This is a genomic window from Methylomonas sp. ZR1 (assembly GCF_013141865.1).
In the GTDB taxonomy this organism is placed as follows: Bacteria; Pseudomonadota; Gammaproteobacteria; order Methylococcales; family Methylomonadaceae; genus Methylomonas.
The window spans coordinates 1-115,343 of the sequence record NZ_RCST01000001.1 but is presented as its reverse complement, the minus strand read 5'-3'; the positions used below and the strand labels follow the sequence as shown (position 1 = coordinate 115,343).

108 protein-coding genes (1 of these 108 running past the window's edge) are annotated in these 115,343 nt (G+C 53.0%); 55 read left to right on the top strand and 53 right to left on the bottom strand.

Annotation, left to right across the window (positions count from 1 at the left end; all coding sequences use genetic code 11):
- A protein-coding gene (glgX, locus tag DDY07_RS00540; RefSeq protein WP_171694382.1) for a glycogen debranching protein GlgX crosses the window boundary here: on the top strand, positions 1–232 show its final stretch. It extends 1,967 nt beyond the left edge of the window; 232 of the gene's 2,199 nt are visible here — the last part of the coding sequence; the start codon falls outside the window, past its left edge; its stop codon occupies positions 230–232.
- Between the two features lie 60 nt (positions 233–292).
- Here glgX and DDY07_RS00535 read toward each other — a convergent pair whose 3' ends face one another.
- The 3 genes from DDY07_RS00535 to DDY07_RS00525 are packed head-to-tail and all read right to left on the bottom strand — an operon-like array spanning position 293 to position 3,242.
- Positions 293–805 carry a hypothetical protein gene (locus DDY07_RS00535; protein ID WP_171694381.1) on the bottom strand — a complete coding sequence of 171 codons (513 nt, stop codon included), beginning with the start codon at positions 803–805 and terminating at the stop codon, positions 293–295.
- Positions 802–1,437 (bottom strand): hypothetical protein, encoded by a 636-nt coding sequence (locus tag DDY07_RS00530; RefSeq protein ID WP_171694380.1) that lies wholly within the window; start codon positions 1,435–1,437, stop codon positions 802–804. Before DDY07_RS00530 ends, DDY07_RS00535 begins: the two co-directional genes overlap by 4 nt.
- Positions 1,434–3,242, bottom strand: a complete 1,809-nt coding sequence (locus DDY07_RS00525; protein WP_171694379.1) for a vWA domain-containing protein — start codon at positions 3,240–3,242, stop codon at positions 1,434–1,436. Before DDY07_RS00525 ends, DDY07_RS00530 begins: the two co-directional genes overlap by 4 nt.
- 136 nt (positions 3,243–3,378) lie before the next feature.
- On the opposite strand from DDY07_RS00525, the gene DDY07_RS00520 reads away from it, so the two are divergent.
- The 3 genes from DDY07_RS00520 (at position 3,379) to DDY07_RS00510 (ending at position 6,033) form a co-directional block, all read left to right on the top strand.
- Positions 3,379–4,551: a phosphoglycerate kinase gene (locus DDY07_RS00520; protein ID WP_171694378.1), complete on the top strand. Its 1,173-nt coding sequence runs from the start codon at positions 3,379–3,381 to the stop codon at positions 4,549–4,551.
- 285 nt (positions 4,552–4,836) lie between these two features.
- The gene (locus DDY07_RS00515; protein ID WP_171694377.1) at positions 4,837–5,196 is read left to right on the top strand and encodes a hypothetical protein; all 360 of its coding nucleotides are present in this window, start codon (positions 4,837–4,839) and stop codon (positions 5,194–5,196) included.
- A gap of 309 nt (positions 5,197–5,505) precedes the next feature.
- A complete protein-coding gene (locus DDY07_RS00510) occupies positions 5,506–6,033 on the top strand; it encodes a transposase (protein ID WP_171694376.1) in 528 nt (175 codons plus the stop codon).
- A gap of 161 nt (positions 6,034–6,194) precedes the next feature.
- Here DDY07_RS00510 and DDY07_RS00505 read toward each other — a convergent pair whose 3' ends face one another.
- The 4 genes from DDY07_RS00505 to DDY07_RS00490 are packed head-to-tail and all read right to left on the bottom strand — an operon-like array spanning position 6,195 to position 12,622.
- Entirely contained in the window at positions 6,195–9,296 is a 3,102-nt protein-coding gene (locus DDY07_RS00505; RefSeq protein ID WP_171694375.1) for an efflux RND transporter permease subunit, read from the bottom strand.
- Entirely contained in the window at positions 9,293–10,405 is a 1,113-nt protein-coding gene (locus DDY07_RS00500; protein WP_171694374.1) for an efflux RND transporter periplasmic adaptor subunit, read from the bottom strand. The genes DDY07_RS00505 and DDY07_RS00500 overlap by 4 nt, the downstream gene beginning before the upstream one ends.
- The gene (locus tag DDY07_RS00495; protein ID WP_171694373.1) at positions 10,402–11,964 is read right to left on the bottom strand and encodes an efflux transporter outer membrane subunit; all 1,563 of its coding nucleotides are present in this window, start codon (positions 11,962–11,964) and stop codon (positions 10,402–10,404) included. Before DDY07_RS00495 ends, DDY07_RS00500 begins: the two co-directional genes overlap by 4 nt.
- Positions 11,954–12,622 carry a CerR family C-terminal domain-containing protein gene (locus DDY07_RS00490; protein WP_171694372.1) on the bottom strand — a complete coding sequence of 223 codons (669 nt, stop codon included), beginning with the start codon at positions 12,620–12,622 and terminating at the stop codon, positions 11,954–11,956. Before DDY07_RS00490 ends, DDY07_RS00495 begins: the two co-directional genes overlap by 11 nt.
- A gap of 345 nt (positions 12,623–12,967) precedes the next feature.
- On the opposite strand from DDY07_RS00490, the gene DDY07_RS00485 reads away from it, so the two are divergent.
- The 6 genes from DDY07_RS00485 to DDY07_RS00460 all read left to right on the top strand — a co-directional run bounded on the left by DDY07_RS00485 (position 12,968) and on the right by DDY07_RS00460 (position 20,585).
- Positions 12,968–13,483, top strand: a complete 516-nt coding sequence (locus tag DDY07_RS00485) for an RNA polymerase sigma factor (protein ID WP_171694371.1) — start codon at positions 12,968–12,970, stop codon at positions 13,481–13,483.
- Between the two features lie 12 nt (positions 13,484–13,495).
- Positions 13,496–14,452, top strand: coding sequence for a FecR family protein (locus DDY07_RS00480; RefSeq protein ID WP_171694370.1), 957 nt, complete (start codon positions 13,496–13,498; stop codon positions 14,450–14,452).
- A 126-nt stretch (positions 14,453–14,578) separates the two neighbouring features.
- A complete protein-coding gene (locus DDY07_RS00475; protein WP_171694369.1) occupies positions 14,579–16,924 on the top strand; it encodes a TonB-dependent receptor in 2,346 nt (781 codons plus the stop codon).
- A gap of 12 nt (positions 16,925–16,936) precedes the next feature.
- Entirely contained in the window at positions 16,937–18,133 is a 1,197-nt protein-coding gene (locus DDY07_RS00470) for a PepSY domain-containing protein (protein ID WP_171694368.1), read from the top strand.
- 172 nt (positions 18,134–18,305) lie between these two features.
- A complete protein-coding gene (locus DDY07_RS00465; protein ID WP_171694367.1) occupies positions 18,306–19,208 on the top strand; it encodes a cation diffusion facilitator family transporter in 903 nt (300 codons plus the stop codon).
- Between the two features lie 48 nt (positions 19,209–19,256).
- Positions 19,257–20,585 carry a D-alanyl-D-alanine carboxypeptidase family protein gene (locus DDY07_RS00460; protein WP_253734364.1) on the top strand — a complete coding sequence of 443 codons (1,329 nt, stop codon included), beginning with the start codon at positions 19,257–19,259 and terminating at the stop codon, positions 20,583–20,585.
- 8 nt (positions 20,586–20,593) lie between these two features.
- Here the strand turns inward: DDY07_RS00460 and DDY07_RS00455 are convergent, their stop codons facing one another.
- Positions 20,594–20,800, bottom strand: a complete 207-nt coding sequence (locus tag DDY07_RS00455; RefSeq protein WP_033158397.1) for a SlyX family protein — start codon at positions 20,798–20,800, stop codon at positions 20,594–20,596.
- Positions 20,801–20,929: 129 nt separating this feature from the next.
- Here DDY07_RS00455 and DDY07_RS00450 point away from each other — a divergent pair, with 129 nt between their 5' ends.
- Genes DDY07_RS00450 through DDY07_RS00435 form a run of 4 tightly spaced genes read left to right on the top strand, consistent with a single transcriptional unit; the run spans position 20,930 to position 23,631 of the window.
- Positions 20,930–21,232 (top strand): DUF6763 family protein, encoded by a 303-nt coding sequence (locus tag DDY07_RS00450; protein WP_033158396.1) that lies wholly within the window; start codon positions 20,930–20,932, stop codon positions 21,230–21,232.
- 8 nt (positions 21,233–21,240) lie between these two features.
- Positions 21,241–22,089 (top strand): ATPase, encoded by an 849-nt coding sequence (locus DDY07_RS00445; RefSeq protein WP_033158395.1) that lies wholly within the window; start codon positions 21,241–21,243, stop codon positions 22,087–22,089.
- 13 nt (positions 22,090–22,102) lie between these two features.
- Entirely contained in the window at positions 22,103–23,167 is a 1,065-nt protein-coding gene (locus tag DDY07_RS00440) for a homoserine O-succinyltransferase (RefSeq protein ID WP_171694366.1), read from the top strand.
- Positions 23,167–23,631 (top strand): nucleoside deaminase, encoded by a 465-nt coding sequence (locus DDY07_RS00435; protein WP_171694365.1) that lies wholly within the window; start codon positions 23,167–23,169, stop codon positions 23,629–23,631. The genes DDY07_RS00440 and DDY07_RS00435 overlap by 1 nt, the downstream gene beginning before the upstream one ends.
- Here DDY07_RS00435 and DDY07_RS00430 read toward each other — a convergent pair.
- Positions 23,625–24,071: a hypothetical protein gene (locus DDY07_RS00430; protein WP_171694364.1), complete on the bottom strand. Its 447-nt coding sequence runs from the start codon at positions 24,069–24,071 to the stop codon at positions 23,625–23,627. The genes DDY07_RS00435 and DDY07_RS00430 overlap by 7 nt on opposite strands.
- A 211-nt stretch (positions 24,072–24,282) precedes the next feature.
- Between DDY07_RS00430 and hslV the strand changes: the two genes are divergently transcribed.
- The 10 genes from hslV (at position 24,283) to DDY07_RS00380 (ending at position 32,568) form a co-directional block, all read left to right on the top strand.
- Entirely contained in the window at positions 24,283–24,843 is a 561-nt protein-coding gene (gene hslV, locus DDY07_RS00425; protein WP_020483114.1) for an ATP-dependent protease subunit HslV, read from the top strand.
- Between the two features lie 4 nt (positions 24,844–24,847).
- Entirely contained in the window at positions 24,848–26,167 is a 1,320-nt protein-coding gene (hslU, locus tag DDY07_RS00420) for an ATP-dependent protease ATPase subunit HslU (protein WP_171694363.1), read from the top strand.
- Positions 26,168–26,169: 2 nt separating this feature from the next.
- Positions 26,170–26,559 (top strand): gamma-butyrobetaine hydroxylase-like domain-containing protein, encoded by a 390-nt coding sequence (locus DDY07_RS00415; RefSeq protein ID WP_171694362.1) that lies wholly within the window; start codon positions 26,170–26,172, stop codon positions 26,557–26,559.
- 8 nt (positions 26,560–26,567) lie between these two features.
- On the top strand, positions 26,568–27,317 hold the full coding sequence (gene ubiE, locus DDY07_RS00410) for a bifunctional demethylmenaquinone methyltransferase/2-methoxy-6-polyprenyl-1,4-benzoquinol methylase UbiE (RefSeq protein WP_171694361.1): 750 nt from the start codon (positions 26,568–26,570) through the stop codon (positions 27,315–27,317).
- 37 nt (positions 27,318–27,354) lie between these two features.
- Positions 27,355–27,963 (top strand): Uma2 family endonuclease, encoded by a 609-nt coding sequence (locus DDY07_RS00405; RefSeq protein ID WP_171694360.1) that lies wholly within the window; start codon positions 27,355–27,357, stop codon positions 27,961–27,963.
- Positions 27,947–28,582: an SCP2 domain-containing protein gene (locus DDY07_RS00400; protein WP_171694359.1), complete on the top strand. Its 636-nt coding sequence runs from the start codon at positions 27,947–27,949 to the stop codon at positions 28,580–28,582. The genes DDY07_RS00405 and DDY07_RS00400 overlap by 17 nt, the downstream gene beginning before the upstream one ends.
- 14 nt (positions 28,583–28,596) lie before the next feature.
- A complete protein-coding gene (ubiB, locus tag DDY07_RS00395; protein ID WP_171694358.1) occupies positions 28,597–30,165 on the top strand; it encodes a ubiquinone biosynthesis regulatory protein kinase UbiB in 1,569 nt (522 codons plus the stop codon).
- A 173-nt stretch (positions 30,166–30,338) separates the two neighbouring features.
- Positions 30,339–30,674, top strand: coding sequence for a hypothetical protein (locus DDY07_RS00390; RefSeq protein WP_171694357.1), 336 nt, complete (start codon positions 30,339–30,341; stop codon positions 30,672–30,674).
- Positions 30,675–30,779: 105 nt separating this feature from the next.
- Complete coding sequence (locus DDY07_RS00385) at positions 30,780–31,226, top strand: hypothetical protein (protein ID WP_171694356.1); 447 nt, start codon at positions 30,780–30,782, stop codon at positions 31,224–31,226.
- A 694-nt stretch (positions 31,227–31,920) separates the two neighbouring features.
- Positions 31,921–32,568 (top strand): hypothetical protein, encoded by a 648-nt coding sequence (locus DDY07_RS00380; protein ID WP_171694355.1) that lies wholly within the window; start codon positions 31,921–31,923, stop codon positions 32,566–32,568.
- A gap of 54 nt (positions 32,569–32,622) precedes the next feature.
- Here DDY07_RS00380 and DDY07_RS00375 read toward each other — a convergent pair whose 3' ends face one another.
- Positions 32,623–33,588, bottom strand: coding sequence for an IS110 family transposase (locus DDY07_RS00375; protein ID WP_171694354.1), 966 nt, complete (start codon positions 33,586–33,588; stop codon positions 32,623–32,625).
- A gap of 849 nt (positions 33,589–34,437) precedes the next feature.
- On the opposite strand from DDY07_RS00375, the gene DDY07_RS00370 reads away from it, so the two are divergent.
- The gene (locus DDY07_RS00370; protein ID WP_171694353.1) at positions 34,438–36,024 is read left to right on the top strand and encodes an ExeA family protein; all 1,587 of its coding nucleotides are present in this window, start codon (positions 34,438–34,440) and stop codon (positions 36,022–36,024) included.
- Between the two features lie 10 nt (positions 36,025–36,034).
- Positions 36,035–36,847 (top strand): general secretion pathway protein GspB, encoded by an 813-nt coding sequence (locus tag DDY07_RS00365; protein WP_171694352.1) that lies wholly within the window; start codon positions 36,035–36,037, stop codon positions 36,845–36,847.
- 62 nt (positions 36,848–36,909) lie between these two features.
- Here DDY07_RS00365 and DDY07_RS00360 read toward each other — a convergent pair whose 3' ends face one another.
- A complete protein-coding gene (locus DDY07_RS00360; RefSeq protein ID WP_171694351.1) occupies positions 36,910–38,400 on the bottom strand; it encodes a DcaP family trimeric outer membrane transporter in 1,491 nt (496 codons plus the stop codon).
- A gap of 3 nt (positions 38,401–38,403) precedes the next feature.
- Positions 38,404–38,982, bottom strand: a complete 579-nt coding sequence (locus DDY07_RS00355) for a cytochrome c (protein WP_171694350.1) — start codon at positions 38,980–38,982, stop codon at positions 38,404–38,406.
- A gap of 62 nt (positions 38,983–39,044) precedes the next feature.
- Between DDY07_RS00355 and glnE the strand changes: the two genes are divergently transcribed.
- From glnE to DDY07_RS00315, 8 genes are all read left to right on the top strand, one after another.
- Positions 39,045–41,918, top strand: a complete 2,874-nt coding sequence (glnE, locus tag DDY07_RS00350; protein ID WP_253734363.1) for a bifunctional [glutamate--ammonia ligase]-adenylyl-L-tyrosine phosphorylase/[glutamate--ammonia-ligase] adenylyltransferase — start codon at positions 39,045–39,047, stop codon at positions 41,916–41,918.
- Between the two features lie 63 nt (positions 41,919–41,981).
- A complete protein-coding gene (locus tag DDY07_RS00345; protein WP_171694349.1) occupies positions 41,982–42,614 on the top strand; it encodes a ribonuclease in 633 nt (210 codons plus the stop codon).
- A 99-nt stretch (positions 42,615–42,713) separates the two neighbouring features.
- Complete coding sequence (locus DDY07_RS00340) at positions 42,714–44,360, top strand: phospholipase D-like domain-containing protein (protein ID WP_171694348.1); 1,647 nt, start codon at positions 42,714–42,716, stop codon at positions 44,358–44,360.
- A 177-nt stretch (positions 44,361–44,537) separates the two neighbouring features.
- A complete protein-coding gene (locus DDY07_RS00335; RefSeq protein ID WP_033158377.1) occupies positions 44,538–45,329 on the top strand; it encodes a hypothetical protein in 792 nt (263 codons plus the stop codon).
- Positions 45,322–46,554, top strand: a complete 1,233-nt coding sequence (locus tag DDY07_RS00330; RefSeq protein ID WP_171694347.1) for a DNA adenine methylase — start codon at positions 45,322–45,324, stop codon at positions 46,552–46,554. Before DDY07_RS00335 ends, DDY07_RS00330 begins: the two co-directional genes overlap by 8 nt.
- Positions 46,555–47,079: 525 nt before the next feature.
- Positions 47,080–48,288: an efflux RND transporter periplasmic adaptor subunit gene (locus tag DDY07_RS00325; RefSeq protein ID WP_253734362.1), complete on the top strand. Its 1,209-nt coding sequence runs from the start codon at positions 47,080–47,082 to the stop codon at positions 48,286–48,288.
- Positions 48,285–50,222, top strand: coding sequence for a MacB family efflux pump subunit (locus DDY07_RS00320; RefSeq protein WP_171694346.1), 1,938 nt, complete (start codon positions 48,285–48,287; stop codon positions 50,220–50,222). Before DDY07_RS00325 ends, DDY07_RS00320 begins: the two co-directional genes overlap by 4 nt.
- A 149-nt stretch (positions 50,223–50,371) precedes the next feature.
- A complete protein-coding gene (locus DDY07_RS00315) occupies positions 50,372–51,790 on the top strand; it encodes an efflux transporter outer membrane subunit (protein WP_216614687.1) in 1,419 nt (472 codons plus the stop codon).
- A 76-nt stretch (positions 51,791–51,866) separates the two neighbouring features.
- On the opposite strand, the gene DDY07_RS00310 is transcribed toward DDY07_RS00315, so the two are convergent.
- The 5 genes from DDY07_RS00310 to DDY07_RS00290 all read right to left on the bottom strand — a co-directional run bounded on the left by DDY07_RS00310 (position 51,867) and on the right by DDY07_RS00290 (position 55,080).
- Positions 51,867–52,430 (bottom strand): GIY-YIG nuclease family protein, encoded by a 564-nt coding sequence (locus DDY07_RS00310; RefSeq protein WP_171694345.1) that lies wholly within the window; start codon positions 52,428–52,430, stop codon positions 51,867–51,869.
- 75 nt (positions 52,431–52,505) lie between these two features.
- Positions 52,506–52,661, bottom strand: a complete 156-nt coding sequence (locus tag DDY07_RS00305) for a hypothetical protein (RefSeq protein ID WP_171694344.1) — start codon at positions 52,659–52,661, stop codon at positions 52,506–52,508.
- A gap of 308 nt (positions 52,662–52,969) precedes the next feature.
- Positions 52,970–53,500 (bottom strand): transposase, encoded by a 531-nt coding sequence (locus DDY07_RS00300; RefSeq protein WP_171694343.1) that lies wholly within the window; start codon positions 53,498–53,500, stop codon positions 52,970–52,972.
- A 102-nt stretch (positions 53,501–53,602) separates the two neighbouring features.
- Positions 53,603–54,217 (bottom strand): uracil-DNA glycosylase family protein, encoded by a 615-nt coding sequence (locus DDY07_RS00295; RefSeq protein WP_171694342.1) that lies wholly within the window; start codon positions 54,215–54,217, stop codon positions 53,603–53,605.
- A 98-nt stretch (positions 54,218–54,315) separates the two neighbouring features.
- The gene (locus DDY07_RS00290) at positions 54,316–55,080 is read right to left on the bottom strand and encodes an exodeoxyribonuclease III (RefSeq protein ID WP_171694341.1); all 765 of its coding nucleotides are present in this window, start codon (positions 55,078–55,080) and stop codon (positions 54,316–54,318) included.
- 72 nt (positions 55,081–55,152) lie between these two features.
- Here DDY07_RS00290 and DDY07_RS00285 point away from each other — a divergent pair, with 72 nt between their 5' ends.
- Entirely contained in the window at positions 55,153–56,556 is a 1,404-nt protein-coding gene (locus DDY07_RS00285; RefSeq protein ID WP_171694340.1) for an amino acid permease, read from the top strand.
- A 19-nt stretch (positions 56,557–56,575) separates the two neighbouring features.
- On the opposite strand, the gene DDY07_RS00280 is transcribed toward DDY07_RS00285, so the two are convergent.
- Positions 56,576–57,064, bottom strand: a complete 489-nt coding sequence (locus DDY07_RS00280) for a hypothetical protein (RefSeq protein ID WP_033158370.1) — start codon at positions 57,062–57,064, stop codon at positions 56,576–56,578.
- 596 nt (positions 57,065–57,660) lie between these two features.
- On the opposite strand from DDY07_RS00280, the gene DDY07_RS00275 reads away from it, so the two are divergent.
- The 4 genes from DDY07_RS00275 (at position 57,661) to DDY07_RS00260 (ending at position 62,422) form a co-directional block, all read left to right on the top strand.
- Complete coding sequence (locus DDY07_RS00275; RefSeq protein WP_367650840.1) at positions 57,661–60,216, top strand: TonB-dependent receptor; 2,556 nt, start codon at positions 57,661–57,663, stop codon at positions 60,214–60,216.
- 254 nt (positions 60,217–60,470) lie between these two features.
- Entirely contained in the window at positions 60,471–61,712 is a 1,242-nt protein-coding gene (locus tag DDY07_RS00270; protein ID WP_171694339.1) for an amidohydrolase family protein, read from the top strand.
- 67 nt (positions 61,713–61,779) lie between these two features.
- Positions 61,780–61,989 (top strand): DNA-binding protein, encoded by a 210-nt coding sequence (locus tag DDY07_RS00265; RefSeq protein WP_171694338.1) that lies wholly within the window; start codon positions 61,780–61,782, stop codon positions 61,987–61,989.
- Positions 61,990–62,002: 13 nt separating this feature from the next.
- Positions 62,003–62,422 (top strand): type II toxin-antitoxin system VapC family toxin, encoded by a 420-nt coding sequence (locus DDY07_RS00260; RefSeq protein WP_033158368.1) that lies wholly within the window; start codon positions 62,003–62,005, stop codon positions 62,420–62,422.
- On the opposite strand, the gene DDY07_RS00255 is transcribed toward DDY07_RS00260, so the two are convergent.
- The 4 genes from DDY07_RS00255 to DDY07_RS00240 form a co-directional block, all read right to left on the bottom strand.
- Positions 62,419–63,336: a class I SAM-dependent methyltransferase gene (locus DDY07_RS00255; protein WP_171694337.1), complete on the bottom strand. Its 918-nt coding sequence runs from the start codon at positions 63,334–63,336 to the stop codon at positions 62,419–62,421. The genes DDY07_RS00260 and DDY07_RS00255 overlap by 4 nt on opposite strands.
- Positions 63,337–63,461: 125 nt before the next feature.
- A complete protein-coding gene (gene ygiD / locus DDY07_RS00250) occupies positions 63,462–64,250 on the bottom strand; it encodes a 4,5-DOPA dioxygenase extradiol (protein WP_171694336.1) in 789 nt (262 codons plus the stop codon).
- 25 nt (positions 64,251–64,275) lie between these two features.
- Positions 64,276–65,154, bottom strand: a complete 879-nt coding sequence (locus tag DDY07_RS00245) for a pirin family protein (protein ID WP_171694335.1) — start codon at positions 65,152–65,154, stop codon at positions 64,276–64,278.
- 27 nt (positions 65,155–65,181) lie between these two features.
- Positions 65,182–65,781 carry an FMN-dependent NADH-azoreductase gene (locus DDY07_RS00240; RefSeq protein ID WP_171694334.1) on the bottom strand — a complete coding sequence of 200 codons (600 nt, stop codon included), beginning with the start codon at positions 65,779–65,781 and terminating at the stop codon, positions 65,182–65,184.
- Positions 65,782–65,883: 102 nt separating this feature from the next.
- Here DDY07_RS00240 and DDY07_RS00235 point away from each other — a divergent pair, with 102 nt between their 5' ends.
- Both DDY07_RS00235 and DDY07_RS00230 read left to right on the top strand, forming a co-directional pair.
- On the top strand, positions 65,884–66,783 hold the full coding sequence (locus DDY07_RS00235; protein ID WP_171694333.1) for a LysR family transcriptional regulator: 900 nt from the start codon (positions 65,884–65,886) through the stop codon (positions 66,781–66,783).
- A 143-nt stretch (positions 66,784–66,926) separates the two neighbouring features.
- Complete coding sequence (locus tag DDY07_RS00230) at positions 66,927–67,601, top strand: hypothetical protein (RefSeq protein ID WP_171694332.1); 675 nt, start codon at positions 66,927–66,929, stop codon at positions 67,599–67,601.
- Between the two features lie 97 nt (positions 67,602–67,698).
- Here the strand turns inward: DDY07_RS00230 and DDY07_RS00225 are convergent, their stop codons facing one another.
- The 3 genes from DDY07_RS00225 to DDY07_RS00215 all read right to left on the bottom strand — a co-directional run bounded on the left by DDY07_RS00225 (position 67,699) and on the right by DDY07_RS00215 (position 70,913).
- A complete protein-coding gene (locus tag DDY07_RS00225) occupies positions 67,699–69,291 on the bottom strand; it encodes a SulP family inorganic anion transporter (RefSeq protein ID WP_101054609.1) in 1,593 nt (530 codons plus the stop codon).
- 30 nt (positions 69,292–69,321) lie between these two features.
- Positions 69,322–69,954, bottom strand: coding sequence for a carbonic anhydrase (locus DDY07_RS00220; protein WP_171694331.1), 633 nt, complete (start codon positions 69,952–69,954; stop codon positions 69,322–69,324).
- A gap of 263 nt (positions 69,955–70,217) precedes the next feature.
- Positions 70,218–70,913 carry an SDR family oxidoreductase gene (locus tag DDY07_RS00215; RefSeq protein WP_171694330.1) on the bottom strand — a complete coding sequence of 232 codons (696 nt, stop codon included), beginning with the start codon at positions 70,911–70,913 and terminating at the stop codon, positions 70,218–70,220.
- A gap of 141 nt (positions 70,914–71,054) precedes the next feature.
- Between DDY07_RS00215 and DDY07_RS00210 the strand changes: the two genes are divergently transcribed.
- Positions 71,055–71,255: a KTSC domain-containing protein gene (locus tag DDY07_RS00210; protein ID WP_033158359.1), complete on the top strand. Its 201-nt coding sequence runs from the start codon at positions 71,055–71,057 to the stop codon at positions 71,253–71,255.
- Between the two features lie 99 nt (positions 71,256–71,354).
- On the opposite strand, the gene DDY07_RS00205 is transcribed toward DDY07_RS00210, so the two are convergent.
- The gene (locus DDY07_RS00205; RefSeq protein ID WP_171694329.1) at positions 71,355–72,239 is read right to left on the bottom strand and encodes a 3'(2'),5'-bisphosphate nucleotidase CysQ; all 885 of its coding nucleotides are present in this window, start codon (positions 72,237–72,239) and stop codon (positions 71,355–71,357) included.
- Positions 72,240–72,256: 17 nt separating this feature from the next.
- A complete protein-coding gene (locus tag DDY07_RS00200) occupies positions 72,257–73,228 on the bottom strand; it encodes an oxidoreductase family protein (protein ID WP_171694328.1) in 972 nt (323 codons plus the stop codon).
- A gap of 144 nt (positions 73,229–73,372) precedes the next feature.
- Here DDY07_RS00200 and DDY07_RS00195 point away from each other — a divergent pair, with 144 nt between their 5' ends.
- The 4 genes from DDY07_RS00195 (at position 73,373) to DDY07_RS00180 (ending at position 76,926) form a co-directional block, all read left to right on the top strand.
- Positions 73,373–74,422, top strand: coding sequence for a low specificity L-threonine aldolase (locus tag DDY07_RS00195; RefSeq protein WP_171694327.1), 1,050 nt, complete (start codon positions 73,373–73,375; stop codon positions 74,420–74,422).
- A gap of 85 nt (positions 74,423–74,507) precedes the next feature.
- Positions 74,508–76,379, top strand: coding sequence for a YdbH domain-containing protein (locus tag DDY07_RS00190; RefSeq protein WP_171694326.1), 1,872 nt, complete (start codon positions 74,508–74,510; stop codon positions 76,377–76,379).
- The gene (locus DDY07_RS00185; RefSeq protein ID WP_064010563.1) at positions 76,376–76,573 is read left to right on the top strand and encodes a YnbE family lipoprotein; all 198 of its coding nucleotides are present in this window, start codon (positions 76,376–76,378) and stop codon (positions 76,571–76,573) included. Before DDY07_RS00190 ends, DDY07_RS00185 begins: the two co-directional genes overlap by 4 nt.
- Before the next feature lie 11 nt (positions 76,574–76,584).
- Entirely contained in the window at positions 76,585–76,926 is a 342-nt protein-coding gene (locus DDY07_RS00180) for a YdbL family protein (RefSeq protein WP_171694325.1), read from the top strand.
- Positions 76,927–77,501: 575 nt separating this feature from the next.
- Here DDY07_RS00180 and DDY07_RS00175 read toward each other — a convergent pair.
- Complete coding sequence (locus tag DDY07_RS00175; RefSeq protein WP_171694324.1) at positions 77,502–78,275, bottom strand: hypothetical protein; 774 nt, start codon at positions 78,273–78,275, stop codon at positions 77,502–77,504.
- 7 nt (positions 78,276–78,282) lie between these two features.
- A complete protein-coding gene (gene hslO, locus DDY07_RS00170) occupies positions 78,283–79,164 on the bottom strand; it encodes an Hsp33 family molecular chaperone HslO (protein ID WP_101054586.1) in 882 nt (293 codons plus the stop codon).
- 75 nt (positions 79,165–79,239) lie between these two features.
- On the opposite strand from hslO, the gene msrA reads away from it, so the two are divergent.
- From msrA to DDY07_RS00155, 3 genes are all read left to right on the top strand, one after another.
- Positions 79,240–79,872 carry a peptide-methionine (S)-S-oxide reductase MsrA gene (gene msrA / locus DDY07_RS00165; RefSeq protein WP_171694323.1) on the top strand — a complete coding sequence of 211 codons (633 nt, stop codon included), beginning with the start codon at positions 79,240–79,242 and terminating at the stop codon, positions 79,870–79,872.
- A 256-nt stretch (positions 79,873–80,128) separates the two neighbouring features.
- The gene (locus DDY07_RS00160; protein ID WP_171694322.1) at positions 80,129–81,982 is read left to right on the top strand and encodes a methanol/ethanol family PQQ-dependent dehydrogenase; all 1,854 of its coding nucleotides are present in this window, start codon (positions 80,129–80,131) and stop codon (positions 81,980–81,982) included.
- Positions 81,983–82,075: 93 nt separating this feature from the next.
- Entirely contained in the window at positions 82,076–82,933 is an 858-nt protein-coding gene (locus DDY07_RS00155; protein WP_171694321.1) for a quinoprotein dehydrogenase-associated putative ABC transporter substrate-binding protein, read from the top strand.
- Positions 82,934–82,947: 14 nt separating this feature from the next.
- On the opposite strand, the gene malQ is transcribed toward DDY07_RS00155, so the two are convergent.
- The 3 genes from malQ to glgC are packed head-to-tail and all read right to left on the bottom strand — an operon-like array spanning position 82,948 to position 87,400.
- Positions 82,948–84,420: a 4-alpha-glucanotransferase gene (gene malQ / locus DDY07_RS00150; protein ID WP_171694320.1), complete on the bottom strand. Its 1,473-nt coding sequence runs from the start codon at positions 84,418–84,420 to the stop codon at positions 82,948–82,950.
- 18 nt (positions 84,421–84,438) lie between these two features.
- Positions 84,439–86,130, bottom strand: coding sequence for a glycoside hydrolase family 57 protein (locus DDY07_RS00145; protein ID WP_171694319.1), 1,692 nt, complete (start codon positions 86,128–86,130; stop codon positions 84,439–84,441).
- Positions 86,120–87,400: a glucose-1-phosphate adenylyltransferase gene (gene glgC, locus DDY07_RS00140; RefSeq protein ID WP_033158346.1), complete on the bottom strand. Its 1,281-nt coding sequence runs from the start codon at positions 87,398–87,400 to the stop codon at positions 86,120–86,122. The genes DDY07_RS00145 and glgC overlap by 11 nt, the downstream gene beginning before the upstream one ends.
- Before the next feature lie 215 nt (positions 87,401–87,615).
- Between glgC and glgB the strand changes: the two genes are divergently transcribed.
- From glgB to DDY07_RS00115, 5 genes are all read left to right on the top strand, one after another.
- A complete protein-coding gene (gene glgB / locus DDY07_RS00135) occupies positions 87,616–89,796 on the top strand; it encodes a 1,4-alpha-glucan branching protein GlgB (RefSeq protein WP_171694318.1) in 2,181 nt (726 codons plus the stop codon).
- 10 nt (positions 89,797–89,806) lie between these two features.
- Entirely contained in the window at positions 89,807–91,240 is a 1,434-nt protein-coding gene (gene glgA / locus DDY07_RS00130) for a glycogen synthase GlgA (RefSeq protein ID WP_171694317.1), read from the top strand.
- The gene (locus DDY07_RS00125; RefSeq protein ID WP_171694316.1) at positions 91,230–92,021 is read left to right on the top strand and encodes a type II and III secretion system protein; all 792 of its coding nucleotides are present in this window, start codon (positions 91,230–91,232) and stop codon (positions 92,019–92,021) included. The genes glgA and DDY07_RS00125 overlap by 11 nt, the downstream gene beginning before the upstream one ends.
- Positions 92,022–92,172: 151 nt before the next feature.
- Positions 92,173–93,219: an extracellular solute-binding protein gene (locus DDY07_RS00120; protein WP_253734361.1), complete on the top strand. Its 1,047-nt coding sequence runs from the start codon at positions 92,173–92,175 to the stop codon at positions 93,217–93,219.
- Positions 93,220–96,981, top strand: coding sequence for an EAL domain-containing protein (locus tag DDY07_RS00115; RefSeq protein WP_171694314.1), 3,762 nt, complete (start codon positions 93,220–93,222; stop codon positions 96,979–96,981).
- On the opposite strand, the gene DDY07_RS00110 is transcribed toward DDY07_RS00115, so the two are convergent.
- From DDY07_RS00110 to serA, 21 genes are all read right to left on the bottom strand, one after another.
- Complete coding sequence (locus DDY07_RS00110) at positions 96,974–97,810, bottom strand: HlyC/CorC family transporter (protein ID WP_033158342.1); 837 nt, start codon at positions 97,808–97,810, stop codon at positions 96,974–96,976. The two genes, DDY07_RS00115 and DDY07_RS00110, sit on opposite strands and share 8 nt — an antisense overlap.
- Entirely contained in the window at positions 97,807–98,271 is a 465-nt protein-coding gene (gene ybeY / locus DDY07_RS00105) for an rRNA maturation RNase YbeY (RefSeq protein WP_171694313.1), read from the bottom strand. Before ybeY ends, DDY07_RS00110 begins: the two co-directional genes overlap by 4 nt.
- Positions 98,272–98,274: 3 nt before the next feature.
- Positions 98,275–99,264, bottom strand: a complete 990-nt coding sequence (locus tag DDY07_RS00100) for a PhoH family protein (RefSeq protein ID WP_171694312.1) — start codon at positions 99,262–99,264, stop codon at positions 98,275–98,277.
- Positions 99,264–100,619 (bottom strand): tRNA (N6-isopentenyl adenosine(37)-C2)-methylthiotransferase MiaB, encoded by a 1,356-nt coding sequence (gene miaB, locus DDY07_RS00095; RefSeq protein ID WP_171694311.1) that lies wholly within the window; start codon positions 100,617–100,619, stop codon positions 99,264–99,266. The genes DDY07_RS00100 and miaB overlap by 1 nt, the downstream gene beginning before the upstream one ends.
- A gap of 105 nt (positions 100,620–100,724) precedes the next feature.
- Entirely contained in the window at positions 100,725–101,453 is a 729-nt protein-coding gene (locus DDY07_RS00090) for an MBL fold metallo-hydrolase (RefSeq protein WP_171694310.1), read from the bottom strand.
- A 41-nt stretch (positions 101,454–101,494) separates the two neighbouring features.
- Positions 101,495–102,109 carry a hypothetical protein gene (locus tag DDY07_RS00085; RefSeq protein WP_033158338.1) on the bottom strand — a complete coding sequence of 205 codons (615 nt, stop codon included), beginning with the start codon at positions 102,107–102,109 and terminating at the stop codon, positions 101,495–101,497.
- Positions 102,110–102,209: 100 nt separating this feature from the next.
- Positions 102,210–102,902, bottom strand: coding sequence for a 7-cyano-7-deazaguanine synthase QueC (gene queC, locus DDY07_RS00080; protein WP_171694309.1), 693 nt, complete (start codon positions 102,900–102,902; stop codon positions 102,210–102,212).
- Complete coding sequence (gene queE / locus DDY07_RS00075; RefSeq protein WP_101054552.1) at positions 102,892–103,536, bottom strand: 7-carboxy-7-deazaguanine synthase QueE; 645 nt, start codon at positions 103,534–103,536, stop codon at positions 102,892–102,894. The genes queC and queE overlap by 11 nt, the downstream gene beginning before the upstream one ends.
- Before the next feature lie 12 nt (positions 103,537–103,548).
- A complete protein-coding gene (ybgF, locus tag DDY07_RS00070) occupies positions 103,549–104,409 on the bottom strand; it encodes a tol-pal system protein YbgF (protein WP_033158335.1) in 861 nt (286 codons plus the stop codon).
- Complete coding sequence (gene pal, locus DDY07_RS00065) at positions 104,406–104,972, bottom strand: peptidoglycan-associated lipoprotein Pal (RefSeq protein ID WP_033158334.1); 567 nt, start codon at positions 104,970–104,972, stop codon at positions 104,406–104,408. The genes ybgF and pal overlap by 4 nt, the downstream gene beginning before the upstream one ends.
- Before the next feature lie 64 nt (positions 104,973–105,036).
- Positions 105,037–106,302: a Tol-Pal system beta propeller repeat protein TolB gene (gene tolB, locus DDY07_RS00060; RefSeq protein WP_225893123.1), complete on the bottom strand. Its 1,266-nt coding sequence runs from the start codon at positions 106,300–106,302 to the stop codon at positions 105,037–105,039.
- 40 nt (positions 106,303–106,342) lie between these two features.
- The gene (gene tolA / locus DDY07_RS00055; RefSeq protein ID WP_171694308.1) at positions 106,343–107,866 is read right to left on the bottom strand and encodes a cell envelope integrity protein TolA; all 1,524 of its coding nucleotides are present in this window, start codon (positions 107,864–107,866) and stop codon (positions 106,343–106,345) included.
- A gap of 8 nt (positions 107,867–107,874) precedes the next feature.
- Entirely contained in the window at positions 107,875–108,285 is a 411-nt protein-coding gene (tolR, locus tag DDY07_RS00050; RefSeq protein ID WP_225587463.1) for a protein TolR, read from the bottom strand.
- 44 nt (positions 108,286–108,329) lie between these two features.
- Entirely contained in the window at positions 108,330–109,007 is a 678-nt protein-coding gene (tolQ, locus tag DDY07_RS00045) for a protein TolQ (RefSeq protein WP_020483188.1), read from the bottom strand.
- On the bottom strand, positions 109,007–109,402 hold the full coding sequence (ybgC, locus tag DDY07_RS00040) for a tol-pal system-associated acyl-CoA thioesterase (protein WP_033158331.1): 396 nt from the start codon (positions 109,400–109,402) through the stop codon (positions 109,007–109,009). The genes tolQ and ybgC overlap by 1 nt, the downstream gene beginning before the upstream one ends.
- A gap of 18 nt (positions 109,403–109,420) precedes the next feature.
- A complete protein-coding gene (gene ruvB / locus DDY07_RS00035; protein ID WP_171694307.1) occupies positions 109,421–110,458 on the bottom strand; it encodes a Holliday junction branch migration DNA helicase RuvB in 1,038 nt (345 codons plus the stop codon).
- Positions 110,455–111,057, bottom strand: coding sequence for a Holliday junction branch migration protein RuvA (gene ruvA, locus DDY07_RS00030; RefSeq protein ID WP_171694306.1), 603 nt, complete (start codon positions 111,055–111,057; stop codon positions 110,455–110,457). Before ruvA ends, ruvB begins: the two co-directional genes overlap by 4 nt.
- Positions 111,054–111,551: a crossover junction endodeoxyribonuclease RuvC gene (gene ruvC / locus DDY07_RS00025; protein ID WP_033158328.1), complete on the bottom strand. Its 498-nt coding sequence runs from the start codon at positions 111,549–111,551 to the stop codon at positions 111,054–111,056. The genes ruvA and ruvC overlap by 4 nt, the downstream gene beginning before the upstream one ends.
- 33 nt (positions 111,552–111,584) lie before the next feature.
- Positions 111,585–112,337: a YebC/PmpR family DNA-binding transcriptional regulator gene (locus DDY07_RS00020; protein ID WP_171694305.1), complete on the bottom strand. Its 753-nt coding sequence runs from the start codon at positions 112,335–112,337 to the stop codon at positions 111,585–111,587.
- 68 nt (positions 112,338–112,405) lie between these two features.
- The gene (locus DDY07_RS00015; RefSeq protein WP_171694304.1) at positions 112,406–113,047 is read right to left on the bottom strand and encodes an HAD-IB family phosphatase; all 642 of its coding nucleotides are present in this window, start codon (positions 113,045–113,047) and stop codon (positions 112,406–112,408) included.
- Positions 113,044–114,627, bottom strand: a complete 1,584-nt coding sequence (gene serA / locus DDY07_RS00010) for a phosphoglycerate dehydrogenase (RefSeq protein ID WP_171697655.1) — start codon at positions 114,625–114,627, stop codon at positions 113,044–113,046. Before serA ends, DDY07_RS00015 begins: the two co-directional genes overlap by 4 nt.
- A 97-nt stretch (positions 114,628–114,724) precedes the next feature.
- Between serA and DDY07_RS00005 the strand changes: the two genes are divergently transcribed.
- Positions 114,725–115,201: a TlpA disulfide reductase family protein gene (locus tag DDY07_RS00005; protein WP_171694303.1), complete on the top strand. Its 477-nt coding sequence runs from the start codon at positions 114,725–114,727 to the stop codon at positions 115,199–115,201.
- Positions 115,202–115,343: the final 142 nt, after the last annotated feature.

Genomic DNA, 115,343 nt, shown 5'->3' with positions numbered 1-115,343 from the left:
CGTGGATACCGCGCAAACATCGCCCAAAGACATTATCGAGCCGACCGAGCAAAAAGCACTGAGCAGACCTTGGTATACCGTGGAGCCGCACTCCATTGTGGTGTTTGAAAACACCCATCAAACCGGTATCGATGGCGGCGATAGCGTGGCCAAACGGTCCGCCAGTTTTTTCAGCAAATTGACCGGCATCAAATTGCTCGACCAGCCGGCGACGGAAATACCGACAAGTTAATGAAACAGCCTGTTGTCAGGGTACGCTATGGTGCGCCCTGACAACAAGCTGCCAAAATCATCAATCAAACACATCCCCCCAATCCGGTGGTGGTGGAGCCTCTTCGGGCGGGGGTTCATCAGAGCTCTGCGACTTTGGCTGCTCGGAATCGGTGTCGGCAAATTGTTCGCCAGTCTCCGCAGCCGGCTCGTCGGCAACCGGTTTTTTAGCCACTTTGGGTAAGCCGTCCACATAACTATCCAGCAAAAGGCACAGGTTTTCGTAAAAACCGGCCACGGTCTGCTGCTGCATTTGCTGCTCTATAAACCCATACAAAAACTGCTTTTCCGCCGCAATCAGGGTGTCGCTGACAGCTTGCGCGGCTTGATCGTCTAAGTGATGCTTACCGGCCAAGGCCAAGGCCAACCTGTCGCCGCGCCGCTCCTGCCGGTCCTTAATGTCTTCCAGCAACTCTTCGATGCCGGCCAGCCGCCGACGTTTATGCCGCCGATTAACGACTAACACCGCGATCAAGCCGGTCAACAACACCAGCGATAGCTCTCCTAAGCCGATAAGCAGCAGAGATTGCATCATTTCCCCAGCTCCGTAATGCTTTCACGCACACCGCGTTCGGCATCATGAAAAATTTGCAGCATCTTTTTACTGCTGTTTTCCAACTCTAAGGCGGTCTGATTGCCGCTAAACACTCGGGTATATTCGGCGGACATTTCGTCTATGGTTTTCATCGCGTTATCCAGTTGCCGCACCAGTTGTTGGTTAATCCGCTCCAAGCCGGCCAATTGGTTCGCTTGGGGCGAATCCTGCGCCGCAGCAACCGGCGCAAGCGTGCCCCGATTCGCCAGCAAATTCTGATATGGCTCGGTTAGCCGACCGATACGTTGCTCGATCTCACTCAACAACACCAATTCGCGTTTTAAAAACAAGCGAATAACCCCTTCAAACACAGCGCGTTCTGATGCATTGACTTCTTGCAACAATGGCTCAATCTCCGCTGTAGCCAACCCGCAGTTTTCTTCCAGAAATTGCTCCAACCAGCGAGTCTTCACGATGGACTGCTCTTCAAGCTCGGTAATGAAATGTTCAATTTCGGCCATCTCCTTCCCTCGCCGGTTTCTCGAGATAAAAAACAGCAAGATAACCAACAGCGTCAAAACCCCCAACGCCTCCGCCGCTAATATCACTACCACGGAATCGAATGGATTCATGACAATCTCTCCAGTAACTGCTGATGTTTATCTGCTTGGCTTTTTTTCAGGTATCGATAGGTAAAAAATCCCCCCACACCCAATATCAGATTGATTACCAACATGATGCCGCCAACCAACAACCAATTGGTTTCCGGGGCGTCCGGCAGCGGATGTGGCTCATGCTCAGCCTGCTCATGTTGCTCGGCATCGGTTTCGTGATCGGTGTTTTCATGATCGGCTGATTCGTGATGCGCATCAGGCTCTGCGGCCGGTACGGCAGCCTCGACTTTCTCGGCAGGAACAAACCAACTGTCATCGATACTCAGCGGTTTGATCGCCGGCGCCAGCGGCTTGCCGGCATGATCTTTAGCCATCACATTAAAATTGACATGCGTGGTGGTCTGCGGCGGCAAACCGGCCAAATCCAGCAGCCAAACCCCGTCTTTATTTGTCAATGCGCGGGTTTCCGGCTCATGCCCGGTTTGGTTAATCACCGCATTGACCACCAAGCCGGCGGGATCGATCAGTTTGGCATCCGGTAACAGTTTTAGGGTGACTTGGCGTTGTGCTGCATCGACGTGCTTCTCGACCGTAATCGGCGTGGCAACGACGTCGATCTCATGAATAATTTCCCGCTTGAAGGTCTTGCCGTCCGCAACGATTTTCAGCAAATGCTTGCCCAAACTTAAATGCTCAGTCTTGTGCTGGTAAAAACCGGGTTCAGCAAGCACGACCGGCATTTTTGCCGGTGCTTGCTGATCCTGGATCACGTCCAGCGTCAGCATGCCCAGGAAATCGGCGCGGGTTATCAGCTTATCCTTGTCGGTGAAATGCGCCTTAATCGGCAAGGTTTCGTTCTCGCCCAAAAAATTCGGAATGTCGCTGAGTTGCAATTTCAGGTCAGTGACGATCATGACTTGGTTATCGGGATCGACTTCCGCCACCAAACGCCATTCACCGATCAACGGTTGCTTGACAGTGATTAGGTCGTAAGCCTGGCTTTCCAGCCAGGACACGTTGGCGACCATGCTTTGTTTACTGATACTTTTGCCGTCCGGCGCAACCAATTGGGTTGGCGCGGCATGCGGTTTTTTGAACACCAACACCGAAAACTCGTGGATGCCGCTATCGACCTGGAATTTATTATCGGTCAGCGGCAAAGTCTCTTTCGGCGCGGCTTTTTGGGCCATTTTCAAAAACACCCGTTGCAATTGCTCCGCCGATTGCGCAGTTTCCGCCCAGCCGCCGGTCTCGAAGGCCAGTTTTTCCAACAATTCTTTATCGGCTTGCTCGGACAATGCCACGGTTTGTACGTTGATGTTTTGCTGCTGGAGCTTGGGTATCCACTCGCTGAGGATGCGCTCGCGGGAATCCGCGCTTTGCATGATGTCCTTGGAAATATCCACAAAACCGTCGGTCAATAAAATCAGATGTTTCTTGCCGCCACCCTTAAAGCCCTGGCTCAACACAGTCTGAATCGCGTCCTCGATGTGGGTATACAAACCGCGAGAATGAATATTGCCGATGGCTTTACCGGCTTGCTGTTTCCAGGCTGCATTGACAGTATCGGTAGCGGACAGCGGCGCGGTTTTTTCCGCGAATAACCAAAACGCGGCCTTGGCACCGTCCGGCAACAAGTTGACCAGCAAGCGGCTGGCCTCGATGCGCAGATTATCCGGATCGTTCTGTTTCATGCTGCCGGATACGTCTATTAACACCTGAATTTCGTCGGCGCCGGCAGCGGCGGGCACGGGTTGGCAGCGCGCAGAATCAACAGTAACCACCAACACGCAGAACACCGTAAAAATAAACGACTTGCACATAAGTCCGCCGATAAAAGTTTAGGCAACGGATAGCAAATATAGTCCAAGCGCCTGACTATTCTGTTATTTTTTAATTCAGGCTGCGGCTGGCGTTACACTTTATAATGTTTTCACTATTTCAACCAAAGGAGAACTTATGTCTATCAAACGAATGGTCGATCTGGATTTGGCCGGCAAGCGCGTGTTAATCCGCCAAGATTTGAATGTGCCGGTTAAAGACGGCAAAGTCACCAGCGACTTACGCATCCAAGCCAGCGTCCCGACCGTGGAAGCCGCATTGGCCGGCGGCGCGGCAGTGATTTTGATGTCACACTTGGGCCGGCCCACCGAAGGCGAATACGACGAAGCGTCCAGCCTGCAACCCGTCGCCGAGCGCTTTTCGCAGTTGCTGGGTCAACCGGTGCGTTTGGTGAAAGATTGGCTGGAAGGCGTGGAAGTCAAACGCGGCGAAGTAGTGCTGTGCGAGAACGTGCGTTTCAATAAAGGCGAAAAGAAAAACAGCGCCGAACTGGGCCAAAAAATGGCCGCGCTGTGCGACATTTTTGTGATGGACGCCTTTGGTACCGCGCACCGCGCCGAAGCCTCGACCCATGCAGTAGCCGAACACGCCGCCGTCGCTTGCGCCGGCCCGCTATTGGCTGCCGAACTGGACGCACTGGGCAAAGCCCTGGAAACCCCTGCCCGCCCCTTGGTGGCCATCGTCGGCGGTTCCAAAGTCTCCACCAAACTGACCGTGCTGGAATCGCTGTCTTCCAAAGTCGATCAATTGATCGTCGGCGGCGGCATCGCTAACACCTTTATCGCCGCAGCGGGTTACCCGGTCGGTAAATCCTTGTATGAAGCGGATTTAATTCCGGAAGCTAAACGCTTGATCGCGTCGGCAAAAGAACGCGGCGCGGATATTCCGGTACCGGTCGATGTGGTCTGCGCGAAAGAATTTTCCGAAACCGCTGCGGCTACCGTGAAAAACGTCGCTGACGTGGAAGCCGACGACTTGATCCTGGACATTGGACCTGAAACCAGCAAGCAATACGCCGACATCCTGAAAACCGCCGGTACTATCGTCTGGAACGGTCCGGTCGGCGTATTTGAAATCGACCAATTCGGCGAAGGCACCAAATCCCTGTCGATGGCAATTGCCGAAAGCCCTGCCTTCTCGATCGCGGGCGGCGGCGACACATTGGCGGCGATAGACAAATACGGCATTGCCGATAAAGTGTCTTACACCTCTACCGGTGGCGGCGCGTTCCTGGAGTTCCTGGAAGGTAAAGAATTGCCGGCGGTCGCTATTCTGCAGACTCGCGCTTAACGCGTTAGCTTTGCAGGTTTAATCGACCCTGCCAGTCTCTTATTATCTGAAATTGGGTACCAGTTGATCCGCATGAAAAATTGTTGATCGACTGGTTGCAACCCGTTGCCTTCTATCACCCACAGTGATTCCATGGCTGTAATTCGATCTTTACCAGACAAAATCTTTTCGTCATCGATGATATACAGAAGGGACAATTATATGCATATCAATAAATTACTTCTTCAAAGAGTATTTTTGGTAAATAGACGAAAACCATCTCATAACTAACCATGTGATGAACGAATGAAACTCCTAGCGGAACCGTCTCGATTCATCCCGTTCCTAGGCATTATTGCGCTGATAGCAGTCGGAATACATACTTCATTTGAATGTACTTCTCGAGATCCAGCTGGCTCAGCTATAAAATGGATGATTGTCTATGTGTCGCCACTGTTGCTCGTTGCCCTCGCGGTCGCTGTAGGAAAAATAAAATCAGCTGCTTTATTTTCTGCCTACTTTGCGATTTCAGTAGGTGGTTATATTGAGTACGGCTATTATTTGTCAGGCGGCCCCAGCCAAATATTGATCTTGGTAATTAGTCTTGTCGCATACTGGATAAGTGGATTTATAGCACTGTTTTCTTTCGATGAATCCAAGCCATGAATTTTGTTGGCTTAGGCTTTCCACATAACTGGACGCTTAAGGGGACGCTGCTCGCCCCATAGCTCCAAGCCGACGCCCTCGATTCCGCTATCGCTGCATCGAGGCTCCGAACGCCAACACCCTTCAATTGCCGGCATGAGCTTGATGGCCGGCAGGATAGCAAGTAGCCTCGATGAAATCGAGGTTTCGAAGACCAACCCCCTTCAATTGCCGATTTGGGTTTGGTAGTCTGTAAGCCGACGTCCTCGATTCCGCTGACGCTGCATCGAGGCTACAATGGCCGGACTTCAATCGACGTAAGGAATGGCGATGGTGGCGTATCGGCGTAATTTCGTGGCGGGTGGCACCTACTTTTTTACGGTGACTTTGCGTGATCGTCGGGCACGTTTCCTGGTCGAACATATCGGCGATTTACGCCGGGCGTTTGCGCAAACCCGCGCCCGAAAACCCTTCGTGATTGAGGCTATGGTGGTATTGCCCGATCATTTGCATGCCATATGGCGTTTGCCGGAACACGATACCGATTATCCCGGACGCTGGAAGTCAATCAAGTCGCTGTTCACTCAAGCGCTGAACAGCCATGGTATCGATGTCGGCAAACGGCATGACGGCAGCGCATCCATCTGGCAACGCCGTTATTGGGAACATACCATTCGCGACGAACAGGATGGGTTGCATCACATCGATTACATTCACTTCAACCCGGTGAAGCACGGTTGGGCGCACCGCGTGCAAGATTGGCCGTTTTCATCGTTTCACCGTTATGTCCATCGCGGTTGGCTCCCTCTGAACTGGGCTGGCGAGAATGTTGCCGATCAGAGTTTCGGCGAACCGTAGCCTCGATGAAATCAATGCTCCGAACGCCAACACCCTTCAATTGCCGGCATAAGCTTGATGGCCGGCAGGATAGTTCGAACATCGCCTGACGCCCTACCCTAGCCCGACCGCTTCTGTTTCATCTTTCCGAATGCGCTATGGATGATGCCGTGTTTCGAAAATCACGATTCGACAGCAACAGCTTTGGGCCCCGTATAGCGTTTCCAAATTGCCAGACCTAGATTCTTGAAATCGTCCAGATAGGTGTAAGCCACCGGAATCACCAATAAACTCAGCAAGGTGGACGTCACCAAACCGCCGATTACGGCGACGGCCATCGGGCTGCGGAATGAGGAATCGGCGTTGCCCATGCCTATCGCAATCGGCAACATACCGGCACCCATCGCAATCGTGGTCATGACAATCGGCCTGGCCCGTTTGTGGCACGCATCCAATAACGCATCCATCCGGCTCAAGCCCTGCTCGCGCCGAGCAATGATGGCGTAATCAACCAACAATATCGAGTTTTTGGTGGCTATCCCCATCAACATCACCAAGCCGATCAACGACGGCATCGAAAACGCCTTGCCGGTCAACAGCAGTGCGACGAAACCACCGCCAAACGACAGCGGCAATGCCGCCAAAATGGTGATGGGTTGCAGGAAGTCTTTAAACAACAACACCAACACGATGAAGATGCACAACACGCCGGTCAGCATGGCCAAACCAAAGCTGGCGAACAGCTCCCCCATCATTTCCGCATCGCCAATGTTGATGCGTTTGACGCCGGCCGGCAGGTTTTTGATGCTATCCAGATTTTCCACCGCAGCGGCAACGTCACCCAGCGGCTGGCCGGATAATTCGATTTCGAAATTGATATTCCGCGAGCGGTCGTATCGATCAATCACGGCCGGTCCGCTGGACAGTTCCAGTTTCGCCACCTGGCCGACCATCACAGCGCCGATGCCGGGCTTGGCGGACGGCACGGCCAAGCGTTCCAATACGCTCAAATCTTGCCGGCCTTCATCGGCGAGTTTGACGACCATCGGCACTTGGCGTTGCGCCAGATTGAGCTTGGATAAAGACCAATCGTAATCGCCCAAAGTGGCAATGCGCAGGGTTTCCGCTAGTGCCGTGGTGGTCACGCCCAGATCGGCGGCGCGGGCGAAGTCCGGCCTTACCGCTATTTCCGGCCGCACCAGCGCGGCGCTGGAGGCGATGCTGCCCAGGCCGGGAATGGTTCTGAGGTCGCGTTCCAGATTGCGGGCGGCGGCGCTCAAAGCCTGTGGATCGTCGCCGCTCAATACCAACACGTATTTTTCGCCGGAAGCGCCCAATCCCACCTTGGTGCGCACGCCGGGGAGTTTTTGCAGGGCCAGGCGGATATTTTGTTCAATGGCCTGTTTACGCACCGGCCGATCCTGGCGATTGGCCAAGGTAATCGTCAACGTGGCCTTGCGGACCTCGCCGGCGCCCTGGTTGCCGGCCATCGGATCGCTACCCGCCGAACCGCTGCCGATGGTGGTGTAAATCGTTTTTACATAGTCGATACCGGCAATCAATTGCCTGGCCGCTTCGGCGGAAGCGCGCGTTTGCGCCAGACTCGAACCGGGCGGCAACTCTACGAATACCTGGGTTTGCGGATTATCGTCCGCCGGGATAAAGCCGGTCGGCAATAACGGAATCAAAAACAGCGAGCCGATAAAAAACGCCGCCGCGCCGCCCATCGTAGCCAGCCGATGATGCAGACACCAGCCCGCCAACTTCATATAAGTGCGCATCACCGCACCTTCCTTGGGCTCAGAATGGTCGAGGTCTTTCAGCATATACGCCGCCATCATCGGCGTCAGCATCCTGGCGACCACCAAGGACGCCATTATCGCCAGCGCCGCCGTCCAGCCGAATTGCTTGAAAAACCGCCCAGCCACACCGCTCATGAAGGCGGTCGGCAGAAATACCGCGACCAGGGCAAACGTGGTTGCCACCACGGCCAAGCCGATTTCATCGGCAGCCTGCATCGCGGCTTGGTAAGGCGTTTTGCCCATCCGCAGGTGGCGGACGATGTTTTCTACTTCGACGATGGCATCGTCCACCAGGATGCCGATTACTAACGATAAGGCCAACAAGGTGATCACGTTTAGCGAAAAGCCCAAATAATCCATGCCCAGGAAGGCCGGAATCACCGACAGCGGTAATGCGACAGCCGAAATAAAAGTGGCCCGCCAATCGCGCAAGAACAGCCAGACCACCAAAACCGCCAGCAAGGCACCTTCGTAAAGCATGGTCATTGAGCCTTGAAATTCTTCCTCGACCGGCGTGACAAAGTTAAACGCTTCGGTGAATTCGATATCCGGATTGGCGACACGCAATTCGGCCAAGGCTTTTTGTACGCCGGCGCCGACTTCGACTTCGCTGGCACCCCGGCTACGGGTCACTTCAAAGCCCACCACCGGTTTGCCGTTCAGCAGCGCCAGCGCGCGCGGTTCCGCTACCGAATCGTCCACCTTGGCGACTTGATCGAGCCTAATGTGGCGGCCATCGGCCAAGGATAGTTGCAAGGGCCGTATTTCCTCGACCGAGGCCACGTTGGCCAAGGTGCGCACCGGTTGCTCGCCGCTACCCAAATCGATCCGGCCGCCGGCGCTCTCGCGCTGGATTTGCCGCAATTGCCGGGAAATGTCCGACGCCGTGGCGCCCAAGGCTTGTAGCTTGACCGGGTCCAGCGCAATCGTTACTTCCCGGCTGACGCCGCCCACCCGATTGACCGCACCAACGCCGCGTACCGCCAATAGGCGTTTGGCTACCGTGTCTTCCACAAACCAGGACAGCGCTTCTTCATCGCGCTGCGCGGAGCTGACGGTTAAGGCCAAAATCGGCGAACCGGCCAAATCCAGTTTGGTGACGACCGGATCGCGCAGGTCGCCCGGCAAATCGGCGCGGACTTTGGACACCGCTGAGCGTACATCGTCCAAGGCTTCCTGCACCGGTTTTTCCAGACGAAATTCGGCGGTAATCGTGGCGCTGCCGTCCTGGACCTTGGAGGTGATGTGTTTCAAACCCTGCAAGGTGGCGATGGCGTTTTCGATTTTCCGCGCCACCTCGGTTTCCAGTTGCGACGGCGAAGCGCCGGGCAGCGAGGTCGAGACAGTGATGGTGGGCAGATCCAGATCGGGGAAGTTCTGGATTTTCATTGCTTTAAAGCTGAGCAAACCGGCGAAACTGAGCAGCACGAACAACATCATCGCCGGAATGGGGTTACGGATACACCAGGCTGAGACGTTCATTGTGTCACCACCCGCACGCTATCGCCGTCGGCCAAAAACGAGGCGCCGCCGGCCACCAACCGGTCGTCGGCGGCCACGCCGGCTAAAATTTCCACCTGGTCGCCATTTCTGCGGCCCAACTGCACTTTGACCTGCTTGACGCGCGCCCGGTCTTCGGTTTGCTCGGTCAACAAAAACACATAACTAAAGCCATCCCGCAGCGACAGCGCCTCTTGCGGCACCGTTAGCGCCGTGGAACTGCCCAATTCAAATTCGCCACGGGCGAACATACCGGCACGCAAACCGGTCTGCGCGGCATGAGGTAAGTCAACATAAACCAGGCCATTGCGGTTTTGCACATCCAGGGTAGGCGCCAGGAAACGTACAGTTCCTTCTAGGCTGCCGACATTCGGGACCTCTACCCTCACCTTATTGCCCGGTTTCAACTGCGTCATTTCGGCGGCGGTAAGCTCGCCGCGCCATTCCAGGCGGTTTTGCCGAATCAAGCGAAACAATTCCTGACCTTTCGTGGCGACCGCGCCCAAGGTGGCGCTACGCGCGGAAATCACGCCGTCGTCGCTGGCCAATACTTTGGTGTATTTCAGGCGTAACAATTGCGCTTCCAACTGCGCCTTGGCGGATTGCAGTTTGGCCTCCGCGGTTTTGGCGCCGGTCAGATACTGATCCACTTGTTGCGCGCTCAAAGCGCCGGATACCGAGACCTTGCGCGCCCGCTCGGCGTTAAGCCGCGCTTCGGCCAGATTGGCTTCGGCTTCGGCCACTATGCCGCGGGCTTGCGCGACATCGGCCAATACGCTTTCGTCCGAAAAGGTGGCCAACACTTGGCCTTTTTTAACGGCTTCGCCGATTTGCACGTTAACCGCGCTCAGGCGCAGATCGCCGATTTCGGCGCCGATCACGGCTTCCTGCCAAGCCGCAATCGAACCGTTAGCCGTGAGGATGAGCGGAATATCATGCGTCTGCGGACGGATCGCGGACACGCTGAGCGCCGGATTGGCAGCCGGTGCTTCGGTAGATGGCGCGGGCTGGCTGACGCGGCCGATCGCTACGCCAATGCCGATTAATAGCAGTAAGGTGGCGAATAGCACGCCTATTTTTCCCTTGGTCATGAGTTTCCTCCGTTGAGCATGTCGTTTTGATTCGGATATAAATGCGTGTTGCCAGTGTCACTAGGTATGGATGGATCTGCCGCCGCCGCTTCCGGATTCGGCGACTCGCCGGCATCCATCCATCCGCCGCCCGCCGCGCGATACAGCGCGATCCAGGCGCCAACCTGTTCCTGCTCCAGTTCTTCTAGCGCCAGTTCAGAGGCCAGCACGTTGCGGCGGGCAGTTTCCACATCCAGCAAATTACCCAGTCCGCTTTGGTAGAGCGTTTGCAGCGCCTGAAAGTTTGCCCGGTAACCGCTGACCGCCTCGCGGCCTTGCGGCAAGCGTTGGCGGCTGCTGTCCAGACGCACCAGGGCGTCTTCGACTTCCTTGACCGCCGTGCGCACCTTGGCGCGGAAACGGCTTTCCGCTGCTTGGTATTGCACCTTGGCGACTTCCACGTCGGCCGCGCGCTTGCCGGCGTCGAACAGTGGCAAGCTCAGCGTCGGCCCTATCGCCCAAGTCTGCGCCAGCATCAACGCCGCGCCGTTGATGTTTTGCAGGGTCGGGGTGATGTTGCCGGACAGGCTCAATTTCGGAAATTGCTTGGCCCGTTGCACGCCGATATTGGCGCTGGCCTCGGCGAGGTCGCGTTCGGCGGCCGCCACGTCCGGCCGTTGCAATAACACCTTGGCCGGTAAGGACGCGATTTCGAACGCTGGCGGAGTGGGCAGTTTCGCCGTCTGATCGGCCGAGCCGTTCAGTAACGACCGCAAGTCGGCTTCCGCGAGGCCGGTCATCGCCACCAGACTTTTGATCGAACGTTCGCACTGGGCTTGTTGTTGCAGCAAGGTTCTGTTGCCTTCGGCGGCACTGGCGGTAGCCAAGGCTACATCGCCCGGCGAGCGGAACCCGCTCTGGCCGGCAACCGCCGCTACCCGCGCCGATTCAAGGCGCGAATCGCTGTCGGTACGCAATAGCTGCACTTGCGCTTCGCAATAGCGATAAGCCAGGTAGGCATCGGCGACTTCCACCGCCACCGCGACCCTGGCGTCGTGCCAGGAGGCGTTGCGCGATTCCAGTTGGCTTTGGGCCACTTCCTGCTGCCGGGCCAAACCGCCAAACAAGTCTATTTCCCAGCTGGATTGCAGTCCGGCCGAGAATTGGTTCCAGATGAACGGCGTGCCGCCAAACGAAGACGAGGAGCGTTTGGAGCCGAACTCTGAATCCAGTTTCGGTAAGATGGCCGCATCGGCGCCCACAAGATTTGCCCTAGCTTCTTCGATGCGCGCTCTGGCGTCGGCGACCGAGGCGCTCACCTGTTCGGCGGCGCTTAACAGGCGAGTCAGGGCCGGGTCTTGAAAGCGCTCCCACCAGCGCATCAGCTCGGCGGGGTCGCCTTGATGCGCCTGTTGGCGCTTGGCCGCGTCCGCTTGCGGCGCTTGCCAGCTCGCAGGCGCCGGCAATGGTTCTGTTTGATAATCAGGGCCGACGGTCGTCAATAAACCGCCGGACCCGCAGGCCGAAAGCAGCAAGGGGATCAGACTCAAGCCCAGCGGCCGCGAGATATTATTGTTCATGGTCGCCATCCCGAGCACGCCGCGCGGCTTCACCTTCGATCATGGCCAGTGCGTAACCGGCCAAGCGTTCGGCCAGCACGTCGATGTTTTGTGGAGAATTTAAAATTTGCGGGGAAATCATCGAGATGACGTCTTGTCCCACATAAAAATGCACCGCCATGCCTATCATCGCGAAAACCAGCCGATGTAAGTCGTCATCAATGCGACTCAATCCCAAATGTTCCTTGAGCAGCAATACCAAAGATTCATGCTGCGGTTTGATTTCCGCATCGATTTCCTGCTGCCAGGCACCGGTCGGCTCGATCATCTCCCGGAAGTGCAGCTTCATCACAAGCCCAAAGTCCTCACCTTCTTTCAGCGGCTCCAGGAATTCGCTGAAAAACCGGGTCAACACTTCGGGCAACGGTAAGTCGGCATAGGCCGCGACATCGGAACCGCAACGTGCGTCGCCCATCGGTTCGAAGAATGCGGCGCGATATAGACCGGCCTTATCGCCGAAATAGTAGCGAATGGCCGAAATATTGGCGCCAGCCGCGTCGCAGATTTCCCGCGTGGAAGCGGCCTTGTAGCCTTTTTCGGCAAACAGCCGCAACGCTGCCATGACCAGCCGACTGCGGGCGTCGTGAGTTTCGGTTTCGGAGTTTTCAGGTGCGACCATGCTGCCTCTGCGGAAGTGCTTGTTAGAAAAAAATCAATCGATTGATTTAAACAATATCAATCAATCGATTGATTGTCAATTCTTGGATTGTGTTTAAAGGACAACTTTTCCTCGATTCCTGCCGAAGAATGACTTCCATTGCAGTTGATTTGCACAGAAAAATCAGGTCATATGCCACAGGTAATTGCGTTAAATGACATAGTTTTAAACGTAAGCATCCCCCTACACCTCCCCTCAACAACCTTACAGCCGAGCACTATTGGAATTGGACGGCTTTATGCGTTTATTGGCACACAGCTTGCGGCAGTTTCCGTCTTTCGTTCACAAAAATCCGGAGCTAGTCGCTTGTCCGTCATCGCCATTAAGCACGATCAGATAGCCGAATTATTTCTGACTCATAAAGAAGCCATCGTCGATTTTTTGCTGCGCAAGGTAAAGTGCCCCGATGCCGCACAAGATCTGAGTCAGGAAACTTATTTGCGTTTGCTGGGCAAGGACAGTCTGACACACACCGACAATCTGCCCGGTTATCTGTTTCGTACCGCCGAACGCCTGTCGATAGACTTTATTCGCCACCATCAGCGCAGCGGCGCAAAAACCCAAGAATTGGACGACGAGCTGACTTGCCCGCTTATGCAACCGGAAGACTTTGCGATTCTTAGCCAACAATGCGAACGCCTGTTGCAGGCTATCGCCAGCCTGCCGCGGCAATGCCGGCATATTTTGCTGCTGCGCAAGATCGACGAACTCACTTATGCCCAAATCGCCGGAAAACTGGGTATTTCCGAGAAAACCGTGCAACGCCAATTGGTCAAGGCCATGTTGCACTGCCATCACATGCTAATCGGCACGCAGCACTAAACCGGCCAATCGATGACGCCGCCCAAGCTTTCGCAACCGCCAAAAATTCTTCAGCAAGCTGCGACGTGGTTCGTGGAGTTACAGTCTGAATCCTGTGATGAGCAGCGGCGTCAAGCATTCGCGCAATGGCTTCTGCAAAATCCAGCGCATCAGACCGCTTACGACGACATCGCCAGCCTTTGGGGCAACCTGGACGAGCTAAAAACCACTGAGGTCGCCGGCTTGAATACCGCGCGCTCCGCAAGGCCCCGCGTCTGGCGAAACGGCAAAATGTTAACCGTTAGCCTGCTGCTTGCCACCGTGTTGACCGGCGCATGGCTGGACCTCAAGGCACCTAGCAGAGTTTACCAAACAGGCATAGGCGAACGGCAAACCGTGCAACTGGCCGACGGTTCCCAACTGCAATTGAATACCGATACACAACTGCGCGTACGTCTGTCCTGGTGGCGCCGCGAGATCGAGTTGCAGCAAGGCGAAGCCATGTTCAACGTCGCCCATCAGGCCTGGCACCCGTTTACCGTTCATACCGGCAATCTACAAATTAAAGACATCGGCACCGTGTTTAACGTGCGGCATGATAATCACGGCACCGCAGTATCGGTCTTGGAAGGCGAAGTTGCCCTACATGCCGGCCGCAGCTGGTTTGGCGAAAATTTACCCGCCGGCTTCAGCCGCAAAATAGATGCGGGCGGCCACTGGCAAAAGCCCGAAAAAACCAATACCAAGCAAGTGGCGGCATGGCTCAACGGCCAACTGTTGTTCGACCACACGCCGCTGACCGAAGTCGTCGCGGAATTGGAGCGTTATCACGCCGTGCGTTTTGCGTTTGCCGATCCTGCCTTGGCCAAGCAAACCCTGAGCGGCAGTTTCAATAGCGCCGATCTCAAGCCGTTTCTGCAGGCCCTGGAAAAAATCCTGCCTATCCGCGTGCAGCGCCAAAAACAAACCGTCGTGCTTTACAGCCGCTAACAAACAGGTGTTCGTGTTTGGGTTAAAAAAATATTCCCCAAACCTGTCCAGTTTGACCCGTCTGCTTCGTTAATGGGGTATGGCGAGTCAAAAAATATTGCCACCCACGACTAACAGGAGACGATCATGGATTGCAAACTTAACACCACACCCGCGAAAAAACCGCGCCGACAGGCGCCCCTGCTGGCGTTGGCCCTAGCCGCTTCAATCGACGCAAGCGCGGCAGGCAGCACCAGCGCAAGCATAGACCTTCCCGCACAGCCGCTGGCAGCTACCTTGGAGAACTTGGCAAAGTCCACCAATACCAAATTGATCTATGCCGACTCGATGGTGCAAGGCTTGCAAGCCCAGCCGCTGAAGGGCCAATACACCGTACAACAGGCGCTAGAAAAAGTGTTAAGTCAGAATGGCTTACAGTACGAGCAAGTAGGCGAAGGCGTCATTGCGGTTAAAAAAGTCCCCGCGCCAAAACCACAAGCCGTTAAGGACGATTCGACTTTCGAGCTGGGTGCGGTCACAGTGAGTGATCAAACCGAGAGCATGAAATTAACCAGCAAGGACATTGCTACTTCGGTGGACATCATGTACGCCGATAAAATCGCCGACCAAAACGTATTAACGGCCTACGATTTGTTCCACCGCATGCCTGGCGTTCAAGTGACCCAATTCGGCCAAGGCATCACCACCGGCAAAATGTCGTTTCGCGGTTTCAATGGCGAAGGCCGGGTTAACGCGGTCAAATTATTGATCGACGGCGTGCCTAGCAACACCAACAGCGGCGACACCTATTTTATCGACTCGCTGTTTCCGCTCGACATCGAGTCCATCGAAGTGGTGCGGGGTACCAACGACGCCCGCTACGGCCTGCACTCCTTCGCCGGCAACATCAGCATGAACACCACCACCGGCGGCAACTACGCTAAGGCCAGAGCCAGTTTTGGCAGTTTCAATACCCACGACATCCAATCCGGTCTGGGCTATGAAAAAGACGGTTTCTCGCAGAACTATCAAATTTCCTACCGCGCCAGCGACGGCTACCGCGACCATAGCGACACCGACAAAAACAGCTTTTCCGGCAAATGGTTCTATACGCCTGACAACCAAAAATACAAAATAGGTTTGATCGCCCGCTGGAGCGAAGCCGGCGCCCAAGAACCCGGTTATATGACATACCAGGAACAGTTACTCAATCAAACCCAAACCTTCACCCGAAACGCCACTGACGGCGGTAAACGCACGGTTGGCCAGGTCAGCACCCACTTGGACGTCAACCTCAGCCCGACCTTATTCTGGTCGTCCAAGGTCTACGGCACTTTATTCGACGACCAGCGTTATGTCACCTATGGCCCTGGCGCAGCACAGCAAGAACGCGACCGCGACGAAATTCAGTACGGCGCGATGACCTCGCTGACCTACCATCCGGTCATCAGTTGGCTGGACGACTTTTCGCTGGAAACCGGCTTCGACTTCCAGCAACAAGAAAACAAATATCTGCGTTATCTAACCGATAGCAGGGTTCGCCGTAGCAGCGGTTTGCGTAACGACGAAAAGTGGGATTTCTTGAATTACGGCGGCTACATCCAGGCAATCATCAAGCCTTTCAAATGGTTGAAACTGACGCCAGGTTACCGTGCCGATATCGTCGACGGCAGCTTCTTCAGCTATCGCCCCGGCTCAGCGTTCGGCTCCTACCCCCTTAACGACTACGGTACGATTTCGCAACCCAAAATAGGCGCGGTGATTACGCCGATCGAAGGCTACAGCCTTTATGGCAACTGGGGCCGCACCTTCCAGGTCGGCCTGGGCCAAGCCACCTTCATCGGCCGCAACCAAGCCAATATTGGCCCGTCGTTGAATGACGGTTGGGAAGTGGGTGTCAAGCTGAAACCGGTCGATTGGGCCGAGGGCCGGGTCGCCTACTGGTCGCAAAAAGCCAGCAACGAAATTAGCCGCGACCTGGCCAGCGTGGAGTCGAGCCAAATAGGACCCACACTGCGCCAAGGCGTGGACATTGAAGTCAAGGTGTATCCCACCGATAAAGTCGGGGTTTGGGCTGCCTACTCTTTACAGGAAGCTAAAGTCACCAATCCGCCGGCGGTTTCGGCTGGCACTATGGAATACGTCGCCGGCAATCAGGTGGTCAATACCCCGAATTATTTGTTCTCGGCCGGCATCGACTACCAAATCCTGCCGCAATTGCGTTCTTCGCTATGGACCAGCGGCCAAGGCGACTACTTTGTCGATCAAGCCAATCAGCGCGGCCAATACGGCGAATACGCCCTACTCAACCTGGATTTAGGCTACCAGGTGACCAAGGAAGTGGAATTGCAATTTCAAGCTAAAAACCTGACCGACGTTCGCCGGGAATATGTTTGGTATTCCGAATCATTCGGTGCCACCGCCCAACCGTTCTTCTCGCCGGGCGACGGCATTGCCTTCTACGGCGCCGTCAACGTCAAGTTCGACTACTAAGCTCGTATCACCATGAAATCGACGGCCAACAAGAAGCAGGCTAGGCGCCAATTCTGGCTGGCCGTACATTTATACCTCGGGCTGTCGTTGGGCTTGATCATCGCCCTGGTCGGCCTGACCGGCAGCCTGTTGGTGTTTTATATCGATCTGGACGAGTGGCTGAATCCACAGTTGATCATTTCCGAATCCAGCGCCCAGCGGCAAAGCTACGAGGATATTTTTCAAGCCCTACGTCGCGCGGAGCCTACGCGGCAACGCGGCTGGCGGCTGGAAATTCCCGACGATCCACAGCGTGCCATCACCGCCCGCTACTATAAACCGCAAGAAACCGAGCATCACGGCTTTGCGCCGCTGATGCTGTCGGTCGATCCGTATACCGGCTCGGTACTCGCCAATCGTTTCTGGGGCGAATTTGCGATGACCTGGCTCTACGACTTGCATTACAAGCTGCTACTGGATAATCCCGGCAAAATTTTGATGGCCATCGTCGGCGGCTTGTTGCTGATGTCCTTGATCAGCGGCGTCTATCTGTGGTGGCCTCCACTACACAAATTAAAGAGCGCTTTGAGCCTAAAGCGCCATGCCAGCCGCGAACGCCTAAATTACGATTTACATAAACTGGCGGGCGTCTACAGCCTGATTGTGATGCTGGTATTGGCAGTCACCGGAGTAGCCTTGGAGATTCCGCAATACGTCAATCCGATACTGGGCTATTTCTCGCCCTTGCAGGCATCGCCCGCGCCAAAATCGGCCACCACCGAAAATAATCCGGCGCGCATCAGCCTGGATCAAGCCGCCGCGGTCGGCCAAGCCCGGTTTCTGCAGGCGCGCCTGTGTTGGATAGAGACACCGCACGACGCCAATGGCAGCTACCGCATCAATCTGCGCCAGGCTGGCGAGCCCAGTCAGCGCTTTCCCAAAACCAACGTCTGGGTCGATCAATATTCCGGCCAGGTGTTGGCGGTCAGCAATCCGGACGAACTTGGCGGCTCGGACACAATCATCAACTGGCTGCATCCGCTACATACCGGAGAGGCGTTTGGTTTGATCGGGCAATTGCTGGTGTTGGTTGCCGGCTTGCTCTGCCCGCTACTATTCATCACCGGCGTGATACGCTGGCTGCAAAAACGCCGCGGCCGGCAACTGCGTCCTCGGCACCAGCAATCGGCAAAAAACTCGCCCCTACCGCCCGCCTTACAGAATCGATAAGCTCGTTATTGCCTAGTTGACAGCCAATCGCTCAACTTGTCTGTCAACGCCTAAGTATTTGCAGCAAATCCGCTCGACTCATCTAAAATCTGCATGATTACTTGATCTGTTTCGGTGCTGTCTGCCGTAAATAATCGCTGCCTAATTCTTAATTTTATTTGGCCCATAGCTCATGTCTCACAGTAATTCCGCCTCAGCCATCATTTATGCGTTCGCCGCTAATCTGGGTATCGCTTTGATCAAAACCGGCGCAGCAGTCTGGACCGGTTCCGGCTCGCTGCTGGCGGAAGCCATTCATTCCTTTGCCGATTGCGGCAATCAGGTCTTGCTGTTTATCGGCATGAAACGCTCCGCGCGGGCGGCAACCCAACACCACCCGATGGGCTATGGCCGGGAAGCATATGTCTGGTCGATGATGGTAGCGATTACGCTATTCTCGGTTGGCGGCTTGTTCTCTATCCACGAAGGTTGGTTGCGTTTTCACGAATCGCACACCGTGGAAAATGCCGGTATGGCTTTGGCGATACTGGCTATCGCCGTGGTTTTGGAAGGTTTTTCGTTGCGCGCGGCCTTGGGGGCGATGGCAAGCGAGCGTGGCGAACGGGGCATTTGGCAATGGTTTAAAGAAACGCAATCCAGCGAATTGATGGTGGTCATCGGCGAGGACTTGGCCGCGCTGATTGGTCTGGTGATAGCCGCGGCGATGCTGGGCTTGACTATGCTTACCGGTAATTCAATGTACGACGCAGTGGGCTCGATGTTGATTGGCGCCTTATTGGTCGTCGTAGCGGTGTTAGTCGGCCGGGAAGTGCATTCTTTGCTGCTCGGTGAGGCCGATGCGGGGATTCGCGATGCCGTTCGCGGCTATCTGGAAAAGCAAGGCTGCGTCAACCGCGTACTGAATATTTGGGCTATTAGCCACGGCAGCCAAGTGATGCTGGCCATTAAAGCCGAATTGCTGGCGGATTTAAGCGTGGGGGAAGCTGTTGAATTAATTAACGGAATGGAAAAACAGATCAAAACCGACCATCCCCGCATTAATTGGGTCTTTTTCGAAATCGATAATTCTGATTAAATAATATAGTCAAATGTTTAGGCCACATATCTGGAGCAAAGTAATAACTTGAGCACCCTACCCAAAACCCATTTAGCGTTACTTTCTCTAGCTTGCCTAATGCTGCAAAGCGCTCCTGCGGCCGCCAGATATGCGGCGATTGTCATCGACGCCGACACCGGCCGCGTGGTTCACGAAACCGAATCCACTCAACGCTGGTATCCCGCGTCATTGACTAAAGTCATGACTATCTATTTAACCCTGTCGGCATTGGAAAATGGCCGTCTGCGACTGACCGACACCGTGTTTGCATCAAAACACGCCGCCTCGCAACCGCCTTCCAAGCTGGGTTTGCGCACCGGCCAAAGTTTGACGGTGGAACAAGCCATCATGGCCGTCACCACCCGTTCCGCCAACGACGCGGCGGTCGTGCTGGCGGAAAAACTGGGCGGCACGGAAAGCAATTTTGCCGCGATGATGACCCAGCAAGCGCGTACGCTGGGCATGTACAACAGCTCGTTCGAAAACGCCAGCGGCTTGCCGGACGACGGGCAAATCAGCAGCGCCCGCGACCTGGCCTTGTTATCTGCTGCGTTGATTCGCGATTTCCCGCAACATTATCATTATTTTTCGGCGACGGAATTTAACTACAAAGGCCGGGTAATGCCCAATACCAACCGCATCCTGAAAAGCTATCCGGATGCCGACGGCCTGAAAACCGGTTTTACCTGCGGCTCCGGCTACAACCTGATCGCCTCGGCCAAACGCAACGGCCACCGCTTGATCGGCGTGTTACTGGGCGCACACAGTAGCGGCGAACGCTTCGAACAAATGGGTAATTTATTGGACATGGGCTTTGCCAATAGTGAAAAAGGCCTGTTCGGCGAGCACATTTCGCAATTGAAGGATTACAGCGCCCTGCCGCCACCGTTTCAATTGTCGTCCAATCGCTGTGCCGGCAGTGCGGAACAAATGGGGGCCGACTCCGGCAGCAGCCGATATGAACCGATTCATATCAACGCGCCTTACAACAGTCGCCGCGAAAAACTCACGCAATTGGCGCAAGCCAAACCGCAAAGCCGCGGCAATGTCTGGACCGTCAGCATGGGAAGTTTTCCCAGAAAAATCGACGCCGATGTCAATCTACAGCGCGCGCGCAATGCTCTTGGCCCGTTAGCAAAAACCGGGCGTGCGGGCATCGTCAAAACCAAAGTCAAAAACGCCACATCTTGGCGGGCGCAATGGACCGGTTTACAGCAAGACGACAGTCAGGATTTTTGTCGACGGTTGCGCGCCAAACATATGGATTGCAGCGCCTCGCCGCAACCTCGAACCAGCTTGGCAACAGCATCCAACCCGACGAAGCAGCTTCGCCGCGTCAGCCATCGCAAGTCGTAATTGATAAGTCAGTAATGGGGCGGACGCTCATCGACCGCCCCCGCTTGTCGCTCATCCAGCGCCAGGCTTTTGATCTTGTCGTGCAGCAACTTACAGGTTTCCTCCAGTTTGCCGATTTGCTTTTGCTGGTCTGCCACCACTTGGTTCAACGCCTGAATCAAATCTTCCTGATACGCTTGTTTGATCTCCAATTCGATGAATCTTTCTTCGCTCATGGCTCCCGCCGCTGACTATGTAAATTTGCCATTCTAATCGAAAATCCCGACAGTTTTGCCGCATGCACTCGCACAGCTTCTATAAACTCGCTATCATTGATAAGTCATCAACATAGCGAGGATGCAACTATGGCAACTATTACAGATCCGGTCATTGGCCGCTGGTATAAAGACCTGGAAAGTAATCTTACCTTCAAGGTGGTAGCGATTGAGGGTAACGACGAATCGGTGGAAGTTCAGTTCGCCAACGGCGATCTGGGCGAATACGACAATGAATCCTGGTACGGTTCCACTATCGATTACATCGAAGATCCGGAAGACTGGAGCGCGCCGTTCGACGAGTTGGAAGCCGACGACCTGGGCTACACAGACCCCGATAGACACGCCCGCCCGGATGCGGAAGATTTGGACATTAGCGATTTGCTGGACTGAGATAATTTATGAGAATGACCCCGCAACAATTTCTGGACTGGGAATCCAAGAGTATCACCCTGCTGGCCATGTCCGGCGCCGGCAAAACCACCCTCTCGGCCAAGTTACCCAGGGATAAATGGTTTCATTATTCCGGCGATTACCGTATCGGCACCAAATACCTGGAAGAACCGATTCTGGATAACATCAAACAGCAAGCGATGGGCGTGCCGTTTTTGCGCGATTTGCTGAAATCCGACTCGATTTATATTTGCAGCAATATCACCGTGGAAAACCTGGCACCGGTGTCCAGCTTTCTGGGCAAAATCGGCGATCCGGCTAAAGGCGGCCTGTCGCAAGCGGAATTCAAACGCCGCCAGGCGCTGCATCATCAAGCCGAAATCGCAGCGATGAACGACGTGCCGGACTTTATCCACAAAGCCGAGGACATCTACGGCTACAAACATTTCATCAACGACGCCGGCGGTAGCGTTTGCGAATTGGATTGCCCGGAAGTCCTGGAAAACCTGGCCAAACACACGCTGATCGTCTACATCAAAATTCCGCCGGCCTTGGAACAGACCATCATCGACCGCGCCAAAAAAGACCCCAAACCCCTGTATTACCGCCCGGAATTCGTCGATGAAAAATTGGACCAATTCATGAGTGAGCGCGGTTACAGTTCTACCGATCAGATTCCACCGGACGAATTCGTCAGCTGGGTATTTCCGGAGCTGTTCAAAGCCAGGGTACCGCGCTACGAAGCGATTGCCGCCCAGTACGGCTACACCATCAGTGCCGACGAAACCGCTAAAGTCAATAACGAAGACGACTTTATCCGTCTGATTGCCGAGGCGATTGCCCGGCAACAATCTTGAGACCGTTCTTGTAATGCCGCTAGTTGCCCATACTGCTTTACCCACTTTTCAGCGTCTGCACGAAGAAGGCGAAGAAATTCTCAGCCCGGATCGCGCCAGTCACCAATCGATTAGAGAGTTGCACATCGGCTTGTTGAATATCATGCCGGACGCGGCGCTGGAAGCCACGGAACGCCAGTTTTTCCGCTTGGTCGGCGCTTGCAATCAGATTGCCCAGTTTCATGTGCATCCGTTTACGATTGCGGGCCTGGAAAGAAGCCCGCAAGCCCTGGCACATATCCAGCAATATTACGAATCCTTCGAGCAAATCAGACAAGACGGCCTGGATGCCTTGATTATCAGCGGTGCCAATGTCACCCACGACCATTTGCAGGAGGAAGATTTTTGGCGGCCGTTAACCGAAGTGTTCGAATGGGCCACGCAAAACGTCACCTCGGTACTGTGTTCGTGCCTGGCCACCCATGCCTTTATTCAGCATTGTTACGGTGTGGAGCGCACGCGCCTGCCGGCCAAGCGTTGGGGCGTGTTTTCGCATAAAGTGGTCGATAGGCAGCATCCCCTGGTGGCGGAAATCAACACCCGCTTCGATGTGCCGCATTCGCGTTTTAACGAAGTGTTTCAGCGCGACATGGAAACACACGGACTGAAAGTCCTGGTGGCCAGCGAATCCGCCGGTGTGCATCTGGCCGTTAGTCCGGACGGATTTCGCGTCGTCTTCTTCCAGGGTCATCCGGAGTACGACGATATTAGCCTGCTTAAAGAATACAAGCGCGAAGTACTGCGTTATTACAACGGCGAGCGCGACGACTACCCACCCTACCCCGAGCATTATTTCGATAACGAAGTGCAACAGCTACTGGCCGAGTACACAGAACACGTGAAAGAAGCCAAGCTTGGTAACTGCCCACTGCAAGCCATGCCTGAGCAACAAATCATCGAGCACTTGGACATCACCTGGCGGGATTCCGCTAAAGCCGTGTTTAATAACTGGCTGGGGAAGGTTTATCAGATCACCAACGAAGACCGCCGATTGCCGTTCATGGACGGTATTAATCCTGATAATCCGCTGGATTTGTAATGCACGAAGGCTTTCTAAACCAAGCCATCGCACTAGCCTGCGATAACATCGACCAAGGTGGCGGGCCGTTCGGCGCGATTGTCGTTAGAGACGGCGAAATTATTGCCGCCAGCGGGAATCGGGTGACGCCGGATCTGGACCCGACCGCTCACGCCGAAATCGTCGCCATTCGGCTGGCTTGTCAAAAACTAGGCGATTTTCAATTAAGCGATTGCACGCTCTACACGAGTTGCGAGCCTTGCCCGATGTGCTTGGGTGCCATCTATTGGGCAAGACTGCAAGCCGTTTACTTTGCTTGCGACCGTTTCGACGCCGCTAAAGCCGGGTTCGACGACGGTTTTATTTACACCGAAATCGACAAACCCGCCCTGCAACGCCGGATCGTCATGCAGCAACTCTCGCTCGACTCGGCCAATCGCCCCTTCCAAATGTGGCGGATCAAAACAGATAAAATTCGCTACTGAGCCGCCGCCGGCTGTTCCGCCGGTTTAGCGGTTGCCTCACCTTTAATTTTAAGCAACCAGCCATCCTGACCCAAACAGCCGCTCTCCAATTTGCTTTCTGCGGATTTAGCGGTGACATGCACACGGGCAAATCCCGGCGTCAATGGCGGCAATTTCGCGGTCACAAAGTAAAAGGTCTTTTTATCCACCACATTGACTTTCATTTTTTCGCCACGCGCTTCGGCGGTCACGGTCAATGGATCGGCATTGTGGGAGATATGAAAAGAGATTTCCGTGCCCGCATCGACCTCGGCTTTTTGTTCAGGCACAAAATCCCGGAATTTAGGCCTTTTACACTCTTTCAAGCGCTCTTCTTCTTCCGGCGATAAAGCCAGGGCCGCCGTTGAAAACACCATAGCACCCAGCAAGCACACACCTCTCCAGCGATTTGACAATTTCATGACTAGCTACCCTCTTGTTGTTATTGTAATGTTGGAAACGCCGGTCAATGCGGCGCATCCTTTAAAATACCAGCACTTTGAACTTTAATCAGTTTTCTTGCTTTGTTCAATCTTTGCGCCTTTTACCCACCGGGCTTACGGTTTTAAACTTCTACCCTATCGCCGTCGAGAACATGTAAAATCGCCGCCTTTCCCTTTCTCATTCACAGACATGACGAACTTCAGAGGCACCACCATTCTTTCCGTCAGACGCGGCGACAAAGTCGTGATCGGCGGCGATGGCCAAGTCACCCTGGGCAACACCGTGATGAAGGGCAATGCCCGTAAAGTCAGACGCCTGTACCACGACAAAGTGATTGCCGGTTTCGCCGGCGCGACGGCCGATGCGTTTACCTTATTCGAACATTTCGAAGGCAAGCTGGAAAAACATCGCGGCAATCTGACCCGTGCCGCCGTGGAAATGGCCAAAGACTGGCGCACCGACCGCGCCCTGCGCAAGCTGGAAGCGTTATTGATCATTGCCGACAGTAAAACCTCGCTGGTGATTTCCGGCACCGGCGACGTCATCGAGCCCGAATACGACTTTATCGCCATCGGCTCCGGCGGCGCCTTTGCGCAAAGCGCGGCCCGCGCCTTGCTGGAAAACACCGAACTCAGCGCCCGCGAGATCGTCGAAAAGTCCCTGGGTATTGCTGCAGACATCTGCATTTATACCAACCACAATCTGCGCATCGAAGAATTAGACGCCGAACCCCAACCGGCACAAGAGTAAAACCATGAGTCAAATGACCCCGAGAGAAATCGTCAGCGAACTGGACAAGCACATCGTCGGCCAAGCCGCCGCCAAACGCTCAGTTGCGATTGCCCTGCGTAACCGCTGGCGCCGCAGCCAGGTTGCCGCGGAACTGCGCGATGAAATCACCCCGAAAAATATTCTAATGATAGGCCCCACCGGCGTCGGTAAAACCGAAATCGCCCGCCGACTGGCTCGCTTGGCTAACGCGCCTTTCATCAAAATTGAAGCCACCAAATTTACCGAAGTGGGTTATGTCGGCCGCGACGTGGAATCGATTATTCGCGACTTGATCGATAGCGCCGTGAAAACCACCCGCATTTCGGCGATGGAACGTGTGCAAAACCGTGCCGCCGATGCTGCCGAAGAAAAAGTGCTGGATATATTACTGCCACGCGCCGAAGGCGGCATGCTCTCGGAAACCGAGGAATCCACCCGGCAGAAAATGCGCAAAAAACTGCGCGAAGGCGATTTGAACGATAAGGAAATTCAAGTAGACGTTGCCGCACCTGCAGTGGGTGTGGAAATCATGGCGCCACCGGGCATGGAAGAAATGACCAGCCAGTTGCAAGGCATGTTCCAAAATCTGGGCAGTGGCCGCACCAAAACCCGCAAATTAAAAATTAAAGATGCCTTGAAACAGTTGCAGGAAGAAGAAGCCGGCAAACTGGTCAACGAAGAAGAAATCAAGCAAGCCGCGCTGGAAGCGGTTGAGCAACATGGCATCGTGTTTCTCGACGAAATCGACAAGATCTGCAAACGCGCGGAAATGGGCGGCGGCGAAGTGTCCCGCGAAGGCGTGCAGCGCGATTTATTGCCGTTAGTGGAAGGCAGCACCGTCACCACCAAATACGGCATGATCAAGACCGATCATATTCTGTTTATCGCCTCCGGCGCGTTTCATCTAACCAAGCCGTCGGACTTGATTCCGGAATTGCAAGGCCGCTTTCCAATCAGGGTCGAGCTGAACGCCTTGAGCGCGGACGATTTCGTGCGGATTTTGACCGAGCCGGACGCCTCGCTGACCGAGCAATATCAGGCACTCTTGAAAACCGAAGGCGTAGACGTACAATTTACCGCCGACGGTATTCAGCGCATTGCCGAACTGGGCTGGCAAGTCAACGAAAAAACCGAAAACATTGGCGCGCGCAGATTACATACGATTCTGGAAAAACTGCTGGAAGACATTTCCTTCAATGCGCCGGACATGGCCGAAAAATCCATTACCATCGATGCCGCTTACGTGGACTCACACCTGATGGAACTGGCCGACGACGAAGACCTCAGCCGCTACATTTTGTAATTATGCGCGTCAAAATCACTCCCACTCAGCGTGTGCCGACCGAAATCAAGCTGCATAAGGTTTCGGCGATCCTGGAAATCCATTTCGACGACGAGAGCATTTACGAGCTGCCCAGCGAATATCTGCGCGTGTTTACCCAATCGGCAGAAGCGGTCGGCCATGGCCCCGGCCAGGAGACCCTGCAAATCGGCAAGGAAGACGTGACGATTACCGACATCCAGCCGGTGGGCAATTACGCCATCAAACTGGTGTTCAGCGACGGCCACGACACTGGCATTTACAGCTGGGATTTACTGTATAAATTGGGTTCGGAATTTCCGCTGCTTTGGTCGCAGTATCTTGAAACCCTGAAAGCCGCCGGCCTCAGCCGCCGCTCGCCCATCCATAATTAAACGACATCATGACAAACGACAATACCACCCATTTTGGTTTCAAACAGGTTCCTAAGCAGGAAAAAGTGGCGCTGGTGCGCGGCGTGTTCGACTCGGTCGCCAACCAGTACGACGTCATGAACGATCTCATGTCGATGGGTATCCACCGCATCTGGAAACGAGTGGCCGTGCAACTGGCCAATGTTCGTGAAGGTGACAGCGTGCTCGACCTGGCAGGTGGTACGGGCGATTTGACCAAACTTTACGAAAAGCGCGTCGGCAAATCCGGCCAGGTGATACTGGCGGACATCAACGCCGCGATGCTGCGCACCGGCCGCGACCGACTGATCGACCATGGCTTGAGCGGCAATATCCGCTACGCCCAAGTCAACGCCGAATGCCTGCCATTCGCCGACAACACCTTCGATTGCGTGACGATAGGCTTTGGCTTGCGCAACGTCACCGACAAGGACGCCGCCTTACGCTCCATGTACCGCGTGTTAAAACCCGGTGGCCGCGTCATCGTCCTGGAATTTTCCCACCCTATCGACCCGATCACCGAAAAAGTCTACGACTTTTACTCCTTCAAACTACTGCCAAAAATCGGCGCCGTGGTGGCGAAGGACGAAGACAGCTACCGTTATCTGGCCGAATCGATCCGCATGCATCCCAAGCAGGACGAACTCAAGCAAATGATGGAAAACGCCGGCCTGGAGCGTTGCGAGTATTTCAACATGACGCAAGGTATCGTTGCCGTACACCGGGGCTATAAATTTTAAGCTCCCGTTCGCCGGTCGTGAAAGCGGAGAATTGCCAATGGCACTAAAACCAGCTCAGCATTACATCAGTGAAGCCGAATACTTGGCCGGCGAAATGATCAGCGACATCAAGCATGAATTGATCGATGGCGAAGTTTACGCAATGGCGGGAGCCAGCCGTAACCATCAAAGATTAGCCGGGAATGTTTTCACGACTTTCGCCCAACATCTGCGAGGCACGCCGTGCGAGACGTTCATGGCTGACATAAAAGTCAAAGCCGAACACAACTTTTTCTATCCCGATGTGATGGTAGTGTGCGCCGACGAAAACGGCGACGAGTACTACACCGAAAAGCCAACCATTATCGTCGAAGTGCTATCCAAAGCCACCCGACGCATGGACAAATCCACCAAACTGGCGGCCTATAAGGCCTTGCCGAGCTTGCAAGAATATGTGCTGATCGAACAGGATTTTGTCGACGTCGAAATCTTACGCCGCTCGACCCACTGGCTATCGGAACATTACTTCCTTGGCGACAGCCTCACCCTGGAATCAATAGACTTAACCGTGACAGTCAGCGATTTATACCAACGAGTCAATAACGAAGACATGCAAGAGTTTCTGCAACAACAGCAAGCACAGGCGAGTGATGTCGAGCAGCGTTAAGTCCCTATTAATCTCCGCGCTGGAAACCGCACTGAATCGTTATTTAGCGCTGGACGATCACATCGAACAGTATCTAACGCCCATGACCGGCAAAGTCATCGCCCTGCATGTGACGTCTTTCGACAGCAGCCTGTATCTTTGCCCTACCGCGCAAAGCATACAAATTCTGGAGAGCTATCCGGGCAGCGTGGACGCCACGCTCAGCGGTTCATTGTCGGCTTTGGGCTTGATGGGCTTAAGCGCCACGCCGATGCGCTCGCTGTTTAAAGGCGAAGTCCGCATCGACGGCGACACCCAAGTCGCGCGCCGCCTGCAACGTTTGTTCGAAAAACTGGACATCAACCTGGAAAGCAAAATCGCCCGTTATACCGGCGACGCCTTTGCCCAACGCTTGAGCCAGTTGTTCCGCGGCAGCCGCGACTGGACGCAACACACCTTGACCACCTTTCGCCTCAACTTGGAGGAATTCCTGCAAGAAGAAACTCGTGAGCTGCCGGCCAAATCGGAAGCCGAGTTATTTTTCCGCGACATCGACACTTGCCGCAGCGACTGCGACCGCCTTGATGCCCGCCTCGACCGCCTGGAAGCCGCAATTCAAACTACATCCGCGCCTCAATAACAAGGACCTGCCCCGTGATTCGCCCGAAAATTCTGATGCGCCTCATCCACATCAACTGGGTGATGATGTTCCATGGCCTGGATGAAATTGTTTTAAAGACCCATCTATTCCGTCCTGTCCGCTATCTGGCGTTCTTATCGCCGAATTATTGGACCAGCAAAGCCCGCGAACCGCGCGGCGCGCGCATCCGTAAAACCCTGGAAGACCTGGGACCGATCTACGTCAAATTCGGCCAAACCCTGTCCACCCGCAAGGATTTGCTGCCGGAAGACATCGCCGAAGAACTGGTCAAACTGCAAGATAAAGTACCACCGTTTTCCGCCGAGACTGCCCGCAACATCATCGAACAGCAACTGGGGCAATCGATAGAAGACGCCTTCGCAGAGTTCGATCCGCAACCACTGGCCTCGGCCTCGGTCGCGCAAGTACATACCGCCACCCTGCACACCGGCGAAAAAGTCATCGTTAAAGTCTTGCGGCCGGACATCGAAGACAAAATTCATTCCGACGTCGGCTTGCTGTACGAACTGGCGCGCCTGGCAGAACGCTTCTGGAGTGATGCCCGCCGGCTGCGGGCGATGGAAATCGTTGCCGAGTTCGAAAAGACCATTCTCGACGAACTGGATCTGGTCCGCGAAGCCTCCAACGCCAGTGCGATCCGCGCCAATTTCAAGAACTCCGAGATGCTCTACATCCCGGAAATTCATTGGCCGCTGACCCGCCGCAAAGTCTTGGTGATGGAACGCATCTACGGCATTCCGGTCGGCGACATCGACGCCCTGCGCAAAGGCAATGCGGACTTTAAAAAGCTGGCTGAACGTGGCGTGGAAATCTTTTTCACGCAAGTATTCCGCGACAATTTTTTCCACGCCGACATGCATCCGGGCAATATTTTCGTGCAATTGCCGGACAAATACCTGGCGGTGGATTTTGGCATCGTCGGTAGCCTTTCCAGCTCAGATCAACGCTATCTGGCCGAAAACTTCCTGGCCTTCTTCAACCACGACTACCGGAAAGTGGCTCAAATGCACATCGAATCCGGCTGGGTGCCGGCGACGACGCGGATCGAAGAATTCGAAGCGGCAATCCGTAGCGTTTGCGAGCCGATTTTTGAAAAACCGCTAAAAGACATTTCTTTCGGTTTGTTGCTGTTACGGCTGTTCCAAACCGCCCGCCGTTTCGATATGGTGGTGCAACCGCAATTGGTATTGCTGCAAAAAACCCTGCTCAACATCGAAGGCCTGGGCCGCCAGCTTTACCCCGATCTGGACTTGTGGCAAACCGCCAAACCCTTCCTGGAAAACTGGTTCAAGGAACGGGTCGGTCCCGGTAAAAAGATCAAGGAGCTGTTTGCCAAATTCCCGGAAATCACCGAACAGATTCCGGAAGTCCCCGGCCTGGTGTTCCAGGCCCTGCAAAGCGCCGCGCACATGCAGCAGCAACTTCAGCAGCAGCAAAAGGACATGCTGGAACTACGCAAACAATTGAAGCGTAACAATACCCGCACCTTGCGAGCTATTCTCAGTGCGGCGGTGTTGATTGCGGCGGCGATAGTGTTGCAGTCTCCGTTGTTGGGGGGGTGAGTGTTTAGTTTTTCCTGTGGCAGTATCAGACTGGTCATTTTCGGAGACTGGGACGATTGACGGTGGGCAATACGCATCTCATAGACCAGTAACTTATTTAGGTAAGATATGATTCGTGGTAGATATACAGTTAACTATCAAATTGCTTGTTACGCTTACTCATGCATATTAGGATGAAAGTGAAAACTTTAAAAACCGCCATTCCATCGATACTAATTATTTTTAGTAGCGGTACTTTAGCAGCCTCGACAGCAGACATCGATAAATTAACAACGTATTCTGTCATTTTAGGGCGCGCTGTTGCCTGCGGCATAAATACAAATGATGCTTCTAGCAGAGTTGGATACTGGATGGATAGGAATTTTCCTCCGGGTTCACAGGATCAGATAACCTATTTACCTATATTTATGGCAGGCATGCAACACAATGCCGAACAACAAGCTTCTGGAAATAGTCCAGATAATTGCGCTGCTGTTGCACGAGCTTTTAACTCAATGCCTTGGCCTTAGTCTAAAACCCGTTGGTTGTTGCACCCTTAGAGTTGGCAGACTTATAAGCTCAATCTTTATACAAGCTACTAATCAATAATTTTGTTGGACAAATAGAGGCAAACAATGAATTTTGTCCCCAAATCATTTAGCTCCTCAACCAATGAAAATAAATTTTTTAATGATTTTAAGCACAAATTTTGTATAGAAAAAATCGACGAGAATCATTCATATAGTCATGGCAGTAAGCATCCCAGTATTATAAAGGTTGGTAGCAATGATATTGGGTGCATAGCTTTGCAAGGCTTAAATAACTCTGGCTCTCCAACAATTAGAATCACATATTTGTTCATTTATGAACAGAAAATTGGCTCAGGCAGTTTAGTTTTAAGCACGCTATGTGAGTTAGCCGATAAATACGATGTATGTTTAGAATTAGACGCTATCCCTCAAAAACGAACTAAAGATTCAATTTCACGTAAAAAATTGATCTCTTGGTATCAAAGATTTGGCTTTAATATTGAGATACAAGGAGACTATTTTATGAGGCGCTATGTTCAAACCCATAGATAAGATTAGCCAGTAGAGTGAGTACGATTTTGTACTATCGTGCTTAATAGGCTGTCGTGGATTGTGTCGCTAACGCGACGGTTTGTTTTAATGTCGGGTCTCGGCCCGACAGCCGAGTAACTTTTCTTTGTTTGGCCAAAGAAAAGTCACCAAAAGAAAAGCCACCCGGATGCCGCTTTGATCCTGCGCTCCTCGCTTTTGAACGGGGTTGCCAAAAGGGGCTTCCTGCCCCTTCGTCAACGCGCCGCATCCCTGCGGCGCCCCTTCGGGCTGATCCCGTCAAAAGCTCCGGTGCTCGGCGCGGCATACGGGGTAAAACCTATCCCAAAATCGAAAGTCTGCCCAGTCTAAATCGATTTTTAACCCTCCTTATGAAAACATGTTGTTTTAGGGACGAAAGACAATTCGGCTATTAAAAACAAATTTCTAGCTAGACTGCCCCCTTGAATTCGCAGAAAGGGAAAATTGTCCAACCAAGGAATATATAAAGAAACCATCTAATCTCCCGTTTGACATACGAACAAACATGACCAGCCCTCCAATATTTCCACCCTCATTCCTATTACTCCAGCAAGAGGGTTACCTCATCAGCTCATGCCTAGCGACGGGCTTATCAGAACTTCGACGAGCCAACGTCCACAACAAAGGAGCCTTCTACGCAGCATTGTTGAATATATCGGTAGGCTTGGAACGACTGATGAAAGCAATCATCATCATGGACCACATGATAATGAACCAGCTTGCAGTTCCGTCTCGAAAAAAATTGAAGGAATACGGTCACGACATTGTCAGTCTGTATGATTCGTGTGTCTCAATTTCAGCAGCAGAAAACTCGAAACTCACTCCAATACAAAACCTTGAGCCAATATCTGCCGAGATTCTGGCTTTACTAAACGACTTTGCACAAACAACCAGATATCACAACCTAGATGCCTTGAGCGGACTGCAAACGCAGATAGATCCTCTTGAGCACTGGAACAATGTGATGATGTCAATTCTCAGGAAAGACGTATCCAAAACGAAGCGGGACCGGATACTCTCGCAAGCAAACGCAGCATCCAACGCGCTTGCTGGGAAGGCGTTTACTTTAATGCAAGGACTAGACAAACAGGCGCTCACGACGGAGCAAGCATTGGCCCTTCCCGGACTTCATGATCAAGCGGCTCGCTACGCCGTCCTTTACATAATAAAGATGCTTACAGAACTGCGCGACCTAACATCCGACATTAGCCACAAGGCGTATGCGTGCGAAAACCGAGAGCCTCCATTTCCTCAAATGCAAGAGTTTCTCGAATGGGTTTGGGACGATAGAGCATATGTTCTTAGAAAGAAAAAATGGCCTTAGCCCGCAGCACGGTAGCACGGTAGCACGGTAGCACGGTAGATACTGTTATCCAAGTCAAGCCAAATGAATAGCCGAATCGAAGGGTTTGGCGGATTTTAAGACGCCGAACGCCACATGAATCAATTTTCGCATCATGGCGCCGATAATGAGTTTATTGGGCTTACCGGCGCAGGCTAATCGGTTCCTGAATTGTTTCCCCCAGGCGGTTTTATACAATGTGACCATGGCTGGCATATACATGGCTTTTCGCAAGAACGAGTGGCCTATTTTGGAGAGTCTGGGTTTGCCCTTAATACTACTACCCGATTCGTATTGCCTAGGATCGAGTCCGGCAAAGGCTGCGGCTTGTCGGCTATTGGCGAAGCGCGAGGTATCGGCGTAGAACGCTAGGATAATAGCGCTGGTGCGCTCGCCAATGCCGGGGATGCTGTCGAGTAATTCGCGCTGTTGCTTGAGATCGGGATGGCGATCAATGTGATCATTGATGGCGTCGATCAATTGTTGGATAGCGGTATCCAGCCAATTCAGATGCTGCTGAATGTCCTCGCGCACCGCTTCGCGAGCCACCTGCAAACGGTTGCTTTCTTGGGTGCGCATGGTTTGCAGGGCGTCCAGGCGCAGCACTAGTGCGCGTAACGTGACTTCCGCCTCGCAACGGGGTTGCCAAGCGGATGGTTTGCGTTCGGCGCAGAAATCGGCAATGAGTTTAGCATCGACCGTATCGGTCTTGCTGCGGGTGAGCCGTGAAGCGCCATAAGCTTTGATTTGTGCCGGATTGACGACGCTGACAGTTAAGCCGTTGGTTGCCAGATGCTGAGCAACGTCTTCCCAATAAATGCCGGTCGCTTCCATGCAGACCTGCACGGATTCAGCTTTTTGGGCGTTTAGCCACGTCAACAAAGCTGTAAAGCCTTCAAGCGAATTGGGAACCACTTTGGCGCGAAACTTACCGTTGGACAAGCGTAATGAGCAATCCAGCTTGGCTTTTGAAACATCGATACCGAGATAAAAATGGGACATTGAAAACCTCAAATGATCTACCTTGTGAATGCAGGCTGCCGGAATCCGGGCCGAAGAGACTGTCCGATCGTTGATCGAGGGTGGGTCACTGCTGCAGGGGTCTACGTCTCGGGCTTCAATAGTCCAAGGTCCGATACGGCATCCAGTGACCCAAACCTGAGGTGCCCCTCAGGCATGTTTTGCGAGATTTCATTATCTCCTGAAAAACACGGGTGGATAATACAAGGTCCGATTAGCGATAGCGTATTCGGACGCAAACCATTCCCTCGATTATGCTTCGCTATTGTGACGAATGTTGGCAATGCCTTAATAATTAAGGTCGTGCGCTAACTCGCAAAAGGTCCAAACGATGTTTCGCATATCCCTCGTTCCTCCGCATACGCTTCGCTATTCAGAGCTATACCACTATTCCTCTAAATCCAAAAGAACCGTCAAAGCCCTGAACTCGCGACGGTTTTTCCCCGTATGCCGCGCCGAGCACCGGAGCTTTTATCGAGAATTGCCCGAAGGGGTGCGGCAGGGATGCCGCACGTTGGCGGAGGGGCTGGGAAGCCCCTTCTGCCGACCCTCGATAAAAGCTCCGGCGCGCAGGGTCTAAGCGGCATCCGGGCCGCCTTTTCTTTGGGTACTTTCTTTTGGCGGAGCAAAAGAAAGTACCTCGGCTGTCGGGCCGAGACCCGACTTCTAAATAATCCGTCGCGATAGCGACACCTATGACCAAGCTTTATAAATCGTCCCCCGATTACGCTCACCAATCGCAGTTACCAGCGGAGTTGCACAGACTTTTAAGTGCAATTTCCCCCAGTTTGAATTAGCATCGTCCGACCATTTTCTTGAAGCGCCAGAAACTTGTATCAGCAATACTTCAATTTCAGCGAATTGCCTTTCTCGATCTCGCCCGATCCGCATTTCATGTTCATGAGCGAGCGGCATCAGGAAGGTTTGGCGCATTTGCTGTACGGCATTAATCAGGGCGGTGGCTTCGTCGCTTTGACGGGCGAGGTGGGCACCGGCAAGACCACGCTGTGCCATTGCCTGCTGCAACAATTGCCGGAAAATGTGGATATTGCCTTAATTTTGAACCCTAAATTAACGGCACAGGAATTACTGGCGACGATCTGCGACGAATTGGGCATCAGCCACGCCGGTTTCGCAGCGAAACAACTGATCGACGCCATCAATCAATACCTACTGGCCGCTTACTCGCAAGGCCGGCGCACGGTGTTGTTGATCGACGAAGCGCAGAACCTTAGCCTGGACGTGTTGGAGCAAATTCGCCTGCTGACCAATCTGGAAACCAGTAAGGCCAAGTTGTTACAAATCATCTTGGTCGGGCAACCGGAACTGAATGCGCTGCTGGCCCGCCAAGATTTGCGCCAGCTCAATCAACGCATCACCGCCCGCTATCATTTGCTGCCGTTGTCGCTGGACGAGACCCGAGCTTATATTCGCCATCGCTTGCGGGTCTGCAAGGGCAACCATCGCCTGTTCAATCCTGCGGCCATCCGCAAGATTTACCATTATTCGCAAGGCGTGCCGCGTCTGATCAACATTCTGTGCGACCGGGCCTTGTTGGGCGCTTACGCCACCAATGCGCGGGAAATCAACCCGGCGATTATTCGCCGAGCGGCGCAGGAAGTGTTAGGGTCGGTAACAGCCAAACGCCGCTGGTATGCCGCAACCGCCACGATTTTGGCAGTCGGCGCTTGGGTGGGATTGCAGTTTTGGCATCCGCCGATGCCGGTTGTTAAACAGGCCAAACCGGCTATTGCCCAACAACCCGCCGTCCCGGCACCGCCCATCCCCGCCACCAAGCCGGTCAGCTTTATCGATCAGCTCGATCATGCCGGCCTCAGCTTCACCGAAGCAGTGACCGAGTCGCTGAAAACATGGAATCTGTCCATACCTGCCGGCCGCGCCGCGGATTGTGCGACAGTGGCAGCCCTAGGTTTGAATTGCTTATTCGGCAAGGGCAACTGGCAAGAGCTGCTGACCTTAAACCGGCCGGCGATTTTGGCTTTTTCCGACCCTACCGGCGGCAAACGCTATGTATTGTTGACCGGCGTTGACAATGATTCGGCGATTATCCGTTTGAAGGACACCGTCAGCATCCCTCTAGCAGAGCTTTTAACCCTCTGGGACGGCAATTATTTGCTGCTGTGGCAGCCGCCGCATCCAGGAGTCACGGAAATCGCCCCAGCGCAGCAATCCGCAGCAGTGCTTTGGCTGCGTAAACAGCTGGGTAAAATCACCGGCAAACCAGCCGGCGACATGGCCTCCCAAGTGTTCGACGAAACGCTGAAAGCCGAGTTGATTGCTTTCCAACACCGGCAACATCTAACGCCCGACGGCATAGCCGGCGCCCGCACCCTGATACACCTGGATAACCAAAGCGCTGCCTCTGCTGCGCCTCATTTGGCAATCACCACTCGCTAGGCTTGTTGATATGTCTTACATCTTGAATGCATTGCGCAAATCCGAACGAGAACGCCAAGCCATGCAGCCCGACTCGGTGACCAGCCGCATCGCTATCGAGCAAATGCCGGAACGACATGGCATGACTAAGATCATCGTTGCGCTGGTCCTGTTGAACTTGGCGATTTTGATTTATTTTCTGGGCATCGCGCCACAGACACCCGCAGAAAAACCACAGCCCCTCGTCAATATCGAAGAAGTGGCGCCGTTGATCGCGAAAGCAAATCCACAATTGCCGGCCGATAGTCCACCGAAACCGGCAAAGCTTGCCCCCACGCCCAAAACTGAGCCGCCTCGCAATCCGACGTCGGCAGCCGAAAAACTCGCCGCTAACACAAAACAAGCAGTTGAGCCGGTCGAGCGGGTTAAACCGACCGTTGCGCCAGCGCAGCCGGTTAAGCCCTTACCGACGGTAACCACCGCAGCAGCGCCGGCTAGCAAGCCGACAGCCGAGATAGAACGACAATCTAAACTTGTTCCGCAACGCATCGAAGAACCCAGTGAACAAGCCGTAGCGAAAAAACCGGAGCCAGTCGCGCTAGCAAGTCCACAAAACGACTTGCCCACTTTACAAGACTTACCGCCGGAAGTGCGCCAGTCGTTGCCAAATCTACCGATTAATGTATTTAGCTATTCACCCACACCGGCGGAGCGTTTCGTGATGATAGACATGGTCAAATACGTACCCGGCCAGACGATCAAAGACCAGTTGGAACTGAAGGAAATAGCAGAAGACGGAATCATCGTCCGTTATCAGGGTCGAGTGTTCAAGATCAAACGCTAATAACCGTTGGCGGCACACCTAACGGCTTCCGCCCGGCCCATTGAACTGGGTTGCAGCCAAGCTCAAAAACTATATTTGGCTGAAAACTGCACGCGCTGCAACACGCCGTCCCGCCCATCGATCAGCTCGCGCGTCGCATAAGTATATTCCACGCCGAACATGGCCTGACTGACCGGGCTCCACAGCAAATTGGCATGCACGGATTGCACTTGGCGGCTCAGCACCGTATTTGCGTAACTGGGGTAATCCGCCTGCGCAAAACCATAAGTAACATTAGACCGCCATTGCTTATCCCACCAATGCTGATAAGACAACATGCCGCCATAGGCATTGACCAGCTCGATAGCGCCGTGTTGATCGAGCGCCGCGTCAGCGAAGGTGTTATTGGTAGACACGTAGCGCCCGTCACCTTTGCCGTAATGCGCCATAAAGCGCATATTATCCAAACCGAAGGTACTTATCCGTCCGGCCAAATTAACCCCGCCGCCCCACTCGGCTTGCCGATAACCCGTCGAGCCATTGCTATAGCGCAACTGCCTGCCGACCGCTGCCAAAGATACATTACCCCAATCCGGATTCAGGTTGAGCCTAGCCATCAAATCCGGATAACGATCAGCGTTGGGCGTCGTGTAATACCCCGCATCCAAATTGGGATTAGTGCTTTTACTGGAAGAAGGCTCCAGCGCACTATCGACCCACAAACGGCTGCGCGGCGCCTCCAATGCCAATTGCCACTCCATCGGCGTGTCCAGCCAATTAAACGGCTCGCTCCAGCGCACCAAAGGATCGCGCAGGCTGGCGACAGCGCCAGCAGAGCCACCCACATCCAACGTATCCGGCAATGCGGATACGTTGAGAAAGGTGGTCCAGGTTTGTCCGGCCAGGAAATGACCGATGGAGCCGTAAGCATGGCGCAAACGCGGCGTGTATGTGTACGTTGCCGGATCACCGTAAAAGTCAAACTCGATATAGGTGTTGATGTCGCCCCAGTCAGTCGTCGGGGTAAACGATTTGAACCACAAGCGGCTTTCTTTGCCGTGAAAAGTAATTTGCCCACGTTCACCGGCCGCACCCACCGGAATTTGCGCCATCGCCAGTTGCTGATCGCCCAGCCTGTCCCGCCCGGCGCTGACGCTGTTAAACAAGGTATCCATTTTCACGAACCCGCCCAAACCCACCGAAGTGTCTGTGCCGGGAATTTTAAACGTGCCTTTCACATCGCCAACCGTCACCGCCGGCTTCTCTTTGGCCTTATCGCTCACCAAAGCGGAACCGGTGCTCCCCGTCGCTACCGTTGTCGGTGACGCCGCCACCGCTTGCACCGTATTGCTGACCGGTGCCTTGCCGGCGGCAACTTGCTCGGCGCGGACATGCTGCAACTCCTGCTCCAGCTGTTCGATCCTGGCATTGGAACGCTCAACCTGACTCTGTAATTGAGTGACTTGCTGACTCAAGGCTTTCAGCAAAGCCTTGATGTCTTCGTCTGCCGCTTGCGCAGGATTGACTATCCAACAGTACAGCCACATGAGACATAATTGTAGAAATTTACTCATCCTCTAGCTCCCCAGTTTTCTGAATAAGGCATGACAAGAGGTACAGGTGGTGTTGATTTCATGCAAGCTATCCGGAATGGCGTCTATATGATTTTGCTCGGCCAGCTGCTGCAATTGGCGCATCTCTTCGCGCAGCTTGCCGGCCAGGGCCAGAAACGTGGTTTGTTCGGCCGCGTTTAACTGCAAACCGGGCATACGGGCAATCATGATCTCGACAGTAGCCGCCAAATCCCGCGCTGCTTCGCCGATTTGCCGTGAGTATTTGCGGCGCTCCACGTCTAGTTGCTGTTCGGTCATAAACCGCTCCTGCATCAGGCTGTTCATTCGGTCCATCAGTTCATGCAAGCGCTTGTCCCGCACCGCATGCAAGGCCGGCTGGCCGGTTTGGCTGCGCCCACCCTCCAAGTTCGCATACTGATTATTTTGGCTACAAGCGCTCAACATCAATAGTAGTACGGCTAGATACAGGGTTTTCATGCGTTGCGCTCCGGTTCGATCAATCTGCAAGATGCGGCGCTCAGCCGCATCCTGGCCTGGTTTAAGTTTACCCGATTCCTGTGTGGATATTTTTTCAGCCGCCATCTAGGGTAGCGTCTGCAGTTTAGGTATCATGCTGCTTCCGTTCTTCCGACAGGATCCCGCCTATGTCACTTTTCGATTCGCTGTCCCAGCACACGGTAATGTTGCCGGATGAACTGCGGACTTTGGCCTCCGACTTTTGCACCAAGCTCGACGAAAAGCTTAGCCAAGAGCAACGCCAGGTTTTCGACAACGCCGTATTTTGCGCTTCGGTACTAAAAGTTTGTGTTTGCAGCCAATTTATCAGCGAAAGCTGGCTGCGCCATCACGATCTAATTCCGGACCTGGTGACATCCACCGATCTATTCGCCCCGCTGCGCCGCGCCGATTACGCCGCCGCGCTGCAACAAAACGGCAATGCCGACAGTGAACCTGCCCTAGCCAGGCAATTACGCATATTCCGCCGCCGGGAGATGATCAGAATCGCCTGGCGCGATCTGGCCGGCTGGTCCGATCTGGACGAAACGCTGTCTGATTTAACCGCCTTGGCCGAGGTCTGCATTCAAACCGCGCTCGATTTTTTATACCGGCAGGCTTGCGCGCGCTGGGGCACACCCACGCTGGCCGACGGCACGCCGTTTAACATCGTGGTGCTGGGCATGGGCAAACTCGGCGCCTGGGAATTGAATTATTCCTCAGACATCGACTTGATTTTTGCTTACGCCGAAGACGGCGTCCTCACCGAGAAAAAGGAAATCAGCTACGGCGAATTCTTCACCCGTATCTGCCGTTCCTTGGTGAAAATGCTCGACGAAATTACCGTGGACGGTTTTGTGTTCCGTACCGACGTGCGCCTGCGGCCGTTCGGCGACAGCGGCCCGTTGATCATGAATTTCGACGGCATGGAGCATTACTACCTGACCCAAGCTCGGGAATGGGAACGTTATGCGATGATCAAGGCCCGGCAAGTGGCGGGCGATTTCCATACCGGCAAACACCTGGCCGCATTAATCAAACCGTTTGTCTATCGCCGCTATCTGGATTACGGCGCGTTCGAGGAACTGCGCTCGTTAAAATTCCAAATCGCCCAGGAACTGAAACGCCGCGACCGCGCCGACAATGTCAAACTCGGCCCCGGCGGCATCCGCGAGGTAGAGTTCATCGGCCAAGCCTTTCAATTGATTCGCGGCGGCCAGGACGTCGCCTTGCAGCAACGTGAAATCCAAACCATCCTCAGCGTACTGGAAGAGTTGGGGCTGATGATGGTCGAGGATGTGGCAACCTTAAAATTTGCCTACCGGTTTTTGCGGCGAGTGGAAAACCACATCCAGCAATACCAGGACAAACAAACCCACGACCTACCCGCTAACCCGCTGGTACAACAAATTCTGGCCTATTCACTGGACTTTGAGGATTGGAGCGCGTTCAAAGCCGAACTGGACCAGGTCCGCGAGTCGGTGCAGGATATTTTCGAGCAAGTGTTTTCGCTCAGCGAACAGGACAATAAACAGCAAAGCGCGCGCTTGATATGGGCCAGCCCCGCGGACAACGAACTGGCGCTGGAAGCACTGGCCGACTATGGCTTTGCCGATCCGCTGAACATGCAAAAAGCCCTCGTCGATTTTAAAGAATCGCACGCGATTAAACGCATGACCAGCAAGGGGGCCGGGGTGTTGGACCGGTTAATGCCACAACTGATAGAACAAGTGGCAAACAGCGAAAAAAGCGATGCGACCTTGCTGCGGATTCTGGATTTATTCGAAGCCGTAGCCGGCCGCAACGTCTATCTGGCCTTGCTGGCCGAAAATCCGGATGCGCTGAATCAGCTGATCAAACTGGCGGCCGCCAGCCCGTGGATTTGCGAATATCTGTCGCTATATCCGATTCTGTTCGACGAACTGCTGGATACCCGTTCGCTGTACGACCCGCTGCAAAAGCAGGCCTTGCGCGAGGACTTGCAGCGCGAACTGGCGCGCGTCGATACCCAGGACAGCGAACAACTGATGATTGCGCTGCGCCAGTTCAAGCATCTGAATGTGTTGCGGGTAGCCGCAGCCGACATCATGGGCGTGATACCGGTCATGATCGTCAGCGATTACCTGACCTGGACCGCCGAAGCCATTCTGGAGCAGGTGTTGCAATGCGCCTGGCAAATGCTGGTCAGCAAGCACGGCCACCCGCCCGGCACCGGCGCCGATCCGCAAAACTTTGCGATCATTGCCTTCGGTAAATTCGGCGGCATCGAACTGGGCTACGGCTCGGATCTGGATTTGGTATTTTTATACGCCTGTACCGACGGCGACGCGCAAACCAACGGCGAAAAGCCCATCAATTCCGGCCAGTTTTATTTACGCCTGGGCCAAAAAATCCGCCACATTCTGGATACCAAAATGCTGTCCGGCATCCTCTACGAAGCGGACTTACGCTTGCGGCCCAACGGCGATTCCGGCTTGCTGGTCACGCATATTGACCATTACGAAGCGTATTTAAAAAACGAAGCCTGGACCTGGGAGCACCAAGCCTTGGTGCGCGGCCGTTTCGTGGCCGGCGACGAAAACTTAAAACACAGCTACGAAGCCATCCGCGGCCGGATTTTAGCCTTACCGCGAGACCGTGAAGCATTGAAAACCCAGGTGCGGGAGATGCGTGAAAAAATGCGCGACAACCTGGCCCCCAAAGACCCGTCGATATTCGATCTAAAGCAAAGCCAGGGCGGCATCGCCGACATCGAGTTTATCGTCCAGTTCGGCGTTCTCGCAGAAACCGCGCAGCAGCCGAGTCTAGCGACTTACACGGACAACGTCCGCCTGTTGGAAGGTTTACAGCAGCACGGTTTTATCTCGCCAACCGATGCCGCCTTGCTAAAACAAGCCTATTGCGCCTACCGCGATTACGGCCATCATCAGGTACTGCAAGGTCTCAGCGCCACCGCGCACGGCGACGAGTTTCAAGAACTGCGCAAGGAAGTGGAGCGGATTTGGCAGCAGTTTATGCTCTGATACTGAGCTAAAAAATGTAGGCGGCGAATTCCTCGCCCTAAACTCTAAGACTTGGAGCAATTTATGAAAGTTTGCTTACTGCTGTGTTTGGCAGCGTTCTCGACCGCCCTGGCCGCCAACGGCAAACCCGGCAAGTTTGACGCTTATGTGCTGGCCTTATCCTGGTCGCCCACCTATTGCGAAGAACAGCCCAAAGACCGCGAACAGTGCGGCAAAAAACTGGGTTTGGTGCTGCATGGCCTATGGCCGCAATACAACGTCGGCTATCCAAGCTTTTGCACCAAGGAAGCCTACGCAGCTAGTCAAGCTCAAGCGTTTCCTGAGCTTTATCCGTCCGAATTTCTGTTCGAACACGAATGGGAAAAGCACGGCACCTGCTCCGGCCTGACCCAAGCCGGTTATTTTCAATTATCGCAAGCACTGAAAAGCAAAGTCGCCATCCCGGAGGCCTACCAGCGGCCGCAAAAACCTTTCCGAACCACGGCGGACGGCTTGAAATGCGCCTTTACCGAGGCCAACCCCTGGCTGAAAGAGCAAGCCATCGCCCCGTTTTGCAGCGGCGGCGGGCGGTTTTTCAAGGAAATGTTCGTGTGTCTGGATAAGGGCGGCGCGACCGCTAGTTGCAGCGCCGACGTGGTGAAAAGTGCGGCGAAATCTTGCGGGCAAAAGGATTTTTTGGTGCGAAACATTAAATAGCTGCGCTGGCTTACAGCGACTTCTTGACGCTTGCCAGACTCGCAACCGAAGGTTAACAGACCTAAACTTGTCATCCACTCTATCTAAACGGAGACGGCCATGCGTAGCGAGATCAATATCAGCCCCAACGGTTTGCAAGTCAGAGCGATCGCCGGTACCTACGTGGTGCTGCTGGCATTTACCTGCCCGAAAGCTTATTGCAGCGGCTTACTCGGCTTCGGCATCCGCCGCGAAGACCATGAAAACGGCGAAATCACTTGGCTACGCGGCTTAAAGCGCTTCGACCTGCCCGGCGACGACGGCTCCAGCGTCAGCAGCCGTCATCACCCGATCCAGAAATTTCATTGGGGTGACTACACCACCAAGCCTGGGCGCAGTTATACCTACACCGTCCATGCGCTGACCGGCAAACCGGGCGCGTTAAAGACTTTCGATTCGGTAGCCGTGCAAGTCAATTGCGAACAACCCACCGCCATCGGCAGCAAAGGTCATGCTGTGCATTTCAATCGTAGCGCGGCCGCCAGTCAGGCTTTTGCCTCTCGCTTTCCGCACTTGCCGGCAGGTGAAATCGTGGATCAGAACGCGCGCAGCTGGCTATCGCGCGGCCTGGAGGAGGCCCTGATCGCCTATATCGACGCAGCCCAAGCCAAACAGGGCTTACATTTATTTTTATACGAATTTGCCAAAGACGCATTTTTCCAGGCACTTAAACGCGCTAAGCAACGCAAGGTCAGGCTGGAGATTTTGTACGACGGCTTGCTGGACGCCAAAGGCGACGGCCCTTCACTCGACGCCGCGCTGCAGATCAAAAAATACGGTTTGAAAAGCGTCTGCAAAGCCCGCACCGGTGCCGGCTTGAATATCTCGCATAACAAATTTATGGTGCTGAGCAACGGCAAAGGCAAACCGGTGTCGGTGTGGACCGGTTCGACCAATTTCACCGATAGCGCGATTTACGGACAATCCAACGTCGGCCACGTGATCAACGATGCCATAGTGGCTAAACAATATTTCGATTGGCATCAAGCCGTCTGGAAAAATCCGAGTTTGCCGGGTGCCGATTCGCGGAAACTAGTGATGAGCTTAACCCAACCACCGGCCAGGACCGCGGCCGGTTCGCATTTGGTGCTAAGCCCGCGCCAATCCACCGAAGCCGTCAGCGCATGCGCGGAATGGGTAACGGCGAGCAAACGCCTAATCTGTTTTACCGCGCCGTTTGCCATGCACGACGACCTGGAAGCGGCCCTGGCCGCAGCGCCGGCTCACGTCTTGGGCTTGTTGAACACCCGCAATGTAGTCGGTAAAGCCTTGCACGACGCGCCCAATACCCAATTGGCAGCCAGTGCCGCCATAGATGAAAAATCCATTTTGGAGCAATGGCAAGGCCGACTATTGGCCGAATCCAAGCATCATTCCGGTGTGCATGTGCATACCAAAATCCTGCTAGTAGATCCGCTCTCCGACAATCCCTTGGTCGTCACCGGCTCGGCCAACTTCAGCACCAACTCATGCCGTTACAACGACGAGAACCAATTGTTTATCATCGGCGATACCGCGGTCGCCGACGTGTATTTGGGCGAGTTCATGCGTATGTTCGATCATTACTACTTCCGCGACTATGTCAACTGGACGGCCAAACAAAAGAAAACCGATCCCAAAGCCGGCTTTCTGGACGCTACCGACCAATGGGCTTTGCGCTTTTTCGACGGCGGCGAGCGCGAGGCGGCGAGGTTGGCGTTTTTTTAGTTGAGTTAGGCAAGTCTTTAGCGAACCAATTGTTTGGATTAAGTGGCATTCAATGGGCCTCTTTATCCTGAATACAGACGGGCGGTCAATTCCAGGGATTCGGCCTTTCTGATTGTGGGATAATGGAAACGCCGCCTTTGAGGCGGCTTTTAGACCAAGAATGAAGAGGAATCGCCGGTGGCGACAGAGAAAGAGTTGTTGAAGAAGTTTTTAGACCCGCTGAAGGTATGCAAGCGGTACAAACCAAAGTTTGGACAGGGAAATAAAGAAGAAGGCGTATCCCTTCCGCAGTTTCTTGACTTGTACGGGGCCGACCCGTTCTATGCGTGGTGCGGCCTGAATTCTGAACTGATGTATGCAGCCCACAAAGCCGCAGGCGGTATGACCTCGGTGTACCGGCAAATCGGCAAGGGGTGCGAGAACCTTTTTCGTGAAATCATCATCGATGCCACGGGCTACACGGACAGGAACAGCGCCACATGGTCCTACAAGACTAAGACGAGCGCAGGGAAAGACAAAACACTCTCGCTTGATGGTCGCCTCCAATTCGATGACATTACGAACGCTGCGGTGAAGGCACGGGTGAACGAGTGGGTTGCCGAATACTGCCGAATTCTTGGTGCGAAGATCCCCGACCACGGCGCGGTGTTCGAGGTTCGTCAGGGGTACAAGAGCAAGGATAGTAAACGGCAGAACGGCGATATCGACAACATCGCCGTAGCTTGGGCACAAGGCTACATGCCCGTGTTTGCCATCTTCTCCGGTCAGATTGACGGTGATTTGGTCCTTCGCTATCAAAACAGCCGAGGTGGAGTTTTGGTCGGTCGTGCAGACGACGCATCGACCGCATCCCTGTTCGCCTTCTGCAAGGAGGTCTTGGGCTTTGATCTTGCCGACTTTTTCAAGCGCAACTCCCCCGCAATCCAGAAGGAAGTCCAAGAAGCGCTGGAAGCCTTGTTGAATGCTTGAAGTCACGCGCCATTCCGTTAAGCAACGCTCGGACCTCACGTTTAAGCATAACAAGTCGCTCGGTCGCCACGGCTGGCTCCGGCTTACTCCGGCCTACTCTGTAAAGCTGGTGAAGGAGATAATCGCCAGATTCCCCCCCAATATTGCGATTCTTGATCCGTTCTCCGGGACTGCGACCACGACACTTACGGCGGCGGAGCATGGCAACTCTGCGCTTTCATTCGACATCAATCCGTTCTTGATCTGGCTTGGCAATGTAAAGTGCCGGTCATACTCGTCTGATCACTTGGCCTTAGTGCAAGACGGTGCCCAACAGGCTATCGCTCGGGTTCCCGCCTTGATGAAGAAGGACAATTGGACCCCCCGCCTGTTCAACATCGAGCGCTGGTGGTCAGCCGATACACTCCAAGCTCTAGCGGCACTTCGGACAGGACTTGTCGAAGTGTTCGGTGAGCCGGAGAAAGATCGAGCGACCGGGCTGGCGTGGGTGGCCTTCTGTCGGTTGGTGATAGAGACTTCTGCAGCCGCCTTCAATCACGTGTCCATGTCATTCTCGTCGGAGACGATAGACCACGAAGTCGAGCATGTGACAGACCTGTATCTAGTCATTCTCGATGCCGTGCTTGCCTCTAGCGGTACCCAGCTACGCGGCCAGGGGGCGGTTGTTGCGGTGGATGCCCGCGCTATTCCAGAAATGGGGCGGCGCTTCAACCTTGTCGTCACCTCCCCCCCTTATCCGAATCGCATCAGCTATATTAGAGAACTTCGCCCATACATGTATTGGATGAAGTTTCTTGAAGAAGCCCGAGAAGCGGGTGAGATGGATTGGAAGGCGATAGGCGGCACTTGGGGGATCGCTACAAGTCGCCTAAATGAATGGGGACCAAATGGCAAAGTGCTCCCGGAGGTTCTAACTGATGCGGTTGGACGCATCGCAAAGAGCGACGGCAAGAATGCTCAGCTCATGGCGACCTATGTGCTCAAGTACTTCTATGACATGCACCTGCATTTATCGTCGCTACCAAACGTACTGGAGCCGGGTGCAGAGCTTCATTACATTGTCGGCAATTCCAGCTTCTTCGGAAACATGGTTGATACCCCAGCGATTCTGACTGCCTCCCTGCTGATGCTTGGGTACGAAAACACTGCTTCGATGATCATACGGAAGCGGAACTGCAACAAGGCGCTTTTCGAGTATGACGTTACTGCTCGTTGGCCGCGGTAATTACATTTAGGATCAACTTGAGAGTATTCCTCCAACTCAAATTGCCTATTCAATGACAGCGCGCTGCGAGATGCCGGCCACAATCAATCGATTGTATGACCGCGACCGGCGGCAAAGGCAGGGCCGTAGGGTGGGTAAGCGAAGCGCCATCCACCTATTTGCGTTCCCATGGTGGATGGCGCTTCGCTTATCCACCCTACAATTTTTATTATTTGAATGGCTGGTTTAAATTTTAAACCGACATTCAAGATAAATACACGAACTTCCGCCTTGGGTCGACTGCGTCTTCTTCCCTACTTAATTGACGCCAACCAAAATCCGATACCTCATCTTTACCAAGCTTTACCTTCCCAGTATTGCCAAGCCCGATACCAAAGCATAAACTCCCTGCAGACTTGGCGGGCGGCTTGAGCTAGCGTTCCGGCATCCCGCCAAGCCATATCCTGCTATCCGCTGTCGAAGCCATCGCCACTACTGCCGGTCGGGAAACTATCCGTCATCCTCAAGTAGACATACATTATTGCCATGCCGCAATCGCTCGATTCCTCCCCAAACCGCCGGCGTCTGCGCTGGCTTGTCCTGTTTTTACTGGTTATCGCAGCCGCATTTGGCGGCTGGTATTTTGCCAAGCAACCCAAACACGCAAACCAGGACAAAGCCGATAGCGTGGAAGTAACGCTGGGCGATCTGGAAGAAAACGTCACCGCCCAAGGCAAGCTAGAGCCCAAGGAATACGTGGATGTCGGCGCCCAAGTCACCGGCCAGCTGCAAAAGATTTACGTCAAGATCGGTGATAACGTCGAAGCCGGCCAATTGCTGGCGCAGATAGACCCACGCATTTACGCCGCTCGGGTCGCCGCCGACGAGGCCAATATCAAAAACTTGCAGGCGCAGTTGGCCGGCCAGCAGGCGCAAGTGGTGTTTGCCCAGCAGCAATACGACCGCAACCGCGAGCTGCTGAAAAGCCAGGGCGTCAGCGTCCAGGACTTTCAGAACAGCGAATTCACCTTGAAAAACGCCAAAGCCACCGCCGATGCACTGCAAGCCCAAATCGAACAAGTGCAATCGACCTTGAACGGCGACAAAACCAACCTGGGCTTTACCAAAATCTTTGCCTCGATGGCCGGCACCATGGTCGATCAGAAAGCCCGCGAAGGCCAAACTCTGAACGCCAACCAAACCACGCCGACCATTTTGCAACTGGCCAAACTGGATACGATGACAGTGCGCGCTCAAGTGGCCGAGGCCGACGTGATGCGCCTGCGCTCCGACATGCCAGTGTATTTCACCACGCTGGGTTCCGGCGAACGCCGCTGGCAAGGCACGGTGCGGCAGATTTTGCCGACGCCGGAAGTGATCAATAACGTGGTGCTTTACAACGTGCTGGTGGATGTCGATAACCGCGACCGGCAACTGATGACCGGCATGAGCACCCAGATGTTTTTCGTGTTGGGCAAGGCCGAGCAAGTGCCGCTGATTCCTGTGAACGCACTGGGCCCACGCCAACGCAAGGAAGATAAAGCCAGCGGCCATGCTTACCAAGTCAAAGTCCTTACCGAACAAGGCCCGCAAGACAAAGTCGTGCAAATTGGTTTAAGAACCCGGCGCTTTGCCCAAGTGCTGGATGGCCTGGCGGTCGGCGAAAAATTACAAATCAACGCCGGCATGGACGACAAGGCTAAGAATCGCAAAAGAGATCAGGGTTATCCCGGCGCCGGAGTGCCCAGATTATGAGCGCCCTGCCCCTACTGCAACTTGAACATATTCAACGCTTTTACCCCAACGGCGATGCCATCGTCCGCGCGCTGGACGATGTCTCGCTAAGCATCTGGCCCGGCGAATTTGTGGCCATCATCGGCCAGTCAGGTTCGGGAAAATCGACGTTGATGAACCTGATCGGCTGCCTGGATAAAGCCGATGTCGGCAGCTACCAAGTTCTGGGACAAAATGTCGCGGATTTAGACCCTGACCAACTGGCAGAGCTGCGCCGGGAAAGCTTTGGCTTTGTCTTCCAACGCTACAACCTGTTGAACACAGCAACCGCCGCCGAGAATGTGGAAATTCCGGCCTTGTACGCCGGTCTACCTAAAGCCGAACGCCAGCAACGCGCCTTGCAATTGCTCGGCAAACTCGGTTTGGCAGAACGCAGCGGTCACAAACCCATGCAACTGTCCGGTGGCCAACAGCAACGGGTTGCTATCGCCCGCGCCTTGATGAACGATCCACCGGTCATCCTGGCCGACGAACCTACCGGCGCGCTGGACAGCCAAAGCGGTACGGAAGTGATGGCCTTATTGAAAGCCTTGCATCAGGAAGGCCGCACCATTTTATTGATCACCCACGACGACAAAGTCGCCGCCCACGCCCAGCGCATCATTCATATCGCCGACGGCAAAATCGTCAGCGACGGCACCGCCAATCAAAGCGGACAGCGATTGGCCCCGCCCCAGCACCGCGGCATCGGCGCGGCTGGTTTGCTGGCCGAACTGGGCGAAGCCGCCAAAACCGCGCTGCGCTCCTTGCGGGCCAATCTGTTCCGCACGGCCTTAACCTTGCTGGGCATTGTGATCGGCGTCGCCGCCGTGGTGACGATGCTGGCGGTCGGCCAGGGCAGCCAGGAAAAAGTGCTGGATCAGATGCGGGCGATGGGCACCAACACCTTGTCGATTCGCCCCGGCCTGACCGGCTTTCGCGGCGGCGGCGACGTGGCGACACTCACTTTGGCCGACGCCGAGGCGATTGCCGAGCTGGATAATGTCGAATGGGCGTCGCCCGAGCGCAGCAGTCGCTTGACGGTGCGTTACGGCGCCGTCGATTACGCCACCAGCGTGCAAGGCGTCGCGCCGAGCATGCCGATGGTGCGCGACTGGCCGGTCGGTAGCGGCGACTTCTTCGACGAACGCGACCAGCGCCGCTATGCGCCGGTGATGGTGCTGGGCGAAACGGTGCGCAAACTGCTTTTTGTGGAAGGCGAAGACCCTATCGGCCGCTTTGTGATGATAGGCAATATTCCGTTTGAAGTGATCGGCGTGATGTCACCCAAAGGTGCCGATGCGATGGGCAGCGACCGCGACGACGGCGTATTTGTGCCGATCAGCACCGGTTTGATTCGGCTGTTTGGCCAAAAATATCTGGGCGGCATCACCGTCAAAGTCCGAGACTTGAACCAGATCGACGCCACCCAACAAGCCATCAGCGACTTGTTGATCGCCCGCCACCAGACCGAAGATTTTCGCATCCGCAACATGGCCTCCATCATCGAATCGGCCACCGAAACCCAGAATACCTTTACTTTGATGCTGGGCATCGTCGCGGCGATTTCCTTGCTGGTCGGCGGCATCGGCGTGATGAATATCATGTTGGTCAGCGTTACCGAGCGCACCCGCGAAATAGGCATCCGCATCGCCACCGGCGCCCGCCGCCGCGACATCCTGCTGCAATTCAATACCGAAGCGGCGGTGGTCTGCACCCTGGGCGGGCTGATGGGCGTGTTGCTGGGTTTTGCGGCCGGCTATGTCCTGAAGTACTTTGAGATGGCGGTATTGTTTTCTCCACTGCCCGCGATCCTGGCCTTCTCCTGCGCCTTCGGCACCGGCTTGTTGTTCGGCTATCTACCGGCCCGCAAGGCCGCTCATCTGGACCCGGTCGTGGCTTTGGCGGCGGAATGAATAAAATGGTTAACCTTGACTTCAGGGACTTTCTAACAGCTCAAAAAGACTCCTTCTCCCTTCAGCACCCGTGGGGCATAAAGGAGAAGGCTGGGATGAGGGAATCCAATCAACAGCTTACATCACCATGGCTTCCCGGTTTCGTGGGAATGAAGACCCATGGCGATTCGAGAATACGTTTGATCAAGCCTGTGCGTTTGCTATTGGCCGGCACGGTGCTATTGGCGACCGGCTGCAATCTATTGACCGACTACCAGCGCCCCGTCGTGGAAACCCCCACGCAATGGCGGCAGACCGAACAAGCCAACATCGCCAACATCAATCCGCAATGGTGGCAGGCGTTTGCCAGCGAGCAGTTGAACCGGTTGATGGCCGACGCGCTGGCCTATAACAACGACTTGAACGCCGCCCGTCAGCGGATCGAACAAGCCCGCGCCCAGGCCCGCATCGCCGGTGCCGGGCTATGGCCGGCAGCGACCCTGAACGGCGATTTTACCGATACCCGCAACAACGCCAGCGACACGCAAAAAACCAGCGGCCAGCTGGACATAGCTTACGAAGTGGATTTATGGGGCGCCAACCGGGCGCGGCGCGATGCCGGCAGCGCCCGGCTGCTAAGCCAGGTATTTGCGCGCGATGCCTTGCAATTGGTGGTGATGGCCGATGTCGGCCAGGCCTATTTTAATTTGCTGGCTATCCAGGAGCGCCGGCAAATCGCCAGCGACTTTTTGGACACGGTCAGTGCAATTTTGACCATCGTCGAAGCCCGGCAGCGAGCCGGCGCTGCTTACGAACTGGAGGTAGCGCAGCAGCGCACCGCCCAGGCCAACGCCCGCGCCAATCTGGACTTGCTGATGCAACAGCAAACCCTGGCGGAAAACACCCTGGCCATTTTGCTGGGCCATCCGCCGCAACATCTGGTACTGGAACCGGCGCAATTCGCCGCACTGAGCGTGCCGGCCATCGCCGCCGAGCAGCCGGCCACGCTGTTGCAACGTCGGCCCGACATCGGCCAGTTGGAAATGGAATTGATCGCCGCCAATGCCGACATCGCCGTGGCCCGTGCGGCGTTTTATCCCAAACTGCAACTCAGCCTGAGCAGCGTATTGTCCAACCCGCAACCGGCCGGCGTCGCGGCCAGCCTGGCGGCCGGCCTGACCCAACCTTTGTTTCAGGGCGGCCGTCTGGAGGGCGCCCTGGGCAACGCCCTGGCAACCAATGCCGAATTGGTGGAAAACTACCGGAAAACCGTGTTGACCGCCTTCAAGGAAGTCGAAGACGCAGCCACCACCTACGCCAACTCCAGCCGCCGCCTGCAAGCTCTGCAACACGCCGCCGCCCAGGCCAAACTAGCCTACGACATCTCGCAAAACCGCTACCGGCTCGGCGCGGTCGATTACCAAGCCCTGCTAAACGCGCAAAGCAGCTACCTGACCACCGAAAACAGCCGGGTGCAGGCCAGACTGGACGTCCTGGTCGCCCAGGTACAGATGTATAAGGCGCTGGGTGGCGGTTGGGCGTTGAATGAGCAGAATACGGATTTGTCGGCTGTGGGGCCTGGGCCTTAGCCACATTAGATTGCAGATCAATGTCCGTTAGTTATTGCGCCTTAGGCGAGCTAGCCATCCTTGGCTACTCTGCGTTTTATAGACGGTATAAAGTACTAAGCAATCCATATCCTTGCTGTAGTTGCTGATTGTCTCTGACAAGATCAGCCAAGCCACGATGTTGTTCATTGGATCTGAGAATGCCACCCAGCCCCAATTTAATTGGATTATCCTTCTTATTTAGAACAGTTGGATAACTGTTGATAAGCTCTTTTTCCAAAACCATCCGATCCCATTCTCTTGGGATAACAGCCGCTAATACAGCGTGAGCGCCCCAACTAAGCGCTTCGGGCCACTTATCCTGTCTGTGCTCTGGCATACGACGACCGAATGAATCTGTTTCGCCGATATAAATGCATTGCCATGAATTCGATAAGCGATCATATTTTGCAAAGATATAGACCCCGCTTACATCGTAATACCAAGCGGTATTGTAGAAGTCATATGCGTTGAATATGAATGAATGTCCAGATTTGGACTGATATACAACTGACGGCATAAATGCCTCCTTTTTTAGGATTGGAGCGTCATCTCGACGCGGTATATTGGGTTGCTGCTTTTTAAAGACAAACATTGGAAAACCCGGTTGCAATTCTACCACAGAACAAAAGCAGAACAGGCTAATAAATTTTTCTCATCCCCGCCGTCGGTACGCGATGCGTACCCTACCTCTCAATTAGTCGATTACACATAAGTCCAGAAATTCACCGTCAGCCGCATAAAGCGCATATTCACCATCGCCCACCACGATAACGACTTTTCCGGGATTATCGAACAGCTCGTAGGGCGCATTAGCGATAGCGTAATGCGCCGCATGTTTGAAGGCCGACATACGGCGCAATGCGGCTGCGCCTATTGACGCCCTACAATTGGACTTGTAACACGAAAACCGTAAGGCACCCTATTCAACGGGCATTGCGCCGCATTTTAAACTATTCAAAGTCATATAAATCTCCGTCAATTCCTGCCCAATCAACGGATAGACGCCCCTTTCAACCCATCGGTGAAAAGTCGAGTATGGCCAACACGATAACGTGCGCTAAACCCTCGCGAAAATAGGATGCTGCCGTCAACGCGATAATGTGCGCAAAACTCTGACGAAAATAGGATGTGCCGACGCCAGGAGGCGCATCTGTCGAGTTACTCGATGCCTTTGATATCCGGCATTTCGCTCTTCCCCCAATTTTCTTCATAAACCCCCTGTTTCACAAAACGGTGAAAACTTGAATACGACCAGTCGATGACGTTTTTGACATGACCGTGTTTCACCGGATTCCAATGAATATAATCGACATGACTGTTGTAATCGTCTTGGTCTTCGATCAAATGCGCCCACAATCGGCGTTGCCAAATACCTCGTTCTCGGCGTTTTTGACGGCTTATTGAAATTCGTTCTCCATGGTCAATGGATCTGGAAAACCGTCCTTTCAACATATTCCATCTAACAGAGAAATCGCCATCATCGGGCGGCAATGTCCAAATACAATGCAAATGATCAGGCATGATGACGATGGCATCAATATGAAAAGGTTTGCGTTGTTTTACATAGCTAAAGGCATTTCGCAATTCATCAATCTTATCAATCAGCAGGTGATTGTTTTTCCGTTCCGCAAGATTGACGGTGAAAAACCACATAGCGTTGGGTATGTAAAATCGGCGGTATTCTGTCATGGCGCAATTGTTTCACGATCGATGCGCCTCCTAACGTCGGCACATCCTATAGGCTACATCATTCGCGAATGAAGCAACTCGCAAGCTCAACGACACCCTAACTCAACCAAGCAAAATCTGCCGCCAAGCGGGATGCTTTTGAATTTCGGCCAATGCCGCTTGCAATAAACCGGCTCCCGGCTCGGTGCGGTGCCAGGTGGAGGCGCCGGAGGGATGCGGCAGCGGGATGACATCGGTATCGTGGCCGTGAAAATTTAAACGATGCAGTCCGCCGATGACGTCGCTGAGTTTATCCACCGCCAGCATTTGCTGAATCGCCAATTTACCGACCGGGATGACTAACTTGGGTCGCAACAGCTCGACTTCCGCCTGCAACCAGGACGCGCATTGCTGAATTTCCTGCGGATTGGGTACGCGGTCGCCGCCCTTGGGGTTTTTCCCCGGAAAGCAGCGGCACACCGCCGCCATATAGACCCGCTCCCGAAAACTGGCTTCGTCTAGCCCGATCTGGGCAAACCATTTGAACATCGTCTTACCCGCCGTCCAGGCAAACGGCCTGCCCAACACCCCTTCTTTATCGCCGGGTGCCTGACCGATTAGCAACACCGGCGACAATACCGGCTTGCCGCTGACCACCGGGCGGATCATGGCCGGGCAGCGAGTACAGGCCAGCAGCGCTTGACGGTGTTGTTGTAGCAAATGCTGTTGGTCGCTCATGATTGTCGGAATAAAAAAATTAAAAACATCCCTCACCCTAACCCTCTCCTTTATGCCCTGCGGGTACGGAGGGAGAGGGGACTTTTCGATCATTTCGCTCAAAGCGCCAGCTCGATGCCGACCGGGCAATGATCCGAGCCGAACACATCCGGCAGGATGAACGCATCGCTGATTTGCCCGAGCAGCGCCTGGCTGGTCAGTACGTAATCAATCCGCCAACCGATGTTTTTTTCGCGGGCATTGGCGCGATAGCTCCACCAGCTGTAGGCCACGGTATCCGGGTGCAGATGTCGGAAACTGTCGATCAGACCGGCTTCGACAAAATGACTGAAGCCGTCGATCTCGACTTGGGTATAGCCGGCGGATTTGTTGTAGTTGGCTTTGGGGCGGGCGATGTCGATGGCTTGATGGGCAACGTTGAAATCGCCGCAGGCAATCAGCGGTTTTTGGCTTTGCAGTTTCTGCATATAGGCCAGAAATTCTTTATCCCAGGTCTGCCGGTAATCCAGCCGCACCAGGCCGTCGCCGGAGTTGGGCACGTAGACATTCAATAAATAAAATTTTTCGAATTCCGCGACGATGATCCGGCCTTCCTGGTCGTGCTCGGCGATGCCCATGTCGTGCACTACCTGAATTGGCTCCTGCCGGCTTAATATCGCCACCCCGGAATAACCCTTGCGTTCCGCGGAGTTGGAGTACAGGTGATAGCCGTGTATATTTTCCAAAGCCTTGCTGACTTGCTCGTCTTGGGCCTTGGTTTCTTGCAGCAACACACACTCGGCATCGAGTTGGCCGAGCGTATCGGCAAAACCTTTATCTTGCACGGCGCGAATGCCGTTGACGTTCCAGGAGATGATTTTCATGTGGGGTTCCATTGGGATAGACCGAATTGACTGGGTATTTTACCGGCTTGCGCGCCGCAAAGGGGACGCGATATGAACAATTGGCGCCAGCGTAAACCCTGGTCGGCCGCGGACAACCTGCCGACAGAACAGTGCTTGCCCGCCACGTTGAGCTGGCCGCACCTGATGGCGCTGGGCGTGGGGGCGATTGTCGGCACCGGCATTTTGACCTTGATTGGGGTTGGCGCGGCCAAGGCCGGGCCGGGGGTGATCCTGGCGTTTGTGATTGCCGGGGCGATTTGCGCCTGCGCGGCCTTGGCTTATGCGGAGATGGCGACGCTGATGCCGGCCACCGGCGGCGCTTACACCTATGCCTATATCGTCATCGGCGAATGGGCGGCCTGGTTGGTGGGCTGGAGCTTGATTTTAGAATATTCGCTGGTGGTTAGTGCGGTAGCGGTGGGTTGGTCCGGTTACGCGGCGCCGCTGTTGCAGGAAGGCTTGGGCGTGCCGATGCAGTTGATGCAAGGCCCGGAACTCGGCGGGTTGATCAACCTGCCGGCGATTTTCATCATCCTGGTTGTCACCATGCTTTTGCTGATCGGCACAAAGGAAAGCGCCAGCGTCAATGCCTTGTTAGTGGTGGTCAAGCTCACCGCATTGCTGGTATTTATCGCGGTGGTGTTGCCGCTGTTCCAAGCCGAACATTTCCAACCTTTTATGCCGTTTGGTTTCATTAAAACCTTGGGCGCGGACGGCGTCGAGCGTGGCGTAATGGCTGCGGCGGCGATCATCTTTTTTGCCTTCTACGGCTTCGATGCGATTGCCACCGCGGCAGAAGAAACCCGTAACCCCGACCGCGATTTGGCGCTGGGTATCGTCGGTTCGATGCTGATCTGCGTGGCCATTTACGTCGCCGTGGCGGTTGCGGCACTGGGCGCTTTGGATTATCGGCGCTTCGCAGACAGCCCGGAACCCCTGGCGCTGATTTTGCGCGAGTTGGGCAAACCTAACGCGGCACGCTGGCTGGCGGCATCGGCGGTGATCGCTTTGCCGACGGTCGTGCTGGCGTTTTTTTACGGACAAAGCCGGATTTTCTTTGCGATGGCCCGCGACGGGCTGCTGCCGCGCGGCTTGGCCAAAGTGTCGCCACGCGGTACTCCGGTTCGCACCAGTGTGTTTACCGCCGTGATCGTCAGTCTCATCGCCGGCGTGTTTCCGCTGGCGGACATCGCCGCACTGGCCAATGCCGGCACGCTGCTGGCATTCTGTGTCGTGGCGGTTTGCATGTTGTTGCTCAGGCATCAACAGCCGGAAATGCCGCGGAAATTCTCGGCACCGTTTGTCTGGATCACCGGACCGGTGGCGATAATGGGCTGCCTGTATCTGTTTATCAGCCTACCGAGCACTACGCAGCTGTATTTTCTGATCTGGAACCTGATCGGCTTTGCGGTTTATGGCCTGTACCGTTTGCGGCAGCCCGCGCTCCACGGCTGACGGGCCGGATTTGGCTGCATTACATTTTCAGCTTACCGAGTTGCGCCTCAAATTCTTCCAACGACATCGCCCCGCTCTTACCCACCCGCTGATGGCCGGCATCGAAGAAATAGGTTCTGGGTAATTCGCCATACCAGGCCGGGTCGATCTCGTAACGCAGTTTTTCGGGATTATCGGAGGCGAAAGCCCAATTCTCCAGCCCGCCGAGTTTATGGCTGTCGATAATCCGTTTGATCTCCGGCAAGGCTTCCGCATCGTCGGTGGCTAGCATGACGATTTTCAGAGCCGGATGTTTCTCGTGCAGTTTACCCAGTATGTCCATGTCTTTGAGGCACGACGGACAATCCACCGACCAGATCGCCAGCATTAACGGCTTGTTGGCGTTTACCGCCAAAATCTGTTGATAGCTGCCGGGAGTGAAGGGTTTTATTTCGGGCTGTTCCGCCAAAACCACGCTACAGCCAATGAGATTTAAAGCTAGACCAACCAGAATGGTTCTTGTGTTCATAGTATCCTTATTAAATTAGCTGCCAGGGCCGAATTTGCCATCAAAAAACTAAGCACCTTATCGCCAGTCAAGACCACATTCAAGCCCAAACGACAAAGCTAACGATAAAGTGGCTGTGGTCCAGGTTCAACTCAGGCGATGTAGTCATTTAACATAGTTTATTACTTTGCTTTTACCTACCGGCTGCTTTAACGAATCGTTTAATCTTTTTAAGCCACTCAATCTTGTGCAAACCAATACGCCTATCAAATTATTGAACTATCCGACTTTTTTTTAAAGATCTCGCTCGTTTAAAAGTTTATGTCTCAGACATAGCACCTTGGAATAGCAAGGCGTATCGCCCAAAAAAACCTAAAAAATCAGTTAAATAACACAGTTTATTAAATATAAAACGCAACTATTAATTATTTATCAATAAAATCAAAGCCATTTAATCTTGGCCCCAATCTTGCCGGAAATTCGGAATATTTTTTATCCGGAAAACCTGTTAGCTATCAGCATGATCCAGCTCGGAAAATCGCTCAAATTGAGTAGATCAGAAGGCTAAAACAAACTTAGCAATAATCCAGAAATAATAATTACAACCGAGATCAAACGTGAAAAATCAATCCGAAACACTTGATAAATCAGCGTCTTATAGATTGCCGATGCGTTCTTTATTGTCTACTGCTGTTCTGCTGGCTATTACCAGCAATGTCGCCATCGCTGAAACACAGAAGAAAAGTACAGGCGACGCCACGAAACATATGGCAAAAAATGCAGAAGCTTCCAAGCCAACGGACAAGCCCACTGCGAACAATAGTCAAACAGCATCAAAACAAGTGTCGTCGGAAACGCCGGCTGCGGGCGCTAGCACCAAAGACGAAGTGATGGAAGAAATGGTGATCACCGGTGAAGTGGCGAAAGACTCGCATTTCACCTCGCCATCAACCCGCTTATCACGCGCCGAAATTGAACGGCAAAACGCCCAAACCACTGAAGAAGCCGTCAAGTACCAACCCAGCTTGCAAATCCGCCAGCGCTATATCGGCGACCCGAATGGCGTGTTAGGCATCCGCGGGGCCGATATGTTCTCGACGGCCAGAAACATGGTGTATGCCGATGGCTTACCGCTGCACAATCAATTGCAGGCTTCTTTTAACGGTGCGCCGCGCTGGTCGATGGTGGGCCCAAACGAAATCGACGCGGTTGACGTGGTTTACGGTCCTTTCTCCGCGGAATACAGCGGCAACTCCATCGGCGGGGTAGTGAACCTTAAAACCCACATGCCAATGAAAGAAGAGTACTACGCGGAAACCAGCTACTTTGTGCAGCCTTGGGAGAATATTGGCGCGGATGGCGGCACCTTTGACGGCAACCGGCAATATTTTTCGTATGGCAATCGTTTGGATAAATGGTCTGCGCTGCTTTCCTACAACCGCTTGGAAGCGGAAAGCCAGCCTATGAGTTACTTCATCGATAATACCGGTTTGCGCAATCCCAACGGCACGCAAACAGCGGTAAACGGCGCAGTACCGATTTTAGACACCCGCGGCACGCCCAGTTACATTTACGGCGACAGCGGCCCCGAGTTGGTCAATACCGACCTGGTTAAACTTAAAGTGGGATACGACATCACGCCGGATTTGCAGGCGATATTTACCGGCGCATTCGAGGAGCGCACTCGTAAATCCGAAAAACCGCGTAATTATCTGACCTCTGCAAACGGCAACGCCTACTATGGTGATAACAACAACGCTGCAAACAGCGTTCGTGATGCAGTCTTTGCTGGGCGGGCATTCAATGTTCAAAATAGCGGATTTGGTCCCTCAGACGACGAAAGGCAAACCATGCAAATCGGCATGCAGGTAAAAGGGGCTATTTCTGACACATGGGACATCGACACCACGTTTAGCTATCTGGATGTCATAAAAGATGATCGCCGATCCGCAAACTTCTCTCCCAACGACCCTATAAATGTAAGCAATGCAAGCAATGCGCAGGGCGGAAACGGGCGATTGCAAGTTTTTGACGACTTCAATTGGAAAAATTATGACTTGAAACTCAGCACGAGGGAGTTTTTAGGCTGGAAACCCTTGGAGTTTTTAGGTGGCTACCACTTCGATAACTACAATATGGATTTCAAGCAATTTGGTTATGTTAACTATTCGGCAAATCAGCTTGGCTCAGAACAGGTAGGTAGTCGTAATCGAGGCGAGGTGACGACCAACGCCATGTTCGGTCAGTTCGCCTACCACTTTGCGCCCGATTGGGATTTGACCTTGGGCGCACGTTACGAGTGGTGGCTGGCAAGCAGCGGTATAGGCGCTGGAGCGCCTTTGCCGGACCGCAGTGCCGACGCCATTTCACCCAAGGCTTCGCTGGGCTTTGAACCCTCAAACTGGAAGTTTCGGTACTCGTTTGGCCGTGCCTACCGGTTCCCGGTCATCGCCGAGATGTATCAAAATATTACAAACGCGACCAGCAGAACCACTGCCAACGCCGGCTTACAGCCCGAGGACGGCTGGCATCATAACTTCATGATCGAATACGGGCTGGATAACGGCTACGTAAGGGTCAATGTATTCCGGGATGATATACGCAACACGATCCAGCAAGTCCGCCGCGCGTCCGGCGCCTTTACTGATAATGCGTTTCAAAACATTCCTGCTACCAGCACCACCGGCGTAGAATTGGTATACGACCAAGCTCGCGTGCTTGATTCTGACTTCGATTTAAATTTTAACGCCACTTGGATGAATGCCATTGTCGAAGACGGCGGTCCAGACCTGAACTTCCAGGAAGCCAATGGCTCGTTTACCCGTTACAACCTGACCGGCAAAGAACGGATTCGCCTACCCGAATGGCGCTTTAACGCTTTAGCAACCTATCACATCAGTGAGGCTTGGGACACTTCGATGGCCGGCCGGTATACCAGCGACTCTTACAACGATATTGATAACAAAGACCACGTCAACAATGTGTTCGGCTCGCAGGACGGTTTTTTCTTCCTGGACTTTAAAACCAGCTACCGCTTTAAGTACGATTTGCTGGGTAAACCTGCGAAAAGCCGCATCTCATTCGGTATCAACAACCTAACGGACAAAACGGCTTATGTGTTTCATCCTTATCCACAAAGAACGTTCTTCCTTGAGGGCGCAATAAGTTTCTAAGTTATAAGAAATTTTTTAACCCGGCCTTTACACATCGTTGCTCCCGCAAAAGCGGGAGCGCTGCAACTGCGCGAAACCCATGAGTCGTCTAACGGCTTCCACCTTCCAGGAAATTTAAGAGCCGGGTTAATATTCACCCAATCTGCAAGGCCATAGCGCTAGCACCAAGCCAAGCAAAATCCGCCCCAACCTCTTTACAACCCATTTGATTTTGCGGATCCTATCCCCACAGTATCCGACCTAGAAAACAGCCCATGACATCAAACCATCGCGTGCCCGCTACCAGTCGCGCCCGCCGCCGCTTTTTAAAACTGGCGGCTGCCAGCTTGGCCACCAGCAGCATGCCGGCGTCTGCACTGTTTCGCTTAACTAATCCCTGTCTCAATCCAGCCGGGACGCCGGCATCAGCCCTAGAAACCGCCGCTTGGCAAGGCATCGATCCGGCAGACTGGTGGGATTGCCACACCCACATCATCGGCTCCGGCGACGGCGGTAGCGGCATTACGCAAACGCCGGATATGCATGCCCCGCTCAAGCACCCGGTGCAAACCCTGCAACACTGGGCTTACGCCAACGCAGCTTGCATCCCTGACACGGACCAAGACACTGCCTTCGTCAAACGCTTACAAGCCCTGATGGACAACATGCCCAAAGGCTCGAAGGCCATGCTCTATGCGTTTGACCGTGCCCATGGCGCCAGCGGCGACCCGGATCATGCGAATACCGCATTTTTTGTCCCCAACGAGTACGCTCAGCGTTTGGCGCAAGCCTATCCGCAGCGCTTCGAATGGGTAGCCAGCATTCATCCTTATCGCCCCGATTGCGTGACGGTACTGGAACAAGCCGCCGCCAACGGTGCCCGCGCCGTGAAATGGCTGCCGCCGGCAATGGGCATAGACCCTGCTTCGCCGCAATGCGACCGGTTTTATAAAGCGGCGGCCCAATTGAACATACCGATCATTACCCACGGCGGCGAAGAGAACGCCTTGCACGGTGCCGACCAGCCTTTGTTCGGCAATCCGCTGCGTTTGCGGCGGGCGCTCGATGCCGGCGTCCGGGTGGTGATTGCCCATTGCGCGACATTGGGCAAGGATGTGGATGAAGACGGCCGGGAAGTGCGAAGTTTTGATTTGTTTGCCAAGTTGATGGCGGATAAACAGTGGCAGGACCTGCTATACGGTGACATTTCGGCGATTGTGTTACGCAACCGCGATATGGGCGTAATCAAAACCCTGCTGACGGAAACCAGCTGGCATAGCCGCTTGCTGTACGGTTCGGATTACCCGTTGACCGGCATTTTGCCGTTGATCTCGCCGTCGGCTTTTGCCGATGCCGGCTTGCTGCCGGGCGATGCCGTCGAACCGTTGCTGGCTCTACAGGAATACCATCCATTTCGCTTCGATTTTGTGTTGAAACGCAGTTTGTCGTGGCAGGGTAAGCGTTTTGCCGACGGTGTATTTGCGACTCGGCCGTTTTTTACGGGCCAACAACGTTAGAGTTAAAAGACTACCGCTACGCCAAAGCGCATGCTAGCATTGATAGCACCACCCCTTGGAGTTAGCTATGCCCAGCCTTGTTGTTAGAAATCTTGATGAAACGCTGGTTAAGGCTTTGAAAGCCAGAGCTGCCGCCCACCATCGTTCCACAGAAGCAGAACATCGCGCCATCCTGGCGGAGGTTTTGACCGGGCCGCAACGGAAATCTTTTACGGAAGCGCTTGCCGCCATGCCCAATGTCGGTTCGGATACTGACTTTCTGCGTGTAGATACCTAGAGCGATTTGGCTGATGTATTTGATTGACACGAATGTGATTAGCGAAATCCGCAAAGGCAGCAAGACAAATCCGGGCGTTAACCAGTTCTTTGCCGGCGTCGCCCAAAATGATCACAAGCTGTATATTTCTGTCGTCACCGTCGGTGAATTGCGGCGCGGCGTGGATCTGATTTATCACCGCGGCGATTTTAGCCAAGGCAAGTTACTCGAGAACTGGCTAAACCAGCTTATGCAGGAATATCGCCATCATGTCTTGCCTATCGACAACGAGATTGCGCTGGTTTGGGGGAAAATGCGCGTACCAAATCCTCAACACCCCTTGGATAAATTGATCGCTGCTACGGCGTTAATTTACGATCTTACCGTTGTCACCCGGAATGTTGGTGACTTTGCCGGCACAGGAATTCGGGTCCTCAATCCATTCGCGGATTAAGCCGTCGCCCGCAGCAAATTTCCATAAAACAAAGCTTTGCCGGTTTGGCTCTGCATCCACAGTTGTTTGATTTCGAGTTGGCGTTTAGCAAAACAAGGGGCGGCAGCGCGGGCTAAATCCTGCAAGTCCACTTTGGGAGAATAGGTGTTCAGGACTAAAAACGCCCCCGGATTCATCAAGCCGCGCGCCGTTTCGATCAAGTCGGCCAGCTGATTTTCCAGTTTCCATTTTTCGCCCTTGGCGCCCAAACCCCAGGCCGGCGGGTCCATGATGATGCCGTCGTAATGGTTGCCGCGCTTGAGTTCGCGCTTTGCAAATTTCAAGGCATCTTCCAGCACCCATTGGATGTTGGTCAGCCCGCTACGCGCCATATTGTCGTGGGTCCAATCCAACATTTGCTTGACTGAATCCACATGCACCACTTCCGCGCCATTCGCCCTGGCCACCAGTGAGGCCGCACCAGTGTAAGCAAACAGGTTTAATAGTTTGTCGCCCGGTTTGACCCGCTCGGCGATGAACCGCCAGTTGGCTTGTTGTTCCGGAAACAAGCCCAGGTGTTTGAATTTGGTCAGCTTCAGACCGAACTGCAATTGTTGATAAGCAATTTGCCAGTGTTCGCTAGCCTGCGGCTTCAATTTTTTCCAGGTGCCTTGCGTGGATGACAGCTCTACAAACTCCCAATCCGCCCTCGCCTGCCAATCCGGCCACGACCAACCCGGCTGGAAATGCGCTTGAATCTCCGGGCGTATCGTCACCACGTCACCCCAGCGCTCCAGCTTCTTGCCGTCACCGGCATCCAATAGTTCATAGTCCGCCCAGCCAGCGGCGACTTCGCGCAGCGTATTTCCAGGAACGGCAACACTATTGCTGGCTTTGTTTTCAGGTGACTTGCGGCGAATTGGATCGTTGGGCATATTGCTGGCGGCGCACAGAATGGTTAATCGGCGGATTTTATGCCCGAATGCGGAAACAGGCCACCACAAACGGCGAATATCTGACGCTCAGCGGAAGTAAGCTGAATTTAGCGTCTACATGCCCGTTAACCTATTTGCACAGACAACATGGCAATCGCGCCCAGCGTGGTTTTGTCCGTGAAAAAACCGACCTGTTCGCCGTCACCTTGCAAGCCCAGGATGTATAGGAGGGGCAGAAAATGTTCGTCTGTCGGGATGGCCAACGCCGCATCGCTTAATTCGCGGTATTTGACGACGGCGCTGTGATCGCCTGCGGCAATCAAGCGTTTAACCCGCTCGGCAAACGCGACGGCACAGTCATGAGCCGTATCCCGCCAAATCAAAGCTTGCAAGTTGTGTACGATATTACCGCTGCCGACGATCAACACCCCCTCGTCTCTCCAGCAGCGTAAGGCTTTACCCAGTTGGTAATGCTGCTCAGGCGACTTTTTTGTATCCAGACTGAGTTGTAAAACCGGGATGTCTGCATCGGGAAACAGATGGCACAAAACCGACCAACTGCCATGATCCAAACCCCAGTCCTGATCCAACTCAATCCCAGGCATCCGCGCCTTGATCCTCGCCGCCAATGCCGGACTGCCCGGCGCAGGATAGACAAAATCGAACAAGGCTTGTGGAAAGCCGTAGAAATCGTGGATGGTCCGCGGCTGCGGCATCGCAGTAACCCGTGTGCTATCGTTTTGCCAATGCGCCGAGATGCATAAAATCGCCTTGGGCCTGGGCAGATTTTGTCCCAGTTCCGCCCAAGCCCGACTGAATTCGTTATCTTCCAGCGCATTCAACGGACTGCCGTGACCGATGAATAAGGCCGGCATCCTCGGCAAGTGCTGGTTGTCGGGCTGGGCCGTATTCATCGTCTCTACTCCCATATGTTTGCTTCTAAGCCGCGACGTTAAAACGACCGGCTTGATAATCGTCTATGGCTTGCTCGATTTGCTCGCGAGTGTTCATCACAAACGGCCCGTGCTGAGCGATTGGTTCACGCAAAGGCTTGCCGGCCACCAGGATCAAACGACTGTCTTGCTTGGCCTGCAATATCACCCCATCCGACTCACCGCTGCTTAACACCGCCATGCGTTGCGCAGCTACCGACCGTTCTGCCACCGCCACCTCGCCGCGATACACATAAAAAAACGCATTGTGACCGACGGCTAAAGACTGACTGAAACTGGCCCCAGCGGGCAAATGCACATCCAGAAACAGCGGCTCGGTATCCGGCCGTTGAATAGCGCCCGCGACGCCATGGCTGCTGCCGGCAATCACCCGCACCTTGACGCCATTGGCCGTAAGCAATTCCGGAATCTGCTCGCTTTGCACATCTTGATAACCGGCCGGCTGCATTTTCTGGGCGGCAGGCAGATTGATCCACAATTGAAAGCCTTCCAGCATGCCGTCTTTTTGCTCGGGCATTTCCGAATGGATAATCCCGCGCCCCGCCGTCATCCATTGAATACCGCCGGTTTCCAATAAGCCTTGATGGCCGGCGTTATCGCTATGCCGCATCCGGCCGGTGATCAAATAAGTCAGGGTTTCGAAACCCCGGTGCGGATGATTGGGAAAGCCGGCGATGTAATCGTTGGGCTTATCGCTGCCGAAGGCATCTAGCATCAAAAATGGATCGAGGCGTTGCTGCAAGGCTTGGCCCAGCACGCGGGTCAATTTCACGCCGGCACCGTCCGAGGTGGCGTGGCCAACCACTAGCTGCTCGATAGCGCGGGACCGCATTACGTCATCGCTTTTTACTGTGTCTGTGTTCATCGCTGTTCTCCTATTTAAGGTTAACGATCAGGCTGCCAATGCGGCAATCTGTGTGGCCGCGGCTTGCAGGGCCAATTGCTCGGCGTCGCCGCCCATCGCCAAGCCTTCCGCGTAGATAAAGGTGACATCGGTCATACCCAAAAATCCCAAGACGGTACGCAAATACGTGCTTTGGCTGTCGGTCGCTGTACCGCTGTGTTTGCCGCCGGCGGTCTGGATCACATACACCTGTTTGTTTTTCAACAAGCCTTCCACGCCGTTTTCGGTGTATTGAAACGTCACCCTGGCCCGAGCGATAGCATCTATCCAAGCTTTCAGTTGTGCCGGAATCCCAAAGTTATACATCGGCGCGGTTAACACTAGGATGTTGGCGTGCTGAATCTCGGCAATCAAGGCATCGTCCAGCGCCACCCGTTGCGCTTGCTCGGGGTTGCGCTGTTCGGCGGGCGTACTCAGCGCAATCAAAGCCGCTTCATCCAGCAAAGGATGCGGGGTTTTCGCCAAGTCGCGTACCGTTAATTCAGCGGTCGGCGTTTGCTGGCGTAAACCGGCCACCAAATTGTCGGCCAAGCGGCTGGAATAGGCATTTTCGGCACGGATACTGGAGTTGATTTGCAGAATGTTCATGTTAGTCTCCCAAAGGTGTTGAAGTTGGGTTGACTATACGCCGGGATAATATTGAGCAGAAGACCGGAAAATGGATAACATTATTCCACTGGAGGAACAATCATGCAGATAGAACCTAACGACCTGTGGCTATTCGCCAAAATCGCCGATGCCGGCAGTTTTTCCAAAGCCGGCGAATTGCTGGGTTTGCCTAAGTCAACCTTGTCACGGCGGATCAGCAATCTGGAAAAACAGCTGGGCGAGCGCTTGTTGCAACGCACCACCCGACAGCTAAATTTGACCGAATTCGGTTTGCGCCTGCTGCAACATGGCCGGCAGGTCAGCGAGGAAATCGAAGCGGCGATGGCATTGGCACAACATCGGCAAATTCAGCCCAGCGGCGTATTGCGCATCTCAATGCCCAACGACTTTGCCAATCTGTTTTTGGCTCCCTTACTGGCCCAATTCAGCAACAGCTACCCGGCTATTACCTTGGAAATCGATCTATCTGCACGACGAGTGGATTTACTCAGCGAGAGTTTCGATCTGGCGATTCGGATGGGTGATTTGCCCGATGACGCGACGTTGACGGCCAAGCGCTTGAATCTGCAAACCTGGGGCTTGTATGCGTCTCAAGCTTATTTGCAAAAACGCGGCACACCGGCGCACCCCGAAGAATTGTTGGAACACGATGCCCTCAGCCTGCAGGCCGGTAATCGGGAAGCGCCGGCCTGGCGCTTGACGAGGGGCGAACAACAATGGCTGGGCATGCCGCCGATACGCATCCAAGCCAACTCGCCGGAATTATTGGTCAAACTGGCAATGCAGGACCAAGGCATCGTCGCCGCGCCGGATTCTTACGCCAGCACTTACATGCCCAATCAAGAGCTGGTGCGCGTGCTGCCGGAATGGTGTTTGCCGCAAACCACAGCCTGGCTGGTGTTCCCAGGTCGGCGTTTGATGCCGACCAAGACCCGGGTGTTTATCGATTTCTTGGAAACGCATTTAAAAGACTTTACATGAGACATAATCGGCAACTGGGGAAACGGCAAAAACGCCTAGCAGCATAGCTTATTTGTTTGACTGAAATTACCTGTGCCTATAGAATCGCCGCCGCCTAACGCATGGTTAGGAAGCCTGTCATTTCAACAATTTAAGGAAAATTCATGTTTAGATCTTTGGCTATTTCACGCGGTATCGTTCTGTTAGGCGGCGTGCTGGCGATCAGTTCCGCGCAAGCAACCGTGGTTGCCGGCTCGGATTTCATCAAGACTGCAACGACTCATTACGTTATTAACTCAGCGGGAAGCTTTGCTACCTACATCCCCTCTTTTATCGTAGTCGGCGCAGACGGTTCGGAGCCAAGTGAGAATCTAGGACCGTTCAGTATTTCCGGGTCATTTGACGTCGAGCGCTATCAAAGCACGGCAAGTCCTTCTACAACGTCTGCAAGCGGTGAAATTACCGACAAGCTATTGTTTACCAACGCCAACGTCACGCTGAACGGCGCAATCCATAGCTTCAATTTCCCGAGTTTGTTTAGTCTTATGACCAGCGACACGGCGTTTCAGTCGGAGTCGGCATCTCTCGGTTGTACTATCCCACAGGGCCTTATTCCTTCCTGTGTGACAATGCCCAACCCAAACCCATCGTCTTGGTTCGGAACCCTAAGCAATGAATCCCTCAGCATGGACGGCTTCGCAGCAGTCGATAACATAAAAGCGGGTTACAGTTATCACATACAGGCGTCCGTGGTCCCGTTGCCAGCAAGTGTCTGGCTATTTGCTTCAGCCCTGGGACTGGCCGGCATCACTCAAAGAAAACAGCGTGTCATAAAATAGTTCGTAAGGCATCGGATCTGCCGAGCGCAAGGCTTTGCATCTTGCTGGATTGATATGCAAAGCCCGCGTGTCGCAGAGCCTATGAACGTGTTTCCCGCTAATGCCCAGCCGCAGCCAAGCGGGGTATGAAAACGGCTTCCTGCTCAAGCAATCGCGACTCCAAGGCCAAACCTTGTAATTCCACTTGGATATTGCGATCCGGTGCCGCTTGCAGGAAATCGCTCAGCGTTTCCAGAATATCGTGATCGATAAACAGGGCTTTGCCGCCGTCAATGATCAATTCGCTATCGTCGGCGATACCGGCAAGATAGTTACGAAGTAAGGCTTTATTTAAAAAAGACACGTCCTTGTGCAGCCTCAGCAAGTAGTTGGGCCCATGCTGGGTTAAGGTGATAGCCGCATGGAAGTTGGCCCGCAAGACGAAAAAAATACCGCACACCATGCCAATCGCGATACCTTCCAACAAGTCGGTAAATAAAATCGCGAACACGGTAATCGCAAACGGCACAAATTGATTCAAACCTTTTTGGTAAAACTCCACAAACATGGCCGGCTTCGCCAGCTTGTAACCGGTTTGCAGCAAGATTGCCGCCAGACAGGCTAATGGGATCATGTTCAGAAAATGCGCGAAAAACAATACGCTGATCAATAACAACACCCCATGGAAAAAGCTGGATACCCGGGTTTGACCGCCGGCATTGATGTTAGCCGAACTGCGCACAATCACGGCCGTGATCGGCAAACCACCTATCAATCCGCTGAGCAGGTTGCCCAGGCCTTGGGCTTTCAATTCGCGATTGGTCGGCGAAACGCGCTTATGCGGATCGAGCTTATCCACCGCTTCAACGCTCAGCAGGGTCTCCAGGCTGGCGATGATGGCCAGGGTGAGCGCGATGCTGTATATCTTGGGATTGCCGAGATAGCTGAAATCCGGCAAGCGCAACTGGTTAACAAAATTGCTGGTGGAGCCAAGTTCCGGCAAAGACACCAGATACTTGACGCCGATGGACCATTCAGGCGCCGCCGCCAAGGCCCAGGCATTGAAAGACACGCCCCAAATCACCGCCAACAACGGCCCTGGAATCATCCGCAAGGCATTAAATTGTTTGATGAAAGCGCTTTCCCAAAAAATCAGAATCAATAAGGCCACGCCAGCCACCAGAGTCGCGCCGGGCGAAATGCCGTGCAGTGAGTGGGTAAACTCGATGAAGCTGGAACCGGCGGTATCCGGCATATAACTCTCGTCCGCCGCGTAGCCCTCATCGTAACCGGTGGCGTGCGGGGTTTGCTTGATGATCAGGATCATACCGATAGCCGCCAACATACCTTTGATCACCGCGGTAGGGAAAAACGCGGCAATCGCCCCGGCCCGAAGGAAACCGAACAGCATTTGGAAAATCCCGGCAAACATCAGGCTCAACAAGAAAGCCTTGTAATTGCCCAAGGTTTCGATGGCGTTGAAGACGATGACCGTCAGGCCAGCCGCGGGGCCGGAGACACTGAGCTGCGAACCGCTGCACAAGGACACAACGATACCGCCGATCATGCCGGCGATAACCCCGGCGAATAAGGGTGCGCCGGACGCCAACGCCACCCCCAAACACAAGGGTAAGGCCACCAGAAATACCACAATGCTGGCCGAAAAATCCTGACGAAAATATTTCAGGTAATCATTAAACTGCATTTTCATAGACGGTCTCCGTGCGGATAACTGGGAGCCTTAATGGGCATATTGGTAGATGTTGTGAATCGGCGAGGTGGCGTCGATGTGTATCAATTCATTCAACAAACCGTCGTGCAAACCGTATACCCAGCCGCGCAAACTGACTTTTTGGCCGGACTTCCAGGCCGATTGCACGATAGAGGTGTGGGCCAGACGTTGCACTTGTTCGATGACATTCCACTCGATCAATTTGTTGAGTTTGCGTTCGGGCTGCAAATTGTCCAGTTCGTCTTGGTGCAAGCGATATACTTCCTTAATGTGCGTCAACCACTTGTTGGCAATGGCCAAATCGCCGCGTTGCTGGCGCAAAGCGGCTTCAACACCACCGCAGCCATAATGGCCGCAGACGATCACATGCTTGACCTTTAAGGCGTTAATCGCGTACTGCAACACGCTTAAACCGTTAAAATCGGTGGTGATGACTTGATTGGCGATATTGCGGTGGACAAATATTTCGCCGGGTTGGGCATGAACGATGGTATCGACCGGCACGCGGCTGTCGGAACAGCCTATCCATAAAAACTCCGGATGTTGCTCCTTGGCCATATTGATGAAGTAGTCGGGCTGTTTACCGGTCATGGCTTCTGACCAGGCTTTGTTTTCCAGCAGCAATTTGTTGGGAGTCTGCATAAACCCCTCCTCTTGTGTCGTTGCGATGTAAACGATGCGATTCTTAGGCGTCGCACTTAAGCAACCGATGTATTGGAAGATCGTATCGGCGCCGAACAAATAATATCGAATCGAAATTTTTATGCAAGCAATAACGTTTCGATTCGATATTTTTATCACTAATGATCATTAGCTTGAGGGGGTATACGCACCGCTTATGCAGACCTAAGCAGTGGTTCTGATACTGACTTATTTAAGACGCGAAAACTTAGAAGCCAAAAAGCTTACCAAGGCAATGCTGAGCCATCGTATTTAACAAAGCTGCCGCTATCGGCCAAGCTGAAATTGGCTATCACTTTACGCATGCCCGATACGCTTTCTTCAACGTCGATCAAGCCGTTCGGTCCGCCCATATCAGTTCTGACCCAACCCGGATGCAGAATCAATACGCCGATGGACGAAGGCCGCAAATCGATGGACAGGCTCTTCAAGGCCGCATTCAAACCGGCCTTGCTGGAGCGGTACAGGATGCTGCCGCCGCTGGTATTGTCGGTCATGCTACCCATCAAGCTGCTCAAGGCCACGATCAAGCGTTTGTCGCCGCGCTGCAGCTGTGGCAGGAAGGCTTCGGCCAATTTAAGTGGCGCCATCACGTTGACCGCCAGCACGTTTGCCCAGGTTTGATAATCCAGTTGCCCGAAACCGCGACCGGCTTGATCGCCATAAACGCCGGCATTATTCAGCAAGACATCGATTTTGCGGTCGGCTAGCTTGCTTGCCAACGCATCGATTTGACTGAAATCCGCCACATCCAGTGTCTCGATTTGAATGTGCGAGTATTGTTTGGCAAGCGCCGCCAAATGTTCGGCCTGGTCCGGCTTGCGGCAGGCCGCGATGACCTGGTAATCGGCGGCGGCATATTGCCGGCAAAACTCCAGACCCAAGCCGCGATTGGCGCCGGTGATTAAAACAGTTTGCATCGTTACGTCTCCAAACGAGTGATTGAAAAATTAGGGAAGCTATAGTTTTACGTAGTCTCGATAAGTAATTGCCGATTGAACTATTCGTATTTAGCCATGCCTCACCGACACAGTTTTAGCATGAAATTCCCGGAGGCTACTATGCAAATGCAATCAGTTAAATCCAGCACCATCGACGTGATCGGCTACGACGAACAAACCCATAAACTGCGAGTATCGTTCAAAGACCGGCAAGCTCAGGATTTTTGCCACGTGCCCGAACACCTGTTTGCCGCATTTTTGAAAGCCCGCTCCAAAAACCGATTTTATAAGCGCCACTTCCAGGATTTGTTTCCCTGCTGAAAAAGACCGAAGCCACCATCGATACCCGATAGATTCAAAACCTTGCGTCTATCGGGCCTCATTCAATAGCAATAATCATGACACGGGCAACTTGTTCGCTTATCCCTGCCGTAACTGCCGGTAAAGCCTGATCATGGTGTCGGCGATAGCTTGGTCGGAGCAATACAACACGCCGCAATGATTCATAAACGTCGAGCCGTTCGGATTTAATACCAGCACATTACCGCGTATATCGCTGACCGGCGCGCCGGCTTCCTGGAACAAACAAGCGGTGGCCGCGTAATCCCACACGCTGCCGCCGCCCTTATCCGGCTTAGGAAATTTGAAATAACACGCCGGCGCCTCAGTCAACGCTTGGCAGGCATTTAAGGCCGCGCCGCCTTGCAAACGCAGCTTGGCCTCGGCATAGCCCAACTCAACGGCAATCCGTTGCAATTCGACTTGCGTAGCTTGGTACAAGGGGTCGTGAGCAAAGCTTTTATCGGTAATGAACGTCAAGACTGGCGCAGGCGGTGCCGGCTTAAAAGCGTGTTGGTTTTGCCAAGCGCCTTGGCCTTTAATCGCCCGATAGAGCGTGTGAGTTAAGGGATCGTAAACGACGCCAATCAGCGCCTCTCCGGCGCGCGATACCAGGGCGATGGACACCGAATAACCCGGCACGTTTTCGATAAACGGCAAGGTGCCGTCTAAAGGATCGATACACCAGAAATAGTCGTGTTGCAGACGCGCGCCGTCATCCGGACTTTCTTCCGACAATAAAGCCAAATCGTATCTGGCGCAGATCGGCCGCAAGGTTTGCAGAATAAGCTCCTGACTCAAATGATCGATTTCCGTCACTACCCGAGCAGCCAGACTGGTGCCGCCGTCTTTGCTGTTTACAACAACCGCATTATGCGCACGCCTGGCAATCAATTGTCCGGCCTGCATCGCCGCGGAGATGGCACACTGGCCGAGTAAATACAGATCGTCCGTCGACAAGCGCATCGGTTCTCCTGGTAATTTTATAATTGGGCGATGACTTGCCGCGCCAGCCGTTCACTATAGCTGTTGGGTGACCAATAGCCGGGACTCCAGCCTTTTAAAAATCGGTGAAAATCGGTCCAGGCTACTGGATAAAGTGCCCGCCAATCACGTTCGACCGCATCGGCATCGACGGGTTTTTGTTGACGCCGCAATGCCTGTTGCAAAGCCTGAAAATAAATATCCAGCAATTCGCTCTCCCGGCGCTGACATTCTTCCTGGCCCAAACAGCTATCGATAAAATACGCGACATCCTTGATGCCGCAGCCGCCGCCGACGTATTGAAAATCCACTGCCGCGACCCGGCTGCCGTCCGCCGAAAAACAAAAATTGGCCAATTTGGCATCGCCGTGCACAAAGGTTTGATACGGCGTATCGCGCAGTTTTTGATCAATCATCGGCGCGGCATTTTTCAAGACAATATCCTGCAAGGCCTCCCATTCGTTGGGCCGGGTTTGCAAATGCCAATAAGTGCCGGTGGGCCACAAACCACTAGGATTTTCACCGATAAACGTGGCATGAAAATTGGCCAGCCAATTTAAACATGTGCGTATCTCCCGTTCCCCGGCCCGCGAGTGACGTTGCGGAAACCCCACCGGATGCAGATCTTCCAAGACCATGACTATATCCTCACCGAACATTTCGAAAGCTAAACACGCCGGGACTCGGCAATCCGCGTCGCAACGTTTGGCCCAGCTTTGGTACCAGGCCGCCTCTATCTGATAAGAGCGGACTTTGCGCCGATGCGATAAATCTTCATTGGAACCGGGCGTTTGCAGACTTTGTGCCGACAGTTTTACGTGTTTGACGATCACGCTAGCACTGTCGCAGCCGCTTACGCCATAGCGCAAAATATAGCCGTAGCCGCTCCAAAGGCTTTGAATGGTTTCAAGTTGAAATGCATCATCGGCACCGGTCGCCTGAAGCACGAGATCGCGAATGGTATTTTGCATGAGTTGAGAGTGCCTTAAAAGATTGCTATTTTCCGGGAATACGCCGAACGAAAGCCAGGCTCGCGTGTCGGATTGCGGTATCGTTGGTATAGTTCATACCGTCGTATAGCCCATACATTAAACATCACCGCCATGATAGCAACCATGAATTTTGCATCCGATAACTGGGCCGGCGCTCATCCGGCCATTTCCCAACGCTTGTTGGCTGCCTCCGCGGGCTTTTCAGCCCCCTATGGCGCCAGCGCGCTGGATCGCAAAATCGAGCAACAGTTTAACGAGCTATTCGAACGGGAAGTTGCAGTCTATTTCGTCAGCACCGGCACGGCCGCCAATTCGCTGGCGCTGGCGGCCGTCAACCGTCCGGGCGGCGTCTCGTTTTGCCATCGAGAAGCACACATGCTGGAAGACGAATGCGGCGCACCGGAGTTTTTCACGCATGGCGCACGGTTGGCGCCAGTGGACGGCGACAACGGCAAAATCGATCCGGAAAATCTGAAAGCGGAAATCGAGCGTTTCCCGCCTAATTTTGTGCATGCCGGGCAACCGATGGCCATTTCCATCACTCAGGCCACCGAGATCGGCACGCTTTATCAACCGGAGGAAATTGCCGCGATTGCCGACATTGCCCAAACTTACGGCTTACCCTTGCACATGGACGGCGCGCGCTTTGCCAATGCGCTAGTCTCGCTGGGGTTAACGCCTGCGGAAATGAGCTGGAAACTAGGGATAGATATTGTGTCTTTCGGCGCCACCAAAAACGGCTGCTGGTGCGCGGAAGCCTTGGTGTTTATGAATCCGGCACAGGCCAAAGATTTACCGTTTATCCGCAAGCGCGCCGCGCAGTTGGTATCTAAAAGCCGGTTTATCGCCTGTCAGTTTGAAGCGTATTTAGACGACGGACTTTGGCTGAATCTCGCCTGCCACGCCAACGCGATGGCGGCGCGTTTGCAAAACGGCATTGCCCATTCAAAAAACGCCCGCCTGGCCTGGCATGCAGAAGCCAATGAGGTGTTTGCCGTGCTAGACCAAGCGCACGCGGACCTCTTGCAACAACAAGGGGCGGTGTTTTACCCCTGGAATCCGCCGCGCGCAAACCCTGGTCTGGTAGCCGACCAGGAAGTATTGGTGCGTTTGGTCACCAGTTTTGCGACGCAGGCTGAGCAAGTCGATGCCTTTATCGAGCGTTTGGGCTGAGGCAGCCGATTTTGCGTGTCTATCGCCCCAAACTCCCAGCTGCCATGTACTGGTTAGTCACGCAACAGACCGGCTACGGCAGACTATGAACTTGCCTGCCACCACAAATAATTTGCAGCAGCGCGGTTCATGGCGGCGCAAGATGGCTATTACGCTGCTGATGCTTGGGTTATTTTGCCTGGCCCTATGGTGGCAGCGTTCAGTTCTGCTGGAGTTACTACTGCAACAGGCGCTGAAACAAAGCGCGCTCAGCCCACCCTCGTTGTCGGGGCTGTCGTTTGATTCCAAGCAAGCCAAGCTGGCTGAAATCAGCTTCGGCCTCGCCACACCGGCTGGCAACTTATCGGTTGCGATGCAGAATGTTTCAACCGATTACGATCTGGAAAAGCGAACTATCAGCAACGTCAGCATCGGCCACGCCGCGCTGAAATTCAACTACCACCCTACCGACCAAGCTGCGACGCAGACATCGGAAAACACTCCTATCAGCTTACCGCTGGACCGATTGAGCATCGCGAAACTGGAAGTTGATGTAGATACGCCTTGGGGATTGAGCAGCTTTGCTGGTCAAGCAGACGTCACACGAGGTGCGGCCGATGCCATCAATGCAAGGTTTCAGGATGCCCAACAATCCATTCACCTAAAAATAGATCCCGGTTTTAGCGCCGCCAAACTCAAGGTCCAACGGCTGCCAACTGGCAGTATATTCGAACTGAATGCCAAACAACTGGATAGCCCCGCCAAGCAAATCAACCTAAATGCCGGCGCGCTGTCGCTGATCGAGTGGCTTAACAACAGCTTACTGATACCGCAGACTTTGCGAGCAAAAACCCAGTCATACGACTTAGCCAAATTAAGCCCGCTACTAAGCGCCACGCAGCTCAGTGCAAGCGCCACTACGCAGGACAACTTTGCCACGCTGCAAGCTGAAGCCTTTCTGACAAAAGATAAACAGTCTCTGCTGGCTATGGATTTGTCGATGACGAACAAGCAAACAATCGATATGAACGGCCGCCTGGACATGGCCGCCAGCGAGGCATTCGATTTAATCAAGCCCTGGTTACCGGCCATGGCGGCCAGTTGGACGGTTGCCGGCGGCAAGGCACACGGAAATCTAAAACTGCATAGACCAGGCAATCAAGATGTTTCCGGAACAGCACAATTGATTATCGCCGATTTGGCCTTGACGGCCGGCGCGGCGAAAATCGAGAACGGCAAGGTGGAACTGAACATTCCGGAGCTGGCGGATCGCGCCTTGGACTTGTCTGCCGAGATACCTACGCTGGGATTAGGTAAAGACTTAATAGCGCAAAATCTTAGTATCAAGGCCCGCTATCTCGATCAGGAACTGACACTAAGCCAAGCCAATCTGGCAATATTCGGCGGCATCATGGAATTGAAACCGGACAAAATACCGCTGGAGCAAACGCCGATACTGCTGACTTTACGACTGCATGACATCGATCTGTCGCAACTTTTAATAAGCCTGCATTATCCGAATATTTCCGGAACCGGCTCAATAGACGGCGAACTACCGTTGCAGTTGTCGGCGGGGGCCATAGATGTGCAAGACGGCAGCCTCAGCGGCACACAGCCGGGTGTGTTACGCTATATGGGACCGGCCGATAGTCAGAATATCGCCTTTAAGGCTCTCAAAAACCTGGTTTACCGGAATCTGCAAGCCAAGGTAAATTATCGCCCAAACGGCGACTATCACCTGGGCTTACGCCTGGAAGGCAATAACCCGGAAGTATTGTCCGGCCATCCGCTGGCGTTTAACCTAAATATCAGCGGCCAGCTACCCGAGTTGCTACAAAAAGGTATTTTAGCCGGCGATTTGGAACGGACCATTCTGGAACAGGCTATCGCCAAACCGGCCGATGCAGGAGCATCGCCCAAGCCCCCAAGCGGGGATCAACCACCCAAACCGCCGCCGGCGGACCGGAGGAATCAATGAACTGGAAAGCTGCAAGTAGCGCGGCCATCTTGTGCGGCAGCATCTACCTGACGGGGTGTTCGCCCTCCGTCAGGTTGGAAGCGCCGGACAAACCGATTGAGATCAATATGAACGTCAAAATCGAACACGAAATCCGTCTGAAAGTGGAAAAAGACGTAGACGAATTGCTTTCCAGCCAAAAAGGCTTGTTTTAAAGGAGCGAGTGATGAACAACAAAAATTTGCTATCAATTTTGGCGCCTTTGTTTCTGGGCTTATATCTGACCGCCCTACCGGTCAACGCCACCGATCTAGCCCAGGCAAAATCGGCTGGGTTGGTGGGTGAACAAATGAACGGTTTCTTGGGCCTAGTCAAGCCCGATGCATCGGCCGAGATAAAAGCCCTGGTTGAAAGCATTAACGCCCAACGCCTGGCGGAATATCAACGCATAGCGGCTAAAAACGGCGTTGCTGTGGAGGAAGTGGGGCGACTGACCGCTCAGAAAGTCATAGGCCAAGCGGCACCGGGACAATTTGTAGAAACGGCTTCCGGCTGGACGCAGCGCTGACAGGCAAGAGCCTATAAGACAATACTGCACGGTATTCAAACGGCTCGAGATTTAGCCGGCAGCAAAGTAAAAATACCGTCATTTGTTCGCAGTGGCACTAATAAGTCAAATTTAGCTATCTCCCGACCTAAACCTGAACATCACCAGCACCACTCGGGAGAAGTTACCTTGCGATCCCACTTAGTCAAGGCGAGCAAAATTCGTTAAAACCGCTGGCTGGACAAGCAATTAGCTCTCTAAAGCGGCAATAATCAGACGATTCGGACATTCGCTCACGCCGAGGAGAAACCAAGCAGAATGCCCACAAAACTAATGTGCGACAAATTGTCACACTTTTTTGTGGACAGCAGTTTTTTAATCCAATAGAATGCGCCCACTTTCAGCGAAACGCAGATGATTCGAAAGAATCAAGACCGTTAAATGAGGGGGGGATAGGCGACCGTTAATCCGGTATAAGAACAACAATAAACGCAAGAAATTAACCTGCCGTACAACGGTAGGCGTCCAATCAATATAAAAAATAACACCGGACGAAGCCCACTTTACGTGGGCTTTTTTATGCCTGCCGTTCTAGCTCACATACCCGCCACTTTTTTATCGTCTTCTTCCTGAAAATTCCTGTAATTGATCGATATTTTTAAGCCGGCAAAGCGGCCGGACATCTTGATCAATTCGGAGGTGGTTTTATCGAACATCAACCTGATTTCGCTCAAAGCTCTGTCCTCGTAACCTTCTTCGATATCCTTGGCATCCAGCCGAAAATGGTAAAGATACACTTCCTGTTTTTCTTCATCGGTGATTTCCAGCGGCTCGCCCAGTTGTTTAATTACCGTGGCTTTTTTTGGCAGCAGCGCGGCGATTTTCTCCATTTGATCAGCCTTCGCTCTTAACTGCTTTTTCTCTTCGTTGATTTCCGCACCGCCCAGCGAGCGAAATGATGCCTCCAAAAACTCCGGCGGAGCGATTTGTAGGAATAGGTTGGAGAAAGTCCAATCGGTGATTTTATCTTCCTTGTTAAAGGCCAGATCCAGATAAAAACTGATTTCCGGCGCAATCAGCTTGCTGTCTTTGTCGATCTTACGAAACCAATAGCGCCAGCGTTTGCCGTCCCCGGTATGCTCTTCGCTACTGGCATGCAACTTAGCCAGCGACACAAAATCTTCGCTGAGCAGTTTGGGTTGCTTAAAATGCACGGTGAAATCTTCTTTAGATGTCACCGCAAAATAACGATCAAACTCGTCCATTTGCAAATAAGTCTGGTAGGCGTGCAACCAGTGCAAACAACCTGTCATGCTGCTGAGTAATACAAAAGCCAGAGACAGGCGAAAAAAGCGGTTAATTTTAGTCATAGCCCCCTCAGTGCCGGGTAGGCGAGTGATTATCAGTTTCGGCTGCCGGATTGGTCAGCAGGTTTTCCACATCAACCTTGTCAAAGTGGTATTGCGCTCCGCAAAATTGGCAATCGACTTCGATGTCGTCGCGTTCCCGCAAAATTGCTTCCAACTCTGACCGCCCCAATGCCGCTAAAGTGCCGCCGATTTTTTGCCGTGAGCAATTGCATTTAAATTCCACCGGCTCCGGATCGTAAATCCTGACCTTTTCTTGATGAAATAAACGGTGCAATAAGTCCTCGCAATCCAGACTCAACAGTTCGTCGGCGGTAACGGTATTCGCCAATATTTCGATGCGTTCCCAGTCGGCTTTGTTCTGATTGCTACTCGGTAACTCCTGGATGAACAGGCCGGCCGCATGGGTTTGATTGGCAAACAGCCACAACCGGGTATCGAGTTGCTCGGACTGAGTGAAATAGGTCCTCAACACATCCGCCAGCGTTTCCGCCTCCACACCGACGATACCTTGATAAGGTTCGGCATTCTCCGATTCCACGGTCAATACCAATCGGCCGCCCTCACCTACCATGTCCAGCAAATTTGCGCCGGCGACAGTGGCCTCACTGCGCACCAAGCCCCTGATTTGCCGTTCGTTGCTGGATTGCGCTACCAGGGCTTTCAAATCGCCGCCGCCCTGAATCTGCATGATCATCGCGCCTTTAAACTTGATGGTTGCCGACAACAACACCACCGCCGCCAAGGCTTGTCCCATTTGCGCATCGACGGCATCATTGACTAAATGTTGATATTGTTTAGCTTGCTTCCAACTTTGTTCCAGCCGCACCCATTCGCCACGAACTCCGTGTTCCTCGAAAATAAAGCGGCGTAAGCAATCTTGTTGTTTCATGATTTAGTGGAATCCTCTTAAATAAGCGGAGATTATAATCCGCACACCCTCATCATTCGACCTCGGGATGCACTCATGTCTTTTCTATTCAAAAAAACCGCTATGCCCAGCGCCGACCAAGCCTTACCGGGACGTCAGCAAGCCATAGACAGCGGCCTATTTCACGCCGTCAACGGACATCCTATCCATCCGCCATTTCCGGCGCATCTGCGACAAGCCGTGTTCGGCATGGGCTGTTTCTGGGGTGCCGAACGTAAATTCTGGCAACAAGCCGGCGTATTCAGCACCGCAGTGGGCTATGCCGGCGGCTTTACACCCAACCCTACTTATCAGGAAATTTGCACCGGCATGACCGGCCACGCCGAAGTGGTGTTGGTGGTGTTCGACCCGGGCGTAGTGTCTTACCAGGATTTATTGGCAATATTTTGGGAATCTCACAATCCCACCCAAGGCATGCGACAAGGCAACGATGTCGGCACCCAATACCGATCAGTCATCTATTGCCAGGACGACCAATATGAAACAGCCGTGGCAAGCCAACAACAATACCAAGCAAAATTAACAGCCGCCGGCTTTCCAGCAATCACCACCGAAATCCGCAATGCTCCGACTTTTTATTATGCCGAGGAAGATCATCAACAGTATCTGGCTAAAAACCCGTCCGGTTACTGTGGCTTGGGCGGCCTGGGTGTCTGTTTTTCCAGATAGCTGAATCGCCGAGAAATCCTAAGGCATTATAAGACTTGAGATTATTGTTTCGCTGCCATCCCGGGAGAGTTTTTCCGGTTGACTTTTAGGAAAAAATCCTTCAATTTACGCGCTTGGTGTGGCTCTCCCTCTGCGCTCGGTTATAGCCGAACAAGCCCTAAAGGGCAGTCATCCAAACAGAGCTTTAAAACTAATATTAGTCTTAACAACACAAAACCGTACTCTGTCTCATCAACAGATTACCAGGAGGAAACATATGAAGAAGCCTGTAAAAAACTGGCTGCTTGCTTCGACTGTAGCGACTTTACTTGCTGCACCAACTGTCTCTACCGCTAACAGCGATGTTGAAAAACTGACACAAGACCCAGCCAACTGGGCTACATGGGGCGGCGACTACGCCGGCACACGTTACAGCAAGCTGTCGCAAATCAACGCTCAAAACGTTAAAAACCTGCAACCAGCCTGGTCTTTTTCTACAGGTGTTTTGCGTGGTCATGAAGGCGGCCCTTTGGTTGTTAACGGCGTCATGTTCATCCACACTCCGTTCCCAAACACCGTTTACGCGATCGATCAAAAAACTAAAGCAGTCATCTGGGAATTTACCCCAACCATGGACGCTGACGTCACCATCCCAGTAATGTGCTGCGATACCGTTAACCGCGGTTTGGCTTACGGCGACGGCAAAATCTTCCTGCAACAATCAGACACCGTACTGACTGCGCTGGATGCCAAAACCGGTAAGCGCGTATGGAGTGTTCAAAACGGCGACCCAAAATTGGGTATGACCAACACCAACGCACCATTGGTTGTTAAAGATAAAGTCATTACCGGTATTTCCGGCGGCGAATTCGGCGTACGCGGCTTCTTGGCTGCTTACAACATCCGCACCGGCCAGCTGGAATGGAAAGGCTACAGTATGGGTCCGGATAAAGACACCCTGTTGAAACCAGGCAAATCCACCACTTGGCAAGACGGTAAAGTGACTCCAGTCGGCCCAGACTCAGGTACTAGCACCTGGAAAGGCGACCAATGGAAAATCGGCGGCGGCACTACCTGGGGTTGGTATTCTTACGATCCTAAACTGAACTTGGTTTACTACGGTTCAGGCAACCCATCGACCTGGAACCCTGTACAACGTCCAGGCGACAACAAATGGTCCATGTCTTTGTGGGCGCGTGACGCCGACACCGGTGAAGTTAAATGGGTTTACCAAATGACTCCACATGACGAATGGGACTATGACGGTATCAACGAAACCGTTCTGGTTGACCAAGAAGTCAAAGGCAAAATGCACAAAACCATCGTGCATTTCGACCGTAACGGTTTCGGTTATACCCTGGACCGCGAAACAGGCGAACTGTTGGTTGCCGAAAAATTCGACAAATCCGTCAACTGGGCTACCCACGTCGACCTGAAATCAGGCCGTCCTGAAGTTGTGCCTGAGTTTTCTACCGAGCACCACGGTGAAGACGTCAACACTGTAGGTACTTGCCCTGCGGCGTTGGGTTCTAAAAACCAACAACCTGTTTCTTACTCTCCACAAACCGGCCTGTTCTACATTTCAGGCAACCATTTGTGCATGGAGTACGAACCCTTTGAAGTTTCATACACCGCAGGTCAACCTTATGTAGGTGCCACGCTGTCGATGATGCCTGCCGGCGCTGACGTGCTGACCGGTAAAAAAGACGGCACCACCAACTTGGGTCAGTTCACCGCTTATGACGCTAAAACCGGCAAAATCGCTTGGTCTAACAAAGAGCAATTCTCTGTATGGTCAGGTTCGGTTGCTACCGCTGGCGGCGTCGTATTCTACGGCACCCTGGAAGGCTACCTGAAAGCAGTTGATGCTAAAACCGGTAAAGAATTGTACAAATTCAAAACTCCGTCCGGCATCATCGGTAACGTCAATACTTGGGAATTTGAAGGCAAACAATACGTTGGCGTTCTGTCAGGTATCGGCGGTTGGGCTGGTATCGGTATCGCTGCCGGTATCGACGACGGTACTTCTGCATCCAGCTCAGAAGGTTTGGGCGCGGTGGGTGCTTACAGAAGCTTGAGCTCTTACACCAAATTGGGTGGTACACTGACTGTGTTCGCTCTGCCTAACTAAGATCTAACTCGTTAGATTTCAGTAAAGCAAGCCTTGGCCGAGTCATCGGCCAAGGCTTTTTTACGTATAGACCCCAGCTAAAAGGAAACTGCGATGAAAATGCTCTCAACCGCCTCAAGATTGTTAATGACGGCGACCTTGGCGGTAGCCACTATTTCCGTGAATGCCCAAGATAAATTCCGGGTTTGCGCCGACCCGTTAAACCCGCCTTATTCCACCAAAGAACAAACCGGCTACGAAAACAAAATCGCCGCCCTATTTGCCGAACAGTTAGGACAGGAACTGGAATACACCTGGCTACCGGAACGAATCGGCTTCATCCGCAACACACTGAAAGCCGAGAACGATAACGGCGAAGGCTTTAAATGCGATGTAGTGATGGGCGTGCCAGCGGGCTACGATCTTACCGATACCAGCAAACCCTACTTCCACTCGACTTATGTGCTGCTGATTGCCAAAGGCCGTGGCTGGGACGATATTAAAAACAGCACACAACTAGCCAATCTCCCATTGGACAGGCAGGAAAAGCTGAAAATAGCAATGTTCGACCGCGGTCCAGGTACCGAATGGCTGCAAAAAAACGGCTTGCTGGAGCAGGGAATTCCCTACCAAAGCATGACCGGAGACAGCGAACACAACACCGCTATGCAAATCGAAAAAGACTTACGTGCCAAAAAAATAGACATGGTGATACTTTGGGGACCTATGGCGGGATATGTGCAATCGCAAGCCGCAAAAGGCAGTTATATTGCTATACCTATGCAATCTTCACCGGGCTTAAAGTTTGATTTTTCAATAGCCATGGGCATGCGCCAAGGCGACAACAAACGTAAGCAACAACTGAATGATTTGATCGACAAAAACCTGGATAAAATCCAGGCCATCATCGCAAGTTACGACATCGCTGTATTGCCGATCCCGGCAGACACCGGCAAAAAAGACGACGATTGAAACGTTATTAAAGCCTAGCGCCCGAACAATCTCACCAGATGCGCAAAATGTCCGGCTTTATCATCGGTCAATTGCGACCAATCGAACCGCCAGCGCCAATTTCCTTCGGTTGTGCCTGGCGTGTTCATTCTATCGGGTGATCCCAACTTCAGAATATCCTGCATCGGAATCACCGCCAGATTGGCAACCGAGCCTAACGCGGCATGAATCAAGGCGCTGGGCATAGGTAGGCTCGACCAGCCAAGATAATCGTATATACGCTGTTTCTCGCCGTCATTAAGCCCTTCGAACCAGCCCAGCGTGGTATCGTTATCGTGGGTACCGGTGTAAACCACGCTATTTTTCTGATAATTGCAGGGCAAATAAGGATTGCGACTATCGTCACCGAAAGCAAACTGCAAAATTTTCATGCCCGGCAAATCGAAATCGTCGCGCAAAGCTTCCACTTCTTCGGTGATGATTCCCAAATCTTCTGCCACCAAGGATAGCGAGGCAAATTGCTCCTGAATAGCCGCCAGCAATTCCGCACCCGGCGCTTTAACCCAACGCCCGTTGATGGCGGTGTGCTCGCTGGCCGGAATCTCCCATGCCGCCTCTAAGCCGCGAAAATGATCGATTCGCAAAATATCGAACATTTCGTACTGGGATTTGATTCTATCCAACCACCAGTTAAAACCGGTTTTCTGCAAATATTTCCAGTCATAGTGCGGGTTCCCCCAACGCTGACCGTTCTCAGAGAAATAATCGGGCGGCACGCCGGCCACGACATCCATTTCGCCCAAATCGTTAAGTTTGAAGACCGCCCGGTTCGCCCAAACATCGGCACTGTCATACGATACAAAGATCGGAATATCGCCAAACATCAGTACGCCATGCTTGGCGGCGTAATCTTTCAACTCGTGCCATTGCCGGAAAAACACATACTGCTCGAATTTGATCGTTTCGATCACAGCCTTCAGTAACTGCTTTGATTCATTCAGTGCGCCCGGCTCGCGTTGCTTCAGCGCGTCCGGCCATTGATTCCAGCTTTTATGTCCAAACACATTGCGCAAAGCGATAAACAAGGCAAAGTCATCCAGCCAATCGGCTTTTTCCACGCAGAACTGCTTAAAATCGTGCTGCTGCTCGGCATCAGCCAAGCTTTGAAAACCATAGAACGCTTTCGTTACCAAACAGCTTTTGGTGTATTCCGCATTGGTGTGGCAGTCGCCGCAACGGTCTGTGGTTTGCAGCCAACCCTTGTCGGCTAGCCATTGAATGTTAATCAGGGCAGGATTGCCGGCATGTGCCGACAAGCACTGGTAAGGTGAACCGTCGCCATGCGTCATGCCCAGCGGCAAGGTCTGCCAGACGGTAGCACCTATATCGTGCAGAAAATTAACAAAATTGAAGGCTTCCTTACCCAAATCACCACACTCTCCACGGCCCGGGAGCGATGTTATATGTAACAAAACACCTGCGCGGCGTTTATCCAAGAGAGCACCCATGTTGTTTATTCCGTTTTATTATATTTGAAGACCGCGCCGCATTGCGCCACCCATCGCCGGGCTACCGCTACCTTGCGTAAACGACAAGGCCAGATACGGCGGCGGCTCTTCGCCCAGCAAACGATAGAGATTGCTCAAATTAAGCCGATACTGTTTTTCAAAATCGCTGACCGCTTCGCCGGGATTATAATCACCGAACCACCAAAACCAATCCGACCCCTCGCAGACGCCCAATTGCACCTGTGCGGCAGCCAATTGTTGCTCAGAGAGTTTGCCGTTGGCGACCGCTTTGTCGAAAGCGTTTTTGACATCGGCCAACATCTCCCAGCCGCAGTTCTTATCGGCATCGCCGATCCAGGTCGAAAACGTACCATACACCCAACTACCGGCCACCAATTTCGGCAAGGACCCAGACTGGGGAGCGGCACTATCCAGATAGTCAGAAAAAGTGGTTAATTCGATACGCGGATGTTCGCTAAGCCGCTTATACAGCGCACTAAGAAAATGATACCCGTTATCCGGAAAATATTCCCAGGCATTTTCGCCATCCATGATTATCGAAACCAGGGGCGTCTGTGGCTCATAATCGGCGATATTTTCCAAGTGCTGAATCAGATCGGCCACCGCATCATCGGCATGCCATTTTGAATATTCAAACCCGATTAAATCCGACAAGCCGTCGTCGCGAAAAAAACAGGCGATCTCCGCAGAACCCAGCTTAAAGGGGCGATGCACAGCAACTGCTTCGCCAACCGCGCTGGCGCGTATGCTGTTATGCAAGACATTACCGCCACTGGCGGCCCATTTGAAACCAAAATCAGCTAACACTTCCAGGGTCCGCTGACTGATACTGCCCTCGGACGGCCAGCAACCTTGCGGTTCAAAACCAAAAAAATGCCGAAAAGTCGCTAAGCCTTTTTGCAAATGCCAACGCACGCGCTCTTCACCACCGGGGTAATGACTAATACCCGGCAAGGTTACGCCGGGCATTGCCTCGCGGGCACTATCTATCTCGAGCATCAACGGCATGATGGGGTGCGCATAAGGCGTCACCGACAGTTCGATGCGGCCTTTTCTAGCCAAAGCTTTATAGCGGTAGATAACTTTCGACAACAGATCGCGAATAATTTCAACAATCTCGATCCTATCATGCAGACTAAAGCCGCTGCCTTTTTCGATTAAGCGTTTGACGCGGTTATCGTTGAGTTTGACCGTCTCGCCCATCCAGACCAAGTGATACCAGACCAAAATGTCGGAAATAAATTGCGCATTCAGGTAATTGACTGAGTCCTGGTGAGCTTCAATCCAGTCTGCCATCTTGGTTAGCTTACGAAAAGCCGGATAGCGTTCGATCTGCCGCTCTCGGTTGGCTTTCCGGCAATCGCGTAACAACTTTAAGCGCTTTTCCGGATCGGCGGAAACCGAAGGTTCGACCAAAGCAGCCAACAGAGGGTCCTTGATGGCAATTCTATCGTGCAAATAGCCGTTGACTTGGTTGGAATAATCTTCGATTTGCTCCAATAGGATAGGGGCAAAATTCACCACCGCTTTAGCCCCCGGCACGGCTTCCAGATGCGCGACCATATCCACATAATCCTTGATCACATGCAGATAGGTCCACGGCAGCTTGAATTCCCCGCTCTGCATGTCGCGGTACTCAGGCTGGTGCATGTGCCAGCAGAGCACCAGCTTAAGCTTTTTATCGGACATAATTCCGTCTTTGTCCCAGCATATCGGATGTCACCAACACCACACCGCCCTCGCTGACGTGAAAACGTTTTTCGTCTTCCGCCCGGTCCTCACCGATCACGGTACCTTCCGGTATTTGACAACCCTTTTCGATGATGGCTTTGGTAATCCGGCAATGTCTACCGACATTCACTTCGGGCAAAATCACTGAATCCTGCACCGAGCTGTAGGAGTTAACACGCACCATTGAGAACAGTAAGGAGTGGCGCACTGTGGCGCCGGAAATCACGCAACCACCGGAGACCATGGAGTCGATAGCCTGGCCGCGTCTATCGTCATCGTCAAACACAAACTTAGCCGGTGGCGTTTGCGCTTGATAGGTCCAGATCGGCCAGGTGTTGTCGTACAGATTCATATCAGGCTTAACACCGACCAATTCCATATTGGCAGCCCAGTAGGCATCAATGGTTCCCACATCGCGCCAGTAACTTTGTTGACCACTTTGTAAATCCAGGAACGGATAAGCATTGACCCGGTATTTTTCGATCACCGACGGAATGATGTCCTTACCAAAATCACGGCTGGAGCCTTTGGTATCAGCATCTTTGATCAATTGTTCGAACAAGAAGCCAGCATTGAAAATATAAATACCCATGGAAGCCAGCGCGGTGTTTTCCCGGCCGGGCATCACCGGCGGATTTTCGGGCTTTTCCACAAACGCCTTGACCCGGCGATTTTCATCCACGTGCATCACGCCGAACGCTTTGGCGTCTTCCAGCGAGACTTCGATACAACCGATAGTCAGATCGGCCTTGTTGGCAACGTGATCGGCCAGCATCACCGAATAGTCCATCTTGTAAATATGATCACCAGCCAATACCAATACAAACTCAGGATTACGGGCCCGCAGGATGTCGATGTTTTGGTAAATCGCGTCAGCGGTGCCTTGATACCAGGAATGCTCGTCATGTCGTTGTTGCGCCGGCATCAAATCGACATACTCACCAAACTCGCCGCGCAAAAAACCCCAACCCTGCTGGATGTGGCGAATTAGCGAATCAGCTTTATACTGGGTAAGGATACCGATCTTGCGAATGTCGGAGTTAATACAGTTGGATAGAGGAAAGTCGATGATACGGAATTTACCGCCAAACGGCACCGCCGGCTTGGCCCGCCAGTCGGTCATATCCTTCAGCCGCGATCCGCGTCCGCCAGCCAGAATTAACGCAATGGTGTTGCGGGTTAAATCATTGACCCGTCTCTCCGTTTGATGTGTATCGACGACTGACATGTGTATCCTCTTTCAATTAATTAAGCTTTACCGCCCAAAACCGGCTGCAACCGACATTTCACAGATTTCTCTACCTGCCACTTGCCGCGTAGAGCCATTATCGTTACTCTTCACGGAAAAGTAAAAACTCAAGCGATTTGATGCTGAAAAGTCGGTCATTACCAAAATTGCTATTCCTGCCAACCGATAACTAACTATAACTGAGGCATTGCAAAATGAACAAGCCAAGCAAAACCAACACGCTTGATTCAGAACTAATCAAACTCACCGAAGCAAAGCATCACGATCCTTTCGCCCTGCTAGGCCGTCATGGTCAAGGCCGCGATAACGTCATCAGAGTGTATTTGCCCTATGCGGAAACCGTAAGAATCAGCAGTCCCAAAGGCCCAGAATTCTCTCGCATTCCCGACACCGATTTTTTCGAATACCATCCGGGCAACGAAGCCATCCCCGAGCATTACCCATTATTTTGGACGGACAAGGACGGCTACGACCATCAACACTACGACCCGTACTGCTTCGGCCCGGTGCTGCCGGAATTCGACCAACATTTGTTTGCCGAGGGTCGGCATTGGCATATTTACAAAAAGCTTGGCTCGCATCTGCACAGCGTTGCCGATATTCCCGGAGTACATTTTGCGGTCTGGGCGCCGAACGCACAGCGGGTCAGCGTGATCGGCGATTTCAATCGCTGGGACGGCCGCTGCCATCCGATGCGCAGCTTGGGTAGTAGCGGTATCTGGGAAATTTTCATTCCCGGCCTGTCTGCCGGCTGCTTGTACAAGTTTGAAATTCTGAATCGCCATACCGGCCAACTGCTAGTCAAAACCGACCCTTACGGCCAGCATTTCGAATTCCGTCCGCAAACCGCTGCGATTGTCACAGTAGAAGACAGCTATACCTGGCAAGACGGCAGCTGGATGGACCACCGTCCGCAGCACGACTGGCTGCATCAGCCGATGTCGATTTACGAGGTACACCTGGGCTCCTGGCGGCGCGACCATCGCGGCAATTTCCTGAATTATCGCGAGCTTGCCGAGCAATTGGTGGATTATGTGAAAGAGCTGGGGTTTACTCATATCGAGCTACTACCGGTCACCGAACATCCGCTGGACATTTCCTGGGGCTACCAAACCACCGGTTATTTTGCGCCGACCAGCCGCCACGGCACCCCGGACGATTTCCGTTATTTTGTCGACCACTGCCATCAAAACGGCATCGGCGTGATTTTGGATTGGGTGCCCGCCCACTTTCCAAAAGACAACTTCGCTCTGGGCCGCTTCGACGGCACGCCGCTTTACGAACACGAAGACCCACGTAAAGGCGAGCATCGCGACTGGGGCACCTTGATTTATAACTACAGCCGCAACGAAGTGAAAAACTTCCTGCTGTCCAGCGCTTTCTTCTGGCTGGAAGAATTCCATCTGGACGGCCTGCGGGTCGATGCGGTGGCGTCGATGCTGTATCTGGATTATTCCCGCGACGCCAACGACTGGATTCCCAATATGTACGGCGGCAACGAAAACCTGGAAGCCATCGACTTCCTTCGTCAAATGAATACCGTCACCCACGAACAGCATCCCGGCACCGTGATCATGGCCGAGGAATCGACGTCCTGGCCGCAAGTGACTCGCCCCACCTGGACCGGTGGCTTGGGCTTCTCGATGAAGTGGAACATGGGCTGGATGCACGACATTCTGCATTACATGCAGGAACAACCGATCCACCGCTCCTACCATCATGATTCGCTGACTTTCGGCCTGCTTTACGCATTCACAGAAAACTTTGTGCTACCGTTCTCGCACGACGAAGTGGTGCACGGCAAAGGCTCGATGTTGAATAAGATGCCGGGCGATGAATGGCAACGCTTTGCCAATTTGCGTCTGCTGTACACGATGATGTTTACCTATCCGGGTAAAAAATTGTTGTTCATGGGCTGCGAATTCGGTCAAGGTACCGAGTGGAGTTGCAACCGTACGCTTGATTGGTACGTATTGGATTACCCGCATCACAAAGGCCTGCAAACCCTGGTTAAAGACTTGAATAAACTCTATTCCAGCCATACCGCTCTGCACCGTTACGACTTCGATCATCACGGGTTCGAATGGATCGATTGCCACGACTATCAACAATCTATCATTAGTTATCGCCGCAAATCGGCGCATGAAGATTTGATCGTGATCCTGAACTTCACCCCGGTGCCACGCGAAAGTTACCGAATCGGCGTACCTAATCCCGGCACCTATTACGAGATTTTCAATTCCGATTCTCAATATTATGACGGCAGCAACCTTGGCAACGGCTCGGTGTTGTCAGAACCGCAACCCTGGATGAACCAAGACCACTCCATTTCCGTCACCTTGCCGCCCCTGGCCGGTATTATTTTGAAAATGTAGTTTTATCGCCATGAAAAAAATTCTGTTCGCGAGCAGCGAAACCCACCCCTTGATCAAGACCGGCGGCCTGGCGGATGTCGCCGGCAGCCTGCCTCTGGCCCTGGCCGCGTTGGGCCAGGACGTGCGCATCATCATGCCCAATTACCAGGGCATCAAGAACTGCGAGCCCGGCCGTTACCTATGCACGGTGCGAGTCAACAATTGCGACGTTAACCTACTGGAAACCCGCTTGCCGGACAGTGATGTCATCGTCTGGCTGGTGGATTATCCGCCGTTCTTTAATTTTCCGGGTAACCCATACCTTGATGAAGCCGGACGCCCCTGGCCGAACATTGGTGAGCGCTTTGCGCTGTTTTGCCGCATCATCGTCGAAGTGGCCACCAACCGGGCTTATTTAGACTGGCACGCCGACATTGTGCATTGCAACGATTGGCAAACCGGCTTGGTACCGGCACTGCTGTCATTGGAACCCAAACCGCCGGCGACGATTTTTACCATTCACAACATGGCCTACCAAGGACTGTTTCCCGGCAGCACCTACGCCCAGTTAAATCTGCCGGGGCAATTACTCCACCCGGACGGTCTGGAATTCCACGGCATGCTGTCCTTTATCAAGGGCGGGTTGAGCTATTCCGACCGTATTACCACGGTGAGCCCCACTTATGCCCAGGAAATCCAGACCCCTGAATTCGGTTACGGATTGGAAGGCTTGTTGGCGCATAAACAAAGCCAGTTACGCGGCATTCTGAACGGCATTGATGTGTCGGTCTGGAATCCGGCGAACGACGCCTATATCGCAAAGCCTTTCAACGTCGATACCCTAAAAGACAAGCAAATCAATAAAGCGGCACTCCAACAACAACTGGGCTTGCCGGTGGAATCGGAAACTCCCTTGTTTGGTTTGATTGGCCGCTTGGTCGAACAAAAAGGTATCGATCTGGTACTAAGCTGTTTACAAGAGATGACCACCCTACCCTTGCAATTTGCTTTACTGGGCAGCGGCGATAAAAGCATCGAATACCGCCTGCAGGAGTTTGCCCGCCTATATCCGGAAAAAGTATCCATCACCATTGGATACGACGAACGCTTGGCGCATCAAATCGAAGCCGGTGCCGACATCTTCCTGATGCCTTCGCGCTTCGAACCTTGCGGCTTAAACCAAATGTATAGCCAATGCTATGGCACGATACCTATCGTCAGAAAGACCGGCGGCTTAGCAGATACGGTAGTCGACGCATTGCCGGAAAGTATTGCCAACGGCACCGCCAGCGGCATCTCGTTTAACGATGCGTCGGCGGCCGCGCTGATAGAAGCCATCAAACGCAGCCTGGTGTTATTCCACAACCGACCGGTCTGGAAGAAAATTCAACGTAACGCGATGCTCAAGGATTTCTCCTGGCAAAACAGTGCGAATCAATATCTCGCGCTTTACAATGAGATCTAAAACCTGCTTGGCCGGCTTGATGTTGATAGCCGGCCAAGCGCTTGCCGACGAATCGGTGATAGAAATCATCCCCCTGATGAACCGTCCGGCCTCCGACGTACGCGCTTTACTGGCACCGCTGCTGGATGCCGATGATCGCGTCATCGAGAACGGTGCCAGTCTGATCGTTAAAACCAATCCCGCCAAACTCGGCGAAATCCGGGCCGTCATTCAAAAACTCGACGCTCGGCTCAGCAATTTAGTCATCAGCGTCTTGCAAACCAGTAGCAAAACCGCAGCCGAATTGAACGCAGAAGCGGCCATTGCCGCCACGCCGAATAGGATTCAGATGCGCGGCATGATGGGCAACAGCGAAGACTTGCGAAACCGGCAACAACACCAACAATTACGCACCCTGGAAGGCCAGGCGGCCCATATCAAAACCGGACAGGTCCGGCCGGTGCAAAATTACAGCGTATACGACTCGGGCTATGGTTACGGCTCCGCGGTAAGCACGAATACCCAGATGATTGAAGCCAGTACCGGCTTCGCTGTTACGCCGCGCTTGGCAGGCGACCAGGTCATTCTCGATATAGAACCGTGGTCGGATAGCTTTCAGCGCAACGGCCACATCGAAACCCAATCCGCTCACACCACTTTACGCGCCAATCTCGGCGAATGGGTGGAAATTGCCGGCAACACCGACACTGAACAATCCGACAATCACGGCTTCAACAGCTTCAACCACAGCACCCGGCAAAATGCTTTACGCATTCTGATCAAAGTCGATCAAGCCGATTAATCCTGACCCGCCCTAAACGACAATCCGACCAGATAGCCTCATGGCATTATTTTCGGAATCTGTGCGCGGCAACATAATATCAATATCGACATTGGCGGAAAGCGCATACTAATTGGTTATGATGGCCCGACAAATTCATGCCGATAGCCTTATGAGCATTACTGCCAAATGTTCCGCCACCGTTCTGACATATTTTCTTACGATTATGTGTCTGGCAACATCCGGATGGGTATCCGCCCAGGAAACACTGCGGGTGCTTAGTTGGGACGGTTACGCCGATAGTGAAGTGGTTTCGGCATTCCAGCAACGGTTCGACGTGGCGATAGAGTTAACCCTGGTAACGTCCGACGACGACCTTTGGCAGAAAATCAATAGCGGCAACTATGACGTATTTGCTGTCAATACTGCGGAATTGCAGCGTTATATCGATCAAGGCCTGAGCAGGCCGATCACCATGACGAATATCCCCAACCATGCCCAACAATTGCCGCGTTTCCAAAACCTGCAAGCTATTCCCGGCCTGGTTCGCGGAAACGACACGTATGCTGTCCCTTATACCTACTCGGAAATGGGGCTGATCTATAACCGCAAACTCATTAACACTCCCCCCCAATCCATGTCGGCTATGTGGGACCCTGCCTATCGGGGCCGAGTATTGGCTTTTAACGCCAGTAATCACAATTTCTCCATGGTCGGCTTATTAAGGGGCGTATCCAATCCGTTCCGGATGCCAGATCCCGAGCTAAAACAGGCTGCTCGCGAGTTGGCCAAGTTACGCCGTAATGTGCTGACCTTTTACGCGACCGCGGAGGAAGCGACCAGACTGTTTGTCAAATATGAAATAGCCTTGATTTTCGGTAATTACGGCACCCAGCAACTGAAAGCTCTGCGCGAAGCAGGTGCAGACATCGGTTATGTCATTCCCCGCGAAGGTGCGCTGGCCTGGCTGGATTGCTGGGCCATCACCCAAAATAGCCGGAACCCCGAGTTGGCAGAAAAATGGATCAATTACACCTTGGAAAAAGCAGTGAGCGAAACGCTAACCCAGCAACACGGCTTGGCAAACACCATTACAGCGCCGGAGAACGACAGCACCCAAAACCAACCCATTATTTGGCTGGAACCGATACTTAATCCGCTGGCGCGCAAAACGTTATGGGATAGAATCATTTCCGGCGAAGCACCCGAGGCATTTTAAGTGCGCTCCAGCATAGGCATAAAACTGGGTTTCTGGCTGGCACTGCTGGGCACGCTATCGACAGGCCTGACTGGTTATTATGTTTACGACCGCAGCCGAGCCATGCTGGTGGGAACCGCCAAGGATAAGCTGCTCAACGACACCCAAGCCCTAGGAAACCGATTTGCCGATGCGTTGGCAGCTACCGCCAGCAACGTCAAGTTTCTAAGCAATTTGCCGGTCAGCGCCGACATGGTCTCGGCAATACCTGACGCAAAGTTGGACATACTTAAAAATCAATTGGCGGAGATTTTTGTCAGCTTGCTAAATGCCCATCCCGAATACAGTCAAATCCGTTTGATCGACACGCAGCATTACGGCAAGGAATTAGTCAGAGTCGATAGGGATCAAGACAACCTCAAAGTGATTGCCGACGCGCAGCTACAAGAGAAAAACCATTTTCCTTACGTATTCGAAACCTTGCCGCTGGCTGCGGAGCAATATTACGTTTCGGAAATCAATTTAAATCAGGAATTAGGCACTCACCTGGGATTTGGTAAACCCACACTGCGGATAGCGATGCCGATCAAGTCGGCCACTACTACCATCGCAGTGATCGTCATCAATGTCGATTTACAAGGGCTATTCGAGCAAGTACGCGGCAATATTCCCGACGATATTGAATTGCTGCTCAGCAACGACAGAGGGGACTATTTAATTCACCCCGACGCGGCAAAAACCTTTGGATTTGAGAGCGGCCGCAGTTTCCTGATTCAGAATGACATCCCGAACGTAAAAGCGATTCTGGCTGGCAAACAAGCGCATTCGGTATTCGCGACCAGCGATACGCAAAGTTTGGCCGCTTCTTCACTCGCCGCTTTCGTAAAACTGCCGTTGGGCTCGGAAAGCAGCGGACGCTTCGCCATGCTGGGTTTATATACGCCGCTGAAAAACGTTTTGCAGGAAAGTAAAGCTCTGGGAGTGAGCGTTATCGAAATAACCTTGTTGTTCAGCCTGCTGGCAAGTGCAATTTCGCTAATGTTGGCGCGCGTCCTGGCAAAACCGCTCAATTCGATGACCACCGCCATCGGTCAATTCAAGCTGGGCACGCCGCTAACCGGCTTACCGACACATCGTAACGACGAAATCGGCTATCTGGCGAATAGTTTCATGTCGATGACCGAACAATTAAACTCGCAAATAGCCGAGTTACATGCCTCCGAAGCTAAGTTGCATGCCATTCTCGACAACGCCCCCGTCGGCATTTGGTTGGCCGACCTTGATACGCGCTTTTTATTTGTAAACCATACTTTTTGCGATGCCCTTGGCCTGCCGGAAACCCGTTTAATTGCCAACGAACCATTGGCCGAGTTGTTCGGCGCGGAGATCGCAGCCCGTTTTTTAAGTGCCGATCAAGCGTGTTTAGCGCAAACAAATCAAGCACATCAGTCCCTCGAGCAAATAAAATTTGCCGATGGCAAACGGCACACCATACAAATAACCCGCACGCCATTGCAAGACATCAACAAAGAGACGGTCGGCATCATCGGCATAGCCATGGATATTACTGACCGCCAACAAGCGGCCAATCGTGAGCGCGCCCATAACCATGTGCTGGAATTAGTATCCAAAGGCGCGGCACTGCCGGAGATCCTGCAAGCGGTGGTATTGGGTGTAGAGGCCCAAAATCCTGACTTAATTTGTTCGATATTGCTATTAAATAACGAAGGTAATCGCTTGTTCATAGGCTCTGCACCGCATCTACCCGACTTCTACAATTCTGCTGTAGACGGACTTTACGTAGGCCCCGGTATCGGCTCATGCGGTACGGCTGCGTATTTCGGCCAGCGAGTGATTGTCGAAGATATTCAAAACCATACTTATTGGGCGCCGTTTACCGAGCTTGCGGCTAGGGCCGGTTTAGGGTCGTGCTGGTCTGAACCGATACGTGGCGCGTCCGGCCAATTGTTGGGTACTTTTGGTATTTACCAGCGCCATCCCGCAGAGCCAGGAGCAGACGATATTCAGATGATTGAACAGGCCTCACATTTGGCCGGCATTGCAATCGACCGCAGCCGCAGTAATGAAGAACTGCAATTGGCGTCCTTAGTCTATCAAAACAGCAGCGAAGCGATGGCCGTGACCGACGCACAAGGCATGATTATCAATGTCAATCCGGCTTTCACCGCTTTGACCGGCTACACATTGGACGAAGTCATCGGTAAAAACCATAACATTCTGAACTCGGCGCGGCAGGGCGAACAGTTTTATCAAGCCATGTGGCAAGCCATCAACAGTAGCGGTCACTGGAAAGGCGAAATTTGGAATCGTCGGAAGAACGGCGAGATATTTGCTGAGCAACTGACCATCAATACCATATTTAGCGCGGATGGCCTGCCGCAGCGGCGAGTTGCGTTATTTTCCGACATCACCCAAAAGAAGCAGTCCGAAGAACTGATCTGGACCCAAGCCAATTTCGATCCGCTCACCGGCCTGCCCAACCGCCGCATGTTTCATGACAGGCTGGATCAAGAAATCAAAAAGGCACATCGCAGCGGCTTGCAGGTCGCTTTGATATTGCTTGATCTGGACCGTTTCAAGGAAGTTAACGATACGCTGGGTCACGATATGGGCGATTTATTGTTAAAAGATGCCTCGCAACGGCTGCTGCATTGCGTACGCGATTCCGATACTGTCGCCCGATTGGGCGGCGACGAATTCACAGTCATCCTCGGCGAACTTGATGATGCTGAGGATGCCGAACGGGTGGTCAAAAATATCCTGCAAAGACTCGCCGAACCTTTTCAGCTGAAAAGCAAAGTCGCCTACATCTCCGCCAGTATCGGCATCACCCTGTACCCGAAGGACGCCGAGAGAATCGATACATTAATAAAAAACGCCGATCAGGCAATGTACGCAGCGAAACACCAGGGCCGTAATCGCTATTGTTATTTCACTCCATCAATGCAGGAAGCCGCTCTAGCGCGCATGCTGATTGCCGACGATTTGCGCCATGCTTTGGAGGCCAACCAATTTGAAGTATATTACCAGCCGGTCGTGGAACTGGGCTCCGGCGCCATCCATAAAGCCGAAGCGCTGATCCGCTGGCAACACCCGACACGGGGCATGGTCAGCCCCAGCGAATTTGTGCATATTGCCGAAGATATAGGCCTGATTGCCGAAATCGGTACTTGGGTATTTAAACAAGCGGCAGGACAGGTCAAACAATGGCGTGCCCGATACCATCCGGACTTTCAGATCAGCGTCAACAAGTCGCCGATGCAGTTTTACGACGACCAGTCCCACGGCACTTGGCTGGAATACTTGCAAACACTTGAGCTGCCGGGACAAAGCATCGTCGCGGAAATTACCGAGGGCTTGCTGCTGGACGCCAGTAATGTGGTGAAAGATCAATTACTGGCTTTTCGAGACGCAGGGATACAAGTATCGCTGGACGATTTCGGCACCGGCTATTCGTCGCTAGCTTATCTGAAGAAATTCGATATCGATTATCTGAAAATAGATCAGTCTTTCGTCGGCAATTTGTCGCCGAATTCCAGCGACAAAATTCTCTGCGAAGCGATTATCGTCATGGCGCACAAGCTGGGGATGAAAGTCATCGCGGAAGGCATAGAAACCGAACAACAACGCCAGCTACTGCTGGAAGCGGAGTGCGACTATGGGCAGGGCTATTTATTCTCCAAAGCCCTGCCGGCCGATGCGTTCGAGGAACTGCTAATGCTTAATACCTCAGGCACCAGCGCACTGAACACGCTTATTTGATCTTCAATTTCAGTAAATGCACTCGCCGATTGTCGGCCCGCAATACCTCGAAACAGAAATCGTCCAGTTCCACCTTCTCGCCTTTCTTCGGAAAATGTTCTAGACGCTGCACGATTAAACCGCCTAGCGTGTCGTATTCGTCGTCTTCCAATGCGGCGGAAAAATAATCGTTGAATTCTTCGATGGGTGTCAGCGCGCTGACGATAAATTCTTTCTCGCTACGCTGAGAAATAAATTCTTGTACTTCGTCGTCATCGTGTTCGTCTTCAATCTTGCCGACGATTTGCTCCAGGACGTCTTCAATCGTCACCAAACCGGCGGCATTGCCGTATTCGTCGACGACGATGGCCATGTGGTTGCGCTCGGTGCGAAATTCTTTTAGTAACACGTTTAAGCGTTTGCTTTCCGGCACCACGTTGACCGGGCGCATCACATCCTCGACTTTCAGGGTTTTATCCTTTAAAGCATGAGCCAGTAAATCCTTGGCCAGCAAAACACCAACCACCTTACTGCGATCTTCCTCGATGACGGGAAAACGGGAATGAGCAAATTCGACCACTAAAGGAAAGATGGTTTCCAGTTCCGCTTCCCTAGGAACGACGACCATTTGCGAACGCGGAATCATGATGTCTCTGACCCGCATCTCCGCCACATGCATCACACCTTCCATCATGGCCAGTGCGTCGGAGTCTAACAGATGTTTTTCTTGCGATTCTCTCAATATCTCCAGCAAGTCTTCCTGATCTTGCGGCTCCCCACTCAGAAAATGACCGATGCGCTCGATCAAACTCTTATGGGGTTGACTACTCGGGGGGTTACCATCGCTCATTGCTTTCCATCCTCCATATAAGGGTTTGCTATACCTAATTTGCTCAAAATCTCAATCTCTAATGCTTCCATTTGTTCGGCATCCTGATCCTCTATGTGGTCATACCCTAGCAAATGCAATACGCCGTGTATAGTGATATGCGCCCAATGGTGCTCGGGCAATTTATTTTGCTGCGCAGCTTCCAGTCCTATCAGCGGTGCACAAATCACCAAATCGCCCAGCAAGTCCATGTCCATGCCCGCCGGGGCTTCAAAGGGAAAGCTCAGGATGTTAGTCGGTCCATTTTTATGCCGATACTGCTGATTCAGCTCCGCGCTTTCCACATCGTCGACCAAACGAATCACCAACTCGCAGTCCGCATCATCCTCAAAGCTTGCTAGCCCGGCGTCCACCCATTGCTGAAACTGCTCGAGTTCGGGATGAGGTGCCGAAGTAGCAACTTGCATGTCGATATAATTCATAGACTACGCCGAGGGCATGTGCTCTTTTTCGTAGAGCTCGTAAGCGGCGACGATGCGCTGCACCAACGGATGTCGGACCACATCGCGCACCCCGAAAAAGGTAAAGCTGATACCGTCCACATCCTTCAGCACTTTCAACACATGTTTCAGACCGGACATTTTTTCGTTAGGCAAATCGATTTGCGTAACATCGCCGGTAATGACGGCGGTGGAACCGAAACCGATCCGGGTCAGAAACATCTTGATTTGTTCCACCGTCGTGTTTTGCGCCTCATCCAGAATAATAAACGAGTCGTTCAAGGTTCTACCGCGCATGAAGGCTAAGGGCGCCACTTCGATGACATTTTTTTCCAGCAATTTTTCGACGCGCTCGAAGCCCAACATGTCGTATAGCGCATCGTACAAGGGCCGCAAATAGGGGTCGACTTTCTGCGCCATATCGCCAGGGAGGAAACCTAACTTCTCGCCCGCTTCCACCGCCGGCCGTACCAAAATAATCCGCCGCACGGTCTCGTTTTGCAACGCATCAACCGCACACGCGACCGCCAGATAGGTTTTACCGGTACCCGCGGGACCGACACCGAAATTAATGTCGTGCGAAATGATCTTGCGCAAATAGTCCTGCTGATTAAAACCGCGACCCTTGATTACACCGCGCTTGGTTTTAATCGCCACCGGCTCCGATTTCACGCTCGGCATAGCCTGTAGTAACTGATCGATACTGGCATCCTGCAAACTCAAATGCACTTGCTCCGGGGTGATTTCTTCCCGCTCGGTCAATTCGAATAGTTTCTGAATCACCGCGCAAGCTGCTTTCACTGCGGCATCGACACCCGTGACCTTGAAATGATTGCTGCGATTGGCGATCTCCACCTGTAAGCGTTGCTCGATTTGGCGGATATGCGCATCCAACTGTCCGCAAAAATTGGACAGGCGTTGCGCATCGGCGGGTAACAGGGTAATTTCTTGAGAAAAATGGCCGGCGGTCAACACTAGGCGGTCTGCTTGATTTTTTCGATGGACGATTCCACCAGGCGACCCCGTAACGAATTGGGCAAGGCTTCGGCAATATACACGTCGACAAATTGCCCGATCAGGCGCGGGTGTCCGGCGAAATTGACGGCACGGTTATTTTCGGTCCGCCCGGTGAGATGCAACGGGTTTTTCTTGGAGATGCCCTCCACCAACACACTTTGCACGCTACCGATCATCGACTCCGAAATAGCCATGAACATTTCGTTCAGGCGGTCTTTCAAGCGTTTCAAGCGTTGTTCCTTAACGGCCATGCTGACATCGTCGGCAAAGTTGGCTGCCGGCGTACCGGGTCTGGCACTGAAGATAAAACTGTAAGACAGGTCGTAACCGACTTCCTCGATCAAGGCCATGGTATCTTCAAAATCTTCTTCGGTTTCGCCGGGAAAGCCGACGATAAAATCCGACGACAAACTGATGCCTGGCCGCACCGCTTTCATCTTGCGCATGATTTCCAGATAATCTTCGCGCCTATGGCCGCGCTTCATTTCCGCCAAAATGCGGTTGCTGCCGCTCTGCACGGGCAAATGCAAATGATTGACCAGCTGCGGAATTTCGGCAAACGCTTCGATAATATCGTCAGTGAATTCTAAAGGATGCGATGTCGTGAAACGAATTCGGTCTATACCATCGACCGCGGCAACGCAATGCAACAACAGCGCAAAGCTAGCCACATCGCCGTCTTCCATCGCGCCGCGATAAGCATTAACGTTTTGACCAAGCAGATTGATCTCGCGCACACCTTGTCTAGCCAGCGTTTCGATTTCGGCAATTACATCGTTCAGCGGCCGGCTGACTTCTTCTCCGCGGGTGTAAGGCACTACGCAATAGGTACAGTACTTACTGCAACCTTCCATCACCGATACGTAAGCCTTGGGCCCTTCCGCACGCGGTTCCGGTAAATTATCGAATTTTTCGATTTCGGGGAAAGAAATATCTACGACATGTTTACCGCCGCTACGCGCTTGATTTAACAACTCAGGCAAGCGGTGCAGGGTTTGCGGACCAAACACAATGTCTACATACGGCGCGCGCTTTTGCAGGGCCGCACCTTCCTGGCTGGCTACGCAGCCACCAACACCAATAATCACACCGGGACGTTTATCTTTGATTTTTTTCCAGCGCCCCACGGCGGAAAATACCTTTTCCTGAGCTTTTTCGCGGATCGAACAAGTGTTTAGCAGCAGCACATCGGCTTGTTCCGGAATGTCGGTCAATTCCATGCCGTGCGATGCGATCAATACGTCCCGCATCTTATCGGAATCGTATTCGTTCATTTGACAGCCGTTAGTCTGTATATAAAGTTTTTGCGCCATGCTTGATGAGATACCTCAACTACTCTCACTAACAAAAAACCCCCGTCTCGCGACGGGGGCTCGTAATGGCCGGATTATAAACCCAATTTTCGGCAAATGCTTGTTTTATACGGCAATCCCCACTTGTAGGGCCTCGAACCAATCCAGAAAACGCTTCACATCATCGCCTTTGAACATCCGACCATGTTGCGGGGCCAGTATGTCGATATCCAACTTCCTGACCCGATCAATCCAGGCGCGCTTAGCTTGATTAGAGGGCATCCAACGCTGATGGAAAAAACGCATTTTATCGACGTGCATATCGAAGTTGTCCACAAAGACGGGCGTTCCAGGCGCTTCCAAGGCTGCACCGACATCGCCGGACATCAGGATTTTGGCGTGTGGATCATAAATATGGAAATTAGCGGAGGCATGCAGATAGTGAGCGGGAACAATCTGCAATTCGGTAGTACCGAGATTGATGACTCCGCCATGGTCGGGAATCGGTACATATTCGATAGTTTCGCAGCCGAAGTGCCTTAAAAAACCTTCCCATAATGCTGAGGCATGCAGCTTGGCATTGGGCAGCGCTTGATCCCATAAACCCAAAGATGAAATGATGTCCGGATCTTGATGCGAGGCGAACAAATCAGTAATTTCCTCGACCGGCGCATGGTGTAATACCGCCGCCAGCATTGGCGCAAACAGCTCTATGCCGCCGGGATCGATCAAAAGGCAGCGATTGGCCGTCCTTACCATATATTGGTTGGTATCAATAATTTTCTCGGGCTTGTGTGCGTCGCGGCCAAACATTATCCATTGATAAGCGCCCTCATAAATTTTGGTCATTCTCATGCTAACTGTACCTCTTGGCCATACTGGGTTTGATGGGTGCGCTATTCGGCGACGTTTATAATCGTCAATGCACTCCGGCATTTATGTACTTTGTCGTTGATTATTTGCGCGGCGTTATCGACGCTTTCAGCGACCGCTTGCAGACTTTGCAGATACTCTCCCGCTTGCGACGCTTCTATCCGGGAGTTGGCAGCAATCACCCGCGCCGCCCTGGCCGGATGCATCACATCCGCCAACTTAATCAGTAATTCCGAAACCTGGATAATAAACTCTCGATGACAAATCTGCGTTCTTAACCTGACTTCCTGCAATGGGGTGGCTAAGGAGTCGGCATATCTGGCTCCGACAGCCAACTGCCCCACTTTCTCGAAGCGTCTGCATGCTTCGGTCATGCGCTGTTCATTGACTGTCAGACGATAAAGATGGAATGCGTATTCGTTGATGTTATTGACCAATTCGATCGTATCCTTAGCCAATTCGTTTATGAAGTCCGTGATGGGTTGGAAGCCCTTGGCCTTTTCACCGGCGCGGAAAGCAATCGCTTTGGCATTGGCTGCCGCGAGAGAAATTTCCTTGGCCACTTCCATCACCGCGCTCAATTCGGCGGCTATGGAAGCCACGGCGACAAATTGGGACTTGGTTTGATTGACTTGCATACTGAAAGACCCTCAGATCGACGATAAATTTATTTATAGCTTAGCCGACAAATAAATCCCCGTGCTATTTGAGTTTCCAATAAATGCGCGTCAACCCCGGTTATTTAGGTCGATAATGAGTTGGATCGGTCACACCCAGATTTTGGAAACCGGCCGCGCGCAATCTGCAGGCATCGCACACACCGCAGGCTCTGCCTTTGATATCCGCTGAATAACAGGAAACGGTATCGGCATAATCGACGCCAAGCGCCAGACCTTGTCGAATAATTTCGGCTTTACTCAGTGCTATCAGCGGCGTATGAATTTGAATTTTATGGCCCTCCACCCCGGCTTTGGTGCCCAGGTTGGCCATATCTTGAAAAGCTTTGATAAATTCTGGCCGACAATCGGGGTAACCGGAATAATCGACGGCATTCACGCCGATGAATACGTCGTGAGCGTTCACCACTTCCGCCCAACCCAGAGCAAACGCCAGAAATATAGTATTTCTGGCCGGCACATACGTTACTGGAATACCGGCTTGCGGTGAAGTCGGCACATCGATCCGAGCGTCTGTCAACGCGGAACCGCCTATTGCGCTCAAGCCGAGATTGATAATCTTATGGTCGGCGACCTGGTAATGCTTGGCAATCCTCCTCGACGCTTCCAATTCGGCATTATGGCGCTGGCCATAATCGAAACTCAGAGCGTAGCAAGTAAACCCTTGTTGTTTGGCAAGTGCCAGGACCGTTATAGAATCCAGGCCACCGGACAATAAAATAATTGCCGGCCTGGAACTGCTGTTATTTTCCACGCGCGTCGTTCCAAAGAAATTTATGTAATTGAATTTGAAACCGAACCTGCAGTTGGTCGGCCAAAATACGCTCAGCCAGCTCGGTCGGCGACATCACATCCATCACCGGCGAGAACAGTACTTGGCAATGTTCAACTAAGCGATACAACTCAAGTTGCTGCTTGGCCCATTGGTAATCGGCAGCATCGGCAATCACGAATTTGACTTGATCGTGGGACGTTAAATACTGGATATTGTCATAGCGATTGCGCTCAAGCTCTCCGGAACTCGGCGTCTTCAGATCCATGACTTTACTGACCCGACTATCAACCATCGATACATCCAAGGCACCGCTGGTTTCCAGCGAAACCTGGTAACCAGTATCGAGCAGTCTAACCATTAAAGGATTGCAGCCCGGTTGTGCTAAAGGTTCGCCGCCGGTTACCGTGACATAGCGGGTGTTGTAACGGCTAACTTGCAAGAGAATGTCATCGATGCTGAGTTTCTCGCCGCCAGTAAACGCATATGCGGTATCGCAATAGGAACAGCGCAAGGGACAGCCGGTCAAGCGAATAAATACGGTGGGTAACCCCACCGTATTCGCTTCACCCTGTAGTGAATAGAATATTTCGGTAATACGTAGCGTTTGCTCCATCCCAACGCCAATTTATTGCGGCATTTGCGCCAGCTTTTTTTCCGCCAAATGAGCGGCAGTGGTGCCTGGATAGCTGGTCGTCACCCGCGTCAGATAATCGCGAGCTTTTGCGGCGTTTTGCAGATCGAATTCGATATAACCCAATTTCAGCAAGGCATCCGGCACTTTAGAACTATTGGGATATTGGCTGACCACCTTATTGAACGCGCCTCGCGCCGCATCGAATTCCCGATTGATCTTATACGCCTCCGCCAACCAATACTGAGAATTGTCGGCAAACTCGCCGGCCGGAAAATCTTTCAGCAAATCCTGAAACATTTTGATGGCTTGAGCATTGTGGCCGTTACGCAAAGTGTCGTAAGCCGATTGATACCTTTCCTTTTCGTTGCCTTGTGCCGCCGTCGCGGTCGGCTTATTGTCCACTACCGACGCAACCGGAGCTGGTGTCGCAGCTGCAACTGGCGCCGGAGCTGGTGCGACCGGGGCCGCTGGCGTAGCGGGTTGAGCCGCTGTAACCGGCGATTGTCCAGCCGCAGCAGTATCTGCAGGAATTGGCGCAGGCGTTTGACTCGGCGGCGTTTGCCCGCCCGCGGTAAGCGCCTGCATCCGATCATCCAGATCGGAGTACATATTGCTTTGTTTTCTTTGCAAATCGGCGATGGTCTGGGATTGCTCCTCGACCATGCCGCGCAATTGCTGCACTTCCGACTGTAACTGCTCCAATCTACCCAACACTTCAAAAATAGCATTGTCAGTGGCGGCCGGCTGTGCATAAGCATTCCCAGCCGGGTAACCCGCACCGTTAGGCGCAGCATCAGCTCCGGCAGTTAAGCCAAAACCGAGACTCAGTATCAGAAGCGCACGCTTACTCATTGATAGCCAACTTCCACGCGGCGATTTTGTTGCCACGCCGACTCGTCATGACCGGAAACAGCGGGCTTTTCTTCACCGTAGCTCACCACTTCCAATTGGCCGGCAGTAACGCCTTGCGAGCGCATCATTCTTTCCACCGATTTGGCCCGTTGCTCGCCCAGTGCGATGTTGTATTCGCTGGAACCACGCTCGTCGGCATGACCGGATAGAATCACGTGCTGGTTTGGGTGTGAAGCCAAATAACGGGCATGCGCCGCAACAACAGGTACGTAGTCTTGTTTGACTTGGCTGCTATCCAATTCAAAATAAATCACTTGTTTGGACAACGGATTGTTAGGATCGCTGAACTCAGGACCCAGGTTCGCGCCGGAACCGGAGCCAAAGCTGCTGCCATTGCCTGAACCGAATTGGCTGCCGGACATGGAACCGTCATTGTAACCGCTGGTAGATGCATCGGTACCTTGGGTAGAATCGGCCAAACCTTCTTCTTCGGTTGAGCTACAGCCTGTTGTTACCAAAATCGCAGTCATGGCCAAAGCCAAATAGGTTTTGTTAAATCTCATCAATTTTCTCCAAATATTAAGTAAAACTCAGGTGACGATAGTGTGAGGGCTATCGCGCTTGCAATCAAGGTGCCCAGGCCGGTTCACGGACCTCGCCACTCTCGAAGGCCAATTTCTGTTGCATCGCGCCATCGGTAGACACCACCGATAAGGCCGAGCGCCCGCCGCGATTCGCGGCAAACAAGACCATGCTGCCATTAGGCGCAAAACTGGGCGATTCGTCAAGATTACCCTCGGTCAGCACGTTCACAGTGCGCGAGGCCATGTCCATAACCGCAATCTTATAGCCACCGCCACTACCCGTTACCATCGCCAGACTTCTGCCGTCAGCGGAAAAACGGCCTCTGGCGTTATAGTCGCCTTGGAATGTAACCCGGCTAGCTTTACCCCCCGAAGCTGGCATCAAATAAAGCTGCGGTTTGCCGCCTTGATCAGACGTAAACAAGATAGAGCTGCCATCCGGCGACCAGGTCGGCTCGGTATCGATAGATAAACTGTTGGTCAAGCGCGTCAAAGAGCGGCTACCCAAGTTCAAAACGTAAATATCGGGACTGCCGTCCTTAGAAAGCGTAACCGCCAGACGACTACCGTCCGGTGAAAAAGCCGGCGCACCGTTGATGCCCGGATAAGAGGAAACGCTTTCACGTTGTCCCGTCGCCAAAGTCTGCACCCAGATTTCCGAACGTTTGGTGTGGAAGGATACATAAGCGATTTTGCTGCCGTCCGGTGACCAAGCCGGCGCCATAATAGGTTCCGGAGATTCGGCAATAGTCCGGGGGTTATAACCATCGGCATCGGCCACTTGCAGCATGAACTGCTTGCCATTGCCGCGGCGAACGCTGGTGACATAAGCAATCCGGGTATTGAATGCGCCTTTGCGGCCGGTCAGTTTTTCGTAAATCAGATCACTGATGTGATGTGCCGCGCGACGCAATTCGTTAGCGCCGGCCGTCAAACGATAACCCATCAACAACTGGCCGTTATGCACATTAAACAAATGAAACTGGATGTTGTAGCTGCCACCATTACCGACCACTTGGCCTATCGCCATATAGTCTTGGCCTAGTACCTGCCAATCCTTGAAATTAACCCGCTCGGGTTCGCTGGGTTTGGTCAGCATATCGTCTTCGGACAAGGTTTTGAAAAAACCGCTGCCGCCCAAATCAGAACTGATCACATCGGACAATTTAACATTGCCGATAGAGCCTTGTTGAGCAAACGGCACGATGGCGATAGGGACCGCAGTTTGCGAACCTTTGGTAATTTCTATGGTTAAACCGGCCGCCTGCGCCACTGTAAACATCCCAGCCAAAATGCCGCCGACTAACATTCTTGTGATTAACATCATTCTCTCGTTTCCGTTTTACTGATTATTCCGGTTTAAACACGAAGGTAAAAACTCTAAATTCCTGATTAAATAAATTTCTATCTTGCGGTACCGGCAAAGGCGAGGCTTTTCTCACTGCATTCTCCGCCGAACGGTCAAAAATCGGATCACCGCTACTACCAATTACCACAGCGTCCATCACATCACCACTAGCCAACAATTTTACCTGAATTGTGCATCGCAAGCCTTGCGTTGCGTTGATCGGCCGCGTCCAAGCGCCTTCTACTTTGCGCGCAATCATCTGCTTGGCAGAATCGACAGCCTGCTTATCCGAAGCTGCTTTTGCCGCAGCCGCCGCGGCAGCTTCCACAGCCTGCCGTTCTTTCTCCGCTTTTTCAGCCGCCGCTATCGCAGCTTGGCGCTCTTGTTCTGCTTTGGCTTTTGCCGCCGCTTCCGCCGCAAGTCTTTCTTTCTCAGCCTTCTCTGCCTTTTCCGCAGCCAGTTTGGCCTGACGTTCTTTCTCAGCCTTAGCCTTGGCTTCCGCTTCGGCAGCCATGCGTTCTTTTTCGGCTTTTTCCGCCGCTATTTTGGCTTGGCGTTCTTTCTCTGCTTTCTCGGCAGCGAGTTGTTTGTCCTTTTCGGCTTTGGCCCTAGCCTCGGCTTCTGCAGCTTGCTTGGCTTTTTCCGCATTAAGCGCGGCCTGTTTTTCTTTTTCGGCTTTAGCTTTTTCGTCAGCTAACTGCTTTTCCTTTTCCGCTTTGGCCTTGGCTTCCGCTTGTTTTGCTTGTTCTTGGCGCTTGGCTTCCTCGTTCTTTTGCTCCTGCAGCTTTTTTTGCTGCTCCAGAGCTTTTTGTTCCTGCAACTTCTTTTCCTGCTCCAGCTTTTTGATTTCGGCTTCCTGCTGCTGTTTCTCTCGCGCCGCTTCCGCCAGTTTTTGTTCCTTCAACTTGGCTTCGCGCTCCATTTCCTGTTGTTTTTGCTTTTCCAGCAACTTCTGTTTCTCTACTTCCCTTTGTTTTTCCGCCAACTCCTTCTGTTTTTCCAGTTCGGCTTGCTTCTGCTTTTCCGCTGCTTCCTTTTGTTTGTCCAGTTCGGCCTGTTTCTGCTTTTCCGCGGCTTCCTTGGCTTTTTTCTGTTCGAGAGCTTGCCGTTCCTTGGCCTCCTCTAACTTTTTTTCCTCTTCCTTACGCTTCGCAGCGAGCTGTTCCTGCATCTTCTTTTCTTCTAATGCTTCCTGCTTGCGCTTTTCGGCGGCTTCCTGAATTTTTTGCTCTTCAAGCACACGTTGCTTTTTAGCTTGCTGCAACAACTGCTCTTCGGCTTTTCTGGCGTTTTCCAGTTGCTCTTGATGCTGTTTCTCGGCTTGTTGCTTGTTTGTTTCGTTCTGTTTTAAGCGCTCGGCTTCCGCATCGATTTCCGCGCCGTCCAATACAGTCGCTTCAATAATGTCCGCGGGCGGCGACATTTGCGCGTCGTCAGTCTCGGTGAGAAAACTGAAACTGAACAACAACACAATCAGAATATGCAGCGCTATCGCCTGCGCGAGCGAAGGTTTAAAACTTTTCATGGTGGTGTTTATTTGCTGTCTGGCGGCGGCGCGGTCATCAAGCCCACTTTTGGGGCGCCGGTTTTCTTCAACTCAACCATCACTTTGACGATACTGCCGTAATCCACTTCATGGTCGCCACGCACGTAGAGCTGGGCTTTGGGATTATTTCTGAATACCGCCGCTACTCTGGTTTTAACGGTATCGACATCGACAGGCGTATCGGCTTCTTCATCGCCATTGCCAATATCGACGTATAAACTGCCGTCCTTTTTGATCGAAACGATCACCGGCACCTGATCTTGTAAATCCACAGACTCAGCCTCGGCTTGCGGCAACTCGACATCGACGCCGGTTTGCACCAGCGGCGCGGTGATCATGAATATCATCAACAGCACAAAAGTAACGTCAATATAGGGAACGACGTTGATTTCGGCCATTACTCCGCGTTTTTTTCGCGATCTACGATTGCTGCCGCCCACATTCATTTGCTGTGCGCCTGTCTTTGCAGTAATACCACGAACTCGTCGACGAATAACTCGTAACGGCCGGCCAAGCGATCCAAGCGCGTGGAGAAGCGGTTATAGGCAATTACCGCTGGAATCGCCGCGAACAAACCAATCGCGGTGGCAATTAACGCTTCTGAAATACCTGGAGCGACATTCGCCAAGGTAGCATTTTTAATTTCGCCCAAAGCGCGGAACGAGTTCATGATGCCCCAGACAGTGCCAAACAAACCGATATACGGACTGGTCGAACCGACTGTCGCCAAAAACGGCAAAGTCTCGTCCAACCTATCCAACTCGCGGGACAATTCGATACGCATGGCCCGTTGCGCACTTTCGACCTGGACAGAGGGTTCGACATCGCCTTTCTGGCGCATCCGCGCAAACTCGCGATAACCGGCTAGAAAGATTTTTTCAATACCTTCCGGCTCGAACCGATCACTGGACATCTTTTTATACAACTCGGCCAAACCGACACCAGACCAAAACTCCTCTTCGAAATCGTCGGTAATGGCTATGGCCTGTTTCAATTCTTTCCGTTTGGAGAAGATGAAGGTCCAGGACGCAACCGATGCCGATAACAGAATGAACATAACAAACTGCACGACGATACTGGCTTCTTTGACCAGCGTCAGGATGGATAAATCGGTATTCATTAGTTTAAATGTTCCAAAATAGCAGAGGGAATAAGTTTGGGCTTCATGCTTTGCGCATCAAGACAGGCAATCCGGATTTCACCCGTACATAACGTGTCTTGTTGCCGGGTGATCGCTTGTTCAAAGGTAAAATTAGTTTTTTTGTACTCAATAACTTTTGCGCTAACGTCTAAAAGTTCGTTAAAGCGGGCGGGTTTTAAATAGTCTACTTTCACGGAACGGACTACAAAAATCAGGTTTTGTTCGGCTAGAAGATTATCCTGTTCAAAACCCACACTACGCAACATTTCGGTTCTGGCACGTTCAAAAAACTTCAAATAATTCGCATAAAACACTACGCCGCCCGCATCGGTATCTTCGTAATATACTCGTACCGGCCAGTTAAATTCTTTCATTCGTCTCTTAACGAATTATTAATTGTCGAAGATGTCATCGCTGCCGATTTGCTGCCTGGGCGCGGGCAGGCCAAAATGACTGTATGCTTTATGCGTGACCACTCGCCCCCTGGGGGTGCGCATGATAAAACCCTGCTGCAGTAAGTACGGTTCCAACACGTCTTCAACCGTGCCACGTTCCTCGCTGATTACCGCAGCCAGCGTATCCAGGCCAACCGGACCGCCTTGAAAATGTTCTATCATGGCTGTCAGTAATTTCCGATCCAGCATATCAAAGCCTTGCTGGTCTATTTTCAGCATATCCAAGGCTTGTTTGGCAATCTCACGAGTCACCGTGCCGTTGCCTTTGACTTCGGCAAAATCGCGCACTCTACGTAAGAGTCGGTTGGCGATGCGCGGCGTGCCTCGCGAACGGCAGGCGATCTCGTCGGCACCGCCGCCGTCCATGCCGATATTCAATAGTTTTGCGGAGCGACTGACGATACTGGCCAGTTCCTCAACGGTGTAAAACTCAAGGCGTTGGACGATACCGAAACGGTCGCGTAAAGGCGATGTCAACAAACCGGCTCGGGTCGTCGCGCCTATCAGCGTAAATGGCGGCAAATCCAGCTTAATCGAGCGGGCTGCCGGGCCTTCGCCTATTATAATATCAATTTGGTAGTCTTCCATAGCCGGATACAGCACCTCTTCCACCGCGGGACTGAGCCTATGGATTTCGTCGATGAATAACACATCATGGGCTTGCAAATTGGTCAGCAAAGCCGCCAAATCGCCGGCTTTATCCAGCACCGGACCCGAGGTTTGACGAATGTTGACATTCATCTCCGCAGCCACGATGTTGGCCAGCGTGGTTTTCCCCAAACCCGGCGGGCCGAAAATCAACACATGATCCAACGCTTCAGAGCGCGTTACCGCCGCCTGGATAAAGATTTCCATCTGCTCGCGGAGTTCTTTTTGCCCGACATAGTCTTTCAAGCGCTTGGGGCGAATGGCTCGGTCCACTCGCTCTTCGTCATTATTACCGTGCGCAGTAACCAATCTGTCGCTTTCGATCATTTAACCGCACCGCGCAGCGCCAGACGAATAATGTCCTCGCAGCTTTTATCTTCCGCAGCAACCGCTTGCACCATCCGCGCCGCGTCCGCTGGCTTATAACCCAAAGCACACAACGCGCTAATCGCTTCTTGCTTGGGACTTGCTGCCGAACCGGGAAGTGAACTTGGGCTATCACTAGCTGCTGTTAGTTTGTTTAGTTCCGGTAAACGACCACGCATTTCGATAATCAAGCGTTCGGCGGTTTTTTGGCCGACGCCCGGCAATCGCACCAAACCTTTTACATCGTTATCATGGACGCAACGATAGAATTCTTCGGTACTTTGCCCGGACAGAACAGTCAACGCCAGCTTGGGGCCGACGCCATTGACTTTGATCAGGGTTCTGAACAGCATGCGTTCGCTTTCCGTGGCAAAACCGAACAGGATATGCGCGTCCTCGCGAACCACGAGATGCGTATGTAGCTTAACTACTTCACCCAATGCCGGCAGGTCGTAAAAGGTATTCATCGGCGCTTCGATTTCGTAACCGACACCGTGTACGTCCAACAACAGTTGCGGAGGAGCTTTGTAAATCAATTTACCGCATAAAAAACCGATCATGAAATCGCCTTCTGCAAACGCATCGCGGTCTCCTGATAGTGGCTATGACACAGGCCAATCGCCAATGCATCGCTAGCATCGATCTGCATGTCACCTTGAATGCTCAACAAAATTTTCACCATATGCTGCACTTGCTGCTTATCGGCATTGCCCTTGCCTACCAAGGCCTGTTTAACTTGCCTAGCCGCATATTCGAAAACCGGCAGATCTCGATTTAAGGTGGCGCAAATCGCAGCGCCGCGCGCTTGCCCTAGCTTCAGGGCAGAATCGGCATTCTTGTGCATAAACACTTGCTCTATGGCCATTTGCTCAGGACGGTACAACTCAATCACCTGGCTAACACCATCAAAAATCTGCTTCAAGCGCTCGGGAAATTCGTCGGATTTGATACGAATGCAGCCGCTCGCTACGTAGCGAATACCGCGCGATGTCGACTCCACCACACCGTATCCGGTGATGCGCGAGCCGGGATCTATACCTAAAATTCTGGTCAACAGTGTATTGGTGCGAGTAATTTTGCGGTGTGATTAGGCATCGAGCGCAGTCATGATGTCATCGCTGATGTCAGCATTCGAGTAAACGTCTTGCACATCGTCCAGATCTTCCAAACGGTCGATCAGCTTCAGCATTTTTTCGGCGGATTCGCTATCCAATTCAGTCTTAACGTCGGCATGCATCGTCACTTCGGCGTTTTCCGGCTCGAAGCCCGCAGCAAGCATAGCTTCCTTGACGGTCATATAGTCTTCGGGGGTGGTAAACACATCGATAGAACCATCGTCGTTGGTGACCACATCCTCGGCCCCGGCTTCCATCGCGGCTTCCATCACTGCGTCTTCATCAACACCATTGGCGAAGCTGATAATACCGACCTTGCGAAACATATAAGCCACCGAACCGTCCGTGCCCAAGTTGCCGCCAGCCTTAGAGAAGGCGTGCCTGACATCGGCGACGGTACGATTGCGATTATCGGTCAAGCAATTCACCATCACCGCCGTGCCGCCAGGACCATAACCTTCGTAACGCACCTCTTCGTAAACCACGCCATCGACCGCGCCGATGGCCTTTTTGATGGTGTTGTCGATGGTATCGCGCTTCATGTTAGCACCAAGCGCTTTATCAATAGCGGTACGCAAACTCGGATTATTGGCGGGATCACCGCCACCCGATCCTTTTGCGGCCACGGTAATCTCGCGAATCAGTTTGGTAAAAATCTTGCCGCGTTTTGCGTCCTGCGCGCCTTTGCGATGCTTGATGTTAGCCCACTTACTATGCCCAGCCATTCTATCTCTCTGAATCTGCTAAAAATTTGGAAATTTTACCATCGTCCCGCCGGCTTATCGACCCTTGCTTACAATACTAGCGGCAATATAGCCGCTAACGAAGCATCCGAGACGTAGCTATCCGCTTGCTCTTCCACCAACGGCCTGCGGACTACACCGCCGAAACCGATCATATAGGCACCGGCCAATTTAGCTTCCAGATCGGTCTTGCCATCGCCTATCATGACCAAGGACGAATGATGCATCCTCAGTCGGCGACAAATCCGGGCTTTGCCGCCACTGACGGCCAACGGCGAGTGTCGGGCAAAATCCTGGTAATTACCGTCTTCGTCAAACAGCACATCAACCGCATGCACATGCGCTTCCGGTATGCCCAGTTGCTCCGCCAAAGGTAGTATCGCCTGCCGCAAGCCGCCGCTGATGATGTGGATTAGCTTATTATTGGCTTGCAGGGCTTTAATTGTGTCGCTGACACCGTCAACCATTTCGGCAATATACAACTCGGCCAACCAGTTTATCGCGGCTTGGTCGGGTTTGATCAAATCCAACCGGTTCGCGTAGACATCCTCAAGGGCCAATTCGCCGTTCATAGCTGCATCGGTTAACGCCGCAACCTGTTCGAATAAACCGTTACGCCTAGCCAATTCATCGATACCTTCGACCCGGCTCAGCGTACTGTCGCAATCGAAACAAACAACTTCAAAACTCATAACGCGATCTGCCTTGCTGTGTGCACCGCAGGCACCTCGCAAACCGATTTCAATACTTGTTCATTTAAGGGATCAGAGATGCTGATGACCATCATCGCCAATTGATGTTCGTCGGCGATACTGACTTGCATGCGGGTAATATTGATATTGGCAACGCCCAAGATCGAGCTAATCGCCGCAATCACGCCCGGCTTATCATCGTGGCGAGTGATCAGTAACGCGCCTTCCGGCACCACTTCAATTTCGAAATGATTGATACTGACCAAGCGTGGATGTTGATTTCCTAACAACGTTCCCGCCAGAGATACCGACTTATCGGCGCAGTGCCCGGTAATTTTGATTAGAGACTGATAGCCTTCCGATTCCTCGGTCTGCGACTCAATCAACGCAATCCCCTGGCGTTTAGCAATATTCTCGACATTAACCCGGTTAACCGGCGTGGAAAGTTGCCCCCCCAACAAACCGACCATCGCCTCTGCGGAAATCGGCCGAATTTTTACCTCAGCAGCCTTTCCATAAACCGCAACTTCCAATTTTTGAATCGGTTGATCGATCAACCCTACTAAAACCTTACCGAGAATATTAGCAAGGTTCATAAATGGTTGAGCCTTGGATAGCTCTTCTGCCGACAACCTAGGGAGATTCAAAGCATTAACAGCTTCGCCGGTTTGCAAATATTTAACCGCCTGGCGGGCAATTTCGACACTCACCGCCACTTGCGCTTCTTTGGTCGAAGCGCCCAAATGCGGCGTAAATACCACATTGTCCAATGTTAGCAGCGGCGAATCCTTGGGAGGTTCTTGCTCATAAACATCCAGCGCCGCACCGGCAATCCGACCTTCTTTCAATGCGTCGTATAGTGCCGATTCATCAACCAAGCCGCCACGGGCACAATTAATCAACCTTGCAGATTTTTTCATCATGACCAATTGATCACGGCCAATAATGTTTTTGGTTTTTTCCAATAAAGGACAATGTAGGGTCAAATAGTCGGCTTGTTTAACCAGGGTCTCCAAGTCGACCATTTCCGCGCCATGTATGGCAAAAACATCCGGCGCTACAAACGGATCATAAGCGATCACGCGCATTCCCAAACCATTGCCGCGTTGCGCGACTATTCGGCCTATCGTGCCAAAACCCAGCACTGCCAGCGTTTTATGAGCAATTTCGGCGCCCATCAACTTAGATCGCTCCCATTTACCCTCTCTGACCGATTGATTGGCAAACGGTAGATTGCGACTCAAGGAAAACATGTGCGCGATAGCGAGTTCCGCCGTCGTGGTGGCATTGGCATCCGGCGTATTCATTACGATAACGCCTTGTTCAGTCGCGGCATTTAAGTCAACATTATCGACCCCTATGCCGGCGCGCCCGACTATCTTCAGGCGAGTCGCAGCTTTTAAAACTTTAGCTGTCACCTGAGTATCGCTGCGAATCAATAAGGCTTCGAACTCCGGAATAATCTCACACAACTCGTCTTCATTTAAGCCGGTTTGGATATGTATCTGTATACCGTCCTGGACATTCAAGAAATTAATGCCGTCTTCCGCAAGCTTGTCTGAAATCAGTATCTTTTTCATCGCCATGACTGGATTATTGGATAAAACCGGCATTTTAGCAGCTTTGCTATAATCGCCGTAATGCGCGTTCCCGACAAACAACCAAAGTCTATTACTTATGAGAATAAAATCGGCGCTTGGCGTCCTATCGGTGATCTGTTTACTTGGCGCAATCGCCTGGTGGCTGACTTACACTAAAAGTTTCGCCCCCAACGCCGTTTTTACAACATTGACAGGCGAACGACTGGCAATTGCCGAGCTGAAAGGCAAGCCCGTCTTGATAACATTTTGGGCAACCGACTGCCCTAGCTGTCTTGAGGAAATTCCGGATTTGATCGCATTGCATCAACAAGGCCTGAAAATCATTGCTGTGGCGATGCCATACGACCCGCCTAGCCGCGTGCAAACTTTAGCCAAAGAACGTCAGCTTCCTTATCCAGTTGCTCTTGATATAGATGGTAGTCTTGTACATGCTTTTGGTGATGTGCAATTGACCCCAACGATGTTTTTAATAGACAAACAGGGCGTGATCATCATGCACAAAATCGGCGCTTTCGATTTAGCATCTTTAAAAACACTTCTGACGCAATTATAGAAAACTACTTTGTAATTTAGCTATAGAGGTGTTGTCTGGTAACAGTAAATCCGCAAAAGAGAAGAGAGCAGCAGTAGGGGTGATTGGGGGGTAAAAAAAAGCCCCGCTATGGCTAGCGGGGCTTTTGGTTTAAGAGCTTGGC

What these genes read in the sequence shown, in the direction of transcription:
- DDY07_RS00535 (WP_171694381.1), bottom strand. Translation starts at nt 805, where the DNA reads ATGATGCAATCTCTGCTGCTTATCGGCTTAGGAGAGCTATCGCTGGTG.
- DDY07_RS00530 (WP_171694380.1), bottom strand. Translation starts at nt 1,437, where the DNA reads ATGAATCCATTCGATTCCGTGGTAGTGATATTAGCGGCGGAGGCGTTG.
- DDY07_RS00525 (WP_171694379.1), bottom strand. Translation starts at nt 3,242, where the DNA reads ATGTGCAAGTCGTTTATTTTTACGGTGTTCTGCGTGTTGGTGGTTACT.
- DDY07_RS00520 (WP_171694378.1), top strand. Translation starts at nt 3,379, where the DNA reads ATGTCTATCAAACGAATGGTCGATCTGGATTTGGCCGGCAAGCGCGTG.
- DDY07_RS00515 (WP_171694377.1), top strand. Translation starts at nt 4,837, where the DNA reads ATGAAACTCCTAGCGGAACCGTCTCGATTCATCCCGTTCCTAGGCATT.
- DDY07_RS00510 (WP_171694376.1), top strand. Translation starts at nt 5,506, where the DNA reads ATGGTGGCGTATCGGCGTAATTTCGTGGCGGGTGGCACCTACTTTTTT.
- DDY07_RS00505 (WP_171694375.1), bottom strand. Translation starts at nt 9,296, where the DNA reads ATGAACGTCTCAGCCTGGTGTATCCGTAACCCCATTCCGGCGATGATG.
- DDY07_RS00500 (WP_171694374.1), bottom strand. Translation starts at nt 10,405, where the DNA reads ATGACCAAGGGAAAAATAGGCGTGCTATTCGCCACCTTACTGCTATTA.
- DDY07_RS00495 (WP_171694373.1), bottom strand. Translation starts at nt 11,964, where the DNA reads ATGAACAATAATATCTCGCGGCCGCTGGGCTTGAGTCTGATCCCCTTG.
- DDY07_RS00490 (WP_171694372.1), bottom strand. Translation starts at nt 12,622, where the DNA reads ATGGTCGCACCTGAAAACTCCGAAACCGAAACTCACGACGCCCGCAGT.
- DDY07_RS00480 (WP_171694370.1), top strand. Translation starts at nt 13,496, where the DNA reads ATGACGCCGCCCAAGCTTTCGCAACCGCCAAAAATTCTTCAGCAAGCT.
- DDY07_RS00475 (WP_171694369.1), top strand. Translation starts at nt 14,579, where the DNA reads ATGGATTGCAAACTTAACACCACACCCGCGAAAAAACCGCGCCGACAG.
- DDY07_RS00470 (WP_171694368.1), top strand. Translation starts at nt 16,937, where the DNA reads ATGAAATCGACGGCCAACAAGAAGCAGGCTAGGCGCCAATTCTGGCTG.
- DDY07_RS00465 (WP_171694367.1), top strand. Translation starts at nt 18,306, where the DNA reads ATGTCTCACAGTAATTCCGCCTCAGCCATCATTTATGCGTTCGCCGCT.
- DDY07_RS00455 (WP_033158397.1), bottom strand. Translation starts at nt 20,800, where the DNA reads ATGAGCGAAGAAAGATTCATCGAATTGGAGATCAAACAAGCGTATCAG.
- DDY07_RS00450 (WP_033158396.1), top strand. Translation starts at nt 20,930, where the DNA reads ATGGCAACTATTACAGATCCGGTCATTGGCCGCTGGTATAAAGACCTG.
- DDY07_RS00445 (WP_033158395.1), top strand. Translation starts at nt 21,241, where the DNA reads ATGAGAATGACCCCGCAACAATTTCTGGACTGGGAATCCAAGAGTATC.
- DDY07_RS00440 (WP_171694366.1), top strand. Translation starts at nt 22,103, where the DNA reads ATGCCGCTAGTTGCCCATACTGCTTTACCCACTTTTCAGCGTCTGCAC.
- DDY07_RS00435 (WP_171694365.1), top strand. Translation starts at nt 23,167, where the DNA reads ATGCACGAAGGCTTTCTAAACCAAGCCATCGCACTAGCCTGCGATAAC.
- DDY07_RS00430 (WP_171694364.1), bottom strand. Translation starts at nt 24,071, where the DNA reads ATGAAATTGTCAAATCGCTGGAGAGGTGTGTGCTTGCTGGGTGCTATG.
- hslV (WP_020483114.1), top strand. Translation starts at nt 24,283, where the DNA reads ATGACGAACTTCAGAGGCACCACCATTCTTTCCGTCAGACGCGGCGAC.
- hslU (WP_171694363.1), top strand. Translation starts at nt 24,848, where the DNA reads ATGAGTCAAATGACCCCGAGAGAAATCGTCAGCGAACTGGACAAGCAC.
- DDY07_RS00415 (WP_171694362.1), top strand. Translation starts at nt 26,170, where the DNA reads ATGCGCGTCAAAATCACTCCCACTCAGCGTGTGCCGACCGAAATCAAG.
- ubiE (WP_171694361.1), top strand. Translation starts at nt 26,568, where the DNA reads ATGACAAACGACAATACCACCCATTTTGGTTTCAAACAGGTTCCTAAG.
- DDY07_RS00405 (WP_171694360.1), top strand. Translation starts at nt 27,355, where the DNA reads ATGGCACTAAAACCAGCTCAGCATTACATCAGTGAAGCCGAATACTTG.
- DDY07_RS00400 (WP_171694359.1), top strand. Translation starts at nt 27,947, where the DNA reads ATGTCGAGCAGCGTTAAGTCCCTATTAATCTCCGCGCTGGAAACCGCA.
- DDY07_RS00390 (WP_171694357.1), top strand. Translation starts at nt 30,339, where the DNA reads ATGAAAGTGAAAACTTTAAAAACCGCCATTCCATCGATACTAATTATT.
- DDY07_RS00385 (WP_171694356.1), top strand. Translation starts at nt 30,780, where the DNA reads ATGAATTTTGTCCCCAAATCATTTAGCTCCTCAACCAATGAAAATAAA.
- DDY07_RS00380 (WP_171694355.1), top strand. Translation starts at nt 31,921, where the DNA reads ATGAAAGCAATCATCATCATGGACCACATGATAATGAACCAGCTTGCA.
- DDY07_RS00375 (WP_171694354.1), bottom strand. Translation starts at nt 33,588, where the DNA reads ATGTCCCATTTTTATCTCGGTATCGATGTTTCAAAAGCCAAGCTGGAT.
- DDY07_RS00365 (WP_171694352.1), top strand. Translation starts at nt 36,035, where the DNA reads ATGTCTTACATCTTGAATGCATTGCGCAAATCCGAACGAGAACGCCAA.
- DDY07_RS00360 (WP_171694351.1), bottom strand. Translation starts at nt 38,400, where the DNA reads ATGAGTAAATTTCTACAATTATGTCTCATGTGGCTGTACTGTTGGATA.
- DDY07_RS00355 (WP_171694350.1), bottom strand. Translation starts at nt 38,982, where the DNA reads ATGGCGGCTGAAAAAATATCCACACAGGAATCGGGTAAACTTAAACCA.
- glnE (WP_253734363.1), top strand. Translation starts at nt 39,045, where the DNA reads ATGTCACTTTTCGATTCGCTGTCCCAGCACACGGTAATGTTGCCGGAT.
- DDY07_RS00345 (WP_171694349.1), top strand. Translation starts at nt 41,982, where the DNA reads ATGAAAGTTTGCTTACTGCTGTGTTTGGCAGCGTTCTCGACCGCCCTG.
- DDY07_RS00340 (WP_171694348.1), top strand. Translation starts at nt 42,714, where the DNA reads ATGCGTAGCGAGATCAATATCAGCCCCAACGGTTTGCAAGTCAGAGCG.
- DDY07_RS00330 (WP_171694347.1), top strand. Translation starts at nt 45,322, where the DNA reads ATGCTTGAAGTCACGCGCCATTCCGTTAAGCAACGCTCGGACCTCACG.
- DDY07_RS00325 (WP_253734362.1), top strand. Translation starts at nt 47,080, where the DNA reads ATGCCGCAATCGCTCGATTCCTCCCCAAACCGCCGGCGTCTGCGCTGG.
- DDY07_RS00320 (WP_171694346.1), top strand. Translation starts at nt 48,285, where the DNA reads ATGAGCGCCCTGCCCCTACTGCAACTTGAACATATTCAACGCTTTTAC.
- DDY07_RS00315 (WP_216614687.1), top strand. Translation starts at nt 50,372, where the DNA reads ATGAAGACCCATGGCGATTCGAGAATACGTTTGATCAAGCCTGTGCGT.
- DDY07_RS00305 (WP_171694344.1), bottom strand. Translation starts at nt 52,661, where the DNA reads ATGTCGGCCTTCAAACATGCGGCGCATTACGCTATCGCTAATGCGCCC.
- DDY07_RS00300 (WP_171694343.1), bottom strand. Translation starts at nt 53,500, where the DNA reads ATGACAGAATACCGCCGATTTTACATACCCAACGCTATGTGGTTTTTC.
- DDY07_RS00295 (WP_171694342.1), bottom strand. Translation starts at nt 54,217, where the DNA reads ATGAGCGACCAACAGCATTTGCTACAACAACACCGTCAAGCGCTGCTG.
- DDY07_RS00290 (WP_171694341.1), bottom strand. Translation starts at nt 55,080, where the DNA reads ATGAAAATCATCTCCTGGAACGTCAACGGCATTCGCGCCGTGCAAGAT.
- DDY07_RS00285 (WP_171694340.1), top strand. Translation starts at nt 55,153, where the DNA reads ATGAACAATTGGCGCCAGCGTAAACCCTGGTCGGCCGCGGACAACCTG.
- DDY07_RS00280 (WP_033158370.1), bottom strand. Translation starts at nt 57,064, where the DNA reads ATGAACACAAGAACCATTCTGGTTGGTCTAGCTTTAAATCTCATTGGC.
- DDY07_RS00270 (WP_171694339.1), top strand. Translation starts at nt 60,471, where the DNA reads ATGACATCAAACCATCGCGTGCCCGCTACCAGTCGCGCCCGCCGCCGC.
- DDY07_RS00265 (WP_171694338.1), top strand. Translation starts at nt 61,780, where the DNA reads ATGCCCAGCCTTGTTGTTAGAAATCTTGATGAAACGCTGGTTAAGGCT.
- DDY07_RS00260 (WP_033158368.1), top strand. Translation starts at nt 62,003, where the DNA reads ATGTATTTGATTGACACGAATGTGATTAGCGAAATCCGCAAAGGCAGC.
- DDY07_RS00255 (WP_171694337.1), bottom strand. Translation starts at nt 63,336, where the DNA reads ATGCCCAACGATCCAATTCGCCGCAAGTCACCTGAAAACAAAGCCAGC.
- ygiD (WP_171694336.1), bottom strand. Translation starts at nt 64,250, where the DNA reads ATGAATACGGCCCAGCCCGACAACCAGCACTTGCCGAGGATGCCGGCC.
- DDY07_RS00245 (WP_171694335.1), bottom strand. Translation starts at nt 65,154, where the DNA reads ATGAACACAGACACAGTAAAAAGCGATGACGTAATGCGGTCCCGCGCT.
- DDY07_RS00240 (WP_171694334.1), bottom strand. Translation starts at nt 65,781, where the DNA reads ATGAACATTCTGCAAATCAACTCCAGTATCCGTGCCGAAAATGCCTAT.
- DDY07_RS00235 (WP_171694333.1), top strand. Translation starts at nt 65,884, where the DNA reads ATGCAGATAGAACCTAACGACCTGTGGCTATTCGCCAAAATCGCCGAT.
- DDY07_RS00230 (WP_171694332.1), top strand. Translation starts at nt 66,927, where the DNA reads ATGTTTAGATCTTTGGCTATTTCACGCGGTATCGTTCTGTTAGGCGGC.
- DDY07_RS00225 (WP_101054609.1), bottom strand. Translation starts at nt 69,291, where the DNA reads ATGAAAATGCAGTTTAATGATTACCTGAAATATTTTCGTCAGGATTTT.
- DDY07_RS00220 (WP_171694331.1), bottom strand. Translation starts at nt 69,954, where the DNA reads ATGCAGACTCCCAACAAATTGCTGCTGGAAAACAAAGCCTGGTCAGAA.
- DDY07_RS00215 (WP_171694330.1), bottom strand. Translation starts at nt 70,913, where the DNA reads ATGCAAACTGTTTTAATCACCGGCGCCAATCGCGGCTTGGGTCTGGAG.
- DDY07_RS00210 (WP_033158359.1), top strand. Translation starts at nt 71,055, where the DNA reads ATGCAAATGCAATCAGTTAAATCCAGCACCATCGACGTGATCGGCTAC.
- DDY07_RS00205 (WP_171694329.1), bottom strand. Translation starts at nt 72,239, where the DNA reads ATGCGCTTGTCGACGGACGATCTGTATTTACTCGGCCAGTGTGCCATC.
- DDY07_RS00200 (WP_171694328.1), bottom strand. Translation starts at nt 73,228, where the DNA reads ATGCAAAATACCATTCGCGATCTCGTGCTTCAGGCGACCGGTGCCGAT.
- DDY07_RS00195 (WP_171694327.1), top strand. Translation starts at nt 73,373, where the DNA reads ATGAATTTTGCATCCGATAACTGGGCCGGCGCTCATCCGGCCATTTCC.
- DDY07_RS00190 (WP_171694326.1), top strand. Translation starts at nt 74,508, where the DNA reads ATGAACTTGCCTGCCACCACAAATAATTTGCAGCAGCGCGGTTCATGG.
- DDY07_RS00185 (WP_064010563.1), top strand. Translation starts at nt 76,376, where the DNA reads ATGAACTGGAAAGCTGCAAGTAGCGCGGCCATCTTGTGCGGCAGCATC.
- DDY07_RS00180 (WP_171694325.1), top strand. Translation starts at nt 76,585, where the DNA reads ATGAACAACAAAAATTTGCTATCAATTTTGGCGCCTTTGTTTCTGGGC.
- DDY07_RS00175 (WP_171694324.1), bottom strand. Translation starts at nt 78,275, where the DNA reads ATGACTAAAATTAACCGCTTTTTTCGCCTGTCTCTGGCTTTTGTATTA.
- hslO (WP_101054586.1), bottom strand. Translation starts at nt 79,164, where the DNA reads ATGAAACAACAAGATTGCTTACGCCGCTTTATTTTCGAGGAACACGGA.
- msrA (WP_171694323.1), top strand. Translation starts at nt 79,240, where the DNA reads ATGTCTTTTCTATTCAAAAAAACCGCTATGCCCAGCGCCGACCAAGCC.
- DDY07_RS00160 (WP_171694322.1), top strand. Translation starts at nt 80,129, where the DNA reads ATGAAGAAGCCTGTAAAAAACTGGCTGCTTGCTTCGACTGTAGCGACT.
- DDY07_RS00155 (WP_171694321.1), top strand. Translation starts at nt 82,076, where the DNA reads ATGAAAATGCTCTCAACCGCCTCAAGATTGTTAATGACGGCGACCTTG.
- malQ (WP_171694320.1), bottom strand. Translation starts at nt 84,420, where the DNA reads ATGGGTGCTCTCTTGGATAAACGCCGCGCAGGTGTTTTGTTACATATA.
- DDY07_RS00145 (WP_171694319.1), bottom strand. Translation starts at nt 86,130, where the DNA reads ATGTCCGATAAAAAGCTTAAGCTGGTGCTCTGCTGGCACATGCACCAG.
- glgC (WP_033158346.1), bottom strand. Translation starts at nt 87,400, where the DNA reads ATGTCAGTCGTCGATACACATCAAACGGAGAGACGGGTCAATGATTTA.
- glgB (WP_171694318.1), top strand. Translation starts at nt 87,616, where the DNA reads ATGAACAAGCCAAGCAAAACCAACACGCTTGATTCAGAACTAATCAAA.
- glgA (WP_171694317.1), top strand. Translation starts at nt 89,807, where the DNA reads ATGAAAAAAATTCTGTTCGCGAGCAGCGAAACCCACCCCTTGATCAAG.
- DDY07_RS00125 (WP_171694316.1), top strand. Translation starts at nt 91,230, where the DNA reads ATGAGATCTAAAACCTGCTTGGCCGGCTTGATGTTGATAGCCGGCCAA.
- DDY07_RS00120 (WP_253734361.1), top strand. Translation starts at nt 92,173, where the DNA reads ATGAGCATTACTGCCAAATGTTCCGCCACCGTTCTGACATATTTTCTT.
- DDY07_RS00110 (WP_033158342.1), bottom strand. Translation starts at nt 97,810, where the DNA reads ATGAGCGATGGTAACCCCCCGAGTAGTCAACCCCATAAGAGTTTGATC.
- ybeY (WP_171694313.1), bottom strand. Translation starts at nt 98,271, where the DNA reads ATGAATTATATCGACATGCAAGTTGCTACTTCGGCACCTCATCCCGAA.
- miaB (WP_171694311.1), bottom strand. Translation starts at nt 100,619, where the DNA reads ATGGCGCAAAAACTTTATATACAGACTAACGGCTGTCAAATGAACGAA.
- DDY07_RS00090 (WP_171694310.1), bottom strand. Translation starts at nt 101,453, where the DNA reads ATGAGAATGACCAAAATTTATGAGGGCGCTTATCAATGGATAATGTTT.
- DDY07_RS00085 (WP_033158338.1), bottom strand. Translation starts at nt 102,109, where the DNA reads ATGCAAGTCAATCAAACCAAGTCCCAATTTGTCGCCGTGGCTTCCATA.
- queE (WP_101054552.1), bottom strand. Translation starts at nt 103,536, where the DNA reads ATGGAGCAAACGCTACGTATTACCGAAATATTCTATTCACTACAGGGT.
- ybgF (WP_033158335.1), bottom strand. Translation starts at nt 104,409, where the DNA reads ATGAGTAAGCGTGCGCTTCTGATACTGAGTCTCGGTTTTGGCTTAACT.
- pal (WP_033158334.1), bottom strand. Translation starts at nt 104,972, where the DNA reads ATGAGATTTAACAAAACCTATTTGGCTTTGGCCATGACTGCGATTTTG.
- tolB (WP_225893123.1), bottom strand. Translation starts at nt 106,302, where the DNA reads ATGTTAGTCGGCGGCATTTTGGCTGGGATGTTTACAGTGGCGCAGGCG.
- tolA (WP_171694308.1), bottom strand. Translation starts at nt 107,866, where the DNA reads ATGAAAAGTTTTAAACCTTCGCTCGCGCAGGCGATAGCGCTGCATATT.
- tolR (WP_225587463.1), bottom strand. Translation starts at nt 108,285, where the DNA reads ATGGCCGAAATCAACGTCGTTCCCTATATTGACGTTACTTTTGTGCTG.
- tolQ (WP_020483188.1), bottom strand. Translation starts at nt 109,007, where the DNA reads ATGAATACCGATTTATCCATCCTGACGCTGGTCAAAGAAGCCAGTATC.
- ybgC (WP_033158331.1), bottom strand. Translation starts at nt 109,402, where the DNA reads ATGAAAGAATTTAACTGGCCGGTACGAGTATATTACGAAGATACCGAT.
- ruvB (WP_171694307.1), bottom strand. Translation starts at nt 110,458, where the DNA reads ATGATCGAAAGCGACAGATTGGTTACTGCGCACGGTAATAATGACGAA.
- ruvA (WP_171694306.1), bottom strand. Translation starts at nt 111,057, where the DNA reads ATGATCGGTTTTTTATGCGGTAAATTGATTTACAAAGCTCCTCCGCAA.
- DDY07_RS00020 (WP_171694305.1), bottom strand. Translation starts at nt 112,337, where the DNA reads ATGGCTGGGCATAGTAAGTGGGCTAACATCAAGCATCGCAAAGGCGCG.
- DDY07_RS00015 (WP_171694304.1), bottom strand. Translation starts at nt 113,047, where the DNA reads ATGAGTTTTGAAGTTGTTTGTTTCGATTGCGACAGTACGCTGAGCCGG.
- serA (WP_171697655.1), bottom strand. Translation starts at nt 114,627, where the DNA reads ATGAAAAAGATACTGATTTCAGACAAGCTTGCGGAAGACGGCATTAAT.
- DDY07_RS00005 (WP_171694303.1), top strand. Translation starts at nt 114,725, where the DNA reads ATGAGAATAAAATCGGCGCTTGGCGTCCTATCGGTGATCTGTTTACTT.